At 61.7% G+C, this 115,343-nt stretch carries 80 protein-coding genes and 2 pseudogenes (1 of these 82 running past the window's edge); 48 read left to right on the plus strand and 34 right to left on the minus strand.

Features of this window, described 5'->3' with window-relative positions; genetic code table 11:
* Nucleotides 1-101 precede the first annotated feature (101 nt).
* Nucleotides 102-800, minus strand: coding sequence for an SDR family oxidoreductase (locus ACP7A2_RS10310; RefSeq protein WP_426134108.1), 699 nt, complete (start codon nucleotides 798-800; stop codon nucleotides 102-104).
* A gap of 106 nt (nucleotides 801-906) precedes the next feature.
* Between ACP7A2_RS10310 and ACP7A2_RS10315 the strand changes: the two genes are divergently transcribed.
* The 3 genes from ACP7A2_RS10315 to ACP7A2_RS10325 all read left to right on the plus strand — a co-directional run bounded on the left by ACP7A2_RS10315 (nucleotide 907) and on the right by ACP7A2_RS10325 (nucleotide 3,840).
* On the plus strand, nucleotides 907-1,341 hold the full coding sequence (locus ACP7A2_RS10315) for a winged helix-turn-helix transcriptional regulator (RefSeq protein ID WP_426134109.1): 435 nt from the start codon (nucleotides 907-909) through the stop codon (nucleotides 1,339-1,341).
* 54 nt (nucleotides 1,342-1,395) lie between these two features.
* Complete coding sequence (locus ACP7A2_RS10320; protein WP_426134110.1) at nucleotides 1,396-3,084, plus strand: phospholipase D-like domain-containing protein; 1,689 nt, start codon at nucleotides 1,396-1,398, stop codon at nucleotides 3,082-3,084.
* Between the two features lie 168 nt (nucleotides 3,085-3,252).
* Complete coding sequence (locus ACP7A2_RS10325) at nucleotides 3,253-3,840, plus strand: LysE family translocator (RefSeq protein ID WP_426134111.1); 588 nt, start codon at nucleotides 3,253-3,255, stop codon at nucleotides 3,838-3,840.
* On the opposite strand, the gene ACP7A2_RS10330 is transcribed toward ACP7A2_RS10325, so the two are convergent.
* Together ACP7A2_RS10330 and ACP7A2_RS10335 are read right to left on the minus strand one after the other, a co-directional pair.
* Nucleotides 3,782-4,666, minus strand: a complete 885-nt coding sequence (locus ACP7A2_RS10330; protein WP_426134112.1) for a helix-turn-helix domain-containing protein — start codon at nucleotides 4,664-4,666, stop codon at nucleotides 3,782-3,784. The genes ACP7A2_RS10325 and ACP7A2_RS10330 overlap by 59 nt on opposite strands.
* 80 nt (nucleotides 4,667-4,746) lie before the next feature.
* On the minus strand, nucleotides 4,747-5,613 hold the full coding sequence (locus tag ACP7A2_RS10335; protein ID WP_426134113.1) for a LysR family transcriptional regulator: 867 nt from the start codon (nucleotides 5,611-5,613) through the stop codon (nucleotides 4,747-4,749).
* A gap of 93 nt (nucleotides 5,614-5,706) precedes the next feature.
* Between ACP7A2_RS10335 and ACP7A2_RS10340 the strand changes: the two genes are divergently transcribed.
* The 4 genes from ACP7A2_RS10340 (at nucleotide 5,707) to ACP7A2_RS10355 (ending at nucleotide 8,443) form a co-directional block, all read left to right on the plus strand.
* Nucleotides 5,707-6,246: a DUF4865 family protein gene (locus ACP7A2_RS10340; RefSeq protein WP_426134114.1), complete on the plus strand. Its 540-nt coding sequence runs from the start codon at nucleotides 5,707-5,709 to the stop codon at nucleotides 6,244-6,246.
* Between the two features lie 109 nt (nucleotides 6,247-6,355).
* Nucleotides 6,356-6,910 carry a histidine phosphatase family protein gene (locus ACP7A2_RS10345; protein WP_426134115.1) on the plus strand — a complete coding sequence of 185 codons (555 nt, stop codon included), beginning with the start codon at nucleotides 6,356-6,358 and terminating at the stop codon, nucleotides 6,908-6,910.
* 45 nt (nucleotides 6,911-6,955) lie between these two features.
* Nucleotides 6,956-7,711: a precorrin-6A synthase (deacetylating) gene (gene cobF, locus ACP7A2_RS10350; RefSeq protein WP_375068530.1), complete on the plus strand. Its 756-nt coding sequence runs from the start codon at nucleotides 6,956-6,958 to the stop codon at nucleotides 7,709-7,711.
* Nucleotides 7,712-7,723: 12 nt separating this feature from the next.
* Nucleotides 7,724-8,443 carry an alpha/beta hydrolase gene (locus tag ACP7A2_RS10355; protein WP_426134116.1) on the plus strand — a complete coding sequence of 240 codons (720 nt, stop codon included), beginning with the start codon at nucleotides 7,724-7,726 and terminating at the stop codon, nucleotides 8,441-8,443.
* Nucleotides 8,444-8,816: 373 nt separating this feature from the next.
* Here the strand turns inward: ACP7A2_RS10355 and ACP7A2_RS10360 are convergent, their stop codons facing one another.
* Together ACP7A2_RS10360 and ACP7A2_RS10365 are read right to left on the minus strand one after the other, a co-directional pair.
* Nucleotides 8,817-9,371 (minus strand): hypothetical protein, encoded by a 555-nt coding sequence (locus ACP7A2_RS10360; protein WP_426134117.1) that lies wholly within the window; start codon nucleotides 9,369-9,371, stop codon nucleotides 8,817-8,819.
* A 72-nt stretch (nucleotides 9,372-9,443) separates the two neighbouring features.
* Nucleotides 9,444-11,252: a monovalent cation:proton antiporter-2 (CPA2) family protein gene (locus tag ACP7A2_RS10365; protein ID WP_375068524.1), complete on the minus strand. Its 1,809-nt coding sequence runs from the start codon at nucleotides 11,250-11,252 to the stop codon at nucleotides 9,444-9,446.
* A 348-nt stretch (nucleotides 11,253-11,600) separates the two neighbouring features.
* Between ACP7A2_RS10365 and ACP7A2_RS10370 the strand changes: the two genes are divergently transcribed.
* From ACP7A2_RS10370 to ACP7A2_RS10380, 3 genes are read left to right on the plus strand one after another with little or no spacing between them, the layout of a single operon-like run.
* Nucleotides 11,601-11,966, plus strand: coding sequence for a type II toxin-antitoxin system RelE/ParE family toxin (locus ACP7A2_RS10370; protein ID WP_426134188.1), 366 nt, complete (start codon nucleotides 11,601-11,603; stop codon nucleotides 11,964-11,966).
* A complete protein-coding gene (locus ACP7A2_RS10375) occupies nucleotides 11,959-12,264 on the plus strand; it encodes an XRE family transcriptional regulator (protein WP_348060469.1) in 306 nt (101 codons plus the stop codon). Before ACP7A2_RS10370 ends, ACP7A2_RS10375 begins: the two co-directional genes overlap by 8 nt.
* 20 nt (nucleotides 12,265-12,284) lie before the next feature.
* The gene (locus tag ACP7A2_RS10380) at nucleotides 12,285-13,181 is read left to right on the plus strand and encodes a LysR family transcriptional regulator (RefSeq protein WP_426134118.1); all 897 of its coding nucleotides are present in this window, start codon (nucleotides 12,285-12,287) and stop codon (nucleotides 13,179-13,181) included.
* On the opposite strand, the gene ACP7A2_RS10385 is transcribed toward ACP7A2_RS10380, so the two are convergent.
* Together ACP7A2_RS10385 and ACP7A2_RS10390 are read right to left on the minus strand one after the other, a co-directional pair.
* Nucleotides 13,171-13,572, minus strand: coding sequence for a RidA family protein (locus ACP7A2_RS10385; RefSeq protein WP_375068520.1), 402 nt, complete (start codon nucleotides 13,570-13,572; stop codon nucleotides 13,171-13,173). The two genes, ACP7A2_RS10380 and ACP7A2_RS10385, sit on opposite strands and share 11 nt — an antisense overlap.
* A gap of 81 nt (nucleotides 13,573-13,653) precedes the next feature.
* Nucleotides 13,654-14,526 carry an EamA family transporter gene (locus tag ACP7A2_RS10390; protein WP_426134119.1) on the minus strand — a complete coding sequence of 291 codons (873 nt, stop codon included), beginning with the start codon at nucleotides 14,524-14,526 and terminating at the stop codon, nucleotides 13,654-13,656.
* Between the two features lie 93 nt (nucleotides 14,527-14,619).
* Here ACP7A2_RS10390 and ACP7A2_RS10395 point away from each other — a divergent pair, with 93 nt between their 5' ends.
* From ACP7A2_RS10395 to ACP7A2_RS10405, 3 genes are all read left to right on the plus strand, one after another.
* Entirely contained in the window at nucleotides 14,620-15,390 is a 771-nt protein-coding gene (locus tag ACP7A2_RS10395; RefSeq protein WP_426134120.1) for an AraC family transcriptional regulator, read from the plus strand.
* 88 nt (nucleotides 15,391-15,478) lie between these two features.
* Nucleotides 15,479-17,032: a DUF726 domain-containing protein gene (locus ACP7A2_RS10400; RefSeq protein ID WP_426134121.1), complete on the plus strand. Its 1,554-nt coding sequence runs from the start codon at nucleotides 15,479-15,481 to the stop codon at nucleotides 17,030-17,032.
* Nucleotides 17,033-17,072: 40 nt separating this feature from the next.
* Complete coding sequence (locus ACP7A2_RS10405) at nucleotides 17,073-18,392, plus strand: Nramp family divalent metal transporter (RefSeq protein ID WP_426134122.1); 1,320 nt, start codon at nucleotides 17,073-17,075, stop codon at nucleotides 18,390-18,392.
* A 37-nt stretch (nucleotides 18,393-18,429) separates the two neighbouring features.
* On the opposite strand, the pseudogene ACP7A2_RS10410 reads toward ACP7A2_RS10405, so the two are convergent.
* Both ACP7A2_RS10410 and ACP7A2_RS10415 read right to left on the minus strand, forming a co-directional pair.
* Nucleotides 18,430-18,519: pseudogene (locus ACP7A2_RS10410) on the minus strand (type II toxin-antitoxin system prevent-host-death family antitoxin); the annotation flags it as partial.
* 176 nt (nucleotides 18,520-18,695) lie between these two features.
* Complete coding sequence (locus ACP7A2_RS10415; RefSeq protein WP_426134123.1) at nucleotides 18,696-19,628, minus strand: LysR family transcriptional regulator; 933 nt, start codon at nucleotides 19,626-19,628, stop codon at nucleotides 18,696-18,698.
* 117 nt (nucleotides 19,629-19,745) lie between these two features.
* Between ACP7A2_RS10415 and ACP7A2_RS10420 the strand changes: the two genes are divergently transcribed.
* The 7 genes from ACP7A2_RS10420 (at nucleotide 19,746) to ACP7A2_RS10450 (ending at nucleotide 23,824) form a co-directional block, all read left to right on the plus strand.
* Nucleotides 19,746-20,234, plus strand: coding sequence for a DMT family transporter (locus ACP7A2_RS10420; RefSeq protein ID WP_348060488.1), 489 nt, complete (start codon nucleotides 19,746-19,748; stop codon nucleotides 20,232-20,234).
* 4 nt (nucleotides 20,235-20,238) lie between these two features.
* Nucleotides 20,239-20,694, plus strand: a complete 456-nt coding sequence (locus tag ACP7A2_RS10425) for a DMT family transporter (RefSeq protein ID WP_375068511.1) — start codon at nucleotides 20,239-20,241, stop codon at nucleotides 20,692-20,694.
* Nucleotides 20,695-20,783: 89 nt separating this feature from the next.
* Nucleotides 20,784-20,954, plus strand: a complete 171-nt coding sequence (locus tag ACP7A2_RS10430; RefSeq protein WP_426134124.1) for a metallothionein — start codon at nucleotides 20,784-20,786, stop codon at nucleotides 20,952-20,954.
* 75 nt (nucleotides 20,955-21,029) lie between these two features.
* Nucleotides 21,030-21,794 carry an AraC family transcriptional regulator gene (locus ACP7A2_RS10435; protein ID WP_426134189.1) on the plus strand — a complete coding sequence of 255 codons (765 nt, stop codon included), beginning with the start codon at nucleotides 21,030-21,032 and terminating at the stop codon, nucleotides 21,792-21,794.
* Between the two features lie 88 nt (nucleotides 21,795-21,882).
* Nucleotides 21,883-22,056, plus strand: a complete 174-nt coding sequence (locus ACP7A2_RS10440; RefSeq protein WP_426134125.1) for a DUF1427 family protein — start codon at nucleotides 21,883-21,885, stop codon at nucleotides 22,054-22,056.
* 28 nt (nucleotides 22,057-22,084) lie between these two features.
* Nucleotides 22,085-23,044, plus strand: coding sequence for a quinone oxidoreductase family protein (locus ACP7A2_RS10445; protein WP_426134126.1), 960 nt, complete (start codon nucleotides 22,085-22,087; stop codon nucleotides 23,042-23,044).
* Between the two features lie 444 nt (nucleotides 23,045-23,488).
* Nucleotides 23,489-23,824: a DUF6124 family protein gene (locus tag ACP7A2_RS10450; protein WP_426134127.1), complete on the plus strand. Its 336-nt coding sequence runs from the start codon at nucleotides 23,489-23,491 to the stop codon at nucleotides 23,822-23,824.
* Between the two features lie 127 nt (nucleotides 23,825-23,951).
* Here the strand turns inward: ACP7A2_RS10450 and ACP7A2_RS10455 are convergent, their stop codons facing one another.
* The 3 genes from ACP7A2_RS10455 to ACP7A2_RS10465 form a co-directional block, all read right to left on the minus strand.
* A complete protein-coding gene (locus tag ACP7A2_RS10455) occupies nucleotides 23,952-24,977 on the minus strand; it encodes a purine-nucleoside phosphorylase (RefSeq protein ID WP_426134128.1) in 1,026 nt (341 codons plus the stop codon).
* Nucleotides 24,978-24,991: 14 nt separating this feature from the next.
* Complete coding sequence (locus ACP7A2_RS10460; RefSeq protein ID WP_426134129.1) at nucleotides 24,992-25,954, minus strand: nucleoside-specific channel-forming protein Tsx; 963 nt, start codon at nucleotides 25,952-25,954, stop codon at nucleotides 24,992-24,994.
* A gap of 155 nt (nucleotides 25,955-26,109) precedes the next feature.
* Nucleotides 26,110-27,048 carry a helix-turn-helix domain-containing protein gene (locus tag ACP7A2_RS10465; protein ID WP_426134130.1) on the minus strand — a complete coding sequence of 313 codons (939 nt, stop codon included), beginning with the start codon at nucleotides 27,046-27,048 and terminating at the stop codon, nucleotides 26,110-26,112.
* A 278-nt stretch (nucleotides 27,049-27,326) separates the two neighbouring features.
* Here ACP7A2_RS10465 and ACP7A2_RS10470 point away from each other — a divergent pair, with 278 nt between their 5' ends.
* Nucleotides 27,327-28,586, plus strand: a complete 1,260-nt coding sequence (locus tag ACP7A2_RS10470) for an ABC transporter substrate-binding protein (RefSeq protein WP_426134190.1) — start codon at nucleotides 27,327-27,329, stop codon at nucleotides 28,584-28,586.
* A 17-nt stretch (nucleotides 28,587-28,603) separates the two neighbouring features.
* Nucleotides 28,604-29,377 (plus strand): L-iditol 2-dehydrogenase, encoded by a 774-nt coding sequence (locus ACP7A2_RS10475; RefSeq protein ID WP_426134131.1) that lies wholly within the window; start codon nucleotides 28,604-28,606, stop codon nucleotides 29,375-29,377.
* A gap of 150 nt (nucleotides 29,378-29,527) precedes the next feature.
* Here the strand turns inward: ACP7A2_RS10475 and ACP7A2_RS10480 are convergent, their stop codons facing one another.
* Nucleotides 29,528-30,220 carry an NUDIX hydrolase gene (locus ACP7A2_RS10480; protein ID WP_426134132.1) on the minus strand — a complete coding sequence of 231 codons (693 nt, stop codon included), beginning with the start codon at nucleotides 30,218-30,220 and terminating at the stop codon, nucleotides 29,528-29,530.
* A gap of 146 nt (nucleotides 30,221-30,366) precedes the next feature.
* Between ACP7A2_RS10480 and ACP7A2_RS10485 the strand changes: the two genes are divergently transcribed.
* The 4 genes from ACP7A2_RS10485 to ACP7A2_RS10500 all read left to right on the plus strand — a co-directional run bounded on the left by ACP7A2_RS10485 (nucleotide 30,367) and on the right by ACP7A2_RS10500 (nucleotide 33,413).
* The gene (locus tag ACP7A2_RS10485) at nucleotides 30,367-31,014 is read left to right on the plus strand and encodes a nicotinamidase (RefSeq protein ID WP_426134133.1); all 648 of its coding nucleotides are present in this window, start codon (nucleotides 30,367-30,369) and stop codon (nucleotides 31,012-31,014) included.
* An 11-nt stretch (nucleotides 31,015-31,025) separates the two neighbouring features.
* The gene (gene pncB / locus ACP7A2_RS10490) at nucleotides 31,026-32,243 is read left to right on the plus strand and encodes a nicotinate phosphoribosyltransferase (protein ID WP_426134134.1); all 1,218 of its coding nucleotides are present in this window, start codon (nucleotides 31,026-31,028) and stop codon (nucleotides 32,241-32,243) included.
* A gap of 1 nt (nucleotide 32,244) precedes the next feature.
* On the plus strand, nucleotides 32,245-33,054 hold the full coding sequence (gene nadE / locus ACP7A2_RS10495; RefSeq protein WP_426134135.1) for an ammonia-dependent NAD(+) synthetase: 810 nt from the start codon (nucleotides 32,245-32,247) through the stop codon (nucleotides 33,052-33,054).
* 89 nt (nucleotides 33,055-33,143) lie between these two features.
* Nucleotides 33,144-33,413 (plus strand): hypothetical protein, encoded by a 270-nt coding sequence (locus ACP7A2_RS10500; RefSeq protein ID WP_426134136.1) that lies wholly within the window; start codon nucleotides 33,144-33,146, stop codon nucleotides 33,411-33,413.
* Nucleotides 33,414-33,420: 7 nt separating this feature from the next.
* Here ACP7A2_RS10500 and ACP7A2_RS10505 read toward each other — a convergent pair whose 3' ends face one another.
* From ACP7A2_RS10505 to ACP7A2_RS10535, 7 genes are read right to left on the minus strand one after another with little or no spacing between them, the layout of a single operon-like run.
* The gene (locus tag ACP7A2_RS10505) at nucleotides 33,421-34,452 is read right to left on the minus strand and encodes an ABC transporter substrate-binding protein (RefSeq protein ID WP_348058961.1); all 1,032 of its coding nucleotides are present in this window, start codon (nucleotides 34,450-34,452) and stop codon (nucleotides 33,421-33,423) included.
* A gap of 14 nt (nucleotides 34,453-34,466) precedes the next feature.
* On the minus strand, nucleotides 34,467-35,564 hold the full coding sequence (locus ACP7A2_RS10510) for an NAD(P)/FAD-dependent oxidoreductase (RefSeq protein WP_426134137.1): 1,098 nt from the start codon (nucleotides 35,562-35,564) through the stop codon (nucleotides 34,467-34,469).
* Entirely contained in the window at nucleotides 35,561-36,904 is a 1,344-nt protein-coding gene (locus ACP7A2_RS10515) for an FAD-dependent oxidoreductase (protein WP_426134138.1), read from the minus strand. Before ACP7A2_RS10515 ends, ACP7A2_RS10510 begins: the two co-directional genes overlap by 4 nt.
* Nucleotides 36,901-37,191, minus strand: coding sequence for a (2Fe-2S)-binding protein (locus ACP7A2_RS10520; RefSeq protein WP_426134139.1), 291 nt, complete (start codon nucleotides 37,189-37,191; stop codon nucleotides 36,901-36,903). Before ACP7A2_RS10520 ends, ACP7A2_RS10515 begins: the two co-directional genes overlap by 4 nt.
* Nucleotides 37,191-37,985 carry an ABC transporter permease gene (locus ACP7A2_RS10525; RefSeq protein WP_426134140.1) on the minus strand — a complete coding sequence of 265 codons (795 nt, stop codon included), beginning with the start codon at nucleotides 37,983-37,985 and terminating at the stop codon, nucleotides 37,191-37,193. The genes ACP7A2_RS10520 and ACP7A2_RS10525 overlap by 1 nt, the downstream gene beginning before the upstream one ends.
* Before the next feature lie 4 nt (nucleotides 37,986-37,989).
* Nucleotides 37,990-38,835, minus strand: coding sequence for an ABC transporter permease (locus ACP7A2_RS10530; RefSeq protein ID WP_426134141.1), 846 nt, complete (start codon nucleotides 38,833-38,835; stop codon nucleotides 37,990-37,992).
* Nucleotides 38,832-39,860: an ABC transporter ATP-binding protein gene (locus tag ACP7A2_RS10535; protein WP_348058949.1), complete on the minus strand. Its 1,029-nt coding sequence runs from the start codon at nucleotides 39,858-39,860 to the stop codon at nucleotides 38,832-38,834. Before ACP7A2_RS10535 ends, ACP7A2_RS10530 begins: the two co-directional genes overlap by 4 nt.
* A gap of 240 nt (nucleotides 39,861-40,100) precedes the next feature.
* Here ACP7A2_RS10535 and ACP7A2_RS10540 point away from each other — a divergent pair, with 240 nt between their 5' ends.
* Nucleotides 40,101-40,931 (plus strand): IclR family transcriptional regulator, encoded by an 831-nt coding sequence (locus tag ACP7A2_RS10540; RefSeq protein ID WP_426134142.1) that lies wholly within the window; start codon nucleotides 40,101-40,103, stop codon nucleotides 40,929-40,931.
* Between the two features lie 133 nt (nucleotides 40,932-41,064).
* On the opposite strand, the gene ACP7A2_RS10545 is transcribed toward ACP7A2_RS10540, so the two are convergent.
* A complete protein-coding gene (locus tag ACP7A2_RS10545) occupies nucleotides 41,065-41,730 on the minus strand; it encodes a response regulator (RefSeq protein ID WP_348058945.1) in 666 nt (221 codons plus the stop codon).
* Nucleotides 41,705-45,088 (minus strand): ATP-binding protein, encoded by a 3,384-nt coding sequence (locus ACP7A2_RS10550; protein WP_426134143.1) that lies wholly within the window; start codon nucleotides 45,086-45,088, stop codon nucleotides 41,705-41,707. The genes ACP7A2_RS10545 and ACP7A2_RS10550 overlap by 26 nt, the downstream gene beginning before the upstream one ends.
* A 312-nt stretch (nucleotides 45,089-45,400) precedes the next feature.
* On the opposite strand from ACP7A2_RS10550, the gene urtA reads away from it, so the two are divergent.
* The 5 genes from urtA to urtE all read left to right on the plus strand — a co-directional run bounded on the left by urtA (nucleotide 45,401) and on the right by urtE (nucleotide 50,337).
* Complete coding sequence (gene urtA / locus ACP7A2_RS10555; protein WP_375068473.1) at nucleotides 45,401-46,609, plus strand: urea ABC transporter substrate-binding protein; 1,209 nt, start codon at nucleotides 45,401-45,403, stop codon at nucleotides 46,607-46,609.
* 184 nt (nucleotides 46,610-46,793) lie between these two features.
* Entirely contained in the window at nucleotides 46,794-47,711 is a 918-nt protein-coding gene (gene urtB, locus ACP7A2_RS10560) for an urea ABC transporter permease subunit UrtB (protein ID WP_426134144.1), read from the plus strand.
* 10 nt (nucleotides 47,712-47,721) lie between these two features.
* Entirely contained in the window at nucleotides 47,722-48,882 is a 1,161-nt protein-coding gene (gene urtC, locus ACP7A2_RS10565) for an urea ABC transporter permease subunit UrtC (protein ID WP_426134145.1), read from the plus strand.
* Nucleotides 48,879-49,637 carry an urea ABC transporter ATP-binding protein UrtD gene (gene urtD / locus ACP7A2_RS10570; protein WP_426134146.1) on the plus strand — a complete coding sequence of 253 codons (759 nt, stop codon included), beginning with the start codon at nucleotides 48,879-48,881 and terminating at the stop codon, nucleotides 49,635-49,637. Before urtC ends, urtD begins: the two co-directional genes overlap by 4 nt.
* Nucleotides 49,638-49,647: 10 nt before the next feature.
* Entirely contained in the window at nucleotides 49,648-50,337 is a 690-nt protein-coding gene (urtE, locus tag ACP7A2_RS10575) for an urea ABC transporter ATP-binding subunit UrtE (protein WP_426134147.1), read from the plus strand.
* Between the two features lie 109 nt (nucleotides 50,338-50,446).
* Here urtE and ACP7A2_RS10580 read toward each other — a convergent pair whose 3' ends face one another.
* Nucleotides 50,447-52,084 (minus strand): methyl-accepting chemotaxis protein, encoded by a 1,638-nt coding sequence (locus ACP7A2_RS10580; protein ID WP_426134148.1) that lies wholly within the window; start codon nucleotides 52,082-52,084, stop codon nucleotides 50,447-50,449.
* Between the two features lie 233 nt (nucleotides 52,085-52,317).
* Between ACP7A2_RS10580 and fmdA the strand changes: the two genes are divergently transcribed.
* From fmdA to ACP7A2_RS10610, 6 genes are all read left to right on the plus strand, one after another.
* Complete coding sequence (fmdA, locus tag ACP7A2_RS10585; RefSeq protein WP_426134149.1) at nucleotides 52,318-53,547, plus strand: formamidase; 1,230 nt, start codon at nucleotides 52,318-52,320, stop codon at nucleotides 53,545-53,547.
* Between the two features lie 2 nt (nucleotides 53,548-53,549).
* On the plus strand, nucleotides 53,550-53,897 hold the full coding sequence (locus ACP7A2_RS10590) for an FmdB family zinc ribbon protein (protein ID WP_426134150.1): 348 nt from the start codon (nucleotides 53,550-53,552) through the stop codon (nucleotides 53,895-53,897).
* A gap of 15 nt (nucleotides 53,898-53,912) precedes the next feature.
* On the plus strand, nucleotides 53,913-54,956 hold the full coding sequence (locus ACP7A2_RS10595; protein ID WP_426134151.1) for an aliphatic amidase: 1,044 nt from the start codon (nucleotides 53,913-53,915) through the stop codon (nucleotides 54,954-54,956).
* A gap of 3 nt (nucleotides 54,957-54,959) precedes the next feature.
* Nucleotides 54,960-55,916: an AAA family ATPase gene (locus ACP7A2_RS10600; RefSeq protein WP_426134152.1), complete on the plus strand. Its 957-nt coding sequence runs from the start codon at nucleotides 54,960-54,962 to the stop codon at nucleotides 55,914-55,916.
* Nucleotides 55,917-55,983: 67 nt separating this feature from the next.
* A complete protein-coding gene (locus tag ACP7A2_RS10605) occupies nucleotides 55,984-56,556 on the plus strand; it encodes a DUF2239 family protein (protein WP_426134153.1) in 573 nt (190 codons plus the stop codon).
* A gap of 25 nt (nucleotides 56,557-56,581) precedes the next feature.
* Nucleotides 56,582-57,937: an MATE family efflux transporter gene (locus ACP7A2_RS10610; RefSeq protein ID WP_426134154.1), complete on the plus strand. Its 1,356-nt coding sequence runs from the start codon at nucleotides 56,582-56,584 to the stop codon at nucleotides 57,935-57,937.
* 89 nt (nucleotides 57,938-58,026) lie between these two features.
* Here the strand turns inward: ACP7A2_RS10610 and ACP7A2_RS10615 are convergent, their stop codons facing one another.
* Nucleotides 58,027-58,608 (minus strand): TetR/AcrR family transcriptional regulator, encoded by a 582-nt coding sequence (locus ACP7A2_RS10615; protein WP_426134155.1) that lies wholly within the window; start codon nucleotides 58,606-58,608, stop codon nucleotides 58,027-58,029.
* Nucleotides 58,609-58,749: 141 nt separating this feature from the next.
* On the opposite strand from ACP7A2_RS10615, the gene ACP7A2_RS10620 reads away from it, so the two are divergent.
* Nucleotides 58,750-59,955, plus strand: a complete 1,206-nt coding sequence (locus tag ACP7A2_RS10620; RefSeq protein ID WP_426134156.1) for an MFS transporter — start codon at nucleotides 58,750-58,752, stop codon at nucleotides 59,953-59,955.
* On the opposite strand, the gene ACP7A2_RS10625 is transcribed toward ACP7A2_RS10620, so the two are convergent.
* On the minus strand, nucleotides 59,922-60,287 hold the full coding sequence (locus ACP7A2_RS10625; protein WP_426134157.1) for a type II toxin-antitoxin system HicB family antitoxin: 366 nt from the start codon (nucleotides 60,285-60,287) through the stop codon (nucleotides 59,922-59,924). The genes ACP7A2_RS10620 and ACP7A2_RS10625 overlap by 34 nt on opposite strands.
* Nucleotides 60,284-60,534, minus strand: a pseudogene (locus tag ACP7A2_RS10630) (type II toxin-antitoxin system HicA family toxin). The gene ACP7A2_RS10625 and the pseudogene ACP7A2_RS10630 overlap by 4 nt, the downstream one beginning before the upstream one ends.
* Before the next feature lie 209 nt (nucleotides 60,535-60,743).
* Here ACP7A2_RS10630 and ACP7A2_RS10635 point away from each other — a divergent pair.
* The 4 genes from ACP7A2_RS10635 (at nucleotide 60,744) to ACP7A2_RS10650 (ending at nucleotide 97,539) form a co-directional block, all read left to right on the plus strand.
* Nucleotides 60,744-73,076: a non-ribosomal peptide synthase/polyketide synthase gene (locus ACP7A2_RS10635; protein ID WP_426134158.1), complete on the plus strand. Its 12,333-nt coding sequence runs from the start codon at nucleotides 60,744-60,746 to the stop codon at nucleotides 73,074-73,076.
* 2 nt (nucleotides 73,077-73,078) lie between these two features.
* Nucleotides 73,079-84,136, plus strand: a complete 11,058-nt coding sequence (locus tag ACP7A2_RS10640; protein ID WP_426134159.1) for an amino acid adenylation domain-containing protein — start codon at nucleotides 73,079-73,081, stop codon at nucleotides 84,134-84,136.
* Nucleotides 84,136-96,465: a non-ribosomal peptide synthase/polyketide synthase gene (locus ACP7A2_RS10645; protein ID WP_426134160.1), complete on the plus strand. Its 12,330-nt coding sequence runs from the start codon at nucleotides 84,136-84,138 to the stop codon at nucleotides 96,463-96,465. The genes ACP7A2_RS10640 and ACP7A2_RS10645 overlap by 1 nt, the downstream gene beginning before the upstream one ends.
* A 111-nt stretch (nucleotides 96,466-96,576) precedes the next feature.
* Complete coding sequence (locus tag ACP7A2_RS10650) at nucleotides 96,577-97,539, plus strand: alpha/beta hydrolase (RefSeq protein WP_426134161.1); 963 nt, start codon at nucleotides 96,577-96,579, stop codon at nucleotides 97,537-97,539.
* Nucleotides 97,540-97,593: 54 nt separating this feature from the next.
* On the opposite strand, the gene ACP7A2_RS10655 is transcribed toward ACP7A2_RS10650, so the two are convergent.
* The 5 genes from ACP7A2_RS10655 to pvdM all read right to left on the minus strand — a co-directional run bounded on the left by ACP7A2_RS10655 (nucleotide 97,594) and on the right by pvdM (nucleotide 105,462).
* Entirely contained in the window at nucleotides 97,594-100,053 is a 2,460-nt protein-coding gene (locus ACP7A2_RS10655) for a TonB-dependent siderophore receptor (protein WP_426134162.1), read from the minus strand.
* Nucleotides 100,054-100,150: 97 nt separating this feature from the next.
* Nucleotides 100,151-101,800: a cyclic peptide export ABC transporter gene (locus ACP7A2_RS10660; RefSeq protein ID WP_426134163.1), complete on the minus strand. Its 1,650-nt coding sequence runs from the start codon at nucleotides 101,798-101,800 to the stop codon at nucleotides 100,151-100,153.
* Between the two features lie 117 nt (nucleotides 101,801-101,917).
* A complete protein-coding gene (locus tag ACP7A2_RS10665) occupies nucleotides 101,918-102,790 on the minus strand; it encodes a formylglycine-generating enzyme family protein (protein WP_426134164.1) in 873 nt (290 codons plus the stop codon).
* Between the two features lie 31 nt (nucleotides 102,791-102,821).
* Complete coding sequence (locus tag ACP7A2_RS10670) at nucleotides 102,822-104,093, minus strand: aminotransferase class V-fold PLP-dependent enzyme (protein WP_426134165.1); 1,272 nt, start codon at nucleotides 104,091-104,093, stop codon at nucleotides 102,822-102,824.
* Between the two features lie 19 nt (nucleotides 104,094-104,112).
* A complete protein-coding gene (pvdM, locus tag ACP7A2_RS10675) occupies nucleotides 104,113-105,462 on the minus strand; it encodes a pyoverdine-tailoring dipeptidase-like protein PvdM (RefSeq protein ID WP_426134166.1) in 1,350 nt (449 codons plus the stop codon).
* A gap of 142 nt (nucleotides 105,463-105,604) precedes the next feature.
* On the opposite strand from pvdM, the gene ACP7A2_RS10680 reads away from it, so the two are divergent.
* Nucleotides 105,605-107,233, plus strand: a complete 1,629-nt coding sequence (locus tag ACP7A2_RS10680) for a PvdJ/PvdD/PvdP-like protein (protein ID WP_426134167.1) — start codon at nucleotides 105,605-105,607, stop codon at nucleotides 107,231-107,233.
* A 217-nt stretch (nucleotides 107,234-107,450) separates the two neighbouring features.
* Nucleotides 107,451-107,768, plus strand: a complete 318-nt coding sequence (locus ACP7A2_RS10685; protein ID WP_426134168.1) for a hypothetical protein — start codon at nucleotides 107,451-107,453, stop codon at nucleotides 107,766-107,768.
* Between the two features lie 123 nt (nucleotides 107,769-107,891).
* Here ACP7A2_RS10685 and ACP7A2_RS10690 read toward each other — a convergent pair whose 3' ends face one another.
* Nucleotides 107,892-108,614 carry a pirin family protein gene (locus tag ACP7A2_RS10690; RefSeq protein ID WP_426134169.1) on the minus strand — a complete coding sequence of 241 codons (723 nt, stop codon included), beginning with the start codon at nucleotides 108,612-108,614 and terminating at the stop codon, nucleotides 107,892-107,894.
* 180 nt (nucleotides 108,615-108,794) lie between these two features.
* On the opposite strand from ACP7A2_RS10690, the gene ACP7A2_RS10695 reads away from it, so the two are divergent.
* Both ACP7A2_RS10695 and ACP7A2_RS10700 read left to right on the plus strand, forming a co-directional pair.
* On the plus strand, nucleotides 108,795-109,745 hold the full coding sequence (locus tag ACP7A2_RS10695; RefSeq protein WP_426134170.1) for a GlxA family transcriptional regulator: 951 nt from the start codon (nucleotides 108,795-108,797) through the stop codon (nucleotides 109,743-109,745).
* Between the two features lie 149 nt (nucleotides 109,746-109,894).
* Nucleotides 109,895-111,340: an ATP-binding protein gene (locus tag ACP7A2_RS10700; RefSeq protein ID WP_426134171.1), complete on the plus strand. Its 1,446-nt coding sequence runs from the start codon at nucleotides 109,895-109,897 to the stop codon at nucleotides 111,338-111,340.
* On the opposite strand, the gene ACP7A2_RS10705 is transcribed toward ACP7A2_RS10700, so the two are convergent.
* Complete coding sequence (locus ACP7A2_RS10705; protein ID WP_426134172.1) at nucleotides 111,287-114,049, minus strand: ATP-binding protein; 2,763 nt, start codon at nucleotides 114,047-114,049, stop codon at nucleotides 111,287-111,289. The two genes, ACP7A2_RS10700 and ACP7A2_RS10705, sit on opposite strands and share 54 nt — an antisense overlap.
* A 58-nt stretch (nucleotides 114,050-114,107) precedes the next feature.
* Nucleotides 114,108-114,503 (minus strand): helix-turn-helix domain-containing protein, encoded by a 396-nt coding sequence (locus ACP7A2_RS10710; RefSeq protein ID WP_426134173.1) that lies wholly within the window; start codon nucleotides 114,501-114,503, stop codon nucleotides 114,108-114,110.
* Nucleotides 114,504-114,707: 204 nt separating this feature from the next.
* On the opposite strand from ACP7A2_RS10710, the gene ACP7A2_RS10715 reads away from it, so the two are divergent.
* A protein-coding gene (locus ACP7A2_RS10715; protein WP_348055201.1) for a LysR family transcriptional regulator crosses the window boundary here: on the plus strand, nucleotides 114,708-115,343 show its 5' portion. It continues 264 nt past the right edge of the window; 636 of the gene's 900 nt are visible here — the first part of the coding sequence; it begins with the start codon at nucleotides 114,708-114,710; its stop codon lies off the right edge, out of view.

A 115,343-nucleotide genomic window follows, 5' to 3' on the forward strand; every position in this document is an offset into this window, starting at 1 on the left:
GGGCTTTTTGGCGGGGGGCTAGCGGGCGGGGGCGGGTGGTGGGGGGGGGGGGGGGGGGGGGGGGGGGGGGCGGGGGGGGGGCGCCCCCCACTTCTCGTTGATCAACGGTTGAGGTAGACCGGGCTGTCGGTGGACAGCGAGGCTTTCACCGCGTGAGTCATGTCGGTGATCAACGCTTCTTCGCGGTCTTCGCTCAAGGCTTTCAGCGTGATCGCGACCACTTCCTGCGGCGTGCTTTTTGGCACCTGAATATCGGCCACCATGTCGGTGTCGATGTAGGCCGGGTGCACGCCAATCACCAGGGTGTTCTGCTCGCGCAATTCGCCGCGCAGGCCATTGGTCAGGCCCCACTGGGCGGATTTGGAGGTGCTGTAGCCGCCGGTACCCGGAGGGCTCAGCCAGCTCAATACCGAGAGAATATTGATCAGCGCGCCGCCACCTTGCGCGGCCAGGATCGGCGCGAAGGCACGTGTTACGCGCAGGGTGCCGAAGGTGTTCACTTCAAAGTGATGTTGCAGGTTCTCGATGCTGTCTTCAGCCAGCAGCGAACCGTATTTGAGGAAACCGGCATTGTTGATCAGCACACTGACGTCCGTGTACTGCTCGGCGGCGCGTTGCACGCTGGCCGCGTCGGTGATGTCCAGTGCAACCGGCGTGCTGCCAGGGATATTCACGCTGCCGGGGTCGCGCGCTGCGGCGTAGACCTTGGCAGCACCCGCTTCGAGCGCAGCGACTACAAATGCTTTGCCCAGGCCACGATTGGCGCCGGTGACCAGTACGACTTTCCCACGAATATCCATGATGCTCTCCACACGACGGGTTGGTTTAATAATGAAACTGTTTTTATCCTGCGCGTGCTGGTCCTATAATGCAACTTAATATTTCAGGCAGCCTGGAGGCCCGACGATGAAACGTAAATGCATGGAAGGTAATGTCTGCCCGGTGGCCCGCGCACTGGATGTGGTGGGGGATTGGTGGACGCTGTTGATCATCCGCGATGCTTTTTCCGGGGCGACGCGCTTCGGCGATTTCCAGAAAAATCTGGGCGTGGCAAAAAACATCCTCGCCACACGCCTCAAGGACATGGTCGAGCAAGGCCTGCTGCAAACCAGCGAAGTCGGTGCGCGCAGTGAATACCAACTGACCGACAAAGGCCGCGCGCTGATGCCCGTGCTGGTGACGCTGGCGCAGTGGGGCGAGGTGCATACCCAGCCCGAGGCCGAGGGCACCCGCGTGCTGGATGCGCGTTTTCTCAAGCCTTTGCGCAAGGTCGAAGTGTTTTCGGAAGATGGCCGGCTGCTCGGCATCGAAGATATTGTCACCCAGGCGCCAGTGGCTTGATGGGCCGCACGCGCTAGACTCCAGGGCAACGCCTGCCAGCATAAGGGACATCGCTTGAACGCCGACTTTGAGAGCAAGACCACGTTCCAGGGCCTGACCTTCAAGCTGTATCGCGGGGAGGGTGCGGCGTTGCTGGCGTTCGACCTCGCGCCAGACCTCGCCACTGCTGATTTTGTCGGCTTCAGCATCGAGGTGCGTTACCCCGGCGCCGACCAGTGGGGCGTGCTGCACAACCGCCTGCATTTTGACTACCCACCCACGCCCGAACAGCCGCGCAGCTTTCCCTCAACCGAGGCGCCGTTCCAGAAATTCCGCTGGATCCACGTGCCCAGCGAGATTCTCCCTGGCCTGTTCCGTTACCGCGTCACCGCCTGCTACATGGGCACCGACGGTACACTCACCAAGGGCGTCAGCCTGGAAAACCAGGTGTCGCTGGAAGCGCAAACCCTCAGCGGCTTTGTGAACATCGGCTTTACTCGCGGCTTCGCTTCATCCCAGGCCTACGGCGACCGTTTCAACAATGAAACGCGCATCCTGCCGCCCGCGGGCTCAGCACCGAGGGCCTATTTGGACCTGGACATGGCGCCGTTTCAAAGCAACTATGCCTGGCTGGGTTTCGAGGCGCGGCAGTTGATCCTGCAAGTGCTCGATCAAGTGGCGAACGACCCAGCACTGACCCTCGACGCGCTGATCTACGAAAGCAAGGAGCCGGACATCCTGCGCCGCCTCGAAGGCCTCGGCCCGCGCCTACGCGCGATCATTGATGACCATGGTGATCAGGGCGCCGCTGACAGCTGTGAAAGCCTCAGCGCCGCGCGCTTGACCGCCGCCGGGGCGCAGATCAAACGCCTGCATTTCTCCAGTCAGCAGCACAACAAAGTGTTGATCGTGCGCCGTGCCGGAGTGGCGATTCGGGTGCTCGGCGGCTCCACCAACTTTGCCTTGCGCGGCCTGTATATCCAGGCCAACAACGTGCTGCTGTTTGACGATGAAACCGTGGCCGGCAAGTTCGCCGAAGTCTTCGACGCCTATTGGGCAGCGCCCACGACCTTTCGCAAAAACCCACTGTCGCAACAGTGGTGGGTGGTGCGCGACCAGCCGGGCTCGAAAGTTTCGTTGTGCTTCGCGCCCCACGCTGACAGCGCGCTGTCGCTTGACCCGATCGCCACCAGCATCGAACAGGCCAGCAGTTCGGTGCTGTATTCCATCGTCTTCCTGAATTTGATCAACGGCAAAGTGCGTGACGCCCTCGACGCGCTGATGCAGCGAGCGTTGTTCTCCTACGGCGTGGCGCAACGCACCGGCAAACTGGCGGTGCGCAAACCGGACGGCTCAGTGGGGCTGTTGCCGTTCAGCTACCTGGCGAACAACGCGCCGGCGCCGTTCAAGGCGGAATGGTCGGGGAATGCGGGGAACATGGTGCACAACAAGTTTGTGGTCACCGATTTCAATGGCGACAACCCCACGGTGTACACCGGCTCATCCAACCTGGCCGGCGGCGGCGAGAAAAACAACGGCGATCATCTGATCCGCATCGAAGACCGCAAGATCGCCGTGGTGTACGCCATTGAAGCGTTACGCCTGTTCGACCATTTCCACTTTCGCTTCAATGCCAGCAAGCCCGGCGCCCTGCAAACCTTGCGCCTGGCCAAACCGCCGACGGCGGGGGAGAAGACCTGGTTCGACGCTTATTACAGCCCCGGCCATGTGAAAGCGCGGGACCGTGAGTTGTTCGTCAAATAGACAAGATCAACCATTCAGCGGTGTGCTGCCAGCGTCGGTAATGCTGGCCATGGTGTCGGCGATGACTTCAGCACACACAATGAGCGAGGGTGATTTTCTTCAATACCCCGCGCGGGGTGCCCTTTACCGTAGCCTCATTGTCATTCGCTCGATTAAAAAGGAACTGCAATGAGCGCTCTTCTTTCCATGGCCGCCTTCGCGCTGGCTACTTCCATCACCCCCGGCCCCGTCAACGTGGTCGCCCTCAGCGCGGGTGCGCGTTTTGGTTTTGTGGCCAGCCAGAAACACGTCGCCGGCGCGGCGGTCGGCTTTACCTTGTTGCTGGTACTGATCGGCCTGGGCCTGCATGAGGTGCTGGTGCGCTGGCCGCTCCTTACGCAGTTGATCCAGTGGGGCGGGGTGGTTTTCCTGCTGTACATGGCCTGCAAGCTTGCAGTGGACGATGGCCGGCTCGACGCCGAGGGCACGCCAACCGCGCCGTCGATGCTGTATGGCGCGGTCATGCAATGGCTCAACCCGAAAGCGTGGCTGGCCTGCGTGGCGGGGATGGGTTTGTTTGTGGCCGAGGGTGATGCGCGCCAGGTGTGGCTGTTTGCGGCGCTCTACCTGGTGATCTGCTACCTGTCGGTGGCGTGCTGGGCCTACGCGGGTACTTTTTTGCGGCGCTACTTGAGCAACCCCCGGGGCGTGCGTGTGTTCAACCGTTCAATGGCCGCGTTGCTGGTGGCCAGTGTGGGTTATTTGCTGATGGCTTGAGCACTTCGCGGTACTGCCCTGGCGTGGCGGCGAAATGCTGTTTGAAGGCGCGTTGAAAATGCGCCTGGTCAGCGAACCCAGCGGCCAGGGCCACGTCGGCGATAGGCTCGCCATTGCGCAACTGGGTGCGCGCAAACTGCACGCGCTGGTTCACCAGGAAGGCGTGGGGCGTCAAACCGTAATACAGCTTGAATGCGCGTATCAGGTAAGACGGTGACAGCTCGGCCGCCAGGCAAATATCCTCCAGCTTCAACGCCTGTGTGCACTGCTCGCGGATGTACTCGGCGGCGCGCTCCAGCTTGCTGTTGACCTCACGCGGCGGCCTCTCGGCCGGGTTCAGGCGCTGCTGCACGTCACTGAAATAACTCACCAGCGCGCTCTGTTTTTGCAGGTGCTCGGCGTGTTCATCGACCAATACCCGGTACAACGCCAATAGCCCGAGATAAAGCCCTTCGTCGCGGGTATACGGCGTGTTGAAAGGCCGATACCCCTGATCGGTGCTGAAGCCCAACTGGTGCTGCAAGTCGGTCAGCCAAGCGGTGTCGAGGTAGAGCATCTGATAGGACCACAGCTGGTCGCGCAGGGGGTTGCAGGCGTGCACATCGCCGGGGTTCATCAGCACCACCGTGCCGGCGCTGATCTCGTAGGTCTGCGCGCCGTAGCTGTAATAGCTGCAACCGGCGGTGACTGCACCGATGGAAAAATGCTCGTGAGCGTGCCGGCTGTAGGTGACCTTGCGCCCGTCGGCGATGGTGCGCGCCTCGATAAACGGCAACGCAGGGTCGCGCCAGAAATTTGGGGCCGTAGGGCTGATCGACAAGGTCATGGTGAGGCGCTCCGTCAAGGTTGCAGCGCTAGAGTCCTGCATAAGGGGCGGATGTTCAAGGTAAACGCCACTGCGCAAAATCAGCGTTGCAGCACACCGCGAAACGTCGCGCTCAATGCACGCAGCGTTTCGCGCGAACGCGCGTCGCTGATCCGGCTGTAGAGCACCACTTCACTCACGGGCAATACGGGCAAACCGTAGCGCTCGCTGACGTCCACCGCCCCGGCTGGCGCCACACGGTGGGCGAGGGCAGCGACGCCTAATCCGGCGCTGACCGCCGCGCCCACCGCCATCACGCCGCCCCCCACAAACACTTCAGTCCAATCGATGCACGCCTCGTCCAGCGCCCAGGTCGCCAAGTGGCGCACGCCACAGGGCGCAGCCATGGTCGCCATGCGCAATGGGGCTTTGGGGTTGTGCAGCCACGTCGGCGCCGCGAACCAGCCAAAGCGCTCTACCGCCAGCACCTCGCCGTCCTGGCGGTCGCCCTCGTTGCGCACGATCACCGCGTCCAGCTCGTTGCGATCGAAGGCGCCGACCAGGTCGCGGGACGAGGCGATACGCACTTCAAGGATCACCAACGGATCGTACGCCGCCAAGCGACTGAGCCACAGCGGCAGGTCTGGCCCGGCCACGTGGTCGCTGATGCCGATGACCAACCGTCGCGGGGCGTGGGTGCCCATGTCTCCCAGCGCGCGTTCGTGGGCATTGAGCAACGCGCGAGCGGCGACGATAAAGTGCTCGCCCTGTGGCGACAGCCGCACATGACGCGGCGTGCGTTCGAGCAGGCGATAACCGAGGCGGTCCTCCAGGCGTTTAAGCTTGAGGCTGATGGCGGCCTGTGAGGTATCAAGCGCCTCGGCTGCGCGGGTGAAGCTGGCGAAATCTGCCACCAGCACGAAGGCCTGCACGGTGTCGATGTCCAGCGGTTTGAGTGCATCAGTCATATCAAATCCTTATTGCACTTATATCGGCTGATATCTTGTTGAAATCATCGGCGCTGCGCAAGCTGCACTCTCAATGTGCACGGGAGTTTTGTCATGTTTGCCAAACAGTATTCACACCGCCTGCCAGCCGACTACGACATGGGCGTGATTCGCCGCCGCGTCGCACAGTTGGGGCCGTTGTGGGATCACGCCGACGGGTTGCTGTTCAAGGCGTTTATCGCCCAGGAGAGCGGGGGCAACGTGTACGCGTCGGTGTACCTGTGGTCCGACCCGTTGCAGGCTGCCGATTTTTTGCTTGGCGAGCGGTTTCAGAAAGTGCTCGACAGTTTTGGTCGCCCGCATGTCGAGAGCTGGTTGCCACTGGAGGTCAGGCGTGGCCCGGCGCAGCGCGCGTTGAGTTTGTATCGGGAGGAGTGGCCGCTGGAGCCCGGGGCGGATCGGGCGGCGATGGTGGCCGCAGCAACAGCGCGCAATCAGCAGTTGGCGCAGAGCAGCGATACCTTCGCGGTGTTTCTGGCGTTGGACGTGCAGGCATGGCGCTTGATTCGAATCACCTTGTCGGCCGAGGCGCTGGACGTGCAGCATCCGGGGACGGGCTATCAGGTGTGGTACCTGGCCCATCCGGGAATTTAGCGTTTAACCGGTTGGCCACAGCAGCCAGCTTACTGTTTCATGTTCGTTGTAACATGCTGAACACGTCGCGGGTTCACGCTGAATGCGCGTCGAAACAGAGTGAGTTGTGATGCTGGCGACCCGTTTGACCCTGATTTGCCATGCCACCACGCCCCTTCAAAAACAGGGGCGTTTTCCCGATGACGAATCCGTCACGATAAATGGGCAAGACGCGGCCTTATCCTTGGCGCATCGCTACAAGAAAGGCCTGCGGCTGATGTGCGCGCCTGAGGCCCGAGCACGCCAGACGGCAGCCCTGTTCGGCGACGGGGCAGAGGTCGTGGATGCGCTGCGAGATGGCAATTTCGGCGCCTGGAAAGGTCAGGCCATCCGTGATCTGGACAGCGATGCCGTGGTGGCCTGGCTGGCCGACAGCGCCTGTGCGCCTCACGGTGGCGAGTCGGTGGATCAGCTTTGCGCACGCGTGGGGCAGTGGATGAAGAGCCTGGAATCCCAACCGGGCCACGTGGTGGCGGTGACCCATCCCTTTGTGATTCGCGCCGCAATGCTGTACGTCATGCAGTTTCCTGTATCGATGTTCTACCGGATCGACGTCGAGCCGCTGTCCGCCACCGAGCTACGCTTCAACAACGTGTGGCGTCTGCGCCTGGAAACTTACGCCTGAGCGCGCGAACATGGCAAAATTCACGCCCCGCAATGAGAGCAACCCATGAAACGCATCCTGATCATCGGCATTGGCGCCGGCAACCCTGACTACATCACGATGCAGGCCGTGAAGGCGTTGAACCGCACCGACGTGTTTTTCCTGATGGACAAGGGCCAGAGCAAAGACAAGCTGATCGACCTGCGCCGCGAGATCTGCGACACCTACATCACTGAGCCCGGCTACCGTTTCGTCGAGGCCGAGTGCCCCGAGCGGGTGCGTGGCGATATCGACTACACCACCGCCGTGCAGGACCTGAACCGCGACAAGCAGCAGACTTTCGAACGCATGATCAACGAGGAAATGGCTGACGGTGAAGTGGGCGCTTTCCTGGCGTGGGGCGACCCTGCGTTGTACGACAGCACGATTCGCATCCTGCAGGCGATACTTGCCAGTGGCCGCTGTGAGTTCGAGTTCGACGTGATCCCCGGTATCACCAGCGTGCAGGCCCTGGCCGCCCAGCATAAGGTGCCGCTGAACCGCATTGGTCGCTCCGTCGAAATCACCACCGGGCGCCGTTTGGCGGCGGGGCAGGCGAGTGATGCGGACACCTTGGTGGTGATGCTCGACGCCGAAGATTCCTATCGCACCGTGGCTGATCAGGATTTGGATATCTATTGGGGCGCCTACCTGGGTACGCCGGATGAAATCCTCATCAGCGGCAAGGTCGCTGATGTGGCCGAAGAAATTCAACGGGTGCGCAAGGCGGCGCGCCTGGAAAATGGTTGGATCATGGACACTTATCTGTTGCGCAAACCCTGAGGTAGCTTCCCCATGCTCAAACTGTTTGCCCTGGCGCTGACGTTGTTGGCCGGCGCCGCCCATGCCGATTCCACGTTGCACACTGACTTGCCGCTGTCGTACCTGGAGCAAACCCAAAGCGATGCACGAAACCAGCCGCTGGTGATTTTCCTGCACGGGTTTGGCAGTAACGAGGAAGACTTGTTTGGCATCAAGGATTCGCTGCCGTCGACCTGGACTTACCTCTCGGCGCGTGCGCCGATGCCCGTGGCCCCGAGTGGTTATCGCTGGTTTGCCAAGACGGCGGGTGAGGGCGATTACAACGGTGAGACTGCCGACTTGCAGCGTAGCGCCAAGTTGATTGAAGCCTTTGTGACGCAGGCGACTGCCAAATACCACACGCAAAGTGACCGGGTGTTTTTGGTGGGGTTCAGTCAGGGCGCGATCATGTCGTATGAGGTGGGCTTGAGGCAGCCAGCGTTAGTGCGCGGGATCGCGGCGTTGAGTGGCAGCATTTTGCCGGTGCTCAAGGCCGAGCTGAAACCTCAAACGTCATTGGACCAGCTGGCGATCTTTATCGGCCATGGCACATCTGACCAGGCGCTGCCGTATGCGTCGGCGACGCGGGCGAATGAGGTATTGACGGGTCTGGGGTTGAAGCCCGAGTTTCACGGCTATCCAGGGATGCCGCATACCGTGAGTGACGCAGAAGTGCAGGACCTGAAGGCGTGGCTGGAGAAAAGCCTGAAGTGAATGTGGTTGAAAGTGTGGGAGCTGGCTTGCCTGCGATGGCATCTACAGGGTGTGCCTGACGTACCGAGGTGTAAGCATCGCAGGCAAGCCAGCTCCCACAGAAAAGCGGACCTGGTGAAGCTGTTGAGGTCTTGCTCGGTCAAAAGTGTGGGAGCGGGCTTGCTCGCGAATGCGGTGTATCAGCCAACTCATCCATCAACTGACCCACCGCATTCGCGAGCAAGCCCGCTCCCACAGTGGATCTCCATTTTGTCTGGGAGACCGCAATCTGCTCTAGAAAAAACAGCGCTTTTGATTCAACCACTCAGGTCGGCTATTAGGCCGCCGTGCTCTTGCTTTTGATCTCAGACGCCCCGACAGCACCCATACCAGATCACTTGCCCCCAGTAATCTGCTTCACCAACTCAGCATGCCCCTTCACGTCATCCGCCCGGGAAATCGCCTGGATCACCAGCAAATGATTCCCCGAGCCACCCAAAAAGGTCGAATTCAAAGTCTTGCCACCACCCTGCGTCGCAGTGCTGTCCACCTGACGCAAACCGAGGCCTTTAAAGGTCAATTTCTTCTCACCCTGTTTCTTGAAATCAGGCAGCGCGGCACTCTGATCCTTGACGAAATCCGCCACCGCGCCATCAAGAAATTGCGGGTCATTGTCTTTGATAGTCGCCCCATCGTTACGCTGCGTTTCAGCGACGATCACCACACTTTTCGTGGTCGCGTTGGCGTACAGCGTGCCCTGAGTGTCAGCGGTGCCATCATCCGCCTTGCCAGAGGGCAGGGCGTCGGCGGTGTAGGCCTTGGGCAAATTGAAGGTGAACTTGCCGCCCAAGGTGGAGATGGTCTGATCCGTCGACTTGGTGGCCGCAAACACGCTGCCGGCGGCGAGCGCGAGGGCCATTAGGACGGCGGTCTTGGTGAAATTAGCCATGAAACGCTCCAGTGATGAACGAAATTGCGCCGTATTCTGTCAGAAAACTCTCAACCTCGTTCATCCGCAGGGTTACACCTTGTCGGACTCCTCCTCAAGCCGGTCCATCTCAAACAGCCGCGCCAGTTCCGTCCGCGCTTCCTGGGCGGTTTGCATGACCTTGGCGGCGTCGTCGTACACCGCGTGTTGGGCGGCGAGCACTTGCAAGTCGTGGTTCTTGAATCGGGTGATGCGCGCATCGGCCTGTGCCTGGCTCAAACCGAGGCCGACCAGGGTGCGGCGGCTCATTTCCAGGCTGGAGTAGAAGGTCTCGCGCACCGGTGAAGCATCCAGGTCGACCAGGCGGTGAACGTGCTGGCGGTTACGCGCGCGGGCGATGATTTTCATGTGCGGGTAGAGGGTGCGCACCAGCTCGGCGGTCTTGATGTTGATCTCCGGGTCGTCCATGGCGATGACGAAAAACTCCGCCTGATCGACCTTGGCCGCGTGGAGGATTTCCTGGCGCTGGGGGTCGCCGTAGAACACCGGCATGCCGCCGAAGCTGCGGGTCAGTTCAATGGTTTCCACCGAGGTGTCCAAGGCGATAAACGAGATGTTTTGCGCGCGCAGTATCCGCGCGACGATCTGGCCCATACGGCCCATGCCCGCGATCACCACGCGTGGCGCGTCGCTCTCGATGGTGCGGTATTCCTCGGGCACTTCCACGGGTTTGACCTTGGGCTTGAACAGCTTCGGGCACACCAGCAACAGCAGCGGGGTGACGGCCATCGACAGAGTAATGGTCAGCACCAGAATGTCGTAAAGGTGCGGTTCGAACAGGCCCTGATCGCGGCCGATCTTGAACACCACAAAGGCAAATTCACCGCCCGCCGCCAGCACCACGCCCAGGCGCAGCGCACTTTCGCGATTAAGATCGCCCACCATTCGGCCCACAGCGTAGAGCAGCGGCAATTTCAAGCCGATCAACAGCAGCGTCAGTCCGATGACGACCAACGGCGAGCTGAGCAACAGGCTGAGGTTGGCGCCCATGCCCACACTGATAAAAAACAGCCCAAGCAACAGGCCCTTGAACGGTTCGATCTGGGATTCCAGCTCGTGGCGGTATTCCGAATCCGCCAGCAGCAACCCGGCGAGGAACGCGCCGAGGGCCATGGACACACCCACCAGTTCCATCAGCCACGCCGTGCCGATCACCACCAGCAATGCGGTGGCGGTGGACACTTCGCGCAGGCCGGTCTTGGCGACAATGCGAAACACCGGCCGCAACAGGTAGCGCCCGCCGATGATCACCACGGCAATGCTGCCGAGGATCTGCAGCACATGCTGCATGCCCTGGGCTTCGGTGGTCGGGTGATCGCTGCCGGCCAGCAGCGGCACCATGGCGATCAGCGGGATTGCCGCGATGTCCTGAAACAGCAAAATCGCAAAGGCCAGCCGCCCATGAGGCTTGTTCAGTTCCTTGCGCTCGGCCAGGCTTTGCAAGCCAAACGCAGTGGAAGAGAGCGCCAGGCCCAGGCCCAGCACAATCGCGCTGTTCCATGATTGGCCAAACAGCCACAGCGCCACCACGCCCATCACAATACCGGTGAGTAACACTTGGGCCAGGCCAACGCCAAACACCGCCTTGCGCATCACCCATAAACGTTTGGGTGACAGTTCCAGGCCGATTACAAACAGCAATAACACCACGCCCAGTTCAGAGAACTGCGCGACGCTTTGCGGGTTGCCCACCAGGCCCAATACCGAGGGGCCGATGATCACGCCAGCAAACAGATAGCCAAGCACCGCACCCAGTTGCAGGCGCTTGGCCAACGGCACGGTGAGCACGGCGGCCAGCAGAAAAACCACCGCTGCTTGTAACAGGTTCCCTTCATGGGGCATTGCGAACTCCAGGCTCTTTAAAGCAAATCTTCAAGGCGCTATTAGAGCGCTTTTTTACATTTGGAAACTTGTATTTTTGACGCGACAGCCAGGCGATGGTGGCTGTAATCCCAAGCTCACTTGGTTTCTGATCAAAAACGAGCGCCTTTAAACCGCCTGAAAGGGCGTTTTTTTTTCCGGAAACATTTTTTATAAATACTCGACGGTTAACGCAACCGCGGAATGTATTGCTCTCTGATCACGCTGAAGAATGTACAAACAATTTCCCCCGAAACCCGCCTGGCGGTAACGCCAATACTGATCCTAAATTATGCCCTTGAGTTTATATTCCTTGGGTGGCATATTTGCATGGTGTGGGACATTGAGTACACGGATGAATTCGGAGACTGGTGGGGTAGTCTGGATGCAAAGGAGCAATCCTCGGTGTCCGCCAGCGTTGATTTGTTGGGGCTTTTAGGACCGGGCCTGCGCTATCCCCACAGCAGCGATATCAAAGGCTCGCGCCATGGCAACCTGCGAGAACTGCGAATACAGCACGCCGGGCGACCCTATCGAGTGTTGTATGCGTTCGACCCCCGACGGTGTGCGGTTCTGCTGATGGGGGGCGACAAAACCGCACAACACCGATGGTACGAACAGCAGGTCCCGATAGCAGAAAAGCTGTACGACCTACATTTGAAAATATTGCGTAAAGAGGGCCGACACCATGGCTAAAAAATTCGCTGAGCTTCAAGCGCGTATGACACCCGAATCGCGGGCGGACGCCGAGCAGATATTCCAGCAGCACCTAAAACAAATGCCGCTGCATGAGCTGCGCAAGGCGCAACAGTTAAGTCAGGAAAGCCTGGCCAAGGCGTTGAACATCAACCAGGCGGCGGTCTCGAAAATGGAGCGCCGCACCGACATGTACATCAGCACATTGCGTGACTACATCCGCGCCATGGGCGGTGAGCTGGAAATCATCGCGACGTTCCCGGATGGTCAGGTCAAGATCGACAACTTCGCGTCCTAACGGCGTATGGGAACATCCCTATGAACCAACTCCTCGCCATGCGCGCTTTCGTGCGCGTTGTCGACACTGGCTCGTTCAGCCGCGCGTCCGATCAGTTGGCGCTGCCGCGTTCGACTGTCAGCAAGCTGATCACCGACCTGGAAAAACACCTGGGCATCAAGCTGATGCACCGCACCACCCGTGCCTTGGCGCCAACGCTCGAAGGGCTGGAATATTACCACCATGCGCGGCGCCTGGTGGCTGAACTGGACGAGGTGGACAGCGCCGTGCGCGGGCAGACGCTCAAGCCCGGCGGGCACCTGCGCGTGGATGCACCGGCCTCGTTCGCCAATTGCCTGTTGATCCCGGCATTGGTGGATTTTCACCGTGAGTACCCGGATATCACGGTTGCCCTGGGTATCAGCGACCGTGCAGTGAACATCGTCGGGGAGGGCGTGGATTGTGTCATTCGCGTCGGCAAGCTCGATGACATGGCGATGATCGGCCGCAAAGTGGCCGACCTGGATTACCTGACCTGCGCGGCGCCCAGTTACCTGGAGCGCCGGGGTGTGCCGCAGTCGCCGGAAGACTTGCAGAACAACCACCTGAAGGCCGGTTATTTCTTTGCCTGGTCAGGCAAGCCGGAGCCGCTGATTTTCGAAAAGGGCGGCCGGCGAATTGAAGTGGGCGACTGTGCTTTTTCCACCAATGAGGGCAACGGCCTCAAGGAAATGCTGCTCGCCGGCCTTGGTGTCGGGCAGCACTTCAAGTCGATCGTGCAGTATTACGTCGACAGCGGCCAGTTGGTCCGTGTACTGCCGGACTGGTCACGCCCGACTACGCCGCTGCATCTTCTTTACCCACCCAATCGCCATCAGAGCGCACGGCTCAAAGTGTTTACCGACTGGGTAATCCGCACGTTTGGAGTCAGGGAATAATCGCCGTCACGCGTATCTCGACGCGCATGGTCGGCAAACCCAGTGACTCGACGCCCAATTGTGTCCAGATGGGCGCATGGTTTGGCATGTAGCGTCGGTACTGCTTGACCATTGCTTCATTGACCTCGGGGGGGAAACCGCCGACGTGGTAGGAGTTGACGTGAATCACATGCTCCCAGCGCGCGCCAGCCGTGGCCAGGGTGCGGTCGAGGTTGTCGAAGGCCTGGGCGATTTCTTCGGCAATGTCGGCAGGGATCTGAAAGTCGTTGTCCCAGCCGCCCTGGCCTGAGGTTTCCACGCGATTACCGACTTTTACTGCCTGGGAGTAGTGCAGGTGTTCACGCGCGTAATCGCCATAGCCTGGGGTGACAAAAAACTCGGGGGTGCTCATGGTGTTTCCTCGGTTCAGTACAAGACCCGGCACAGGCTAGCCGACTGAATGGGCGAACAAAATCCCGGATTTGTGCCATGACTATTTACCTGTGTGCACAATGGGTGTGCGATACAGCCCCACTGCCAGGCCCAGGATGATGACCGAGATACCTGTCAGCGCGAGTGGGGAAATGCGCTCGCCGAGTATCAACATGGAGCTGGCAATCCCGAACACCGGAATCAATAGCGACAGCGGTGCCACGGTGGACACGGGGTAGGTTTTGAGCAGCGAATTCCAGCCCCAATAGGCGAAGTGTGTGGCCATATAGACCTGAAACAGGATCGACAACACCGCTGTCAGATCGAGGCGGGCCGGCAGGCCATCGAAGGCTGCAGAGCCGTGCATGCCCCAGGCCATCAGGAACAATGGAATCGGCGGGAACAGGCTCGCCCACACCATGAACGAAAAAATCTCCTTCACCCCCGACGCCTTGATAATGACGTTGCCGACGCTCCACGCCAGTGCACTGAACGTGATCAGCAGGATGCCCAGCGTGGCGTGTCCACCTTCCTGTGAAGCGATGATCCCCACCAGGCCCATCAACGCCAGGGCGCCGCCAAACCATTGCGCGCGGCGGATTTTTTCGTTGAACACTAAGCAACCCCAACCCAGAGTGAAGAACACGCTGAGCTGAACGATCAACGAGGCGATCCCGGGGCTCACGCCGAGCTGAATGCCGCAGTTGATTGCGCCCCACATGCCCAGCCCGAATATCACGCCATAGGCGGCCACATAGCGAAACCTGACGGCGGGGCGCTTGATGACGAACACCAGCGGCAAGGCGGCGAGGGCGAAACGAATGCCGGTCAGCACGAGTGGGTCAATCGAGTGCAGGCCCAGCTTTGTGATGGGAAAGTTCAGGCCCCACACCAGCGTGACAGCGATGGCGAGGGCGACGTGTTTGTTCAGCATGGACGTTCCTGAGCAGGTTCAAAGGCGCCAATGCTAGGGTGTCGGAAGTTGGCCCGCTTGCCATGCCAGGTCAAGTTTTGACAGTATCGGGCCATGATTCCGACCTTTGACCTCAACGACCCGTACGCCGTGGTCACACTGCGCGACTATCCCTGCGGCACCGTCTTCGAGCGGCATACCCATCCGCGCGGCCAGTTCGCCTATGCCGCCACCGGCGCGCTGAAAATGTTTACCGACCTCGGCAACTGGGTGGTGCCGCCGCAACGCGCGATCTGGGTGCCCGGTGGCGTGCCCCACGAAATGCACATGCGCGGCGATGTGGTGATGCTCAATACCTACCTCGACGATGAGGATGCCGGGCGCGCCGGTTTGCAGGCCCGCTGCCAGGTATTCGAGGTGTCGCCTCTGCTCAGGCATCTGCTGGAAGCGGCGCTGACGGCAACCTCCGATGTTCGACGGCGCTGTGTGTTGACGCTGTTGGTGGATGAAATCGGTGCCATGTCGGAGCTGCCCCTTAGTGCGCCGTTGCCCGCCGAGTCGCGTTTGGCAGCGGCATGCCAGCGTTTTCTGGACGCGCCCACGCAAACCATCTCCCTCGACGACATGGCGCAATGGTCGAACATGAGTCGGCGCACGTTCACCCGGCATTTTCATGAAAGCACCGGTATGACGTTCGTGGCCTGGCGCCAACAGGTTTGCCTGCTGGAAGCGACCGCCCGGCTCAGCCAGGGCGCGTCGATTACCGAGGTGGCCTTTGCGTTGGGTTTCAGCAGCCCCAGCGCCTTCACCGCGGTGTTCCGGCGCAACCTGGGGGATTCACCGGCGCGCTACCTGGCCAAATCCAGGGCCGCCTCGATGTTCTGAAAAACATCACGCGTCGGTCAGGATTCACCTTTCTTGAAGCCATGCTTTGTTACTATCGCCGTCCATCGTTACCAGGAGTCACCGGCCCATGCAGCACCAGTGGGAGGAAATGCACCGCACCCGCAAGCCCACGTTCGTATTGTGCGGCGAGCCCCAGGGGGATGTGCTCAATCTCTATGTTCACGGTTATTCGGCGTTCTTCAACCGCCAGCAACTGGGCAATTTCAAGCAACAACTGGCAAGCATCGAAGGCTCGACCAACCTGATGTTGTTCTGGCCAGCGGGGCATTTTCTGGAAAACCTGTTTGCACCGTTCAAGGATGTAATCACCTCGATGCTCGGCGGCGGTGGCCTGGGTGCAGCGACCGTAGGCGTGGGCAAGGCGATTGCCTATTTCCTCGACCATTACAAAAGTGTCGAGGCGCGGGTGGATGAAGTAGCCCGGACCTTGTTGCCTGAATTGGCAGACTACCTGCACGCCGAGGCGCTGCCGGTAAGGCGCATCAACCTGATCGGCCATTCCCTCGGCGCGCGCATTCTGGTCAAGAGTGTGTTGGCTAGCCCCGAGGTCGCCCGCGAACTGCCGTTGAACAATTTATTGCTGATGGGCGGGGCGATCTGCACGTCCAGCCCATGGGAGGAGGTGTCGGCACCGCTCAAGGGGCGGGTGATCAACTGCCATTCCAGCAAGGACTGGGCGCTGGCGATGAAGCCGGATGCCGAGCGCTGCATTGGCCGTTATGCGATTCCGCTCACGCCTGCGCTGAAGGGGAAAGTCACAAATGTGCACCTCACCACCTTCGATCACGCCGCCTATTGGCCGCAATTGAAGACCGTGGTGCAGTACACCGACCTGTTGCACGAGCGGCGCGGCATGATTCGCGCGGATCAGCGCAGCACCGAAGTGCGTTTTGCTGAACAGGATCTGGAACTGTTCCCGGCCCTCGTGCAGGCGCGGCCCGAGGAGGTGAAGTTCCTTGCCGAGTTGATGGCGCAAAAGCGCAGTGCGTCGATTGATGCGAGTGTGCGCGAACCCTTGAAACTGGCCATCGAGCTGCAGCGCATGGGCGGCGACAGCTTTATGAACCTGGCCCGCGGTCACGGCGTGAGTTACCGCCAGATCGCCGAAGACGTGGCGCAGCGGCTGGCGATCAAGTTCGATGCACCGGTTGCATCCGTCGCGCTGGCAGACATAGAGGCGCAGGTCGCGGAAAAACTCATCGAACAGCACAAGCACAAACTCAGCAGCGCTGACCGCCAGGCTTTCGATGCCGAGCTCAAGGCCGCTGCGCAAAAAGAACAAGGGCTGTTCAATCGCATCGACGTCGGCCGTTCGGCCACCACTGCGCTCAGCGGCACGGCGCTGGCGGGGCTCACCGGGTTCATGCTGCGCCGCGGCGCCGCCACGGCCATTCCCGTGGTAGGCCAGGCGGTGGCGGCCGCGATGTTGCTGGTCAGCGGCGTGCGGGCATTCTCCGGGCCGGCCTATTCGATCACTACGCTGGCAGTGCTGGTGGTGGGCCTGATTCGTCAGCGCATGGAGCGCGAGGCGCTCAACCAGGAGATGGACCTGGTGGTGCAAGTGGTGGAAACCTTTGATTTGCCCCGGGAGACGGTGATGCGCACGGTCGCGTCCGACTGATAAGCTGTTGCCACTATTGTGTGTTTGCCTGGAATGCCGCGTGAAATTCAGCCTGCCGAAAATCGCCACTGCCCCGTTCTGCCCGCCGGAAGTGGCCGGCTCCGTGATCGTTGACCCCAAGGCTTCGTTCTTCAAGCGCGCGCTGATGTTCGCCGGGCCCGGCCTGCTGATTTCCATCGGCTACATGGACCCGGGCAATTGGGCAACGGCCATCGAAGCCGGTTCTCGCTACGGCTACAGCCTCCTGTTCGTGGTATTGCTGGCCAGCCTGGCGGGCATGGCGGTGCAGTGCCTATGTTCGCGGCTGGGCATCGCCACCGGCAAAGACCTCGCGCAACTGTGCCGCGAGCGCTACAGCAAGCGTTCCGCGCGCACCCAATGGGTACTGGCGGAATTCTCCATCATTGCCACCGACCTCGCCGAAGTGCTCGGCTGCGCGTTGGCGTTTCACCTGTTGCTCGGCGTGTCGCTCACCACCGGCATTGTCATCACGGCCTTCGATACCCTGTTGATCCTCGCCCTGCAAAATCGTGGCTTCCGCCGCCTCGAGGCGATCATGCTGGCGTTGGTAGCAACCATCGGCGTGTGTTTCTTTATTGAACTGGTGCTGATCAAGCCGTATTGGCCCGACGTGCTCAGCGGTTTCACCCCCTCGCTGGCAGCCATCAGCGACGCCGCGCCTTTGTACCTGGCCATCGGCATTCTCGGCGCCACCGTGATGCCGCATAACCTCTACCTGCACACCTCAATTGTGCAAACCCGCATGATCGGCAAAGACCTCGCCAGCAAACAGGACGCGGTCAGGCTGGCGCGTATCGACACCATCGGCTCCCTCGCTCTGGCGCTGTTGGTCAATGCCGCGATTCTGGTATTGGCCGCAGCTGCGTTCTACAAGACTGGCCACACCGATGTGGTCGAGATCCAGGATGCCTACCACCTGCTCGACCCGCTGGTGGGCGGCGCCTTCGCCAGCATCCTGTTCGGCGTGGCCTTGCTGGCCTCCGGGCAAAGCTCGACCTTCACCGGCACCATCGCCGGGCAAGTGATCATGGAGGGTTACCTCAACCTGCGCATTCCTTGCTGGCAACGCCGCCTGATCACCCGTGGCCTGGCACTGATCCCGGCGTTTTTAGGCGTATGGCTGATGGGCGACGATGCCATCGGCAAGCTGCTGATTCTCAGCCAGGTAATCCTCAGTCTGCAGTTGCCGTTCGCGCTGTACCCGCTGATCCGCATGACCGGCGACAAGCAGTTGATGGGGCCGTTCGTTAACCGGTTGCCTACGCGGTTGCTGGCGTGGTTTTTGTTTGCGGTGATCAGCGGCGCGAATGCCTGGTTGATTTGGCAGTGGTTGTTTTGACCGGATAACCAGATCCGGCCGCCATGTGGTTCTTGCGCTCAAAGGTAGCCAGTACGTCGTCGGGTAGTGGAGCGTCGAAGTCATCAGGAATAAAGAGTTTTCCCTTCATTGCGCCGATTCGCTGTCCCAGCGAAACGGTGTCCATCGTGGCATTCGCGTCCATGGCATCTCTCCTGGAGGTAAGTCGCAAAAGTCTGCAGCAGCGTAGGTAGTCATGAAATAGTGGCCCGCAAAATAAGAACGAGCCTACTTTTTTACCTGGGAAATTTCCTCAACTGCACCGTCTGGCGTGACCCAAACCCCTCACCGATCCCAATACGGCACCACCCCAAAACATTCCACAAAATAATCAATCACCGTGCGCACCTTCAGCGACAGCCGCCGGCTGCCCGGCCATAGCGCCGCGATCTGCTGCGGCTCCAGCGTGGTTGCCACCTCATACTCAGTCAGCACCGCCTGCAACGTCCCCGCGCGCAAGCCTTCGCCGATCAGCCAGGACGGAAAGACCACCAGCCCCAGGCCTTGTTCGGCGGCGTGGGTGAGGGTGTCGGCGTGGTTGCCGGTGATGGGGCCTTTGACGCTGTAAGGCGTCCAGTCACCGCCGTTGCGGCGGAAAAACCAGCGTTGTTGGCCGGTGATGCCTTTGTAGGCCAGGCACTGATGGTGGATTAGCTCATCGGGATGGCTGGGCGTTCCATGCTGCGCGAGGTAAGCGGGGCTGGCGGCGAGGCGAAAGCGCTGGGGCGCAAAGATGCGCGCCTGCATGCCGGAGTCGTTAAGCACGCCGATGCGAAACAGCAGGTCGGTGCCATCCTGCAGAGGATCGACGAAGGTATCGGTTTGCTGGATATCCAGCTGCAATTTCGGGTAGCGCCGGCACAATTCGCCCAGCCACGGCGAAAGGTGGCGCTGGCCGAATACCATCGGCGCATTGATGCGTACCAGGCCGCTCGGTTCGGCTTCCTGTTCCTGCAAGGCCTGACCTGCGGTTTCCAGTTGTTGCAGCATCAGGCGTGCGTGATGGCCAAGCAGCCGCCCGGCCTCGGTCGGGCTCACCGCGCGAGTGTGGCGGTAGAGCAGCTGTTGGCCCAGCGCCTGTTCCATCAACTGGACCTGCCGCGAAATAGAGGAGGGCGCCAAGCCTTCACGGCGCGCCACTTCAGAAAAACTGCCGTGGTCGAGCACGGCCACGAACAGGCGCAGCGCCTTGAAACTCAATTCATTCAAACCCTGCATCGTGGCTCCGTGCTATGCGTAATGCGCAAAGGTGTTATCCGCATGCTCCCATTTATCGCACAGGAGAGCCACTGGATAATGCGCGCCATGTTTCCTTTCCAGACGTGCAGGTGATGTATGCAAGCAAGTAGTACCGAGGGTGTGGCGCAGGCCACGCCGAAGAAAAACCTTCTTCGGCTGTTGTTACTGCCACTGGTGATCCTGGCGGGCATGGGCCTGTCGATGGAGGCGGGTTTGCTCGGGCCGCTGGGCGTGCAGGTGGGCCACTTGTGGGCGACCTTGAGCATTTTCGGTGTGGGCACGGCCATTCTGTTTTTGATCTTGCTGTTCAGCGGCCCGCAGAAGGGCCCGGCGCTGACCGATTTGCCACGCTGGCAGTTGATCGGCGGCTTTTTGGGGCCGATGTATGTGGTGGTGCTGACCCTGGCCACGCCGCATATCGGGATTGCCATGACCATGATCGCGATTCTGTCGGGCCAGGTCGGCAAGAGCGTGTTGATCGACCATTTCGGCTGGTTCGGCACCGCGCGCAAGAAGGTCAACGGCGAGCGCTGGATAGCCCTGGCGTTGATTGTGGCGGCACTTGTTCTGATTGCGAGAGGCTAAGGCGATGAATCTGATTCTGTTATTGGTACTGGTGATTGCCGCCGGTGCGGTGTTGAGCGTGCAGGCGGCAATCAATGGTCGCTTGGGCCAGTCAGTCGGTGTGTTGCGCAGCAGCTTGCTGACGTTTGCAGTGGGCGCAATCACCACCGCCTTGCTGATTTTCTTCTTTGAGCCTGCCCAGGCGATCAGCCTGTTGGACGTGCCGAAATGGCAACTGACCGGCGCGCTGTTCGGCGTGGTGTACATGATGGTGATGGTCGGCGCGGTGCCCGTGGTTGGCACGGCAGTGGCGACGGTGGCGGTCATCGTCGGGCAGTTGGGCATGGGCATGCTGATCGACAACTTCGGCTGGCTGGGCAACCCGGCCATCGAGTTGTCGGGCAGCCGAATCGTGGCGATGTTGCTGTTGGCGTTGGCGCTGGTGTTCATGTATCGCAGCAATAGCCGCCAGGCCGATTAACGGCGCTGAACCATGGTTGCTCTCCTATAGTCACTGCTTAAGGTGTGGCGCTCGCCGCACCGGGACGACCATGAAAAAGGAGTCTGAACATGGCTGATAAAACCTGTGCCTGCCCTCACTGCAAATGTGTGTTGGGCGTCGATGCGATTATGAAGGACGGTAAAGGCTATTGCTGTCAGGGCTGTGCCGAACACCACGCACATGGCGAACCCTGTGCATCGGCAACAGGCTGTGAGTGCACCAAGTCTGCCCACGGTTAAAAACGCAAAAATTCTCTCGGTTTGTCGGGTAGCGGTCATTACCATGGCCGCTCACCCTTGCTTGATGTGCTCTTCATGGCCCTGGCCGCTCCCCCCGATCTCAGTGATCCTGCCGTCCCCGTGCAACCCTTGGCGCGCACCTACCAGCGTGGTTTGTATGTGGAGCCCCACAGCCACGATTGGGGCCAGTTGCTCTACGCCATGAGCGGGGTGATGTGGGTTGAGACGCCCCGCGAAGCGTTGGTGGTGCCGCCCCAACGCGCCGTGTGGCTGCCACCGGGCGTGGAACATGGCATTCGTGTGGTCTCGGATTTGCAGATGCGCAATATCTATCTGCGCCCGGCGCTGGCGGCGACACTCGACAGCCAGGTGCAGGTCATCGAAGTCGGCGGGCTGTTGCGTGAATTGATCGTTGCGCTGGTTGATCAAGGCGATAACGGCGACTCGGCCTATTACGACGCCGTGGTCGGCCTGGCCCTGCTGGAACTGCAACGTGCGCGTCGCTCGCAGATTCGCATCGCCATGCCGCTGGAGGCTGACCGCCGCTTGATCAATGCGTGTCACGCGGTGATCGCCGCGCCGTCCCTGGACATCCCGTTTGAGCAACATGCCGTAGCAGCCGGCGCCAGCGTGCGCACCCTTGCACGGTTGTTCCAGAACAGTCTCGGCATGGGCTTTGCCGAATGGCGCCGCCAGGTGCAACTGGCCACGGCAGTCGCGGAGTTGATTCAGGGCCAGTCAGTCAGCGGTATCGCGCGGTCCCTGGGCTATTCGCCCAGCAGCTTCAGTGACATGTTCCGCCGAGAACTGGGCGTGGCCCCCTCGCAGTACGTCGGCTGAAGGTTTGGCCGAAATCCTGAAGCACTTGGCCGATGCTTCAGGAATGGGCTCTCTACACTGAGCCCATCAACCTAAAGGCGCCGCCTCCATGAACTACCTGATTTCCCTCGCCATTGGCCTGTTTGTCGGCGTGATCTACGGCGCCCTGGGCTTGCGCTCGCCCGCGCCGCCCGCCATCGCCCTTGTCGGCCTGATGGGCATGTTGCTTGGCGAACAGCTGTGGCCTATGGGCCGGCAGTGGGTCAGCGGTTGGTTGTCCTGATGCCTTTTCCCTTCGATGGATATTTGCCATGAAAGCACTGCAATTCTCCGCCACTGGCGACCTCACTGCCCTGACCTTCGTAGAGGTTGCCACGCCCGTACCTGCCGCCGGTGAAGTGCTGGTGCAGGTCAAGGCGGCCGGCCTGAACCCCAGCGACGTGAAAAACGTACTGGGCCGTTTTCCCTACACCACGCTGCCACGCATTCCCGGGCGCGACTTTGCCGGTGTGGTGGTGGAAGGCCCGCAAGCACTGGTCGGCCAGGAAGTCTGGGGCACCGGTCGCGATCTCGGTTTTTTTGCCGATGGCTCCCACGCGCAATTTCTCACCGTGTCGGCCAAGGGCGTGGCGCACAAACCCACTCATCTGAGTTTTGCTCAGGCCGCCAGCCTTGGCGTGCCGTACACCACCGCTTGGGATGCCCTGGAGCGCAGCGGTGTCGGTAAAGGCACGCGTGTGTTGGTGATTGGTGCTAACGGCGCGGTCGGCAGTGCGGCGTTGGCACTGGCAAAAATTCGCGGCGCCGAGGTGCTGGGCGCGGTGCGCAAGGCAGATCAGGTTAACGTGCTGCAGGCGCAGGGTTTTGCCGCCATCGCGCTGGGGCAGCCGGAAGCAGTGGGCGCGCAGGTGAACGCGGTGTTCAAGGGCGGGGCGGATGTGATCTTCGACACCACCGGTTTCTGGCTGCCAGCGGCTGTTGCGGGTTTGGCCCCGTTCGGGCGCATCGCAATTATCGCCGCGCCGGTCGATGGCCACGTGCAACTGCCGGCCCTGGCCCTGTACCGCAAGGGTGGCTCGGTGGTGGGGATCAATTCGCTGCTCTACAACTGCGAACAGTGCGCGGTGATGCTGGAGCAGTTTGGGCGGTTTTTTGATGAAGGGTTATTGCCACTGCCGACGGGGCTGCGCGAAGTGGCGTTGGCTGATGGGGTGCAGTGTTACGGGGAAGTGAACCAAGGCAGTGCAGACAAAATTATCTTCCAGCCTTGAATGCGGTGAGAAAACTGTGGGAGCTGGCTTGCCTGCGATAGCGGTGGGCCAGTCAACAGATCTTTGGCTGGCAGACCGCTATCGCAGGCAAGCCAGCTCCCACAGTTTTTGATCTTCACAGGGTTTGGGAGCGGCTCTTGATCGGACGTTTCCCACGAAGGTTTCAGGTTGTGGCTCGGAAGGCCGCTGACTAACCTCACTGCCGTCGCTGCCCATTCAGCGAACGGATTTGACCGTCCGACTTTGTTAATGAATCGCTACGCCCCTGCACCAATCTCAGGCGTTTTTTTTATGCCTGAGGTATCGTGTCGCGGCAGTTGTGCGCGGGATACCTTCGGGTATGCCGGGTTCGTTGACAACCGGTCGGTCAACCCGCGTACAGCTGCCACCTTACCTCGCTTGACCGCGAGCGTTGGCAGCTCCACTTGTCGACGGAGTTTCACCATGATCAAAGACAGCCCAAATCCCCCAGGCCCGCACGGCTTCGATTCAAGCACCCTGCACGAAGTGGCCTACCGCGCGATCAACCACTACCTCAATCCCGGAAAACCCATACCCGAACCCACCGACGGGCTCTTCACCGTGCGCGCCGAGCTGGGCACGGAAACGTTGCTGGTCAATGCTTCTCAGGATCTGGCGTCCATCAGCGACATAGCCAGCCACCTGGCCTTTGAAATCGAAGGTTCTCATCGCAATATCGCGCTGGGCATCTGCCGGATGCTGGAGGGTGTGCAATTGTTGGTCGACAAAGCCCTGAATGTGGCCCATCCAGCGGCCTAGCGCCGGACTCGGTCAAAAAAACTGTGGGAGCTGGCTTGCCTGCGATAGCGGTGGGCCAGTCAACAACTCTTTGGCTGACAGACCGCTATCGCGGGCAAGCCCGCTCCCACATTAGTTTTTATTTTTATCAGGCTTCTGGGACGCCTTTTTCCCAGGCTGACCAGTTCTTGAGGATCGCCTGCACCAGCGGGTTCCCGGTGCGGTACAGGTTTTCCAGCGCCGGCACAAACCCGCCCTGGTCTGCATATTTCAGCAGGTTATCCACTTCGCTGTAGCCGGGGTACGGACGGTCGAAATCGGACCCGGCTCGCACTACGGCCAGGCGCTGGATATCCACCAACCCTTCGCGACTGGCGCGCAGCAGCGCTTCGTAGGTTGAGTTGTCTTCCTGCTGAGTCGTGCAGTACTCACCTTTATTGTCGGTCAGCAATTTGGTCCACACTTCGGCGCGTTCACTCAGGCGCGTGCCGGAGAACCAGGTGTTGCCCGCCAGCGTGTCGCAGCGGGTGACTTGCGGCGGCTGGTTAGCGGGGGCGGCCGGGTAGTGTTTGCGCCAGGCCGTGGACTCCTTGCTTTCCGTCAGCTCAACGTTCTGCGACAGGGCGAACGCCTTGGCTTGCAGCTTGGGGTTCAGCTCAAACACTTCGGTCTTGTAGTCCAGCGGCGGTTTCTCGTTAGGCCCCTTGGTGTTGATGCCGATGTAGCCGGTTGGCCAATCCTTGGGCGCGTCGCGCGAATCCAGTTCCCACTGGGTGCCGAACTCCACCAGGTAATGCGCCCAGGCGGCGGTGCCGATGGTCCCGTGTTTAGGGCTGATGCCGGCGATCCCGGCGATCAGTAAGTAGCTCTGACGCAGGTCGAACTTGGGCGACAAGGCCAGGGCCAACGTGGAGGCGGCGGCGTTGGTCTGGCCCATGCCGGTCACCAGCAGGCACACGTCCTGAGTGTTGCAGCGAATCACCGGGTATTCGGCGGAGAGGCCCGGCACGCGGACCTCTGTCTTGAGTTCCAGGCGGTCGATCCAGGTTTGTGCCTCGGGGGCGAACATGGTGATCAGCATGACTTTGGGTTTGATCGGCGCGGTATCCGCCAGCACCACGTGGGGCAGCAGAGCCAGGCCCACGGCGATCGAGAGTCGTGTAAACGCGTTCATCTAATGCTCCTTTATCAGAATTGGTAGCCCACGCCGGCGTAGTAACCCCAGCCGTCGGAGCGGGCGCGGAAGTTACCCTCGCCAAAATTCAACTCGCTGCCATCTTCCCAGTTGCCGCCGTTATGGAAGTAACGGCCCACCAGGGTGAAGCGCAGGTGAGTAAACGAATACAGCAGCACGTTGGTGGCCACTGTGGAGTTGGCAGTGCGCGCCGGGTTGTCCTTGTGCAGGCTTGAGCCGAAATCGTGGTTGGTGAAGCCGATGTAGGTCAGCGAAGCGCCGTTTTCAAAACTGGTGATGGGCACGATGTACTTCATCTGCGCACGGTAGCCGTCCCACGAGTATTCATTGCTGGCGCCGTAGTTTTCCCACTGGTAGCGCCCATAGAAGTTAGCCGACAGGTTGACCCGCGAGTGCGTGTCGATGTCGGTGCCCAGGCCGCTGTACAAAGTGTTGGCGCGGTTTTCCTTGTTACTGCCGTGGTCGTAGATCCAGTCAAAGGCTACATACCATTCCTTGAACGGCCCGATCGCCAGGCTGCGCCCCGCCAGGTAGTCGATGGAAATACGCGGCTCGTGCTCCATGAACACCGGCGAGCCATGGTCCCACACGCCTTTGTCATTACTGTTACCGATGCCGAGGACCTTCGGCACGTCGATATAGCCATACAACTCGAACGGGCCCTTGCGGCCGAAGTACTCGTATTCCAGGTACACATCGTCTGCCGGTTTGGGGCCGAAGCTGATGTCTTTGCTGCCGATCAGCGTGAGGTCCTGGTTGAACCAGTCCGACAGGTACGCGCCTTTTTTCGCCGGGCTGGCTTCCGGGCTTTTGGTTTCTGGGCTGAGGGTTTCGCCCTGTGCTGAGTCATCTGAGGGTTTCTCCTGCGCCAAAATGGGTGCACTGAGTACTCCCGTAACGGCGGCCAGTAGCAAGGAAACACCGAAAGAAGCAGGACGCCTTGAGGTGGGGTGCATTGAAAATCCCTATTCGTACGCGGTTTGGACCCGGTTCAGCGGGTGGAGGTGAACCTGGCTGCCAAGTTCGTTCCGCAAACGTTTGCATAGGCTGTACCAACTTTGCCCAATCAGTTGATCAGCATGAAAAAAAGCTCGATTAGTCGACCTTTTGATCAGCAATGACTCGGTGTCATTTTTTCAACGCGGTTGAACAAATGCATCGCGGTTTCCCGTCGATATTCACTCGGCGTCTGGTTCATCTCGATCCGAAAATGCCGGTTGAAGTTGGACAGGTTGGCGTAGCCCACCTCAAAGCAGATATCCGCCACCGACATCTCGCTTTGCAGCAACAAGCGGCAGGCGCGCTGTACGCGAAACTTGCGCATCAGGTCGATAAACCCGTGACCGGTGTTGCGTTTAAAGAAGCGCGAGAAGCCCGGCTCGCTCATGTCCAGTTGCCGGGCGATGACTGACAGGCGCAGGTCGCCGGTGAGCTCACGCATCAAGTAGTCGAAGGCTTTGTTGATGCGTTCGGCGCTGCGGGCATCCAGTGTGGGGGCGTAGCAGGGGCTGGCCAACGCCTGGCTGTGCTGGGGCGGAGCATGCTTGAGCGTATCGAGCAGTTGCAGGAACAGGATCAAGCGTTGCAGGCCGCGGGCGCTGCCGATGGCTTCCATTAAACGCGCCGCCTGCACGGCGGTGTCGCCGCTGAACGCGAGGCCGCGTCGGGCGTTGTCGAACAACGGCTGCAAGTCGCCAAGCTCCGGCAGGGTTTCGCGCAGGGCGAGGAGGGCGGCGCCGTCGAATTGCAGCACCACGTCGCGCCCGGTCAGGTATTCGCCGGGGGCCAGGTCGCCGATCCAATCGTGGGGCAGGTCGGGGCCGATCAAGGCGACATGCCCGGCGCTGAAGGCGCCAATATAGTCGCCCGCGACCAACTTGCCGCTGCCTTGGCGAATCAAGTGAATTTCAAACTCGGGGTGGTGGTTCCAGCGCGCCAGGTCATAGGGATAGTCGTGCTCGAACCAGCGAAAGCAATGATCAGGTTCGGGCAGGATCACTTCGAGTTCGGCAGGGCGGTGCTCGAACAGCGTGGCGCGGCTGACAGGCATGGCGAGGCTTCTTTGTTGTACTTGGAATGGCCTCAAAATACGCGCCTGCGACGTGTGCGCGCTACCCCCGGTTTCGCCCGGCACTGATACTTTTTTGATCCTGGGCCTTGGGTTAAAAAAGTATCAGCCGGGCATTCGCCATTCGTTTGTGAGGGGTTGGCAGAGCTGCTGTAATCGGCGCTCAACAACAAAAACAACAGGTGGAAACCGCCATGTTCCCGATTTGCAAAGGCAAGCTCCCGCAAGCGCTGTTCCTGCTGTCCGGCCTGGCGCTGGCCATGCCCAGCCACGCCGCCGACACCGTGACCATTGCCACGGTCAACAACAGCGACATGATCCGCATGCAGCGCCTGTCCAAGGTGTTCGAAGAGCAGCACCCGGGCATCAAGCTGAACTGGGTCGTGCTCGAAGAAAATGTGCTGCGTCAACGCCTCACCACCGATATCGCCACCCAGGGCGGGCAGTTCGACGTGCTGACCATCGGCACCTACGAAACCCCACTGTGGGGCGCCAAGCATTGGCTGGAACCGTTGACCGATCTGCCGGCCAATTACGACGCCGACGACATCTTCCCCTCGGTCCGCCAGGGCCTGTCGGTGAACAACACCCTGTATGCCTTGCCGTTCTACGGCGAAAGCACCGTCACCTATTACCGCACCGACCTGTTCAAACAGGCTGGCTTGAGCATGCCCGCGCACCCGACCTGGACCCAGCTCGGCGAGTTCGCGTCCAAGCTCACGGTTAAAGATAAAGACCAATACGGCCTGTGCCTGCGCGGCAAGGCCGGCTGGGGCGAGAACATCGCCTTGCTCAGCACCATGGCCAACGCCTTTGGCGCGCGCTGGTTCGATGAGCAGTGGAAGCCTGAGCTGACCAGCCCCGAGTGGACGGCCGCCGCCAACTTCTACGTCAATACGCTGAAAAAATACGGCCCGCCAGGGGTCTCCAGCAACGGCTTCAATGAAACCCTGGCGCTGTTCAACAGCGGCAAGTGCGCAATGTGGGTCGATGCCAGCGTCGCCGGTTCCTTCACCACCGACAAGAGCCAGAGCAAGGTCGCCGACAGCGTAGGGTTCGCCGCCGCCCCGACCGAAGTCACCGACAAGGGCTCTTCCTGGCTGTACGCCTGGTCGCTGGCGATTCCGGCCACCTCCAAACACAAAGACGCCGCCAAAGCGTTCATCACCTGGGCGACGTCCAAGGACTACATCCAGCTGGTCGCCGATAAGGAAGGCATCACCAACGTGCCGCCGGGCACTCGCCAGTCAACCTACAGCGAGGCTTATCTGAAAGCCGCGCCGTTTGCCCAAGTGACCCTGGAAATGATGAAACACGCCGACCCCGCGCATCCGTCGGCCAAACCGGTGCCGTACGTGGGCATCCAGTACGTGACCATTCCCGAGTTTCAGGCCATCGGCACCTCGGTCGGCAAGCTGTTCTCGGCGGCGCTGACCGGCGGCATGACGGTTGATCAGGCGCTGCTTGAAGCCCAGGCCACCACCGAGCGCGAGATGAAACGCGCCGGCTATCCTAAATAACGTCGACAGGACTCCCCATGAAACGACTGGAAGGTAAAAGCGCGCTGATCACTGGATCTGCGCGCGGGATCGGCCGCGCCTTTGCCCAGGCTTATATTGCTGAAGGCGCGACAGTTGCCATCGCCGATATCAACCTGCAACGCGCCCAGGCCACCGCAGCCGAACTCGGCCCACAGGCCTACGCCGTGGCGATGGACGTCACCGACCAAGCCTCTATCGACGGCGCCATTGCTGCCGTGGTGGCCCAGGCTGGCAAGCTGGATATCCTTATCAACAACGCCGCGCTGTTCGACCTGGCGCCCATTGTTGATATCACCCGCGACAGCTATGAGCGGCTGTTCTCGATCAACGTCGCCGGCACGCTGTTCACGCTGCAGGCCGCCGCCCGGCAGATGATCAGCCAGGGCCATGGCGGCAAGATCATCAACATGGCCAGCCAGGCCGGCCGCCGTGGCGAGCCGTTGGTGGCAATCTACTGCGCAACCAAGGCGGCAGTGATCAGCCTGACGCAGTCGGCGGGGTTGAACCTGATCAAGCAGGGCATCAACGTCAATGCCATTGCGCCGGGCGTGGTGGATGGCGAGCACTGGGATGGGGTGGATGCGATGTTCGCCAGGCATGAAGGGTTGGCGCCGGGCGAGAAGAAGAAGCGGGTCGGGGCCGAGGTGCCGTTCGGGCGGATGGGCACAGCGGAGGATTTGACCGGGATGGCGATTTTTCTGGCGTCGAAAGAGGCTGATTATGTGGTGGCCCAGACCTACAACGTTGATGGCGGCAACTGGATGAACTGACCGTACACCGGCCAGAAATGTGGAAGCGGGCTTGTGTGGGAGCTGGCTTGCCTGCGATGCAGACACCTCGGTATGTCAGTAGAACCGCAGTGATGCTATCGCAGGCAAGCCAGCTCCCACAGTTGAGCTTTGTTGTTCTAGAAGTACGGGTTAGTCAGCAAAGCTGCGATCAAAGAAGTAGACCTCTCCCGGCTTTAACACCTGCACCGTCGCCTGCGGCCGTCCCCCTTCACCCTGTTTCTTGCGCCCCGTCTCGCGCAAGTACCCGGCTTCGGTCAACTTCAACAACCGCTGACGAATACTGGTCTTCAACACCGGCCGCGCCAGCACCACTGAAAAAATCGCCGTCGCTTCCGGCGCGCTGAACTCATCCCCCAGAAACATCAGCGGCAAACTGCTGTACAGCGACTTGGAAAACAGCCTTTCCTGCACCGCCGCCACGATCAGGTTGTGATCGAACGGCAACCTGATGCTGTCATCCGCCAGCGCGTTCAGCGAAAACCATTGCTGATGTTCGGCGAGCTCTACTTCGTCCGCCACAATCGCCAGGTAATAGGTGGACGACGACCAGCAACGCGGATCGCGAAACGCATCACCCACCGTGCCCACTTGCTCGCTCCAGGCCAGCGTCAGGCCTACCTTGTCACTCGCGCGCAAGCGCTCCACGGCGTCCTTGAGGCTCAGATCTTGCACGCCGCCATTCACCACCACGCCGGGTAACGCCCAATGCCCGGCGAAAGGTTCGGCGTCACGTTTATTCAACAGCAGCTTTAATTCCCCCGAGGCGCGGCAGTAAAACAATACGCACAGGTCGACAGTGTGCAGGTAGGCGCTGAGTGGCATGTGAGGTCCTTATGAACGGTGGCAAAGCACAGTCTAACGGATCGAACAGCGATGTCATGTACTGACACCAGGATAGATAACTAAATGTTTCTTGCAATGAAAGTACATGACGTGTACTTTTGTTTTCAGGCCACAGGAGAACCACCATGACCCTCTCGAAAACTGCCATCGCTTCATTCGACGTTGACCCTCAAAAGAGCTTCACGCCGCTGTGCCCGGATGAGTTGCCTGTGGCCGGTGGCGACCAGATCGGCGCCGAACTCAACTACATGGCCAGCCTTGCCGGCCACCGCGTCGGCAGCAAAGACGCGCACACCCCGCAGGCGCCCTGGGTGGTCACCGAACGCAGCGACATGTACCAGCCCACCGGCCTGGCGCACGCCGATATCACGTGGGTCAGCCACTGTGTGCCGGGCACCGAAGGCTTTACCTTGCTGGACGAGTTGCCCACCCCGTATGACTACGACTACTTCATCTGGAAAGGCGTCGAACCCGACCTGCACCCTTACGGCGCCTGCTACCACGACCTGCACGACAAGCTGTCCACCGGCGTCATCGAATACCTGAAGGCCCACGGCGTCACCCGCGTGATTGTCGGCGGCCTGGCCCTGGACTACTGCGTCAAAACAACCGCGTTGCAACTGCTCAGAGCCAACCTGGAAGTGGTCCTGCACCTGCCAGCCTGCAGAGGCATCACGCAGGAGGGCGGCGCCCAGGCCGTCAATGAATTGCAAAAGGCCGGTGCCGTTATCAGCCGCACCCGCGAAGAACTGGCTGCACAGGCCGCGCGTTAAGGAGCCCCTCTATGGAAAGTGCCTACGACTACGAAGCCCCGGTGATCCAGGGTTTGCTCGACACCGATTACTACACCTTCACCATGATGCAAGCCGTGCTGCACCAGCACCCCAACGTCGACGTTGAATACAACTTCATTGTTCGTTCGAAGGAAAAACTCGGCCACCTGATCCCGCAACTGCGCGACGAGCTGGAAAAACTCGCCGGCCTGCACATGCGTGACGGCGAGCTGCGGTTTCTGTTCAACCCACGCTTTCGCGAATACCTGACGCCGGATTACGAGCGCTTTCTTGGCCTGTTCCGCTTCAACCTGCGTTACATCCACGTCAGCGAAGTCGATGGCCAGTTGAACATCCGCGTGGTCGGCCCGATGCTGCACTGCATCATGTTCGAGCAACCGGTGCTGGCGCTGGTCAGCGAGTTGCGCAACCGCGACAAATACCCTGACGTGACCCTCGAAGACGTCACCCGCAAGCTCTACCAGAAGTTTGACTGGCTGGAGAAAAACCTCAGCCGCGAGGAACTGGCCGACTTGCGCGTTTCCGACTTTTCGACCCGCCGGCGCCTGTCATTCAAGGCCCAACGCGAAGTAATCGACATCATGCGTCGCGACTTTCCCGGCCAGTTCATCGGCACCAGCAATGCGCACCTTGCCTATGAGTTCGACCTGCCGCTGATCGGCACCATGGCGCACCAGTGGCTGATGGTGCACCAGCAACTGGGCCGCTTGCGCGAGAGCCAGAATGCCGCGCTGGAAAACTGGGTGCGTGAATACCGTGGTCGCCTCGGCATTGCCCTGACCGACTGCATCAGCACCGACTTTTTCCTCAAGGATTTCGACCTGTACTTCGCCAAGCTCTACGACGGCCTGCGTCAGGATTCCGGAGACCCCATCGTCTGGGCCGACAAAGTCCTGGCCCGCTACAAACAACTGGGCGTCGACCCGATGACCAAGGACCTGATGTTCTCCGACGGCCTGAACTTCGAAAAATGCCTGCCGATCCTGCGTCACGTGCGTGGCAAGGCCAAATTCGGCTTCGGCATGGGCACCAGCCTGGCGTGCGATGTGGACGGTGTTGAGCCGCTGAGCATTGTGATGAAACTGGTGCGGGTGCACGGCGAGCCGGTGGTGAAATTCTCGGATGACCCGATCAAGAACGTCTGCGAAGACCCATCGTTTTTGCAGTACGCGGCGAAGGTGTTCAACGTTGGCAACGTGGAGGTGTGACATGCAAGAACGTATCGCGCAGGAACTGAACATCAATCGGCAACTGGTTAAAGGCGGTGAAGCCAGGGAAATTCAACGGCGCATCGACTTCATCAAACACACGCTGCGCCACTCAGGCTGCAAGGCGTTGGTGCTGGGCATCAGCGGCGGGGTCGATTCCCTCACCGCTGGCCGCTTGTGCCAGTTGGCCGTTGAGCAATTGCGCGCCGAAGAATACGCCGCGCGCTTCGTCGCCATGCGTCTGCCCTATAAAGCCCAGGCCGACGAAAGCGATGCCCAGGCCTCCCTGAATTTCATCACCCCGGACCACATTGAAACGCTGAACATTGCTGCCAGTGTCGACGGTTTGATGGCCAGCCTCGCGGCCGACAGCGCGAGTGCCGAGCAGGTCGATTTCATCAAGGGCAACGTCAAGGCCCGCGCGCGGATGATCGCGCAGTATGCCGTGGCTAACCTGCACAACGGCCTGGTCGTCGGCACCGACCACGGCGCCGAAGCCCTGATGGGTTTTTTCACCAAATTCGGCGACGGCGCCTGCGACCTGGCCCCGCTGTCCGGCCTGACCAAAACCCAGGTGCGGCTGTTGGCTACTGCCCTCGGTGCACCGGCACATCTGGTGCATAAACTGCCCACCGCCGACCTTGAAGAGCTGGCGCCGGGCAAGGCTGATGAGCAAGCGTATGGTTGCAGTTATGAAGAGATCGACGCCTACCTGATGGGCGAGCCAGTGAGTGAGCGGGTGAGGGCGATCGTCGAGGGTGCCTACAGCAAGACCGCGCACAAACGTGCGTTGCCGGCCGTTCCCGACTGAGCCTGCAATTAGATTTTGATATTTTCTCGAATATTCCAGCCGACTTCTCAGTTCTCGTTTCATCCTTTGTCATTGCCCACTGCAATTTCATGATCGTGCGCGGCTATCCAGGCTGGCTATGGATCCCGGTGGTTCTGATGGTGCTCAGTTTGTTGGGGGTTTTACCAACCATCGAATATCGCCCTCACAAAGTGTTCTATGTACTGGGCCTGTTATTCCCGCTACTGGCTCTTCTGCTGATCAACAGTAAACGCCACCGAGAAGCTCGAGCCGAATGGGTAAAGCTCCGGCAAAAGCGTCAGCGCATCGCGAAGATCATCCATACCCAGCGTCAACGAGCTCGGCGCCGGGCAGGATGATGAGGCTTTACCGCTCGATAGACCGGCTCCACCGCGCATTCCACTCCGGCCGCGCCTGGTTCACCTGGTCCCAATCAATCGAAATCGCCGTTTGCAAATACCCTTGCATCGCTTCAACCCGTGCACGGGTTTTGTCGGTGGTCGGCGTGGTCGGGTTCGACGGAATCTGATCACCTTCTTCCAGCGCCGGTGCCTGGGCTTCAGCTGTCAGCAGGAAGGCCGCAAGTTTCTGTGCCAGTTCCGGCTGGTCGTTGCGCGCGATGACGCATTCGGCCACGTTCAGCACCACCGCACCTTCCTTGGGCTGCGCGTATTCCATCGGCACGCCGAGCAGTTTCTGGGTGGCGACCTGTGTGGGCGTCAGCGGGAAGATCGCAGCTTCATCGGTTTGCACCATCTCGGAGATTTTCGCCGAGCTGGCGATGTACTCCAGCACATTCGGGCCGATGGTTTTTGGCCAGGCCTTGAAGCCCGGCTCGACGTCGGTTTCAGAGCCGCCCTGAATGCGGTTGAACATCAGGAAACCGTGCAGGCCAAAGGTGGAGGAGGCCAGGGACTGGAACACTACCTTGTCCTTGAAACGCGGGTCGGCCAGGTCCATCCATGAGGTCGGCGCAGCCCAGCCTTTTTCCTTGAACATCTTGGCGTTATAGCCCAAGCCCGTCACGCCGAGTGTCACGGCCACGGCTTCGTCCTTGATTTTGGCTTTGGCCGGGATCTGGTCGAGGGTCGGGTTGGGCGTGAGTTTGTCGCACAGGCCCATGGAAATGGCGCGGTACATGATGCCGTCGTCGAGGAACATCACGTGCATCTGCGGGTTGTCCTTGTTGGCCTGAACCTTGGCGAGGATGTCCGACGAGGTGCCGGGCACGATCACCACCTTGACGTTATTGGCCTTCTCGAATGCGGGCAGCACCTTGTCGGCGTAGACCCGTTCCATGGTGCCGCCGTTCATGCCCAGGTACAGCGTGGGCGCCGCGTGGGCGATGGACGCGAGCAACGCGAGGGGCAAACAGGACAGCGCGATACGTGTGTTCATGGATGTTTTTCCTCTCAGGCTTGGAAACGACGAATGGAAAACGCTTCGATGGGGTGCCGGCTGGCCCCTTCGCAGACGATCTCTGCGAGGGCTTCACCGACGGCGGGGCCGAGCTGGAACCCGGCGCCGGCAAAGCCGAAACCGTGGAGCAGGCCAGGTTGGGTACTGCTGGGGCCGATCACCGGTTCATGATCGGGGAGGTAACCTTCGGTGCCACTCCAGGTGCGAATCGCCTGGGCACCCTTGAGAAACGGGTACAGCTCAGCGGCATTGCGCAGAATCTCCAGCACCGCGGCCTGGCCGGGACGGGCCTGCAGCGGGCCGAGGGCAAAGCCGCGACCGCCGCCGAGGATGCAATTGCCCCGGGCGACCTGCCGCGCATAAATCCCGCCGCCTTCAACGCCGGTGCTCACGTTCATCACCACCGCCAACGGCTCGGTGACCAGCATCGCCGGGTGCGCCGAGGTGATCGGCACCGGCTCGCCAAATTGTTCGGCCACCGTGCCCGCCCAGGCACCGGCGCAGTTCAGCAGCCACGGCGCTTGCAGGCGCAGGCCGTTGGCGCACTGCACCTGGAATAACCCGCTGGCATATTCGATTTGAATCACTTGCGCCTGCTCGTACACCGACGCACCCAGACGCTGTGCGGCGCGAGCGAAGGCGGGCGATACCAGGCGCGGGTTGGCGTGGCCGTCTTCAGGGCACAGCGAGGCGCCGACGGCGATATCACCCACCCAGGCAAACCGTGCGCGCAACTCGCCGTAGTCCAGCAGCTGCAAGCCCAGGCCGAAGCCACGGGTGTGCTCGGCATACGCCTGCAATGTGGCGAAATCCGCATGGCTGCGCGCCAGTTTCAAATGCCCGGAACGCACGTATTCGCCGTCGATGCCGATCAAACCCGGCAAGTCGGCCCACAGTTCATGTGACCGCTGCGACAACGGCAGTTGGTGTAAAGGCCGGCCCTGGCGCCGCACGCCGCCGTAGTTGACGCCACTGGAATGCGAACCGCAGAAATCGCGCTCTACCAGCGCCACACGTTGGCCCTTCTGCGCGAGCATCAAGGCGGCCGAGGCGCCGACGATGCCGCCGCCCAACACGATGACGTCGATCATGGCTGCACCTCCACGCCAAACGGCAGCGGCTTGATCGGCGCCTGGCCGCGCAGCCGCCCGACGTGTTCAACCTCGCGACCACTGCGCTCAGCCACGATCTCCGCTGCTGCCAGCCCGCACATGCGGCCCTGACAGCGGCCCATGCCGACGCGGCAATGGGCCTTGACCCGATTGATTTCCCAGTGGCCTTCATCCACCACCGCGCGCACGTCGCCCACGCTGACTTCTTCACAACGGCACAGAATCAACTCATCCGGTGCCTGCGCGGCCCACTGTTCCGGGAAGGGGAAAGCGGTTTCCAGCCCATGGCGAAAGCGCTGGATGCCTGCCAATTGCTGTTCCAGTACGGCAGGGCGGCGATGATCGATGGCCAGACCTGAGTCTTCCAGCACCGCCAATGCTGCACGTTCACCGGCCATTTGCGCGGCGTCGGCGCCCATGATTCCGGCGCCGTCGCCAGCCAGGTACACACCGCTCACGCTGCTGCGCCCGGCGCTGTCGCGTTGCGGCAACCACGCGCGGTTCAAGGCATTCCAGGCAAATTCGCAGCCGAGCAAGTCCGCCAGTTGCGTCTCGCTGCGCAGGGCATGGGCGAAGGCCACGGCATCGCATGCCAGGGTCTGATTGCCCCAGCGAATGCCACTGACCCGCTGTTCACCGTCGATCTGCGTGAGTGTCGCGCCTTGATGCACGGGAACCCCATGGGCCGTCAGCCAGGCGCGGTAATACAAGCCTTTGGCCAATGTCGCCGGTTGCCCAAGCAATGCCGGCAGCGCACGGCATTGGGCGCTGAACGGCGCGCTGTCGAGTACTGCAACAACCTTCGCGCCAGCCTTGGCGTATTGATAAGCCACCAGATACAGCAACGGCCCGCTGCCACAAAACGCTACCCGTTGACCGATGGCGCAACCCTGATATTTCAAGGCGATCTGCGCCGCGCCGAGGCTGTAGACGCCGGGCAAGGTCCAGCCCGGCACTGGCAGAATGCGGTCTGTGGCGCCCGTGGCGACGATGATCTGCGAATATTCGACGCTTTCGGCGCGGCCATTGTTGAGCATATCGAGGCGACCGTCCTCGGCATTCCACACCAGGGTGTCTGGCCGGTAGTCGATCAGGGGTGCCAGCTCATCCATCGTGCGATGCACTGCCTCGGCCTTGTTTGCTTCAAAACCGTAAATCTGTTTGGCCGTGCGTTGAAAACCCACCGGCTGGCGGCGATAAATTTGCCCGCCACCGCGCAGGCTTTCATCCACCAGGCAAGGTTTGATGCCATGGTCGAGCAGGGTGCGCGCCGCGCTGATCCCGGCCGGGCCTGCGCCCACAATCACCACCGGCTTCATGGCTGACGCCCCGGATCACGGCTGATCGCCTGGCCTTCTTCCAGCAAGGTCGAGCAGGCGCGCACGCGGCGGCCATCGTCCAATCGCACCCAGCAATCCTGGCAAGCGCCCATCAAACAGAAACCGGCACGCCGTTCAGCGCTGAAATCACTGCCGCGCAGGTGTTCGGCACAGGTCAGCACAGCGGTGAGCAGGGTGTCGCCGAGCAGGGCGCTGGCAGGTTGACCATCCAGCGTGAAGGCCACGACAGGGCGCCCGGTCTCGGCCAAGCGTTTGAACAAGGCCATCAATGTTTCCCCACCAGCACGCGGTCCAGGCCGTAGACCCGGTCGAGCAGAATCATCGTCGCAGCGGTCAGCGCAATCACCAGCGCTGAAACGGCCGCCATCATCGGGTCGATGGATTCGGTGGCGTATACATACATGCGCACCGGCAGGGTTTGTGTGGCCGGCGAGCTGACGAAAATCGACAGCGTCACTTCGTCGAAACTGTTGATAAACGCCAGCAACCAGCCGCCCGCGACGCCGGGCAAAATCATCGGCAAGGTGATCTGCCGAAACAGCGTAAAGCGGCTGGCGCCGAGCGATTCCGCCGCCTGCTCGGCACTGCGGTCAATGCCGATGGCCGCCGCCAGCACCAGGCGCAGTACATACGGGGTGATGATCACCACGTGCGCGAGCATCAGCCAGGTGAAGCTCCCATTTACGCCCATCAGCGCGAACAAGCGCAGCATCGCCACCCCCAGCACCAAGTGCGGAATGATGATCGGCGACAGAAACAACGCGCTGAAAAAATGGCGGCCGGGGAACTGATAGCGGCTGATCGCCAGGGCGGCCGGCACGGCAATTAACGTGGCCAAACTGGCAGCGGTAAACGCCAGGATCAGGCTGTTATAGAACGCCTGGATAAAGTCAGCCCGCTCGAACACTGCGCGAAACCAGCGCAGGGAAAAGCCCGACGTCGGAATGCTCAAGGTGTTTTCCGGGGTGAAGGCCACCAGGCACACCACCACCAGCGGCGCCATCATGAACAGCACCACCAAACCATGGAAACCGAGGGCCAAAGGACCGTTTCTGGACATGCGCTTAAACCCCCAGGGACTTTTTGTAGCGGCTTTCGACCATGCGGTTCCAGCTCAGCATGATCAGCAAATTAACCAGCAGCAGTACCACCGCGATGGTCGCGCCCATGGGCCAGTTGAGTTCCGAGAGGTATTGGTCGTACACCACGGTGGCGACCATTTTCAGGCGTCGCCCGCCCAGCAGGCCGGGGATGGCAAACGAGCTGGCGGCCAGGCCAAACACAATCAAGGTGCCGGACAACACGCCCGGCATGACCTGCGGCAACACGATCTTGCGCATCACCGTGGCCTGGCTCGCACCAAGCGACAGCGCGGCCTGTTCCGCCGACGGGTCGAGCTTTTGCAGGGAGGTCCACACCGGAATGATCATGAACGGCAGCATCACGTGCACCAGCGCGATCACCACGGCGAACGGCGTATACAGCAGCTTCACCGGGCGCCAGCCGAGGGCCTGGATCACCTGGTTCACCAGCCCGTCCGCGCCAAGCAACAGGCTCCAGCCAAAGGCGCGCACCACCACCGAAATCAGCAGCGGCGTGAGGATCAGGATCAGGAAAATCGAGCGCCACGGTGTGCCCATGCGGCTGAGGATGTAGGCCTCCGGTACGCCGATGACCACGCACAGCAAGGTCACCAGTGCGCTGATCCAGAAGGTGCGCCAGAAAATCTCGTAGAAGTACGAATCGCTGAACAGCGACAGGTAATGGGCGAACGTCCACTCGTCGGCCTTCACGCCCACCTGGTAGTCAAACACGTTGAACGACAACACCAGCGTCATCAGCAACGGCAGGATCAACAGGCCGCTGAACAGCACCAGTGCCGGTAACGAAAGCAAATAACCCCGGCTCATGCGCGCACCTCATCCGCCGCCAGCACCCGCAGCAGGTCGGCGTGCCAGTCCAGGCCCACAAGGGCGCCGCTGCCCAGCGGCGCGCTGCCGTCGTTGCCGCGTACCACGGTGATTTCGCCCAGGCCCGTATGGATGCGGTACAGCCACTGGCTGCCAAAGAAATAGCTGTGGAGGATCTTGCCTTGCAGGCGACCGGTGCCGGCGTCCACCAGCTGGATTTTTTCCGGGCGCAGGCTCAGGGTCAGTTCGCCGTTGCCCGCTTCATGGCGCACTTGCGGGGTGCCCAGTGCGTCGTAGTCGCCGGGCAGCAGGTTGGCCTTGCCCACGAAGTCCGAAATGAACCGCGTGCGCGGGTGTTCATACAGCTTGTAGGGCGCGTCAATCTGGGTCACACGCCCGGCCTGCATCACCACCACGCGGTCGCTGATGGACAGGGCCTCGGCCTGATCGTGAGTAACCATCAAGGTGGTGATGCCGACAGCGCACTGGATGCGGCGGATTTCAAACTGCATCTCTTCGCGCAAATTAGCGTCGAGGTTTGACAGTGGCTCATCCAGCAGCAGCACCGGCGGCTCGATCACCAGCGCGCGGGCCAGAGCAACGCGTTGGCGCTGGCCGCCGGAGAGTTCACGCGGGTAACGGTCGGCGTGAGGCGCCAGGCGCACCAGTTCCAGCACGGTTTTGACTTTGCTGGCGATCTCGGCGGCGGGCACTTTGCGCATCTTCAAACCGAAGGCGACGTTGTCGCGCACGGTCATGTGCGGGAACAGTGCGTAACTCTGAAACACCACGCCCAGGCCACGGCTGGCGGGTTTGGCGTGGGTGATGTCGCGGCCGTCGAGCAAAATCTGCCCGCCGCTGACATCAACGAAGCCGGCGATCATTTGCAGGGTAGTGGTCTTGCCGCAGCCCGAAGGGCCGAGCAGGGAAACGAATTCGCCTTTTTCCACCGCAAGGTCAGTGGCGACCACCGCATCGACGGCGCCGTAGCGTTTGCTCAAGGCGTTGAGTTGGAGAAAAGCCATGGTTGCGTTCCACCTTTTTGAGTCGCGTCGAAACGCGCTTTTTGTTTTGGGCAGATGCGAAAAGGGTGTTGCGGGTGCGGTGGCGCTCGATCTTGAGTCGGCTGCCGTTAGTTGTTCATTTCGCCCCTGTGGACTCAGATTAGGACGAAGACTAGGATGGGCGGAAGATGGAATTTCACTGAATGGACTATTATTTTCAGTTTTATTCACTCACTAGAATATTGATAAAGGTTGAGTGTTATGGATTCCACTGAGCGGAACGAAAACAACAAAGAAGTCGGTGTCGGTGGTGTCTCTCGGCTGTTTGCGCTGCTGCGCGTGCTCGGCGCCGTGCCGGAAGGCGGTGAGCGCGTGACCCAACTCGCGCAACAGGTCGGCCTGTCTCAGCCCACCACCCACCGGCTGCTGCGCAGCCTGATGGATGAAGGGATGGTCGAGCAGGACGCGCGCAGCAAGCGCTATCGTTTGAGCCTGGAGTTTTTCGCCCTGGCGGCCAACGCGGGCAAGACCGGCAACCTGCGCGACCTGGTGCGGCCAAGCATGCTGCGCCTGAGCGCGTCCTTGGGCGACTCGCTGTTCCTGCTGGCGCGCAGCGGGTTTGATGCGATCTGCCTGGATCGCAGCGAAGGCCCGTACCCGATCCGCACGTTCACCGGCGACATCGGCGGGCGCGTGGCGCTGGGTGTGGGGCAGGGCAGCCTGGCGATTCTGGCGTTTTTGCCGGAGGAAGAGCGCGAGACGGTGATCCGCTACAACCTGCCTCGGCTGAAGGACTTCCACCTGTATGACGAAGTGCTGTTGCGTTCGGAAGTCGAGAACGTGCGCAAGCTGGGCTACGCCGCGCGCAACACCGGCGTGCTCGAAGGCATGGCCGGGTTGGCGGTGCCGATTTTGAACCGCGACGGGCACGCGGTGGCGGCGTTGAGCGTGGCGACCATCAGTGACCGGCTGGGGCCGACACGGTTGCCGATGGTGGTGGAGTTGCTCAAGCGCGAAGCGGCGGCGATCGGGCCGAGGATCAATCCCTTTGACCCGACCCTGCGCCGGCCTTCCCAAACCTTCGGCGGGTAGCCAATGTGCGCAACACCGCAGATCAAATGTGGGAGCTGGCTTGCCTGCGATGGCAGAGTATCAGTCACCGAAGATGCAAGCTGACTCACCGCTATCGCAGGCAAGCCAGCTCCCACACAAGCTCTATACACTTTCAGATGGCGGCCAGCGCAACTGATGTAGCGGCGGTGCGGGTCTCCACACCGAGCTTCACATACACATGCTCCAGATGCTTATTCACCGTCCTCGGGCTCAACCCCAAAATATCGCCAATATCCCGATTGGTCTTCCCACACGCCACCCAGCGCAGCACCTCAACCTCGCGCTCGGTCAGCTGAAACCGCGCCGACAATAACCGCTGCGCCGGCGCATCTTCCAGCGTCAACACACTCGGTTGCGTCGCCGCCCGCGCCGACAGCAAAATCCGCGACGTACGCAAATGCGCCGCCACCCGTGCCAACACTTCATCGGTCTGGATCGGCTTGGTCACGTAATCACTGCCGCCCACCTCAAACCCCTGCACCACGTGCTTGCTGTCGGTCAGCCCGGTCATGAACACCACCGGGATGTCCGCGCTGGAGGGCTGCGCCTTGAGCCGACGGCAGGTTTCAAAACCGTCCAGGCCGGGCATCATCGCGTCGAGCAAAATCAGGTCCGGGCGCCGGCGTTGCACACGGTTCAGCGCACTGAGGCCGTCGAGGGCCACCAGCACCATGTAGCCCGCGTCGTCGAGGGCGTCGGAGAGCATGGCGAGGTTGTCCGGGGTGTCGTCGACGATCAGCACCACGCCGGGTTCAGTGCTGCGGGTGAGTGCATCCATCTTCGGCCTCCTTGAGGGTTCGGTTGAGTTCATCCAGGCGAAAACCCTTGAGCAAACCGCGCACTTTGGTGATGAAAGGGCCGGTGTCCGGGTTGTGTTCCAGGATTGTGTCGAGTTTTTCGTGCAGGCCGCGTACATAGCCGATGGCGCTCAGTTCTATCAGCGCGGCGAGGTCTTCAGGCTGGGGCAGCACGCGGGGCGCCGCCGGAGGCACAAGGCTTTTGGTGCGCCGCAGCCAGTGTAAATCCAGGTGCTGTTGCAGGCGCCCGAGCAGCTCCGGCGTGCGCACCGGTTTGGCCAGGTAGTCGTTGCAGGCGGCGGCGATGCTGCGTTCGCGGTCGTCGGTGAAGGCGTTGGCCGAGATCACAATGATCGGCGCGGTGGACAGCGCATTGCGCCGGATCAACCGGCTGGTTTCATAGCCGTCCAGCGTCGGCATCGACAGGTCCATCAGGATCAGGTCCGGTGCCAGCAGCGCCACTTGGCGAATCGCCTCCTGACCGTTGCTGGCCTGAATCACTTCAAAGCCCAGCGGCGTGAGCATGCCGCTGAGTACCTTGCGGTGGTCCACATGGTCATCCACCACCAGAATGCGCCGGCGCTCACCTTGATAGCCGATGATGTCGTGCTCCACATGCACCACGGCTTGCGGCGCGCGCACTTGGGACAGGAACAATCGCACCTGAAAACAGGTGCCTTTGTCGAGTTCGCTGGTCACCCGCAGCTCGCCGCCCATCAAGGCGGTGAGCATGCGCGTGATGGTCAAGCCAAGCCCAACGCCCTTGTCTTGCCGCATCAGGTCGCCGCGTTCGAACGGTTGGAAAATCTGCTCGATCTGCCCCGGATCAATACCGATGCCGGTGTCGATAATTTCAAAATTGGCGGTTTCGCGCATGTAGCTGACCCGCAGGCACACCTCGCCGCTGTCGGTGAAATTGACGGCGTTGCCCAGCAGGTTGATGAGGATTTGCCTCACGCGTTTTTCATCGCCCCGCACCACCGCCGGGATCTTGCCCACGCAATCGAGCCGAAAGCGCAGCCCCTTGTCCTGGGCTTGCGGGGTGAACATCTGCTCCAGGTCGTGGATCAGCTCGGGGAAGGGGATTTCAGTGAGTTCAAGGCGCAACTTGCCGGCCTCGATCTTGGCCACGTCGAGCAAACCGTCGATCAGCGAGACCAGGTGCGAGCCACTGCGCAAAATCGTCGCCAGCGCGTCCTGATGTTGCTCGGGCATGGCGTGGTCACGCTGCAGGATCTGGGTGAAGCCGAGAATGCTGTTAAGCGGCGTGCGCAGTTCGTGGGACAGCCCGGTGACGTAACGGCTCTTGGCGGCGTTCGCGGCTTCTGAGGCTTCCTTGGCCTGTTGCAGGGCTTGGTCCGTGAGGCTGTGGGCGTCGATTTCCTGCATCAGCAGCAAGGTCTGGCGGTCGGATTCTTCCTGGGCCACGCCCCGGCTTTCCCGGGTCAGCACCACCCACCAGGCAAGCACGGCGGCCAGCACCGAGAGGGTGAGGAAGGCTTTGAAGAAGGCTTGGTAGAGGGTTTCGGAATGGGGTAACCCTTGCGCCGCCTGCACGTAGATCAACGCCAGGGCGCCCGCGAGCATCAGCACCAGCGCCAGCAATAGGCCGAGGTAATGCGCCAATCGCGTGTGCAGTCGCGGCACCAGCGTGTTGGGCAGCAACAGGCGCAACACGCTTTCAAACTGCGTCACCAGCCGCGCGTGGGGTTTGCAGCGATCGCCGCACCGTGCGTCCAGCGAACAGCACAGCGAGCAGATCGGCGTGCTGTAGGCCGGGCAGAACGCCATGTCTGCGGTCTCGAACGGGTTGCTGCACAGCCCGCACACCGCGTGGGTGGCGGGCGCCACCGGGTGAATCAAATGCAGGGCGCTGGTGCGGGCGATGTAGTACTTGCCCTTGGTCAGCCAGGCCAGCAGCGGCGCCATGATCAATGCCGTGCCCAGCGCCACAAACGGCGGCGCTGCCTGGGCCAGAGCGCCGAACAGGCCGAAGTGCGCGAGGATCGACAGCAACGAGGCGATCAGCATCGAGCCGACGCCCACCGGGTTGATGTCGTAGAGGTGCGCGCGCTTGAACTCGATGTGTTTGGGCGACAGCCCCAGCGGCTTGTTGATCACCAGGTCCGCCACCAGCGTGCCGATCCAGGCGATGGCGATATTCGCGTACAGCCCCAGCACCTGGTCGATCACATCGAACACGCCCAGCTCCATCAGCATCAATGCGATGGCCACGTTGAACACCAGCCACACCACACGCCCGGGATGACTGTGGGTGACGCGGGCGAAAAAATTCGACCAGGCGAGGGAGCCGGCGTAGGCGTTGGTCAGGTTGATTTTCATCTGCGAGATGAACACAAACAGCACCATCGCGCCGAGTGCCCATTCCGGCGAGCTGAACACGTAGCGGAACGCCACGAGGTACATCTGGGTCGGCTCGGCGGCGCGCTCCATGGGTATTTCATGTTGCAGGGCGAGAAACGCCAAAAACGCCCCGGCGAACATTTTTAACGCGCCGGGGATGATCCAGCCAGGGCCGGCGCAGAGCAGGGCGGCCCACCAGCGCTTGCGGTTGGCGGCGGTTTTTTCCGGCAAAAAGCGCAAGTAGTCCACCTGTTCGCCGATCTGCGTTACCAGCGACAGCGCCACCGTGCAGGCGGCGCAGAACGACAACAGGTTAAAGCCGCCGCTGTCACCGCTGCGCCCCACAAAGCTGGTCCAGTCGCTGAAGGCGTCGGGGTTTTTCCACCCCACAAAACCGTAGGGCAGCACCAGCAACAGCAGCCAGACAGGTTGGGTCCACAGTTGCAGGCGGCTGATCAGGGTCACGCCGTAAGCCACCAGCGGGATCACCAACAGCGAGCAGATCACATAGGCGATGGCCAACGGGATGTGGAAATACAACTCCAGCGCCAGGGCCATGATCGCCGCTTCAAGGGCGAAGAACAGAAAGGTGAAGCTGGCATAGATCAACGAGGTGATGGTGGACCCGATGTAACCGAAGCCGGCGCCACGGGTCAGCAGGTCCATGTCCACGCCGTAGCGCGCGGCGTAATAGCTGATGGGCAGGCCGGTGAGGAAGATCACCAGGCTGATCGCGAGGATTGCCCAGAAAGTGTTGGTGAAGCCGTAACTCAAGGCCAGCACGCCGCCGATGGCTTCCAGGGCCAGGAATGACACGGCGCCAAGGGCGGTATTGGCGATGCGCAACTCCGACCATTTGCGGAAGGACTTGGGGGTGTAGCGCAGGGCGTAGTCTTCCATGGTCTCGTCGGCGACCCAGGTGTTGTAGTCGCGGCGGATCTTGACGATGCGCTGGGTGCCGGAAGGAGGATGCACGGTGGGAGGCTCCGGGGAGTGGGCAGGATCGGTGAGCAAGTTCCATGCCCCGGCAGACGCTGAGATACAAATGTGGGAGCTGGCTTGCCTGCGATAGCGCTGGGTCAGCCACCGCAGAGGTTGCCTGATAGGCCGCCATCGCAGGCAAGCCAGCTCCCACAGGGGTATGAAGTGTCGGGGCGGGCGGGATCCTGCCCTGAAACAGTGCGAAGCGGCATACGTCAAATGACGTACTCGGTTACGTCAGGCTGCGTATACCCGCGCTGGCTCCTTGCCGCCATGCTGAACCCCTCATTGCAGAGGAGTCGCCCCATGGCATCACGATTGATTCGCTCCACACCGCTGTTGGCCTTGTCGTTACTGGCCGCCGCTCTGTTCAGCCAGGGCGCGCTGGCCGATAACGAAGGGTTGGCCGTGACCCCCACCGAAGTCACTGTGGGCCAGTTGCACTCGGCCACCGGCACCATGGCGATTTCCGAGACCGGCTCGATCCAGGCCGAACGTCTGGCCATCGACCAGATCAACGCCTCGGGCGGGATTCTGGGACGCCAGATCAAGGTGATTCAGGAAGACGGCGCCTCCGACTGGCCGACTTTCGCCGAGAAAGCCAAGAAGCTGCTGGTCAACGACAAGGTCGCCGCCGTGTTTGGCTGCTGGACCTCGGCGTCGCGTAAAGCCGTGCTGCCGATCTTCGAAAAAGAAAACGGTTTGCTCTACTACCCGACTTTCTATGAAGGCCTGGAACAGTCGAAAAACGTGATTTACACCGGCCAGGAAGCCACCCAGCAAATCCTCGCCAGCCTCGACTGGATCGCCAAGACCAAAGGCGCCAAGACGTTCTACCTGGTCGGCTCGGACTACATCTGGCCGCGCACCTCGATGAAGATCGCGCGCAAGCACATTGAAAACGTGCTGCACGGCACTGTGGTCGGCGAAGACTACTACCCGCTGGGCAACACCCAGTTCGGCTCGCTGATCAACAAGGTCAAGCTGAAAAAGCCAGACGTGGTGTTCGCAGCGGTGGTGGGCGGTTCCAACGTGGCTTTCTACAAACAACTCAACGCAGCCGGCGTGAATGCATCCAAGCAGACCTTGCTGACACTGTCGGTCACCGAAGACGAACTGCTCGGCATCGGCGGCGAAAACATGGCCGGTTTCTACGCCTCCATGAAGTACTTCCAGAGCCTGGACAACCCGAACAACAAAGCCTTCGTCGAAGCCTTCAAGGCCAAATACGGCAAGGACGCGGTGATCGGCGACGTGACCCAGGCAGCCTACCTCGGCCCTTGGCTGTGGAAAGCGGCGGTGGAGAAGGCGGGCAGTTTCGACGTGGATAAAGTGGTTGCTGCGTCGCCTGGCATCGAGTTGAAAAACGCACCGGAAGGCTACGTGAAGGTCCACGAAAACCATCACCTGTGGAGCAAGTCGCGCATCGGTGAAGTGCTGCCGAACGGCCAGTTCAAGGTGATCTACGAGTCGGACCTGATCGAGCCGAACCCGTTTCCCAAAGGCTATCAATAAATAACAGGCAAACCCGGAGCCAACGGTGGGAACTGGTTTTGTGTGGGAGCTGGCTTGCCTGCGATGGCATCAACGCGGTGTCACTGAAAGACCGAGCCGCCAGCATCGCAGGCAAGCCAGCTCCCACATAAATCTAAAGCAGGCTGCATTTTAACTATCACCTCCCGCTCAGGAGACCATCATCATGGAATGGCTATCGGAATTTGGGGCCATCGCGGCAATGCAGGGGTTCAACGGCTTGTCCGTGTTCTGCGTGCTGTTGCTGATGGCATTGGGGCTGGCGATCATTTTCGGCCAGATGGGCGTGATCAACATGGCCCACGGTGAGTTCCTGACCATCGGCGCCTACACCACCTACGTGTGTTCCAGCCTCACCGCGCACTTTGCGCCGAGCTTCCAACCCTATTACTTCTTCTTTGCCATCGCCCTGTCATTCCTCGTCGCCGGTGCCGTCGGCTGGCTGGTGGAGTGGGCGATGATCAGCCGTTTGTACAAACGGCCATTGGACACGCTGCTGGCGACCTGGGGCTTGTCGCTGGTGATGCAGCAAACCTTCCGTTCGGTATTTGGCGCCCGCGAGGTCAGCGCCGAACCGCCGGCCTGGCTGATGGGCTCGGTGAACTTCACCGAAGCCATCGAAATCCCGCGCAACGGCCTGTTCATGATGGGCCTGACCTTGCTGCTCACCGCTGCCATCTTCCTCATGCTTTACCGCTCGCGCTGGGGCCTGCAGGTGCGCGCCACGGTGCAAAACCGCTTGATGAGTCGCGCAGTCGGTATTAACACCCGCAAGGTCGACCGCATGACCTTCGCCCTCGGTTGTGGCGTGGCCGGTGTGGCCGGCGCGGCGTTTACTACCATCGGCTCGACCGGGCCGACGGCGGGTTCGCAGTACATCGTCGACACCTTTCTGGTGGTGGTGTTCGGCGGCGCGCAAAGCCTGTTCGGCACCATCGCCTCGGCGTTTGTGATCGCCCAGACCCAATCGCTGTCGGAGTTTTTCCTCAGTGGCTCGATGGCCAAGGTGCTGACCTTGTCCTCGGTGATTCTGATCCTGATGCTGCGCCCGCAAGGGTTGTTCTCCATCAAAGTGCGCAAGTAGAGGCGAGCAGATGAAGGCTTTAGACAAGCTGCTGGGCAGCCAGCAAAACCTGATCGGCATCGTGCTGTTGGCATTGTTGATTCTGGTGGTATTCCCTCTGACCCTGGATGCGTTTCGCCTGAACATGGTCGGCAAATACCTGACGTACGCGTTCGTCGCCGTAGGGCTGGTGTTGTGCTGGGGGTATGGCGGCATTCTCAGCCTGGGGCAGGGCGTGTTTTTCGGGGTTGGCGGTTACTGCATGGCGATGTTTCTGAAGCTGGAAGCGTCGGACCCGCTAAGCACCAGGATCCAGTCCACCCCCGGCATCCCGGACTTTATGGACTGGAACCAGATCACCGAATTGCCGCTGTTGTGGCAGCCGTTCCACAGTTTTACCTTCACCGTGGTGGCGGTGGTCGCAGTGCCGGTACTGCTGGCGTTTGTGATCGGCATCGCGCTGTTCAAGCGTCGCGTGGGCGATGTGTATTTTTCCATCGTCACCCAGGCGATTGCGCTGATCCTCACGGTGCTGATCGTCGGCCAGCAAGGCCTCACCGGCGGTGTCAACGGCATCACCGACCTCAAGACCCTGCTCGGCTGGGACCTGCGCACCGACAGCGCCAAGCTGATCCTGTACTTCATCAACGCCGGCCTGCTGTTTGGCTGCATCTTTATCGGCAGGTTCATCCTCGCGTCCAAGCTGGGTCGGCTGCTGATGGCCATGCGCGACAAGGAAGAACGCGTGCGGTTTTCCGGCTACGACGTGGCCAGTTTCAAGATTTTCGTGTTCTGCGTGGCCGCTGCGTTTTCGGCGATTGGCGGGGCCATGTTTGCCTTGCAGGTGGGCTTTATGTCGCCGTCATTCGTGGGCATTGTGCCGTCGATTGAAATGGTGATTTTTGCCGCCGTGGGCGGGCGCATGTCGCTGCTCGGCGCGGTGTATGGCGCGCTGTTGGTGAACTACGGCAAGACCTACTTTTCCGAGTCCTTTCCCGAGTTGTGGCTGTACTTGATGGGCGGCCTGTTCATCGCCGTGGTCATGTACTTCCCCAACGGCTTGGCCGGGTTGTGGGACAGCCATGGGCGTCAGGCGCTGGCCAGGCTGCTGCGGCGTGAGCCGGTGGTGAAAGCCGCTGCGCCCGTGGTCAAGCCCAGGACTGAAGCGAAAATTCTGGAGACTCAGCCATGAGCGCCGTCGGCTTTGAAATGAAAAAGCCGGTGCTGGCCATCGAAGGCCTCACCGTGTCGTTCGACGGCTTCAAGGCGGTCGATAACCTCAACCTGTACATCGACCGCAACGAGGTGCGCGTGGTCATCGGCCCCAACGGTGCCGGAAAAACCACGGTGCTCGACCTGATCTGCGGCAAGACCCGCGCCACCAGCGGCAGCATCCAGTTTGACGGCCAGGAACTGACCAAAATGCGCGAGTACAACATCGTGCGCGCAGGCGTCGGTCGTAAATTCCAGAACCCGTCGATCTACGAAAACCTCACGGTGTTTGAAAACCTTGAGATGTCCTATCCCGCCGGGCGCAAGGTCTGGGGCGCGCTGTTCTTCAAGCGTAACGCCCAGGTCGTCGCGCGGGTCGAGGAGGTGGCGCGGGAGATCTTCCTCGGCGACCTGCTGCAACAACAGGCAGACCTGCTGTCTCACGGGCAAAAGCAGTGGCTGGAAATCGGCATGCTGCTGATGCAAGACCCTGAACTGCTGATGCTCGACGAACCGGTGGCCGGCATGAGCGTCAACGAGCGGGCGCAAACCGCTGAGTTGCTCAAGCGCATCAGCCAGGGCCGTTCGGTGCTGGTGATCGAGCACGACATGGAATTCGTCAAAAGTATCGCCCACAAGGTCACGGTGCTGCACCAAGGCAAAGTGCTGGCCGAGGGCAGCATGGAGTCGGTGCAGAGCAACCCTAAAGTCATCGAAGTGTATTTGGGCCACTGAGGAATCCGGCATGTTCAAGATCGACCAGTTGTCCTGTGGCTACGGGCAGAGCCAGATTCTCCACGACCTGGACCTGAACGTGGCCAAGCGCGAGATCGTCGCGGTGATGGGCCGCAACGGCATGGGCAAGACCACGCTGTTCAAGAGCCTGATGGGAATTTTGCCGCAATGGCAAGGCCACGTCAGTGTGGACGGGCACGAGGTGTCGGCGCTGGAGACCCATGAACGGGTGGCGCGCGGGATTGCCTATGTGCCGCAGGGGCGGATGATATTTCCGAGCATGACGGTGCTCGAGAATATCCAGACCGGCTTGCCGGCGTCGGCACGGGGCAAGGTGCCGGAGGATTTGTATGCGTTGTTTCCGGTGTTGCACGACATGCAATCGCGCAAGGGCGGTAACCTGTCTGGCGGGCAGCAACAGCAGTTGGCGATTGCTCGGGCGTTGGCCACCAATCCGAAGGTGTTGTTGCTGGATGAACCGACGGAGGGGATTCAGCCTTCGATCATCAAGGACATTGCCCGCACGCTCAAAGAAATCCGCAACCTGCGGGACTTGACCATTGTGGTGTCGGAGCAGGTGTTGTCGTTCACCCTGGAAATCGCCGACCGCTTCCTGGTGATTGAGAAGGGCAGGTTCGTCATCGAAGAGACCCGGGATCGGGTGGATGAGGCGACCATCAGCCGGTATTTGTCGGTTTAAACCTGGGGTGTGCAGCTCCCACCGTTGATGTTTGCCGAAGTACCTGACAACGCACCGAGCCTGCCCGGATGACGGAGCGGTCTGCTCCGCCTCCGTGCGGTCTCAGCCCTTACGCCACATTGAAAAACGCCACCTTGGTGCTCAACCGGTCTGCCAGCTCCGCCAGCTCGCGGTTTGAGCTTTCCGCCACAGCGGAACCGGCAGCAGACTGCACCGTGGAGGTGTGAATGCGCGTGACGTTCTGCGCCACCTCTTCAGCCGCCGCGCTTTGCTGCACGGAGGCACTGGCAATCTGCGCGTTCATCGCATTGATCGCGCCCACTTCCTGACTGATCTTGCCCAGCGCCACCTGAGAGTCGCGGGTTTGCATAACGGTGACCTGGGCCAGGCTGCGGCTGCGTTGCATGATATCGGCGGCGTCCTGGGTGCCGCTTTGCAGCTTGCTGATCATTTCGCGGATCTCCTGGGTAGATTCCTGAGTGCGCGTGGCGAGCGAGCGTACCTCATCGGCTACCACCGCAAACCCGCGGCCATGTTCGCCCGCGCGCGCCGCCTCAATCGCCGCGTTCAACGCCAGCAGGTTGGTTTGTGCGGCGATAGCGTTGATGACTTCGATCACGGTTTCGATGTGTTCACTGTCGCTGGACACTTGATTGACCCGCGTGGTGGCTTGGTCGAGGATCGTCGCCAATTCTTCAATGGCCACGCTGACTTCGCCCACCAGGCGGTGGCCGCTATCGACTTCGGCGTCTGCCAGGATGGTCGCCCTGGAGGCGGCTGACGCGTAACCCGAGACCTCGCTGACCGAGGCAGCCATTTGCGTGATGGCTGCCGCGACGTGCTGCGCTTCACTGGTTTGCAGGGTAATTTGCTGGCGGTTGTCACTGGCCACCGACAACAGCGTGACCGAGGAATGGCGCAAGGCCTGGGCCGCCCCGCGCACCTCGGTGATGGTGTCGCCCAGGCGTAACAGGGCGTTCTTCAGAATGCCCATCACACTGTCGGGGTAGCGGGTCTGGATGGGCTGGTTCAGCTCGCCATTGGCCAGGCGGCGGATCGCCTCGGCCACCTCCTCAGGCTCTGCGCCCAGGGTGGCCTTGACCTTGCGGATGATCAGCAACGACACCAGTACGCTCAAGATGACTGCCACCGTGCTGGCGGCGATCATCAGCAGCGCAAATTGGCTGGCGGCAGTCTGTACGGTGCCCAGGCTGTGTTTGATCTGGGCTTCTTCGAAGTCGATCAGGGCGTTCACCCGTTTCAGCCATTCGCTGTAGAGGCCTGAGGTCTGTGCGAGCAACAAGTCCTGGGCGCCGGCGATATCGCTGCCGCGCCGCAGGTTGACCACGCGCTCGGAGGACGCGAGCGCCTGGACCTCAATGGCTTTGATATCGCTCAGCAGACGGGTTTCTTCGGCGCTGGCGCTGGTACCGAACAGGCGGTCGAGCATTACCGCGGAATCCTGGTAGTCATGCTTGAGCTGGTCGATTTCAGCCAGGTGCCCGTTCAACGCCTGCTCATCCTTGACCAGCACCGCATCGCGAATGGCAATGGCGCGGTTGTGCACGCTGCCGCGAAAGTTGATCGCGTAGCGCTGGGCTACGGCGGCTTGTTCGGCGACGTTCTTAAGGGTGCTGTCGATAAAACCCACGCGCTGAATACCGACGGCGGTGATCAGCACCAGCAGCGACAGCGTGGACGCGAAACCCAGGCCAATACGCATCGCCAGCGAGACAGGTTTTTTCATGAAGGGCTCGATATTCAAAGGGTTGGGAATGATGGCTAAAAGCTATCTATGTGGAGAAATCTAAACACTTCTCGACGGTGCGTCCAATCAGTAATTGCTGTCCCTGACATTGAGCGAATTGATGGAATAAAACCCGACCTCTGGGTTTTATACGTCATCCAACGTATTTTCCGTTTGCTCCTGGCGCCTGAGACTGGCTTGAACGCAACACGTCATCCGTCCAGGAGCCAGCCATGACCGAAACGCTGATCAAAGTCGACCTCAACCAGCCCGTTACCGAAAACGAAAATATCCATAACCGCTGGCACCCGGATATCCCGATGGCCTGCTGGGTAAAGCCGGGCGATGACTTCATCCTGGAAACCTACGACTGGACCGCCGGCGCGATCAAGAACAACGACGACGCCAGCGACGTGCGTGATGTGGACCTGTCCACCGTGCACTACCTGTCGGGGCCGGTGGGTGTGCACGGCGCAGAACCGGGTGATCTGCTGGTGGTGGATTTGCTCGATATTGGTGCCAAGGCCGAGTCGCAGTGGGGCTTCAACGGCTTTTTCTCGCGGCAGAACGGCGGTGGGTTTCTCACCGATCACTTTCCCAGCGCGCAAAAAGCCATCTGGGATTTCAAGGGCATGTTCACCAGCTCGCGGCACATTCCGGGGGTGAATTTCGCCGGTTTGATCCACCCCGGTTTGATCGGTTGCCTGCCCGACCCGGTGATGCTTGCCGACTGGAACCGTCGCGAGCAGGAGCTGATCGACACCAACCCGACCCGCGTGCCGCCGCTGGCCAACGCGCCACTGGCCGCCACCGCGCACATGGGCAAGCTCAAGGGCCAGGCCCGCGATGACGCCGCCGCCACGGGTGCGCGCACCGTGCCGCCGCGTGAGCATGGCGGTAACTGCGATATCAAGGACTTGTCCCGGGGTTCGAAGATTTTCTTTCCGGTTTACGTGAACGGCGCCGGGCTGTCGGTGGGCGATTTGCACTTCAGCCAGGGCGACGGCGAAATCACCTTTTGCGGCGCCATCGAAATGGCCGGTTGGGTGCACATGAAAGTCGAGCTGATCAAGGGCGGCATGGCCAAATACGGGATCAAGAACCCGGTATTCAAGCCAAGCCCGATCACGCCGAATTACAAGAACTACCTGATCTTCGAAGGCATTTCGGTGGACGAACAGGGCCAGCAGCATTACCTGGACGTCAACGTTGCCTACCGCCAGGCGTGCCTGAACGCGATCAACTACCTGACCAAGTTCGGCTATTCGCCCGCTCAGGGCTATGCGCTGCTGGGGTCGGCGCCGGTGCAGGGGCATATCAGCGGCGTGGTGGATATTCCGAATGCGTGCGCAACCTTGTGGCTGCCCACCGAAATTTTCGAGTTCGACATCAACCCCAACGCAAACGGGCCGACCCGGTTTTTGGACGGCAGCATCGACCTGCCCATCGCCCCGGACCTGTAGCCATGCCGACCTACGAATACAGCTGTGAGACCTGTGGCTCCTTCACGATGCTGCGCCCGATTGCCCAACGCCATGATCCCAGCGAATGCCCGTATTGCGCCTCGGCGGGCGGGCAACTGCTGGTGTCGGCCCCGGCGCTGGGCATTCTTTCTGCCAACCAGCGTAAAGCCATCGCTGGCAACGAGCGCAGTGCGCACGCGCCGCAAACCGTGGGTGAGTATCAGGAAAGTCGTCGTCACCCGGCGGGCTGCAGTTGCTGTGGCACCGGCAAAAAAGTCGAGCCCAGCAAGGCCAATCCGCTGGGGCTTAAAACCAAAACCGGGCCACGGCCGTGGATGATCAGTCACTAGACCAGGAGCGTTGTTATGCGTCATGGCGACATTTCCAGCAGCCCCGACACCGTCGGTGTCGCAGTGGTGAACTACAAGATGCCGCGCCTGCACAGCAAGGCGCAGGTCATCGAAAACGCGAAGAAAATTGCCGAGATTATCGTCGGCATGAAACAGGGCCTGCCGGGCATGGACCTGGTGGTGTTCCCGGAATACAGCACCATGGGCATCATGTATGACCATGACGAGATGATGGCGACCGCCGCGAGCATTCCCGGCGAAGAAACCGCGATTTTCTCGGCGGCCTGCCGCCAGGCGAATACCTGGGGCGTGTTTTCCCTGACGGGTGAGCGCCACGAAGAACATCCGCACAAGGCGCCGTACAACACGCTGGTGTTGATCAATAACCTCGGCGACATCGTGCAGCGTTACCGCAAGTGCATTCCGTGGTGCCCCATCGAAGGCTGGTACCCAGGCGATCGCACTTATGTGTGCGACGGGCCCAAGGGCATGAAGGTCAGCCTGATCATCTGCGACGACGGCAACTACCCGGAAATCTGGCGTGACTGTGCGATGAAGGGCGCCGAGTTGATCGTGCGCTGCCAGGGCTATATGTACCCGGCCAAGGAGCAACAGGTGCAGATGTCCAAGAGCATGGCCTGGGCGAACAACTGCTACGTCGCGGTGGCCAACGCTGCCGGGTTCGACGGGGTGTATTCATACTTTGGGCACTCGGCGATCATCGGGTTTGACGGGCGCACCCTGGGCGAATGCGGCGAAGAGGAAATGGGCATTCAGTTCGCGCAGTTGTCGGTGTCGCAGATCCGCGATGCGCGGGCCAATGATCAGTCGCAGAACCATCTGTTCAAGCTGCTGCACCGGGGCTACACCGGCATGCACGCCTCGGGCGATGGCGACAAGGGCGTGGCCGACTGCCCGTTCGAGTTCTATCGCACCTGGGTGCTGGACGCGCAAAAGGCTCAGGAGAACGTTGAGCAATTCACCCGCAGCACGGTGGGCGTGGCCGACTGCCCGGTGGGGCAACTGCCGCACGGCGGTAAAGAAAAGACGGCGGAGTAGGGCATGCGGTTTACCTTTGAACCGGCTCAGGTGATGGCGCTGTTGCGCAGCCGGATCGTCGGGCAGGACGCCGCGCTCGCCCAGGTGGAAGGGTTGCTCAAGGTGGTCAAGGCCGATATTGGCGAGCGTGACCGGCCACTGAGCGTCAACCTGTTCATGGGGCCAACCGGTGTTGGCAAGACCGAAATCGTGCGCTTGCTGGCCCAGGCACTGCACGGGCGTGCCGACGGTTTTTGCCGCATCGACATGCACACGCTGGCGCAGGAGCATTACGCCGCTGCGCTGACCGGCGCGCCGCCAGGGTATGTGGGCAGCAAGGAGGGCATCAGCCTGTTCAACAGTGAGTTGATCCAGGGCACTTACAGCCGACCGGGCATCGTGCTGTTCGACGAACTCGAAAAAGCCAGCCGGGAAGTGGTGCGCAGCCTGCTCGGTATTCTCGAAAATGGCCAACTGACCCTGGCCGGTGGCACGCGCACGCTGGACTTTCGCAACAGCCTGATCTTTATGACCAGCAATGTCGGTGCGCAACAGGCGCGGCGCCATCGCCAGCGGTTTGCCCATGGCTGGCGACGTTTGCTGCGGGTCTTCGTACGGGGCGAGGCGGCGGTGCTGGAAGAGGCGTTGCACAGGCATTTTGAGCCGGAATTTCTTAATCGTATTGACCGTATCCTGATATTCGAACCCATTGACAGCCAATGGCTCGAAGCATTGCTGGACGTGGAGCTGGCAAAGCTCAATCAGCGCCTGGCGTTGCAGCGTCGCTCGCTGACGCTGGATGAGCGGGCGAAGGCGTGGTTGTGCCGTCAGCACGACGCGCGCTTTGGCGCGAGGGCGTTGGGCCGGCGCTTGCGGGTGGAACTGGAACCCGCCATTGCCGAATGCCTGCTGCGCGAACCGGCTGTGCAAGCGATGCGCGCGACGGTGCGCGAGCAGCACCTGGAGGTTTTTGCGCAATAGCCTTGCAAGCCGCACCCTCCTGACTAATATGATCCGGGTAAAACACATAACATCCGGGTAAAACATCATGCCTGCGCAAAACTTGCCTCTGTGCACCGCTTTCGTTGGTCATCAGCGGGTGGTGGCCGGTAGCTATGCCGATGTCTGCGAGAAACTGTCACACCTCGGATTGGCGACTGGCAGCTTCCTGGTTTTCGATGATGCCACCGGCACCCAGGTCGACTATCCCTGGCCGGCAGGTTACGCGCCCGAGCAGCCAGCACAGGAAGATACCGATCCTGAGCCGCCCGTATCGCTGTCCGTCGGGCGTCCAAAATTGGGCGTCGTCGCGCGTGAGGTCACCTTGCTGCCGCGCCACTGGCAATGGCTCGGCCAACAGCGTGGCGGTGCCTCGGCGGCGTTGCGTCGGTTGGTCGATGAGGCTCGCACTGACCATGCCTCCCGTGATCAGATACGCCAGGCCAAAGACGCCAGCTATCGTTTCATGAGCGCTATCGGCGGCGACCTGCCCGGGTTCGAAGCCGCCTCGCGAGCACTGTTTGCCGGTGATGCGGCGACCTTTTCCAGCAAGATTGCGCAGTGGCCGACCGACGTGCAGACGTACCTGGCCTGGCTGTCGCGCAATGCTTTCCCCGCCTGATAATAATTCCGGGACCTGAATGACCATGCAAGTCACTCCCAATCGGCCTTTGTGGCGGATCTACCTGATCTTTCTGGCACCGATGGTGCTGTCCAACTTCCTGCAAAGTTTTTCCGGCACGCTGAACGGCATCTATGTCGGGCAAATGCTCGGCACCCAGGCGCTGGCGGCAGTGTCGGGGATGTTCCCCATCGTGTTTTTCTTTATTGCTCTGGTCATCGGCCTGGGGGCGGGCGCTTCGGTGTTGATCGGCCAGGCCTGGGGCGCTCAGGAAACCGCGATGGTCAAGGTGATCACCGGCGCGACCTTAACGCTGGGCGCGTTGGTGGGCCTGATTGCGGCAGTGCTCGGCAGCCTGTTTGCGCGCCCGGCATTGCAGGCGCTGGGCACGCCCATCGATGTGTTGGACGATGCGGTTGGGTACGCCCAAGTCATGATGTTGATCATGCCGCTGCTGCTGGTGTTTATCCTCTATACCCAGTTACTGCGGGGCGTCAGCGACACGATTTCGCCACTGCTGGCGCTGATGGTTTCAACCCTGGTGGGCCTGCTGCTGACGCCGGCACTGATTCGCGGCTGGATCGGCCTGCCGCCCATGGGCATCCAGAGTGCGGTGTACGCAGGCTTGGTGGGCAACGCGTCGGCCATGCTGTTTCTGATCCTGCGGCTGCGCCATAAAAATCATGTGATGGCGCCGGACCGTGAGCTGTTTGCAGCCTTGCGCCTGGACCGCGCGATTCTCGGCAAAGTCCTGCGCATTGGCCTGCCCACCGGCTTACAGATGGTGGTGCTGTCGTTGTCGGAATTGGTCATCCTCGCCCTGGTCAACAGCCATGGCTCCCAAGCCACGGCGGCGTATGGGGCAGTAACGCAAATCGTCAATTACGTGCAGTTCCCGGCGCTGTCGATTGCGATCACCGCGTCGATTCTCGGTGCCCAGGCGATTGGCGCCGGGCGCCTGGAACGTATCGGGCCGATCCTGCGCACCGGGCTGTTGATCAACACCTGCCTCACCGGCGGGCTGATCGTACTCGGCTACCTGTTGTCGCACTGGCTGCTGGGCTTGTTCATCACCGACGACGCCGCGCGCGTCAACGCCGAACACCTGTTGCACATTATGCTCTGGAGCGTTCTGGTGTTCGGGTTCCAGGCCGTGATCGGCGGGATCATGCGCGCCAGCGGCGTGGTGCTGATGCCCGTCGCCATTTCGATCTTCTGCGTGCTGTGCGTTGAGCTGCCGATAGCGTATTTGCTCAACGCGCACTTCGGCCTTGAAGGCGTGTGGATGGCGTTTCCGGTGACCTACCTGGCGATGCTGGCATTGCAGACGGGGTATTACCGACTGGTATGGCGGCACAAGCAGATCAAGCGGCTGGTGTGATTATTTAAAGTGGGTGTCGGCGACCGGCAGGATGCTCGCGACGTGCCAGCCGTTCTAACCGATGCGCTGCATCGCGGGCTCCATGGGGCTCATCGTTTGAGTCCCCGCACAAACAGCTCCAGCCCCTGCAGGCTTTCTTCAAGCCGTTGCGGCGGGTGCGTATCCCCGGCAATCCATAACGCACTGCTCACCAGGCTGCCATTGATCAGGCGCGCCAACGCCTGGCTGGCAGCCGGCTCGATGATATCTGCACGCATCAGGTCCTCCAGTACCGTCGCCAGAGAGTCCACGCAGTGTTGCTGATGGGTTGATGCTATAGCGCCGAGAACCGCGGGTGCATCTTGTAAAACGATGCGCTGGATTTCTGCATTTTGCGCCATACGCAGGTAAGTTCGGCAACGTTCACGGAACCCCTCCCACGGGTCGGTTGCCTGATCGGTGATGTGTTGCAATTGTGCATCCATCTCGCCGTCGAGTTGGGCGACCACCGCCGCCAGCAAGCCTTTTTTGTCACCGAAGTGGTGGTACAACGCACCCCGCGTCAGCCCGACGCGGGCGGTAAAATCGTCCATTGAGGTGTTGGCATAACCCTGCGTGGCGAAGGCCTCGCGAGCACTGGCGATCAACCGGGCGCGGGTGTCTTCGATCATGTCAGCGCGGGCTCGGCTCATGGACAAGTCTCGTTGAGGTGGGTGAGTGATTGACATACGCTGCGTATGCGAAGCATGATTTGCCACATACGCACCGTATGTATTTTGCCTTGATAACGTCAGATAGCAAGTTTCAAGGCGCCATGGAAGAGGTTAAGCAGGATGGCAAACCCCTACGCCGAGTTGTTCAAGGTCCCCGGCGCCCGAGCTTTTGTGCTGGCGGGCATGCTGGCACGCATGCCGGTGTCCATGACCGGTATCGGCCTGATCACCATGCTCTCGCAGGTGCATGGCGGCTATGGCTTGGCCGGCGCGGTGGCGGCGGTGTTCGCCCTGGCCACGGCCGTGTGTGCGCCGCAGGTGTCGCGCCTGGTCGACCGTTATAGCCAGGGCAGGGTGCTGCCGATTGCCGCAGTGATCGGCGGCGGTGCGTTATTGCTGCTGTTGCTGTGTACCCGGTTGCAGGCGCCGAGTTGGCTGTTGTTCCTGTTTGCGGCACTGGCCGGATGCATGCCGAATATGTCGGCCATGGTGCGCGCACGCTGGTCCGAGTTGTATCGCGGTCAGCCCCAATTGCAAACCGCGTTTGCCCTGGAGTCGGTGCTCGATGAAGTGTGCTTCATTGTTGGCCCGCCGATTTCCGTCGGCTTGAGTGTGGTGCTGTTTCCCGAAGCGGGACCGTTGGTGGCGGCGCTGCTGCTGGCGGTGGGCGTGACCACCTTTGTGCTGCAACGTGAGACCGAACCGCCGGTGCACGCGCACGAGGATCACCATGGCCGCCTGTTGATCGCCTCGCCGTCGGTGCTGATCCTGATGATCCTGCTGCTGGCCATGGGCGTGATCGTCGGCGTGGTCGATGTGGTCAGCGTCGCCTTCGCCCAGCATCAGGGCCAACCGGCGGCGGCGAGCATCGTGCTGTCGGTGTATGCCATCGGTTCGTGCCTGGCGGGGCTGGCGTTCGGCACACTCAAGCTCAAGGCGCCGCTGCCCCGGCAGTTTCTGTTTTGCGGCGTGGCCACCGCGTTGACCACCTTGCCGTTATTGCTGGTGACAGACATTCCCGGCCTGGCCGTGGCGATCTTTATCTCCGGGCTGTTCTTCGCGCCCACCTTGATCGTGTCCATGGCCCTGGTGGAGCAGGTCGTCCCGCCCAGCCGCCTCACCGAAGGCATGACCTGGCTGATCACCGGCTTGAGCATCGGGGTAGCCATTGGCGCCGCCAGTTCGGGCTGGATGATCGACCACTACGGCGCCACCGGCGGGTTCTGGGTGGCACTGGTGGCAGGCGCAGTGGTATTGGGTTCAGCCGTGCTGGGGTATCGATGGTTGGGCAGTCAGCCGATTGCCGGGCAAGGGTCTGCGCTGTGATGCTGCAAAAACTCGTTCAGCGCCTGGCGCGTCAGATCATTGAGCGTCACTTTCTTGCGGGCGGCGGCCAGGGCCGCGGCCAAATGCAGTTCATGGCCTACGCGTACGTTGAACGAGCCCTTGCAAGGCTTTTCCGGTAGCTGCCCCAAGCGTTGGCACGTGGCGAGGTAATCGTCGACGGCTTCACGGAAGGCCGCGTCCAGTTCAGCGACGGTTTTTCCTTCATAGCTGACCAGCGCCTTGATGAACAGAACCTTGCCGAACAGGCAGTTGTCTTCGAGGCTGGCGTCGATAGAGCCGATGTAGCCTTGGTGCTTCAGTTGGTTATTCACTGAATCAGTTCTCCTGATTTCAATTGTTCGATGATCTGGCGCCGAATGTAGCGTTTCAGTTCGTTGCCGGGGTGAGGCTTGTGCAAGGTGATCATTGCACTGGGGTGGCCGATGTCGAACTTGACGCGGCTTCCAGCCCTTCAATCTGTGTGTAGCCGAGCCGGTGCAGCAGCGTGATGAGCTCTGGCCAGGTAAATGCCATGTGCTCGTTGAGCAGTTTGGCGAGCAGCTTTTCATTTTTGGACACGGCGATCCTTGCCTGTAACTAAATGTAGTTGCAAAAAGTGATATGCGTCAATGCTAGCGTGTGTTCGTGCGCCTTTCCTGAGATTGATGTAACCCTTGATGACACCTCGCTCCATGCCCCCCATCCCCCGCTAATTTTTCCCTCCCCGGTTCGTTTTATAGGGACGACGTGCCTTTGTGCTTCCTGCCTATTGCTCCGGACTCCAACAAATGAATGCTGAAGACTCCTTGAAACTTGCTCGCCGGTTTATCGGGTTGCCCCTGGAAAAACGCCAGTTATTCCTGCAGGCCCTGCAGAAAGAAGGCGTGGACTTTTCCCGGTTTCCGATTCCGGCAGGGGTGGAGGTGGAGGATCGCCAGGTGCTGTCCTACGCGCAGCAACGCATGTGGTTTCTGTGGCAATTGGACCCGGCCAGCGGGGCCTACAACTTGCCGGGCGCGGTACGGCTCAAGGGTGAACTGAGTTTGCCCGCGATGGAGCAGGCATTTGCCAGCCTGGTGGCTCGCCATGAAACCTTGCGCACCGTATTCCAGCGCCAGGCGGATGACCGCTTGGCACAAGTCGCTGTCGAGCCTTCACTGGCCATCGAGCGGCTGGACATAAGCGCCCTGGCACCCGCCGAGCGTGAGCAGGCCGTCAACGAGGCTGCCACCCGTCAATCGCTGTTGCCCTTCGACCTGGAACACGGTCCCTTGCTGCGTTTGCAATTGCTCACCCTGGGTGATCAGGAGCATGTGTTGCTGCTGACCCTGCACCACATCGTCTCCGATGGCTGGTCGATGAACGTGCTGATCGACGAATTCATCCGTTTCTACGACGCGCACGAACGCAACGACGCGCCGCAACTGCCGGCGCTGCCGATTCAGTACAGCGACTACGCCCTGTGGCAGCGCCGCTGGCTGGAAGCGGGGGAGCAGGCGCGTCAATTGGAGTACTGGCAAGCGCGTTTGGGCGATGAGCATCCGGTGCTTGAGTTGCCGACTGACCGCCCGCGCCCGGCCAGGCCCAGCTATCAGGGCACCCGGCATAATTTTGCGATTGACCCGGGCCTGGCCGCGCAGCTGCGCACCTGCGCGCAACAGCACAACGTTACCCTTTTCATGCTGTTGCTTGGCGCGTTCAACGTGTTGCTGCATCGCTACACCGGGCAGGGCGATATCCGCATTGGCGTGCCCATCGCCAACCGCAATCGCAGTGAGGTGGAAGGGCTGATCGGCTTCTTCGTCAACACCCAAGTGCTGCGCACCGAGTTGACCGGGCAAACCCGCGTCGCCGAGCTGCTGCAAGGCATCAAGGAGCACGCCCTCGGCGCCCAGGCCCATCAGGAGCTGCCGTTCGAGCGCCTGGTGGAAGCCTTGAAGGTCGAGCGCAGCCTCAGTCATACGCCGCTGTTCCAGGTGATGTACAACCACCAGCCAGTGGTGGCGGACATCGCCTGCGTCAGCACCGCTTCCGGGCTGGAATTGGCCTTGGTGGAATGGCAGGGCCGCACCACCCAGTTCGACCTGACCCTCGACACCTATGAGAAATCCGGCACCCTGCACGCCGCGTTGACTTACGCGAACGACCTGTTTGAGGCGACGTCCATCGAGCGCATGGCGCGGCACTGGATCAGCCTGCTGCAGGCCATGGTTGCCGATGGCGAACAGCGCGTGGGTGAATTGCCGATGCTGGCTGCCGACGAGCAGCACTTGCTGGTGCGCGACTGGAACAGCACCGCCCAAGCGTACCCGACCGAGTGCGCTATCCATCAACTCATCGAAGATCAAGTACAGCGAACGCCCGATGCGCCGGCGCTGGTATTCGGCGCAACCACCTTGAGCTATGCCCGGCTCGACGCGCGCGCCAACCAGTTGGCCCATGCCCTGCGCGAGAAGGGCGTCGGCCCGGACGTTTTAGTCGGTATCTGCATCGAACGCTCCATCGAAATGGTGGTGGGCCTGCTGGCCATTCTCAAGGCAGGCGGCGCCTACGTGCCGTTGGACCCGGAATACCCCGAGGACCGGCTGGCCTACATGATCGAAGACAGCGGCATTCAGCTGCTGCTGACCCAGCAAAGCCTGCAGGCCTTGCTGCCCACCGAGGGCATCCAGGTAATTGCCCTCGATCAGCCGCACGACGGGCTCGACACCTACAGCACACAGTCGCCCGCCGTTGATGTTCACGCGCTCAACCTGGCTTATGTGATCTACACCTCGGGCTCCACCGGTAAACCGAAAGGTGCTGGCAACAGCCACCGGGCGTTGGTCAACCGCCTGTGCTGGATGCAGCAGGCATATGGCCTGCAGGCCCGCGACGCAGTGTTGCAAAAAACCCCGTTCAGCTTTGACGTGTCGGTGTGGGAGTTCTTCTGGCCGTTGATGACCGGCGCGCGATTAGTGGTGGCTGCTCCGGGTGAACACCGTGAACCGGCGCGCCTGATCGAGACCATCAACCGTCACGCGATCACCACCTTGCACTTCGTGCCATCGATGCTCCAGGCGTTTATCCATGAACCGGGTGTACACGCCTGCACAGGCCTCAAGCGCATCGTGTGCAGCGGCGAAGCCTTGCCGCTGGACGCGCAACGGCAGGTGTTCGCCAAACTGCCAAACGCCAATTTGTACAACCTCTACGGCCCGACCGAAGCTGCGATCGACGTGACCCACTGGACCTGCGTCGACGAAGGTGCCGACAGCGTGCCCATCGGCCGCCCCATCGCCAACCTCGCCACGTATGTGCTTGATGCCCAACTCAACCCGGTCCCCGCCGGTGTGGCTGGCGAACTGTACCTGGGCGGCACGGGCCTGGCGCGCAGCTACCACCGTCGCCCGGCGTTGACCGCCGAGCGCTTCGTGCCGAGCCCGTTTGTGAGGGGCGAGCGCCTGTACCGCACGGGTGACCGCGTAAGCCAGCGTGCTGACGGCGTCATCGACTATCTCGGCCGCCTTGATCATCAGGTCAAGCTGCGCGGCTTGCGTATCGAACTGGGTGAAATCGAGATGCGCTTGATGCAGCACCCAACGGTGCGCGAGGCCGTGGTGTTGGTGCAGGGCGGCAAGCAACTGGTCGCCTATTTGGTGCTCGAAAGCGATGAGCTAGCCGACCTCAAGACCTGGCTGCTCAAGAGCCTGCCGGAATACATGGTGCCGACGCACCTGATGCCGCTCGCTACACTGCCGGTGACCGCCAACGGCAAGCTTGACCGCAAGGCGCTGCCGCTGCCGGACGCTGCGCCGCCGCAGGCTTTTGTCGCGCCGCAAACTGACCTGCAAAAAGCCTTGGCGGCTATCTGGTGCGACGTGCTTGGCGTCGATCAGGTCGGCCTGGACGACAACTTTTTCGAACTGGGCGGCGATTCGATCATCTCCATCCAGGTGGTCAGCCGCGCCCGTCAGGCGGGCATTCGCCTCAACCCGCGTGACCTGTTCCAGTACCAGAGCATTCGCAGCCTGGCCCCCGTCGCAACCCGTGAGCAGGCCAGCGTTGTCGATCAAGGGCCGGTCAGCGGCGAGGTGATCCTGACACCTGTGCAGCAGAGCTTTTTTGCCCAGGCGATCCCCGCGCGTCACCACTGGAACCAGTCCCTGCTGCTGACCCCGCGTGAGGCGCTGGAGCCAACACGCCTGGAAGCGGCGCTGACGCAGTTGCTCAACCATCATGACGCCCTGCGCCTGCGCTTTGTGAAGCACGCCGACGGTTGGCAGCAAGCCCATGCCGCGCCAGTCACCGAACCTGCGCTGTGGCAGTGCCGCGTCAACAATGATACGGAATTGGCCGCGCTGTGCGACGAAGTCCAGCGCAGCCTCGACCTGGCGCAAGGCCCATTGCTGCGCGCCGCCCTGGTCGCCATGGCCGATGGCTCTCAGCGTTTGCTGCTGGTGGTGCATCACTTGGTGGTGGACGGCGTTTCGTGGCGCATCCTGCTCGAAGATCTGCAACAGGCTTACCGCGGTGCGCCGCTGCCGGCCAAGACCAGCGCCTATCAGCAGTGGGCGCACCACCTGCAAGCCCACGCGCAAACCCTCAACGCACAACTGCCTTTCTGGCAGGCGCAATCCGTCGACGCCGAGCTGCCGTGTGACAACCGCCAGGGCAGCCTGCAAAACAGCCTGGGCTGCAAAATCGAAGTTCGCCTCAGCGCCGAGCACACGCGCCAGTTGCTGCAAGATGCTCCGGCGGCCTATCGCACCCAGGTCAACGACCTGCTGTTGACCGCATTGGCTCGCGTGGTGTGCCGTTTCAGCCATCAGCCGGCAGCGCTCATCCAGCTGGAGGGGCATGGTCGCGAAGATCTGTTCGAAGGCCTGGACCTGACCCGCACCGTGGGCTGGTTTACCAGCCTGTTCCCGTTGAGTTTGCGGGGTGAGGGCACGCTGTCCGAGTCGATCAAGACCGTTAAAGAGCAACTGCGCGCAGTGCCAGACAAGGGTATTGGTTTCGGTCTGTTGCGCTACCTCGGCCAACCGCCAGCCCGCGCCACTCTGGCGCAACTGCCAGTGCCTCGAATCACCTTCAACTATCTGGGCCAGTTCGACCGTCAGTTTGATGACTCGACGCTGTTTGTACCGGCCACCCAGGGCAGCGGCCAGGCTCAGGACCTCGAGGCGCCTCTGGCCAACTGGCTGACGGTAGAGGGTCAGGTCTACGGCGGCGAGTTGGCCTTGAACTGGGGCTTCAGCACGGCGATGTTCGACGCCGCCACCGTGCAGTCGCTGGCGGATCAGTTTGCCACCGAACTCGTTGCCGTGATCGAACATTGTTGCGCGCAAGCTGCGCCGCACGCCACGCCGTCGGACTTCCCGCTGGCCCGCGTAACGCAGGCTCAACTCGATGCATTGCCGGTGCCGTGCGGTCAACTCGATGACCTGTACCCGCTGTCGCCAATGCAGCAGGGCCTGTTATTCCACACCTTGTATGAGCAGGCAGCAGGCGAATACATCAACCAGTTGCGCGTCGACGTCTCGGGCCTCGACCCGCAGCGTTTTCGTGCGGCCTGGCAGGCCAGCGTCGACGCCCAGGACATTCTGCGCAGCGGATTTGTCTGGCAGGGTGAGTTGGCGCAGCCGTTGCAAATCGTGCACAAGCAGGCGCAATTGCCATTCACTGTTGTTGATTACCGCAACCGCAGTGATCAGCGTCAGGCACTCGTCGCCCTGGCTGACGCCGAGCGCCAGCAGGGTTTTGACCTGGCACAGGCGCCGTTACTGCGCCTGGTGCTGGTGCAACTCGGTGCTGATCAATGGCACCTGATCTACACCCATCACCACATCCTGATGGACGGCTGGAGCAATTCACAGCTGCTCGGCGAGGTGTTGCAACGCTACCGCGGCGAGACGCCCGCGCGTGCCGGTGGCCGTTACCGTGATTACATTGCCTGGCTGCAACGCCAGGACGGCCAACTGAGCGAGCATTTCTGGAAGGCGCAACTGGCGCCGCTGCAAACGCCTACACGCTTGGCGCGAGTGGCACCGGGCGAAGGCGATGAGCGCGGTCACGGCGATTACTTCCAGACCCTCGATGCCAAGGCGACAGGCGTATTGGAACGCTTTGCGCGTCAGCAAAAAGTGACCGTCAACACGCTGGTCCAAGCCGCCTGGCTGCTGTTGCTGCAGCGCTACACCGGTCAGGAAGCAGTGACATTCGGCGCGACCGTGGCCGGTCGCCCGGCTGACTTGCCGGGCATCGAAAATCAGGTCGGGTTGTTTATCAATACGTTGCCGGTGATCGGTACGCCGCGTCCTGACACCAGCGTCAGCGCCTGGCTGCACGCCGTGCAAGCACAAAACCTCAGCCTGCGTGATTTCGAACACACGCCCATGGCAGATATCCAGCGCTGGGCCGGGAGGGGCGGCGAGGCCTTGTTCGATACTATCCTGGTGTTTGAAAACTACCCGATTGCCCAAGCGTTGCAGCAGCCCGGGCTGGAGTTGGTGTTCGGTGACGTTGGCAACCTGGAACAAACCCACTACGCGTTGAGCGTGGCCGTGACGCTGAGCCAACACCTGACGCTGCATTACAGTTTCGACCGCGCTCAGTTCGCCCCTGACACCGTGACCGATATCGGCGCGCACCTGCTGCACCTGCTGGAGCAATTCGCCCAGGCAGGCGAACGTCAGCTCGGTGAAATCGCCCTGGCCAGCCCCACGGAACAAGCGCGCCAGCAGATGAGCAATCAGCCGCAACCTTACCCGGTGGATGTCGCTGTGCATCAGCGCATCGCTGCGCTGGCGCTGGCGCAACCACAGCGAACGGCAGTCATTTTCAATGACCAACCCTTCAGCTACGCCGAAATCGATCAGCGCGCCAACCGCCTTGCCCATGCCCTGATCGCCCGTGGCGTTGGCGCCGAAACACGGGTGGGCGTGGCGTTGCCGCGCAGCGAAGCAGTGATTGTGGCGCTGCTGGCGGTGCTCAAGGCTGGCGGTGCTTATGTACCGCTGGACATCAGCTACCCAAGCGAACGCCTGGCCTACCTGATTGAGGATTCCGGCCTGGCGCTGTTGCTCAGCGATTCCTCGGTCTCGGCGCAACTGCCGGTGGGTGAAGAGGTGCCGCTGCTGGAACTCGACCGCCTCGATCTGCGCGAACAGCCGCTGGTGGCCCCGCAGGTTCAGCTCGACCCACATAACCTCGCTTATGTGATTTACACCTCCGGCTCCACGGGTAATCCCAAAGGGGTGAGTGTGGCTCATGGCCCGCTGGCGATGCATTGCCAGGCCATTGGCGAGCGCTATGACATGCGCGACAGCGACTGTGAGTTCCACTTTATGTCGTTTGCATTCGACGGCGCCCACGAACGCTGGCTCACAGCCCTGACCCACGGTGCTTCGCTGCTGATTCGCGATGACAGCCTGTGGACGCCGGAACAAACCTACAACGCGATGCGCAAGCACGCGGTCACGGTGGCGGCCTTCCCGCCGGTGTACCTGCAGCAACTGGCCGAGCATGCCGAGCGCGAGGGTCAGCCGCCAGAGGTGCGTATCTATTGCTTCGGTGGTGACGCGGTGCCCGCTGCAAGTTTCGAGCGGGTCAAGCGCGCCCTGAATCCGCACTATATCATTAACGGCTACGGCCCCACTGAAACCGTGGTCACGCCGCTGATCTGGAAGGCTGGCCGCGATGTAGCGTGCGGCGCTGCCTATGCGCCGATCGGCAGCCGTATCGGCGACCGCAGCGCGTATGTGCTCGACGCCGACCTGAACCTGCTGCCCCAAGGCATGGCCGGTGAGTTGTACCTCGGCGGCACGGGGCTTGCGCGGGGTTACCTGAACCGACCGGGGTTGACCGCAGAGCGTTTTGTTGCCGACCCGTTCAGCCACACTGGCGGCTTGCTCTACCGTACCGGCGACCTGGTCTGCCAGCGGGCCGACGGTACATTCGACTACCTCGACCGAATCGACAACCAAGTCAAAATTCGCGGTTTCCGTATCGAGTTGGGTGAGGTTGAAGCTGCCTTGCAAGCCCTGGACGGTGTGCGTGAAGCCGTTGTGGTCGCCCAGGAAGGCAGCGCCAGCAGCGGCAAGCGCCTGGTCGCCTATGTGGTCGGCGATGTGCCAGACGCGAGGTTTACCGAACGCCTGCGCGAACAACTCACCGTCAACCTGCCTGCGCATATGGTGCCGGCCTATGTCGTGCGCCTGGAACGAATGCCGTTGACCCCCAATGGCAAACTTGATCGCAAGGGCCTGCCCAAGCCTGACGTCAGCCAGTTGCAGCAGGACTATGTAGCGCCGCAATCGCTGTTGGAGCAGCAGTTGACGGGCATTTGGCAAGACGTGCTCAAGCTGGAGAAAGTGGGCATCAACGATAACTTTTTCGAGCTGGGCGGTGACTCGATCATCTCGATTCAGGTGGTCAGTCGCGCCCGTCAGGCCGGCCTTCGGTTGACCCCCAAAGACCTGTTTCAACACCAGACTGTCCAGGCGCTCGCCAGCGTGGTGCGCAGCGATGCGCCGGCGCAGGTCATTGATCAGCAGGCGGTGACGGGTAGCACCGCCTTGCTGCCGATTCATCAGGCGTTCTTTGCCCAGGACATTCCTGACCGCCATCACTGGAACCAGTCGGTGATGCTCAAACCTGGCAGTGCGCTGGAACTGCACCTGCTGGAACAGGCCATGCAGGCGCTGCTGGTGCATCACGACAGCTTGCGCCTGAGGTTTTTCGAGGGGGCTGCTGGCTGGTCCACCCAGTACGCTGATCTGCCTGCGGCGGGTGATCCGCCATTGGTGTGGCAGGCGGATGTCAGTGATGCCGCGCAACTGCAGGCGCTTGGCAATCAGGCCCAGCGCAGCCTGCACCTCAGCGACGGCCCACTGGTGCGAGGGCTTCTGGCGAATTTGCCGGACGGCACCCAGCGTCTGCTGTTGATCGTGCATCACTTGGTTGTCGACGGCGTTTCGTGGCGAATTTTGTTCGACGATTTGCAGACCGCTTACCGTCAGTGCCTGGCAGGCCAGGCCATCGCGTTACCGGCCAAGACCAGTGCGGTCAAGGCCTGGGCACAAGCGCTGCAACGCTACGCGGTTTCGGCGCCGTTGCAGGCGCAAGTGGGTTTTTGGCAGCAACAGTTGTACGGTGCCTCGCCGGTGTTGCCGTGTGATCGCCCGGACGGTGAGCAGCGGTATTGCCAGTCGCTTTGCGTGCGTAGCCGGTTGGACAAAAACCTGACCCGTGCGCTGTTGCAGGACGCACCGGCGGCCTATCGCACCCAGGTCAACGACCTGTTGCTGACCGCCCTGGCGCGGGTGGTGGTGCGCTGGACCGGTAACGACAGCCTGCTCGTGCAGCTCGAAGGCCATGGCCGCGAGGACCTGTTTGACACTGTCGACCTCACCCGCAGCGTCGGCTGGTTTACCAGCCTGTACCCGGTGCAGTTGACCCCGCACGCCGAGTTGGACGCTTGCCTCAAGCACATCAAGGAACAACTGCGCGCAATCCCGAACAAAGGCATCGGCTTTGGTGCCCTGGCGCAGTTTGGCGATGAACAGGCGCGTCAGGCGTTGGCCGCACTGCCGGTGCCGCAATTGACGTTCAATTACCTGGGCCAGTTCGATGGCAGTTTCGCCGCGAACGACGAAGCGTTGTTCGTCCCGGCGAGTGAATCCGGCGGTGAAGAGGTGAACCTGCAAGGTCCACTGGGCAGCCGGTTGGCCCTGGACAGCAAAGTCCTGGGAGGCGAGCTGGACCTGAGCTGGACATTCAGCAGCGAGGTATTCGATGAAACCAGCATCCAGCGCCTGGCCGATGAGTATCTGCGCGAGCTGACTTCGTTGATTACCCATTGCTGCGACCCTGCCAACCGGGGCGTCACGCCATCCGACTTCCCGCTGGCGCGCTTGAACCAGACGCAACTCGACGCGCTGGCCTCTCAGCCGCAGAACGTCGAAGACGTCTATCCCTTGTCGCCGATGCAGCAAGGCATGTTGTTCCATACGTTGCTGGCCCAGGGCGATGGCGATTACATTAATCAGATGCGCCTGGACGTCGATGGCCTCGACCCGCAGCGTTTCCGCGCCGCCTGGCAGGCCGTTATGGATGCACACGACATTCTGCGCAGCGGGTTTTTCTGGCAGGGCACGCTTGAGCAGCCGGTGCAGGTGGTCCGCCGCCAGGTCGACGTGCCGTTCCGCATGCTTGACTTGAGGGCCACGCCCGACCTCGACGCCGCTGTGCAAACCCTGGCTGACGAGGAACGCGCCCAAGGCCTGGACCTGACGCACGCACCGTTGATGCGCCTGGTGCTGGTGCGCACTGGCGCTCACTCCCATCACCTGATCTACACCAACCACCATATCCTGATGGACGGCTGGAGCAGCGCGCAGTTGCTCGGCGAAGTGCTGCAGCATTACCGCGGTGAAGCCGTGCCCCGCCCGAGTGGCCGTTATCGCGACTACATCGCGTGGCTGCAACGCACAGACTCGGCACTCGGCGAGGCCTTCTGGCGCGACCAGTTGCGTGACCTGAACGAACCTGTGCGGCTGGCCGACGCGTTTTCCCGACCGATACGCGCCATTGCCGAACCGCTGTATGAGCACCATCACCTGAACCTTGAGAGCGAACAAACACGGCGCCTGGGGGAGTTTGCCCGCGAGTCGAAAGTGACCGTCAACACCGTGGTGCAGGCTGCCTGGTTGCTACTGTTACAGCGGTACACCGGTAAATCCTGTGTGGCATTTGGCGCGACGGTGGCTGGCCGTCCGGCGGAGCTTGCGGGGATCGAGCAGCAAATTGGCCTGTTCATCAATACCCTGCCGGTCATCGCCAGCCCGCGCTCCGAGCAGCGCCTGGGTGAGTGGTTGCAAAGCGTGCAGGCGCAAAACCTTGCGCTGCGCGAGTTCGAGCATACGGCCCTGTTTGATATCCAGCGCTGGGCCGGGCAGGGCGGGGATGCACTGTTCGATAATATTCTGGTGTTTGAAAACTACCCGATTTCCGAGGCGCTGGAAAAAGGCTCGCCCCAGGGGCTGCGCTTTGGTGCAGTGTCCAATCTGGAGCAGACCAACTACCCGCTCACGTTGCTGGTCGGGCTCGGTGCCCAATTGACGGTGCAGTTCAGCTATCAATGCGCGAGCTTCAGCCAGCAGGCCGTCGAACAACTGTCCACACACCTCAAACGCCTGTTGCTGCAAATGAGCGGGGATGCGGCACAGCCGTTGGGTGCGCTGACCTTATTGTCACCGAGTGAAACGACACAACAGTTGCTGGAATGGAACGCCACTCGCCAGCCGTATCCGGCGCACGCCAGCCTGCACGCGCTGTTCGAAGACCGGGTGCGACTGACACCGCACGCGACTGCGCTGGTGTTTGCCGAACATTCCTTGACCTACGCGCAACTCAATGCCCAAGCCAATCGCCTGGCCAATCGCCTGATCGAGCACGGCGTGCGGCCGGATCAGCGGGTGGGCATCGCCCTGGATCGCGGGGTGGAAATGATTGTCGGGCTGCTGGCGATCCTTAAGGCTGGCGGAGCGTATGTGCCGCTTGACCCGCAGTACCCGGTGGACCGTCTGGCCCACATGATCGAAGACAGCGGCCTGCGCTTGCTGCTCACCCAGGCCTCCTTGCTGGGCCAGTTGCCGCTGCCTGCCGGCGTCCAGACCCTGTTGCCGACGGCGCTGCATGAGCCAATCAGCGATTCGCTGGAGGACAATCCTCAGGTAGCAGTCAGCAGCGACAACCTGTGTTACGCCATCTACACCTCCGGCTCCACCGGCAAGCCGAAAGGCGTGATGGTGTCCCACGGCGCACTGGTGAATTTTGTCGCGAGTATGGCGCGTGAGCCGGGCATCGAGGCCTGCGATCGCGTGCTGTCGCTGACCACATTCTCGTTCGACATTTTCGGCCTGGAACTCTATGCCGCCCTGTCCAGCGGCGCGACTGTGGTGCTGGTGGACACGCTGACCGCCCATGACCCACAGGCGCTGCTGGAGGTGATCGAACAGCAACAGGTCAGTGTGGTTCAAGCGACGCCCTCAACCTGGCGCATGCTGCTCGACCATCCCCAGGCCGCCCGTCTTGCCGGGCGCAAATGCCTGTGTGGCGGTGAGGCGCTGGCCGAAGAGCTGGCGCAACGCTTGCTCGACGTGGCGGGCGAGGTCTGGAACCTCTACGGGCCGACCGAAACCACGGTCTGGTCTGCGGCCTATCAACTGACTGCGGACAAGCGTTTGCCCTACCTCGGTCGACCGATTGCCAATACAACGCTGTATATCGTCGGTGAGCACTTCGCAGCCAACCCGGTCGGGCTGATCGGTGAGCTGCTGATTGGCGGCGACGGCCTGGCACGCGGTTATCACCACCGCGCGGCGCTGACGGCCGAGCGTTTCTTGCCGGACCCGTTCGGCAATGGCACGCGTCTGTACCGCACCGGCGACCTTGCGCGGTATCGCGCCGACGGTGTGATCGAGTACATCGGCCGGGCTGACCATCAGGTGAAGATCCGCGGGTTCCGCATTGAACTGGGCGAAATCGAAGCCTGCCTGCTGGCACACCACAGCGTCCGCGAAGCCGTGGTGGTGCCGCAGCCGGGGCCGGGCGGGATGCAACTGGTGGCCTATCTGGTTGCAGCCGATGGCCAGAGCAAGCCATTGCCGGCAGCGGGCACCTTGCGCGATGAGTTGAAGACTCACCTGGCCTCGTTGCTGCCCGACTACATGATTCCTGTGCACTGGATGCCGCTTGAACACTTCCCGCTGACCCCCAACGGCAAGCTTGACCGCAAGGCGTTGCCGCTGCCGGATGCCAATCAACTGCTCAGGGCCTATGTGGCGCCGCAGGGCGCGCTGGAACACAGCATCTCGCTGATCTGGCAGGACGTACTCAAGCTCGCGCGGGTAGGGCGCGAGGACAATTTCTTTGAACTGGGCGGGCATTCGCTTCTGGCAACCCAAGCCACTGCACGCCTGCAAATGGAGCAGGGCGCCGCCGTGCCCCTGGACCTCTTATTCAGCACCGCATCGTTGGCCGAATACGCCGAGCAACTGGCGGTTCACCTGACCCCTCACTCCAGCGATGACCTGAGTGAGATGCATGACTTCCTGGCAGACCTGGAGACCCTTTGAAAATGACTCAGCTCGATAACCTGTCTCTGGTTCAGCGATTTATCCGTTTACCGCTGGCCCAACGCCAAGCTTTTTTGCACAAGCTGCACAGCAAGCACATGAGCTTCGCAGCGCTGCCGATTCCGGCGATGCGCGATGAGTTCGAGACCATCGGCCTGTCGTATGCCCAGGAGCGCCAGTGGTTTCTCTGGCAACTGGACCCCCACAGCGCGGCCTACCATGTGCCGACCGCGCTGCGCCTGCGCGGAGCACTGGACCTGCAGGCGTTGCAAGCCAGTTTCGACGCCTTGCTCGCGCGCCACGAAATCCTGCGCACGGTGTTCATGGAAGGGCCGGACGGGCCGTGCCAGGTGGCGCATGCGCAACTGAGCCTGCCGATCATCCCGACGGTGTTGCAAACGCCGCCGGACGCCCAGGCGCTCAAAGCATTGATCGACGCCGAAATCGCCACCCTGTTCGACTTGCAGCAAGGGCCGTTACTGCGGGTCAAACTGCTGCAGCTGGCGCCGGACGATCACGTGCTGGTGCTGACTCAACACCACATTATTTGCGACGGCGCGTCCGCGCAAATCATGGTGCATGACCTGGTTCGGCTCTACGCGGCCCACAGCGCTGGCTTGCAGGCCGAACTGCCGACGCTGCCGATTCAATACGCGGACTATTCGATCTGGCAGCGCAAGTGGATGGAAGCCGGGGAGCTGCAACGCCAACTGGCCTATTGGACCGAGCGCCTGGGTGACAGCGGCGAAGTGCTGCCGCTGCCCACCGACCGCGCGCGGCCGGCGGCGCAGAGTTATCGCGGCGCACGTCTGGACCTGAACGTTGATGCCGGGCTGGCCCGCCAGCTCAAACAGTTGGCGCAGCGCGAAGGCTGCACGCTGTTTATGATTTTGCTGGCCTCGTTCCAGGCGCTGTTGCATCGCTACAGCGGTCAGCAGGACATCCGCGTCGGCGTCCCGGTCGCCAATCGCAATCGCCTGGAGACCGAAGGCCTGATTGGCTTCTTCGTCAACACTCAAGTGCTGGATGCGCAGATTCATGGCGACCTGCCCTTTGACCAATTGCTGGCCCAAGTCAAACAGGCCGCGGTGGGCGCCCAGGCCCATCAGGATTTACCCTTTGAGCAACTGGTCCACGCGCTGGCGCCGGAACGCCATATGCGCCACAGCCCTCTGTTTCAAGTGATGTTCAATCATCAAGGCAGCGCCGCCGACCACGCCTTGCAGTTGCCGGGCCTGCAGGTGGAAAGCCTGGATTGGAGTTCCCACACGGCCCAGTTCGACTTGACGCTAAGCACCCAGGAATCGGAGGGTGAATTGGCGGCCACGCTGACTTACGCCACCGATCTTTTTAATGCCGACACCGTGCAGCGTATGGCGAAGCATTGGCTGAACCTGCTGCAAGGCGTCGCTGTTTCGCCCCAGCAACGCATTGGCGACTTGCCAATGATGGATGCGGCCGAGCAGCAGCACAGCATAAACGCATGGAACCCTAACCCGCAGGTTTTCCCGAGCGAGCATTGTGCCCACGAGTTGATCGCCGAGCAGGCCCGCCGACGTCCTGATGCCATCGCGCTGAGCTGTAACGGTGAAACCCTGACTTACGGCGCGCTCAACGCTCAAGCCAACCGCCGCGCGCATCAACTGATCGCCCACGGCGTTGGCCCGGATGTGCTGGTCGGGCTTGCGGCTGAGCGCGGTATCGAGATGATTGTCGGCCTGCTGGCAATCCTCAAGGCCGGCGGCGCTTACGTGCCGCTGGACCCGAGCTACCCGGAAGATCGCCTGGCGTACATGATCGAAGACAGCGGCATTCAACTGCTGCTGAGCCAGGCGTCTTTGGCCGGCAAGTTACCCGTACCGCCGAGCGTAAAAACCTTGTGGCTGGACGCCGACGTCAGCACGTTTGCCGACACCGACCCGCAAGTTCCGATGCACGCGGCAAACCTGGCCTACGTGATTTACACCTCCGGCTCCACCGGCAAACCCAAGGGCACCTTGCTGCCCCACAGCAATATTCTGCGCCTGTTCGCCGCCACCGACAGCTGGTTCGGGTTTGGCGAGAGCGACGTGTGGAGCCTGTTCCATTCCTACGCGTTCGACTTCTCAGTCTGGGAAATCTTCGGCGCGCTGCTGCACGGCGGCCAATTGCTGATCGTGCCTCACGACGTCAGTCGCTCGCCCCAGGAGTTCCTGGACCTGCTGTGTAGCAGTGGCGTCACGGTGCTCAACCAGACGCCGTCGGCGTTCAAGCAACTGATGCAAGTGGCGTGCGCCGACAGCCGCGCCAATGCGCTGCGCTGTGTGGTTTTCGGCGGCGAAGCACTGGACGTGAAAAGCCTGCGCCCGTGGTTCGAGCGCTTTGGCGACAACGCCCCGCAGCTGATCAACATGTATGGCATCACCGAAACCACGGTGCACGTGACCTACCGCCCCTTGTCGATGGCGGACCTGGAGCAGGACGCCAACAGCCCCATCGGCGAACCGATTCCGGACCTGTCGTGGTACGTGCTCGACGGTCACTTGAACCTTGTCGCGAAAGGCTGCGTCGGCGAGTTGTACGTCGGCCGGGCCGGTCTGGCCCGGGGTTACCTGAACCGTGGCGACCTGACGGCGCTGCGTTTTATTCCCGACCCGTTCGGTGAAAGCGGCGCGCGTCTGTACCGCACCGGTGACCTGGCGCAGTACCGCAGCGACGGCGTGATCGAGTACGTCGGGCGAATCGACCACCAGGTAAAAATCCGTGGTTTCCGAATTGAGCTGGGTGAAATCGAAGCGCGCCTGAACGCCCTGGAGGCCGTGCGCGAAGCGTTGGTAGTAGCGCAGGACGGCCCGAGCGGCCAGCAATTGGTGGGCTATGTGATTGCGGCTGCAGGTGACGAAGACGATTTGAGGGCGCACATCAAGGCGCAACTCAAGGCCGACCTGCCGGATTACATGGTGCCCACGCACTTGCTGTTTCTCACGCAATGGCCATTGACCGCCAACGGCAAACTCGACCGCAAGGCGTTGCCACAGCCGGACGCGAGCCAGTCGCAGCAGGCTTATGTAGCGCCGCAAACCGAGTTGCAGCAACAGGTCGCGGCCATTTGGCAAGACGTGCTGCAACTGGAGCGTGTCGGTCTTACCGATAACTTCTTCGAGCTCGGTGGCCACTCACTGTTGGCCACGCAGATGGTGTCGCGCATTCGCCAGACCCTGGGCCGTAACTTGCAGCTGCGCGCACTGTTTGAAAATGCCAGCCTGCAAGCCTGCGTGGCGGCGCTGGACTCGGCACAGGCTGCGCCGACTGCACGGATTCCCGCGCTGTCACGGGATGAGCCTTTGCCACTGTCTTATGCCCAACAGCGTCAATGGTTCCTGTGGCAAATGGAACCCAACAGCACGGCGTACCACATTCCGGCCGCGCTGCGCATTCACGGTGCCCTCGACGTGCAAGCGCTGCAACGCAGTTTCGCCGTACTGGTGCAGCGTCACGAAAGCCTGCGTACCACTTTTGTGCAAGTGAATGAGCGGGCGGTGCAGGTCATTAATGACCTGCCGTACCCGGCGCTGATCGTGCAGCAGCTGGAGTCGGGTTCGGCGCAACAGATTCAGGCCTTTGTGCAACAGCAGATCGGCCAGCCGTTTGACCTTGAACACGGCCCGCTACTGCGCGTCGGTCTGTTGCAGGTCGCGGCCGATGAGCACGTGCTGGTGTTGACCCAGCACCATATCGTCTCCGATGGCTGGTCGATGCAGTTGCTGGTGCAGGAACTCATCGAGTGCTACGCCGCCTTTAGTCAGGGCGAATCGGTTGAGCGCGCGCCGTTGCCGATCCACTACGCGGACTACGCGGTGTGGCAACGCCAGTGGATGGACGCCGGTGAACGCGAGCGGCAGTTGGCTTACTGGACCGGCCTGTTGGGCGGTGAGCAACCCTTGCTAACATTGCCAACCGACCGAGCGCGGCCCGCCCGCCAGAGCTTCGCCGGTGCGCGCCTTGGGATTGATGTGCCCCAGGCCCTTGGCCAAGGGTTGCGCCAACTGGCCCACCGCGAAGGCTGCACGCCGTTCATGCTGTTGCTGGCCTCGTTCCAGGCGCTGTTACATCGTTACAGCGGCCAAACGGATATCCGTGTCGGCGTGCCAATTGCCAACCGCAATCGCGTGGAAACCGAAGGCCTGATTGGCTTCTTCGTCAACACCCAGGTGCTCAAGGCGGATGTTGACCCGCTGCAGCCGTTCACCACATTACTGCAACAGGTCAAGACGGCCGCCTTGGGCGCCGAAGCCCACCAGGACCTGCCGTTTGAGCAACTGGTCGAGGCCCTGCGCCCTGAGCGCACCCTGAGTCACAGCCCGCTGTTTCAGGTGATGTACAACCACCAAACCGCTGGCCGCCAGGACGTTACGCAATTGCCGGGGCTGGTGATCAAGGCCCAGCCGTGGGAAAGCCGCACGGCCCAGTTTGACCTGACGCTCGACACCCTGGATGCCGAGGGTGAGTTAAGCGCCACGCTGACCTACGCCACCGACCTGTTTGATGCCAAGACTGCGCAGCGCATGGCCGACCACTGGTTGAAATTGCTGCATGGCATTGTCGCCGCACCGCAGCAATGCATTGGCGACTTGCCAATGATGGATGCGGCCGAGCAGCAGCACAGCATTAATGCATGGAACCCTAACCCGCAGGCTTTCCCGAGCGAGCATTGTGCCCACGAGTTGATCGCCGAGCAGGCGCGCCGACGTCCTGATGCCATCGCTTTGCGCTGGAACGGTGAAACCCTGACTTACGGCGCGCTCAACGCTCAAGCCAACCGCCGCGCGCATCAACTGATCGCGCACGGCGTTGGCCCGGATGTGCTGGTCGGGCTTGCGGCTGAGCGCGGTATCGAGATGATTGTCGGCCTGCTGGCAATCCTCAAGGCCGGCGGCGCTTATGTGCCGCTGGACCCGAGCTACCCGGAAGATCGCCTGGCGTACATGATCGACGACAGCGGCATTCAACTGCTGCTGAGCCAGGCGTCTTTGGCCGGCAAGTTACCCGTACCGCCGAGCGTAAAAACCTTGTGGCTGGACGCCGACGTCAGCACGTTTGCCGACACCGACCCGCAAGTTCCGATGCACGCGGCAAACCTGGCCTACGTGATTTACACCTCCGGCTCCACCGGCAAACCCAAGGGCACCTTGCTGCCTCACAGCAATATTCTGCGTCTGTTCGCCGCCACCGACAGCTGGTTCGGGTTTGGCGAGAGCGACGTGTGGAGCCTGTTCCATTCCTACGCGTTCGACTTCTCAGTCTGGGAAATCTTCGGCGCGCTGCTGCACGGCGGCCAACTGCTGATCGTGCCTCACGACGTCAGCCGCTCGCCCCAGGAGTTCCTGGACCTGCTGTGTAGCAGCGGCGTCACGGTGCTCAACCAGACGCCGTCGGCGTTCAAGCAACTGATGCAAGTGGCGTGCGTCGACCGCCGCGCCAATGCGCTGCGCTGTGTGGTTTTCGGCGGCGAAGCACTGGACGTGAAAAGCCTGCGCCCGTGGTTCGAACGCTTTGGCGACAACGCCCCGCAGCTGATCAACATGTATGGCATCACCGAAACCACGGTGCACGTGACCTACCGCCCCTTGTCGATGGCGGACCTGGAGCAGGACGCTAACAGCCCCATCGGCGAACCGATTCCGGACCTGTCGTGGTACGTGCTCGACGGTCACTTAAACCCTGTCGCAAAAGGCTGCGTCGGCGAGTTGTACGTCGGCCGGGCCGGTCTGGCCCGGGGTTACCTGAACCGTGGCGACCTGACGGCGCTGCGTTTTATTCCCGACCCGTTCGGTGAAAGCGGCGCGCGTCTGTACCGCACCGGCGACCTGGCGCAGTACCGCAGCGACGGCGTGATCGAGTACGTCGGGCGAATCGACCACCAGGTAAAAATCCGTGGTTTCCGAATTGAGCTGGGTGAAATCGAAGCGCGCCTGAACGCCCTGGAGGCCGTGCGCGAAGCGTTGGTAGTAGCGCAGGACGGCCCAAGCGGCCAGCAATTGGTGGGCTATGTGATTGCGGCTGCAGGTCACGAAGACGATTTGAAGGCGCACATAAAGGCGCAACTCAAGGCCGACCTGCCGGATTACATGGTGCCCACGCACTTGCTGTTTCTCACGCAATGGCCATTGACCGCCAACGGCAAACTCGACCGCAAGGCGTTGCCGCAACCGGACGCGAGCCAGGTGCAGCAGGACTACGTGGCGCCCCACAGCGAGCTGGAACAGCAGATTGCCAACGTCTGGCAGGACGTTCTCAAGCTTGCGCGCGTAGGCCTCACCGACAACTTCTTCGAATTGGGCGGTGACTCGATCGTATCGATTCAGGTCGTCAGCCGTGCCCGCCAGGCCGGCATCCGCTTCACGCCCAAAGACTTGTTCCAGCATCAGACCGTCCAAGCGTTGGCCGCTGTCGCACAGACCGCTGCCGAGCAACCCTTGATTGACCAGGCACCCGTGAGCGGCGAGACCGTGCTGCTGCCGATCCATCAGGCGTTTTTCGCCGATGCCATTCCCGAGCGCCATCATTACAACCAATCGGTAATGCTGACCCCGGCCACCCCGTTGCAAGGCGCTTTGCTGGAGCAGGCACTGCAAGCACTGGTGACGCATCACGACGCCTTGCGCCTGTCATTCAGCGAAACCACGGCAGGCTGGCGCGCCAGGCACCTTGAGTCGGCGGCGCAGGGTGTGCTGTGGGTGCGTGATGTCGCTGACGCAGAGGCGCTGCACACACTGGCGAATCAGGCGCAACGCAGCCTCGATTTGCACAACGGCTCCCTGCTGCGCGGGGTGTTGGCCACCTTGAGCGACGGTAGTCAGCGCCTCTTGTTAGTGATCCATCACCTGGCAGTCGACGGTGTGTCGTGGCGGATCCTGTTCGATGACCTGCAAGCCGCCTATCAGCAGTTGCTCGCTGGAAATCCCGTGCACTTGCCGCCCAAGACCAGCTCAGTCAAAGCTTACGCGACACAGTTGCAAGCCCATGCGCGCACCGCAGAACTGCAACAGCAGTTGGCGTATTGGCAGGCGCAACTGCACGGCGTGCCGGCGGATTTGCCTTGCCTCAACCCCGAAGCCACGGCGCTGAACCAGCAGGCAATCACCGTACACACGCGCCTGGATAAACAGCTGACCCGGCAACTGCTTCAAGAGGCGCCGGCGGCCTATCGCACCCAGGTCAACGACCTGCTGCTGACCGCGCTGGCACGGGTGGTCTGCCGCTGGACCGGGCATGACAGTACCTTGATCCAGTTGGAAGGGCATGGCCGGGAAGAGCTGTTCGCCAACATTGACCTGACCCGCACCGTGGGCTGGTTTACCAGCCTGTTCCCGGTGAAATTGTCGCCGGGGGCAACACTTGCAGCTTCAATCAAGTCGATCAAGGCAGGGCTGCGCGCGATCCCCGACAAAGGCGTGGGCTTTGGCGCACTGCGCTTTCTTGGCGACGACGCCAGCCGAGCGGCTTTGCAGGCGCTACCGCAGCCACGTATCACCTTCAACTACCTGGGGCAGTTCGACGCCAGCTTCGACAGGGCGCAGGGCGCGCTGTTCAGCCCGGCCAGTGAAGGTGCCGGCGACGAGCAAAGCCCACTGACCCCCCTGGGCAATCTGTTGACCCTCAACGGGCGCGTATTCGATGGCGAACTGAGCCTGGGTTGGACCTTCAGTGACGAACAGTTCGCGCCCTCGACCATCAAGAGACTGGCTGATGAATACGCGACCGAGTTGGCCTCGCTGATTGCCCACTGTTGCGACCCGCTGAGCCAGGGGCTGACGCCTTCGGACTTCCCACTGGCCGACTTCACACAAGCGCAACTCGACAGGTTGCCGCTGGCAGCGCGGCTGGTAGACGACATCTACCCGCTGGCACCGATGCAGCAGGGCATGTTGTTCCACAGCGTGTACGAACAGGGCAGTGGCCACTACATCAATCAGCTCGGCCTGGACATCGAAGGCCTTGACCCGCAACGTTTCGAAGCCGCCTGGCAGGCGGCGGTCGATGCCCATGACATTCTGCGCAGCAGTTTCGTCTGGGAGGGGTGCGAGCGCCCGGTGCAGATCGTTCACAAACAGGCGCGGGTGCCGTTTCGTACCCTCGATTGGAGCGCTCACAGTGATGTGACCCAGGCGCTGAAAGAGCTGGCCAACAGCGAGCGCGAGCAGGGTTTCGACCTCACCCATGCGCCATTGCTGCGCCTGGTACTGGTCAAGACCGGCGCACAGCGCTACCACTGGCTTTACACCCACCATCACATCTTGATGGATGGCTGGAGCAACTCGCAGTTGCTCGGTGAAGTGCTGCAGCGCTATGACGGCCAGGCACTGGGGCGTCAAACCGGGCGCTATCGTGACTATATCGCCTGGCTGCAAGGGCGTGACGCCAAGGTCAGCGAGGCCTTCTGGCGTGAGCAGTTGCAAGGGTTTGAGGCGCCGACCCGCTTGGCTGACCCGCGTCACCTCGGTTCGCAGGCGCCGTCTGCCAGCAGTCACGCCAACCACTACCACCTGCTGACCGCGCAGCAGACCCGGGAGCTGGGCGAGTTCGCCCGCCGACAGAAAGTGACCTTCAATACCGTCGTCCAGGCCGCCTGGCTGATGATGCTGCAGCACCACACTGGGCACGCCACCGTGGCCTTCGGCGCCACCGTGTCTGGGCGGCCGAGTGAACTCATGGGCGTCGAGCAGCAGATCGGGCTCTTCATCAATACCTTGCCGGTCATTGCAAGCCCGCTCCCTGAGCAATCGCTCGAGCACTTGCTGCAACAGCTTCAGGCTCAGAACGTTGCGCTGCGCGAACACGAGCACACGCCGCTGTTCGAGATCCAGCGCTGGGCCGGGCAGGGGGGCGAGGGTTTGTTTGACACCTTGCTGGTGTTCGAAAACTACCCGCTGTCCGAGGCCCTGCAGGCGCAGGCGCCATCAGGTTTGCGTTTCGGCACCGTCGGGAATCAGGAACAGACTAATTTCCCGTTGACCCTGGCCGTTAATCTCAATGAGACCCTGAGCCTGCACTTCACTTATGCCCATGCCGCTTTCCCCACACACACCATCGAGCGCCTGGCTGAACAGCTGGCGCATGTGCTCGCGCAAATGCTGACGCTTGACGACGATGGCTGCCTGGGCGACATCGACCTGTTGGGCGATGCGTCGAGCGCGTTGCTGCATGAGTGGAATGCCACGGCGGTGCAGGTGCCAGAACCTCGCCATGTCCATCAGTGGATTGAGTCCCAGGCACGTCGCACGCCGGATGCACTGGCCGTGTGCAGCGATGACGAGTCCCTGACCTACGCCCAGCTCAACAACCGCGCCAACCGCTTGGCCCATGCGCTGATCGAGCGCGGTGTCGGCCCGGATGTTCTGGTCGGGTTGTCGATGTCTCGAAGTGCGCAGATGGTGGTGGGCTTGCTCGCGGTCCTCAAGGCTGGCGGTGCTTATGTGCCGCTGGACCCGGCGTATCCACAAGACCGCCTGATGTACATGATTGAAGACAGCGGCATCGCTTTGCTACTGACTGAAAGCGCAGTGCTGCCCCGTTTTGGCGACGCCAACGTAACCACTCTGCTGCTGGACCAGCCGCATAACCGTTTCGACGACCACAGCGCGCTTGAGCCCGCACCGCGGCTTCACGCGGATAACCTTGCGTATGTGATCTACACCTCCGGTTCCACCGGCAAACCCAAGGGCGTGACGATTCGCCATGGCGCGCTGAGCAATCACATGCAGTGGATGCAAGCCACCCTGCCATTGCAGGCCAGCGACCGCGTACTGCAAAAAACTGCCATCAGTTTTGATGCCTCGGTCTGGGAGTTCTGGTTGCCGTTGATGAGTGGCGCGCAGTTGGTGCTGGCTTCGCCGCACCTCAACCTTGACCTGACGACGCTGTGGGCGCACGTCGCACGCTGGAAAATCAGCGTGTTGCAAATGGCGCCGTCGCTGCTGCAAGCACTGCTGGCGCTGGCTACGCGCGAGCAACTGGCGTCGTTGCGCCTGTTGCTGTGTGGCGGCGAGGCGCTCAGCGCGCACGTGTCTCGACAGGTGATGGCGGTGTTCGACGGTGAGTTGCGCAACCTGTATGGCCCCACTGAAGCCACGATTGATACCAGCAGCCACGTGGTTGAACGCGATATTGAAGACGATGCGCGGATCATCGCCATCGGCCGTCCGATTCACAACGTGCGCACCCACGTGCTGGACCGCGCGCTGCAACCCTGCGCCATCGGCGCGATCGGCGAGTTGTATATCGCCGGAGACTCCCTGGCGCGCGGCTACCACAGGCGCCCGGCGTTGACCGCCGAGCGTTTTATTCCCGACCCGTTCAAAGACGCTGGCGCCGGGCGCCTTTACCGTACCGGCGATCTGGTGCGGTATGCCGAGAACGGCGACATCGAGTACCTGGGCCGTATCGACCATCAAGTGAAGATTCGCGGCTTGCGCATCGAGCTGGGTGAAATTGAGGCGCGCTTGCGTGCCGACAGCCAGGTGCGTGACGTGGTGGTGCTCGCCAGTGAAGCGGCGAGTGGTGCAAGCCTGGTCGCCTGGCTGGTCAGCCACGATCGCACGCTTGATGCCTCGGCCGAGGCCAGTTTGGGCGAGCAGCTCAAGCGCCGGCTGGCCGAGCAGGTGCCGGACTTTATGGTACCGACTCACCTGATCTTCCTTGATCAACTGCCGCTCATGCCCAACGGCAAACTGGACCGCAAGGCCCTGCCGCAGCCGGACAGTCGCCCGCAGCACTCGGCCTGGCAGGCCCCTGTCAGCGACCTGGAGTGCAAGGTGGCGGCGATCTGGCAGGACGTGCTCAAGCTTGAAGCGGTCGGACTGGGCGATGACTTCTTTGAGTTGGGCGGGCATTCGCTGCTGGTGGTGAGCGTGGTCTCACGCCTGCAACTCGAGCTGGGCCTGACATTGACGCCCCAACTGCTATTCCAATTCCCGGTGCTGGGCGCATTCGTTGCGAAACTGGCACCGGCCAGCGAACACATAAATACGTCGAAATTGAGCAAGCTTGAAGCGCTGCTCGATGAATTTGAGGAGGTTTGATGGACACCGCTGTCGCACACCGTATTGCCAGGCGCTTCATAACGCTGCCGCTGGAAAAACGCCGCCTTTACCTGCAAAAAATGCTCGAAGAGGACGTTTCCCCGGCGAACCTGCCGATTCCGCCTGTCAGTGCCGAGTTCGACACGCTGTCACTGTCTTTCGCCCAGGAACGCCAATGGTTCCTGTGGCAGCTGGACCCCGCGAGCGCGGCGTATCACATGCCCACTGCGCTGCGTTTGCGCGGGCCGCTGGACATCGCCGCCTTGCAACGCAGTTTTGATGCATTGGTAGCTCGTCACGAGAGCCTGCGCACCACGTTTGTGGTGCACGGCGAACAGACGGTGCAGCAGATACACGAGGCGGCGGCGGTGCCGTTGCAGGTGCAGGCACTCGCGCAGGTGCCGGATGAAACGCAACTTCGGCACCTGATCGAAGACGAAACCCGCCAGTTGTTCGACCTGCAGCGCGGGCCATTATTGCGCACGCGGCTGCTGCAACTGGCGGCGGATGATCACGTGCTGATCGTGACCTTGCACCACATCGTTTCCGATGGTGGGTCGATGCAGGTCATGGTCGAGGAACTGGTCAAGGGCTACGCTGCCTTCAGCCAGGGCCTTGAACTGGAACTGCCGGCGCTGCCAATCCAGTACAGCGACTATGCCATCTGGCAGCGGCACTGGATGGAAGCGGGTGAACGTGAGCGCCAGTTGGCGTACTGGACGGTGCAACTAGCGGGCCGGCAACCCGTCCTTGAACTGCCTGCAGACTATGCGCGACCGGCCGTGATGAGTTATCGCGGCGCGCGACTGGAACTCGACATTGACGCCGCGCTGGCAAGCCAACTCAAGCAGTTGGCTCAGCGTGAAGGGGTCAGTCTGTTCATGCTCCTGCTGGCGTCTTACCAGGCATTGTTGCATCGCTACAGTGGGCAGACGGATATCCGCGTGGGCGTGCCGACGGCTAACCGCAACCGCGTGGAAACCGAGCGGCTGATCGGCTTTTTCGTCAACACTCAGGTGCTCAAGGGCGATGTGCAGCCCCAGGACACGTTCAGCACGCTGTTGCATCAGGTCAAACAGACCGCACTGGACGCCCAGGCCCACCAGGACTTGCCGTTCGAGCAATTGGTCGAAGCGCTGCAACCGGAACGCAATCTCAGCCACAGCCCGCTGTTTCAAGTGATGTTCAACCACCGCACGCAGGGTCCAACCGGCGAGGGGCCGGTGGGCGCCTTGAAGGTCGAGGGCTTGAAGTGGGACACCCACAGCGCGCAGTTCGACTTGACCCTGGAAACCGTGGAGTACCCGGGCGGGCTGTCGGCGGCGCTGATCTACGCCACCGACCTGTTCGGCGTGGATACCGTCACACGCATGGCCGGGCACTGGCAAAACCTGTTGCGCGCGATTGTCGCCGACCCCGCGCAACGCATCGGCGAACTGTCGTTGCTCGACGCTACGCAGCGCCAGGCGCAGCGCAACGAGGGGCATCGCACGCCGGCGCCGGTCGTCCAGGAGGGTTTTGTACACCAGTTGTTTCAGGCCCAGGCGGCGCGTACCCCGGGTGCCCCGGCACTGGTCGTCGACGGCCAGCGCTTGAGCTACGGCCAACTCAATGCGCAGGCCAATCAGCTGGCAGCAAAGCTGCGCAGTCTGGGTGTTGGCGCCGATGTGCTGGTGGGCGTTGCCGTCGAGCGCAGCCCGCAAATGCTCATCGGCCTGCTGGCAATTCTCAAGGCCGGCGGCGCTTATCTGCCGCTTGATCCGGCGTTCCCCGAGGACCGCCTGGCCTACATGATCGAAGACAGCGGCATCACCTTACTGCTGACCCAGGCGGCGCTGCTCAACCACTTGCCGATTCCGGATGGCGTGCAGGCGTTGGTGCTGGATCAGCCCGGTGACTGGCTGACGGGTTATGCCACGGTGGACCTGCCGCTGGCGCTGAACCGCGAGCATCTGGCTTACGTGATCTACACCTCCGGTTCCACCGGCCAACCCAAAGGGGTGATGGTGCGTCATGGGGCACTGACCAACTTTGTTGCGAGCATGGCGCAGGCGCCGGGGATGACAGGCGCGGATCGGGCGCTGTCGCTGACCACGTTCTCGTTCGATATTTTCGGCCTGGAAGTCTATGTGCCGCTGATGGTGGGTGCATGCATCGTGCTGACCGGCCCTGAGGTGGCGCAGGATCCTTATGCGGTCCTGGCGTTGATCGAGGCCGAGCAGGTCAATGTGGTGCAGGCAACGCCGTCCAGTTGGCGGATGCTGCTCGACAACGAAAATGCCCACCTGCTGCGCGGTTGCAAGTGCCTGTGCGGCGGCGAAGCACTGCCACAGGAACTGGCGGCGCGCATGCTGGCCCTCGACGGTGAGGTGTGGAACCTCTATGGCCCGACGGAAACCACTATTTGGTCGGCGCTGCACCGCCTGCAAGGGCAGCCCGCGCAGCCGTGGCTCGGCGGCCCGATTGCCAATACAGCGTTGACCATCGTCGGCGCCGACCTGATGCCGGTGCCGTATGGGGTGGCGGGTGAGTTGCTGATTGGCGGTGAAGGCCTCGCACGGGGCTACTTCCAGCGTCCGGCGTTGACCGCTGAGCGCTTTATTGCCAGCCCGTTTTCCAGCCGTGGCGAACGCCTGTACCGCACCGGCGATCTGGTGCGTCAGCGCGCGGACGGCATTATCGAATACCTGGGGCGCATCGACCATCAGGTTAAAATCCGTGGCTTTCGTATTGAGCTGGGTGAGATCGAAGCGCGTCTGCTTGAGCAGGCTGCGGTGCGCGAGGCAGCCGTGTTGGCCCAGAACACGCCCGCCGGTCAGGCGCTGGTGGCGTATGTGGTGCCAAATGTTGACCTGGAGGGCCTCGACGCCGAAGGGCAGGGCCAGTTGCGTGAGCGCCTCAACGCGCAATTGAAGGTCAACCTGCCGGACTACATGGTGCCGGCGCACACGGTGCTGTTGGCGCGTTTTCCGCTGACGCCGAATGGCAAGCTGGACCGCAAGCAATTGCCGCCGCCGGATGCCAGCCAATGGCAGAAAACCTATGTGGCGCCGCAGACGCCGGCACAGCAGACGGTCGCCGCGATCTGGGCCGAGGTGCTGAACGTGCCGCAAGTCGGCCTCAGCGACAACTTTTTCGAACTGGGTGGCCACTCCTTGCTGGCGACTCAGGTGGTCTCGCGGATTCGCCAGCGCTTGCAACTGCAAGTGCCGTTGCGCCTGCTGTTCTCGCATAACACGTTGCAGGCGTTCGTCGACGCGATGGGTGCAGCGGCGGCAGGCGATGCGGCAGTGATAGCGCGTATCTCCCGCGAGCACACCCTGGAACTGTCGTTTGCCCAGCAACGCCAATGGTTCCTGTGGCAGCTCGAGCCCACCAGCACGGCCTACCATATTCCTGCGGCGCTGCGCCTGCGTGGCGCACTGGACCGGGCCGCGTTGCAGCAGAGTTTCGATGCGCTGGTGGTGCGTCACGAATCCCTGCGCACCCGCTTTGTGCTGGACGCCGAGCGGCCGGTGCAAGTGATTGACGCGCCGTCGGCGGTGGACCTTCGCTGTGCCAGCGAACCCTCTGCGCAGGATGAGAACCACCTGCGTGGCTTGATTGAAGCCGAGACTGGCCAGCTGTTCGACTTGCAGCGCGGGCCGTTGCTGCGGGTCAAACTGCTGCAACTGGCGGCGGATGACCACGTGTTGATCCTGACCCAGCACCATATCGTCTCTGACGCCTGGTCAATGCGCGTCATGGTCGATGACCTGATGCAGCTCTATCGCGGGTTCAGCAGTGGTCAACCGGTGACTCTGCCGGCATTGGCGATTCAATACGCCGATTACGGACACTGGCAGCGCCAATGGTTGGCGGCGGGTGAGCAGGCGCGCCAACTGGCCTACTGGACCGCGCAACTGGGCGGTGAACAGCCGATTCTCGAATTGCCCACCGACCATCCGCGACCGCTCCAGCAAAGCTATCGCGGGGCGCGTTTGCCGGTCGTGATTGAGCCGGCACTTGCAGACGGCCTCAAGCGCCTGGCCCAACAGCAGCACTGCACGCTGTTCATGCTGTTGCTCTCCAGTTTGCAGACGTTGTTGCACCGCTACAGCGGCCAGAATGACATTCGGGTCGGCGTGCCGATTGCCAACCGCAACCGTGCGGAAACCGAAGGCTTGTTGGGGTTCTTCGTCAACACCCAGGTGCTCAAGGCCGAGATTGACGGCGGTGTGCGGTTTGACCAGTTGCTCGGTCAAGTCAAACAGCGCGCGTTGGAGGCCCAGGCGCATCAGGATCTGCCGTTCGAGCAACTGGTGGAGTTGCTCGCACCGGTACGTGATTTGAGCCGCACCCCGTTGTTCCAGGTGATGTTCAACCATGCCAGCGAGGGGCGCGGTGAGGTCAAGTCACTGCCGGGCCTGAGCCTTGAGCAGCTGACCTGGGAGTCGGGGACGGCTCAGTTCGACCTGAGCCTGGACACCTTCGACTACGGCGATGGCCTCAGCGCCGCACTGTCTTATGCCACCGACCTGTTCGAACCGGCCACCATCATGCGCCTGGGCGAGCACTGGCTGAACCTGCTGCGTGCCATCGTCGCCAACCCGACCGAACGCATCGGCCAATTGCCGATGCTTGATTCGGCGCAGCGCCGGGTCATCGTCGAGCAGTGGAACCACACCTTCGCCGACTACCCCACTCACCAGCCGGTACAGCGTTTGATCGAGGCGCAGGTGGCGCGTACGCCTGACGCCGTCGCACTGACCTTTGAGGGGCAATCGCTGACCTTTGCCGAACTGAACGTGCGGGCCAACCGATTGGCCCATGCATTGATCGAGCGCGGCATCGGCCCGGATGTACTGGTCGGTATTTCTTTGCACCGCAGCCTCGACATGGTGATCGGGCTGCTGGCGATCCTCAAGGCGGGCGGTGCCTATGTGCCGCTGGACCCGGAATACCCGGCCGAGCGCCTGGCCTACATGATCGATGACAGCGGCATCGACTGGTTGCTGACCCAACAGGCGCTGGCGACGCACCTGCCGATCCCGGCGCACGTGCGCACTCTGATGCTCGACAGCGGCGACGATTGGCTGAAGGACGCAGCGCAGAGCAACCCCGTTTCGCCCGTCAGCGCGCAGCATTTGGCGTACGTGATTTATACCTCTGGCTCGACCGGTAAACCCAAGGGTGCCGGCAACAGCCATGGCGCACTGACGAACCGTTTGTGCTGGATGCAGCAGGCCTACACCCTGGGCGCCGGCGACAGCGTGCTGCAAAAAACGCCCTTCAGTTTTGACGTGTCGGTGTGGGAGTTTTTCTGGCCGTTGATGACCGGCGTACGCCTGGTCGTCGCCGCGCCGGGCGACCATCGCGATCCGACGAAGCTGGCCAGCCTGATCCAGCGCGAACACATCACCACTCTGCATTTCGTGCCATCAATGCTGCAAGCCTTCCTGTTGGACGGCCAGCTCAGCCGCTGTACCTCGCTTAAAAATATTGTGTGCAGCGGTGAAGCGCTACCGGTGGATGCCCAGCAACAGGTGTTCGCTCAATTGCCGGGTGTCGGGCTGTACAACCTGTATGGCCCGACTGAAGCCGCGATCGACGTGATGCATTGGACGTGTCGCGACGAAGGGCGTGAGGCGGTGCCTATCGGCGAGCCGATTGCCAACCTGATGACGTATATCCTCGACGATGAGCTCAACCCGGTGCCGAGTGGCGTCAACGGTGAGCTGTACCTCAGCGGCCAGGGCCTGGCGCGGGGTTATCATCGTCGCCCCGACCTGACGGCCGAGCGTTTCGTTGCCAGCCCCTTCGTAGCCGGTGAGCGGCTGTACCGCACCGGTGACCTGGCGCGTTATCGGGCCAACGGGGTAATTGAATACATCGGTCGAATCGACCACCAGGTGAAGATCCGTGGGTTGCGTATCGAACTGGGTGAAATCGAAGCGCGGCTGCTGGAGCACGCAGCCGTACGCGAAGCTGTGGTGGTGGCGCTGGACAGCCGCAGTGGCAAGGTGTTGAGTGGCTACGTGGTGGCTGCACAGGGTATGGCTGACGACTGGGCACACCTGCGCGAAACCCTGGCCGCGCACCTGCGCCAGACCCTGCCGGAGCACATGGTGCCGTCGCACCTGACCCTGCTCGACACAATGCCCCTGAGCCCTAACGGCAAGCTCGACCGCAAGGCGTTGCCTGCACCGGATGTGGCGCAGGCGCAGCAAACGTTCGTGGCCCCGGCCAATGCCATCGAAGCGGCGCTGGTGCAGATTTGGCAAGGCGTGCTGGGGGTTGAACGCATCGGCACCGGTGACAACTTCTTTGCCCTCGGCGGTGACTCGATCAATTCGATTCAAGTGGTCAGCCGCGCACGTCAGCAGGGTATCGGCCTGGCCCCCAAGGACTTGTTCCTTAACCAGACGATCCAGGCCTTGGCCCGGGCAGCGAGCGCCGAGCAAAGTGTGCCCATTGATCAGCGGCCGGTCTGCGGCGACAGCCCTCTGGTGCCGATGCAGCACCTGTTTTTTGCCAGTGAGATCACGCATCGCGAACACTGGAACCAGTCGTTGATGCTGACCCCGCGAGCCCCGCTGGACGCCGAGCATTTGCAGCAAGCCCTGGCACAGGTGGTGGCCCATCACGATGCACTGCGCCTGCGTTTCACGCAGCGCGATGACGGCACGTGGCAGGCCAGCCACCAGGCCGTTGACGCAACACAAACGCTGGTCTGGCTGCGCCAGGCGGAAGGTGCCGATGAAATCCTCGCCATCGCCAATCAGGCGCAGCGCAGCCTGGACCTGGAACATGGGCCGCTGTTGCGCTGTAGCCTTATCGCTGTGCAAGACGGCACTTCGCGCCTGCACCTGGCGGTTCATCACTTGGTTGTCGACGGCGTGTCGTGGCGAGTGCTGCTCGAAGATCTGCAAACCGCCTACCGGCAGTTGATGGATAGCCAGCCTGTAGCGTTACCGAGCAAAACCACGGCGTTCAAGGCCTGGGCCGAGCAGTTGCAGGGTTACGCCCACAGTGAGGCGCTGGGCGAGGAACTGACTTACTGGACTGAAAGACTTGACCAGAACCTGCCTGAGTTGCCGCGTGCGCGCCCCGATGGCAGCCAGGCGGCGGTGCATGGTCAGCGCGTCAGCACGCGGCTGGATGCCGAGTACACGCAACGCCTGCTCAAACAAGCGCCTATGGCTTATCGCACCCAGGTCAATGACCTTTTGCTCAGTGCCCTGGCGCGGGTGATCTGTGAGTGGACGGCGCAGCCCGCATGCCTGGTAAACCTGGAAGGGCACGGTCGCGAAGACGTGTTTGAAGGGGTCGACCTGAGCCGCACAGTCGGCTGGTTCACCAGCCTGTTCCCGGTGGTGCTTACGCCGTCGGCGCAGCTCGCGGACTCACTCAAACAGATCAAGGAGCAACTGCGCGCGGTGCCCCACAAAGGCCTGGGCTATGGCGTGCTGCGCTACCTCGGTACGCCGCAGGTGCAGGCGCGCCTGGCCCGTCTGCCCCAGGCGCGGATCACCTTTAACTACCTGGGGCAATTCGACCAGAGCTTCGACGAGCAGGCGCTGTTCGTGCCCAGTGCTGAAAGCAGTGGCGACGGGCATGGCGACGACGTGGCGCTGGGTAACTGGTTGAGTATCGATGGCCGGGTGTTCAACGGTCAGTTGTCGCTGGAGTGGACGTTCAGCCGCGAGGTGTTTGACGAAGCCACCGTCCAGCATTTGGCCGATGCCTATGCCGTCGCCTTGCAGGAATTGATCGATCATTGCTGCGCCGCTGAATATCAGGGCCTGACGCCGTCCGACTTCCCGCTGGCCCGTCTGAGCCAGGCGCAACTGGATACGCTTGCTGTTCCGGTGGCACAGGTGCAAGACATTTACCCGTTGTCACCGATGCAGGACGGCATGTTGTTCCACACCTTGGCCGACGACAGTTCCGGCCTGTACATCAACCAGATCAGCCTGCCGGTCAATGGGCTGGACACCGAGCGTTTTGCCCGCGCGTGGCAATCGGTAATCGAGCGCGAGAACATCCTGCGTACCAGTTTCCATTGGCAGGGTGAACTGGGTGCGCCAGTGCAGGTCGTCCATCGACACGCTGACTTGCCGCTGCAGGTCGAGGATTGGCGTGGCCGGGACATCAGCGAAACAGCCATCGAACAACGCGCGACTGCCGACTACCTGCAAGGCTTCGATTTGACGCGCGCGCCGCTGCAACGCGTGTTGCTGTTGCGCCTGGAGGACGACCGCTACCAGATGATCTGGACCTGCCACCACATCCTCATGGATGGCTGGAGCAGCTCGCGGCTGTTCGGTGAAGTGATGCAGTTTTACGCCAATGGCCAGGCCCACGGACGCAACGGCCGCTATCGCGACTTCATTGAGTGGCTGCAACGCCAGGACCAGGGTGCGCTGGAGAACTTCTGGAGAAGCCGCCTGGCGCCACTGGAGCAGGCGACGTCGCTTAATCAGGCGATGTTCCCCCGTCATGTCGAAGACTTACCCGGCCACCAGGCGCTGTATTCCCGATGGGACACGGCGCAAACCACGCGTTTGCAGCAGGCCTGCCGCCACTTGCAGATCACGCCTAACACGCTGATTCAGGGCGCGTGGTTATTGCTGCTGCAACGCTTTACCGGGCAGAGCACTGTGGTGTTTGGCGCCACCGTTGCCGGGCGCCCGGCAGGGTTGGCAGACGCCGAGACTATCCTTGGCCTGTTCATCAACACGTTGCCGGTGATCCAGACGCTTGATCCGCAGCAACCGCTGGACCAGTGGCTGCAGCAATTGCAGGCCTACAACACGGATATCCGCGAGCACGCCCATGCGCCACTGGCAGACATTCAGCGCTGGTCTGGCTTGGGCGGGCAGGGGTTGTTCGACAGCATTATTGTGTTTGAAAACTACCCGATCGATGAGCGCCTGGGCGAGCAGCAGGGTACCGGGCTGAGTTTCGGTGAGTCGCGCAACCACGACGTCACCAACTTTCCGATGGACCTTGCGGTGAATCTCGGCGAACGGTTGTCGATTGAATACCTGTTCCTGCGCAACGCGTTCAGCGTCGAAGCCGTGGAGCTGATTCGGCGCAGCATGGAAGACACCCTTGAAGCGATGATTGTCGCGCCTCAAGAGCGGTTGGGTAACCTGCAACGGTTGCGCGCCGAACAGTGGCGCGCGTTTGAGCAATGGAGCGCGGCGCCGAATGCCGATTATCAGGCGCAGCTGCTACCGGCGCTGATCGGGCGCCATGCGCAGCTGCGTGGGCAGGCCACGGCGCTGGTGTGTGGCGAAAGGTCGCTGAGCTACGCGCAGCTGGACAGCCGCGCAAATCGCCTGGCTCACCGCTTGATCGAACTCGGCGCCGGGCCGGAAGTGGTGATCGGAGTGGCGCTGGAGCGCTCCGTGGAGATGGTGGTGGCGTTGTTGGCCGTGATGAAAAGTGGCTCCGCCTATGTGCCGCTGGACATCGATTACCCACCAGAGCGGCTGGCGTTCATGATGCAAGACTCGGCCATGGCGATGTTGCTGACCCACAGCGAGGTGCAGCCGCGATTGCCTGCTGTGGCGGGCTTGGCGCAATTGGCCATCGATGCTTTTGACGGCTCGAACTACAGCGATACAGCCCCTGCGAGCGGTTTGCTCGGCGCCAACCTGGCCTACCTGATTTACACCTCGGGTTCGACCGGACGGCCTAAAGGCGTCGCGGTGGCCCATGGCCCGATGAGCATGCATTGCCAGGCGATTGTCCGGCTGTATGACATGGATGAACACACCCGTGAACTGCATTTCATGTCGTTTGCCTTCGACGGTGCCCACGAGCGTTGGCTCAGCACGTTGTTGAGTGGTGGCACGCTGGTGATTCGCGATGCCAGCCTGTGGACGCCGGAGCAGACTTTTGAGGCGCTGCATCAGCAGCGCATTACCATCGCCTGCTTCCCGCCGGCCTACCTCAAGCAATTGGCCGAATACGCTGCCCAGAGTGGGTTGGCGCCACCGCCGGTGCGCGTGTATTGCTTTGGCGGCGACGCGGTGCCCGATCAGACCTTCGAACAGGTCAAGGCTGCCCTGCGTCCACAGTTCTTCACCAATGGCTACGGCCCCACCGAAACAGTGGTCACGCCCATGCTCTGGAAGGTGCCGGCGAATGCCCGTTGCGAAGCGGCCTATGCGCCGATTGGTCGGGCTGTCGGCGAGCGCGCCTTGTACGTCCTGGATGAAGACCTCAACCCACTGCCGCCTGGGCTGGCCGGTGAGTTGTACATCGGCGGGCAGGGTATCGCCCGAGGCTACCATCGACGACCGGACCTGAGTGCCGAGTGTTTTGTGCCGGATCCGTTCGGCAAACCTGGCGACCGTATGTACCGCAGTGGCGACTTGGTGCGCCAACGTGAGGAGGGTGTACTGGATTACGTCGGGCGTATCGACCATCAGATCAAGGTGCGCGGCTTCCGTATAGAACTGGGCGAAATCGAGGCAAGCCTGCGCCTGCTGGAGGATGTCAGCGATGCGCTGGTAATCGCCCGCGACAGCGCGTCGGGCAAGCAACTGATTGGCTATGTGGTGACCCCCGAGGGCGTGGCCGTGGGGGATCGTCTCAAGGCCCGGTTGCGTGCGCAGTTACCGGATTACATGGTGCCGGCGCAGATCATTTGCCTGGCCGCCATGCCGATCACGCCCAATGGCAAGCTCGACCGCCAGGCCTTGCCTGAGCCTGAGTTCAGGGGCGCCGAGTATGTGCCAGGCCGCACCCGTGACGAGCAACTGCTGGCCCAGGTGTGGGCCGATGTATTGCAAGTGGAGCAGGTGGGCATCACCGATAACTTCTTCGAGTTGGGGGGTGACTCAATCTTGAGCCTGCAAGTGGTTTCGCGCGTGCGTAACCACCCCGAACTGAACATGGAACTCAAGCTGCGCGACTTGATGCGCGGGCAGACCATCGAGGCGATTTTCGAACAGCGCTCCAGCAGTGTTGCGACGCGCAGCGAGGACCTTTCCCAGTTGGCCACCGAGGGCCAGTTCAACCTGATTCCGATCCAGCAATGGTGGTTCGATCAGCAGATGAGCGAGCCGCACCATTACAACCAGGCGCTGATGCTGCGCGCCCGTCAAGCGTTGAACCTGCCGGCACTGGAATTGGCGTTGCGCTGCATGATGGAGCAGCACGACGCCTTGCGGCTGCGCTTCAGCCAGGTCGGTGAACAGCACGTGCAACATTATCTGCCGCTGGCCGACCTGCAAATGCAGTGGGCCGCTGAGCCGTTGCTGTGGCAGCAAGGTGTCGCCGATGAGGCTGAACTGGAAAGCTACGCCGAGCAAGTGCAGCGCAGCCTGGACCTGCACAACGGTCCGGTATGGCGCACGGCCCATGTGACCCTGGCCAATGGAGAGGTGCGCGTGTTGATGGTGATTCACCACATGGTGATCGACACGGTGTCCTGGCGCTTGCTGTTGCAGGACTTGCAGACGGCCTATGAGGCTTATGACAAAGGCCAGGTGCCGAGCCTGCCGATTCGCACCAGCAGCTACCGAGCCTGGGCCGAGGGTTTGCAGGCCTATGCCGCAGATTTTCCGGCTGCGGAACGTGCCTGGTGGCTTGAACAGATCGACAGGCCGGGCCGTGAATTGCCCTGCGACAACGTGCGTGGCAAGAACCAGGTGCAACACCAGGCGGTGGCGTTGTTGGGCCTGTCGCAAGCGCATACCCAGCAGTTGCTCAAGCAGGTGCCGGCGGTGTATCAGACTCAGATCAACGACGTCTTGCTGGCGGCGCTGAGCCGCGTGCTGTGCCGCTGGAGCGGGGACGAGTCGGTGTTGGTCCAGCTGGAAGGGCATGGCCGTGAAGACCTGGTCAAGGATATTGACCTGAGCCGTAGCGTGGGATGGTTCACCAGCATGTTCCCGGTGCGCTTGAGCCCCGGTGTGGGCAGCACTTTTGGCTCGTCGGTGAAGGCGGTGCAGCAGCAGATGGCGGCCGTGCCGAACAAGGGCCTGGGCTACGGCGTTTTGCGCCACCTCAGCGGCGGCTGTGTAGCCGAAACCCTGAGCCGCGCGCCGCAGGCACGCGTCACGTTCAACTACCTGGGCCAGTTCGACCAGAGCTTCGACGACAAGGCCATGCTGGTGCCCGCGGCCGAAAGCTACGGCAGTTGCTACAGCCCGCACGCCGCACTGGGTAATTGGCTGGAAGTGGTGGGGCAGGTGTATGACGGGCGGCTGTCGATGCGCTGCATTTACAGCACGCGTCGCTACCGTGCGCATACGGTCGAGCAGTTGATGCGCGAGTATCAGGCAGAGCTGGAGGCGCTGATCGAACACTGCGTTGCACAGGCGGCTTAAGTATTGCCGCCGACCCCTCGTTATACACAGAGAGGAGGAGCGCACTAACTGTGGCGAGGGAGCTTGCCCACTCTTTCTCTCGTCTGTGGCTTTTTCATAAGGAAACCTGCGATGTCGCTGCATCCGGAACTCAATGCCTTTCTCGATCTGGCGCAAGAAAGCCAGGCCGACGGCCCTGGGCCATTTCATCTGTCGACGCCTGCCCAGGCCCGGGACGCATTCGAGCGCACCACCGTGCAATTGCGCTGGGGCGCACCGGCGCAGGTGAGCTGCGCCTCAATGCCGTTCGTGGCCCGTGACGGTGCAACGCTGCAGTTGCGCCTCTATCGTCCATCCACGCCGGCTGCGCAGCCTTTGCCGGTGCTGGTGTATTTCCACGGCGGCGGTTATGTCGTGGGCAGCCTGGACTCTCACGACGGTGTGTGCCGTGAATTCTGCGCCAGAACCCCGTGTGCAGTGCTGTCTGTAGGGTATCGCCTGGCGCCGGAACATCAGTTTCCGACGCCACTGGAAGATGGGGCCGACGCGCTCGCCTGGCTGGCGCACAACGCGGGTGCCGAAGGGTTGGACGCCACTCGCGTGGCGTTCGGTGGTGACAGTGCAGGGGCGACCCTGGCGACCGTCCTGGCATTGCAGTCGGCCCTGCAACCGGCGTCGCTGGCGATCACGCCGTGCTGGCAATTGTTGTGTTATCCGGTGACGGACGCCTCCACCCGTAGCCCTTCAACCGAATTGTTCGGCGAGGGTTACCTGCTGGAAAGCGAAACACTGGAATGGTTTTACCGCCACTATGCGCGCGAGCCGGCAGACCGCCTGGACTGGCGCTTCTCGCCGCTGCTCGCGAGCACTTTTAAGGGCATGGCCCCGGCGTTGATCGCAGTGGCCGGGCATGATCCTCTGCTGGACGAAGGCCGCGCCTACGCACAGCGCTTGCAAGCCGCGGGGGTGAGGGTGGAGCTGATCGAATACGAGGGCCTGATCCACGACTTCCTGCGCCTGCAAAGCGTGGTACCGGAAGTGGATGGCGTTTACGCGCAATTGAGCCAGGCGCTGCGCGCTGCACTGGCTGGCTGAATCGCCGGCACAAAAAAACCGGGCCTGGCCCGGTTTTTTTGTGCGCGGTGAGCTTTAGAAGTCGTAGGTTACGTCCAGTGACGCCACACGTTCCTGGCCGTAGTAGCAACCGAACGAGTAGTTGCAGTGGGAGACGTATTCGCGGTTGAACACGTTCTGTACGTTCAGGCTGGTTTGAACGCCACGCAGGCTCGGCGACACTTTGCTCATGTCGTAGCTGACGGTGGTGTCGTAGACGACGAAGCCTGGAACGTCGAACGAGTTGGCCGCGTCACCCGGTTTCGGACCGGTGTAGCGGGCGCCTGCGCCAAAGGTCAGGCCATTGAGCACGGCCTGGGCGAAGTGGTAGTCGACCCACAACGAGGCTGAGACCGGCGCTTGTTGCTCGGTACGGTTACCGGTGTTGTTGTAGTTGTTCTTGATGTAGAACGCATCGAGGTAGGACGCCGCCGCCAGGATGTCGACATTGTCGAGAGTGGATTTGACCTCCAGTTCAACACCGCGCGAGCGCACCTGGCCCTGCTGGGTCGAGTACTGCGGGTATTCGTTATCGCTGCTCAGCACGTTTTTCTGCTTGATCTGATACACCGACGCAGTGATCAGGGTCTTCTCGAACGGTTGGTATTTCACACCGACTTCGTACTGCTCGCCTTCGACCGGCAGGAACGCTTTACCGCCGCGCTGCGGTGCGCTGGTGCCCACGGTTGGCAGGAACGATTCGGAGTAGCTGACGTAAGGTGCGAGGCCGAAATCGGTGACATAGGTCAGGCCCACACGGCCGGTGAACTTGTGGTCACGCTGCTCGGTGATGGTGCGCGCCAGCAGGTCCTTGTTTTCAACTTCGGCCCAGTCGTGGCGGCCGCCGATGGTCAGGATCCATTTGTCCAGTTTGATCTGGTCCTGCAGGTACACGCCGGTCTGGCGCACGGTGTTGTCCCATTGGGTGTCTTTGACCGGCATCACGCTGCTGGTGTCGTAGTTGTTGTTGGCGCCGTACAGGTTGATCGGCAGCACGTTGTAGGCGTTGTAGCCGGTGTATTTGCGGTTGAAGTTGCGGTAATCCAGGCCCACGAGCGTGGTGTGCTCGAGGATGCCAGTGTTGAATTTGTATTCCAGGTTGTTATCGATGGTGTAGGCAGTGTTGTGCTGGCGCCAGTCGAGTTTCACCCGATTGGCCCGGGTTTGATCCACCACGCCGCCGTTGGTGACGAAGCTGCGCAGGTAGAAACCCTTGTAGTCGTCTCGCACGTCGGTATAGCGCGCGGTGGAGCGGTATTTGAGGTCTTCGGTGAAGTTGTGGGTGAAGTCATAGCCCAGCACAAACTGGTCACGTTTGTAGTCGTTCCAGTTCGAGTCGCCGGAGAAGAAATTGCGGTCGATACGCTGGCCGCCGGGGCCTCGCTCCAGGGAACCAAAGCGCGGCAGCGCCTGATAATCTTCCAGGCCGTTATCGCGCTGGATCTGCGCCAGCACGGTCAGCGAGGTGTCATCGTTCGGCGCCCAGGTCAGGCTTGGCGCCAACAGCATGCGTTCGCTGTGGGTATGGTCGACCTGCTGGTTACCTTTTTTGCCCAGTGCGATCACGCGGTAGCTGAATTCTTTCTGGTCATCGATCGGGCCGCTGGTATCGATTGCGCCGTTAAGGCGGCTGTAGCTGCCTGCGCCGATCTTGACCTGGGTGCGCTGTTCCGTGGTGGGGCGCTTGGACACCATGTTGATCAGGCCGCCCGGCTGGTTTTGCCCGTACAGCACCGACGCCGGGCCCTTGAGCACTTCGATGCGTTCCAGGGTGTACGGGTCGATCTGCGGTGCGCCCCCCAGGCTGCCGGCGTACGGCAGGTAGGCACCGTCCAGGTAGAGCTGGGTTGGAGCGAAGCCACGGCTGGTGATTTCGTCCGCGATGGCGTTGCGATCAGTGAAACCGCCGGTGTTCAGGCCAGGCGTGTAGCGCAGCGCTTGCGTCAGGTTGCGAGCGCCCTGGGTTTCGATTTGCTTGGCGGTGACCACGTTGACGGTCTGCGGGATTTCCAGGATCGGCGTATCCGTCTTGGTACCGGTGCCGCTGCGGCTGGCGACCAGCCCATCGACCGGGCCATAAGCCGACTCAACCGCCCGCGCATTGATGTTGGTAGCGTCCAGCTCCAGTGAGTCGCCCGTGGCTCTGGCGCGTACGTTGGCGGTGTTGCCCTGAACGGTAAACGTGACGCCGGTCCCCACCAGCATCTGCGCCAGGGCCTGTGCAGGCGCCATTTTCCCGCTCACAGGCTGACTGCGCTTGCCCTGCACGTCGTCAACGCTGTACAGCACCTGCATGCCCGACTGGCTGCCCAAGGCCTGCAGTGCGCCGGCAAGCGGCTGTGCAGGAACATTCAGATCGGCTTCCTGAGCCTGTACCTGAGCGCTTAACGGCAATGCCAGCGCCATGCTGAAGGCAGTGGCGCTGAAGCTTGGCACCAGCATGCGACGCATGAACAGTGCCCTGGTGAAACGTGGAAGCCCCGGAAATGCTGACATGTATCTCACTCTTAATGGTTTTAAGGTTTGTGTAGTTGTTAGCGATTCTTAATTAGACGCACGGGGAGTAAAAAACCGGAATGAGAATTCAAACTATTTACGCAGGCTGCAATTGGGTGATGACCTGTCCTGCTTCCATGCGCACCAATTGGTCAGCGACATTGAAGTAGCGGTCGTCATGGGAGATCACAATGATGGTTTTACCGAGGCGCTTGAGGTCCGGCAGCAGCTCGGTGTAGAAGATCCGCCGGAAGGTCGGGTCCTGGTCCGCCGCCCATTCGTCAAACACCAGTACCGGGCGCTCTTCGAGCCAGGCATTGACCAGCGCCAGGCGTTTGCGTTGGCCGGTGGAGAGGTCAGTGGTGGTGAATTTGCCGTCCAGCACGCTGACTTTGTGTGCAATTTCCAGGCGCTGCAGATAGGTGTTGGCGTCTTCGGGTATATGCGTGTCGCCCTGAACCACGTCGTCGAACAGGTAGTAATCGGCGAAAATCGTCGTGAACAACTGGCGATAGTCATCGCGGTTAACCGCGCTGACCCGTTGCTCATTGAGGCGGATCTCACCCTGTTGCGGTGCATAGAGGCCCAGCAACAACTTGATCAGCGTGGTTTTGCCGCAACCGTTTTCGCCGACGATAAACACAATGTCGCCTTTCTCGATCTTCAGGTTCACCGGGCCGAGACGGAAAGGTGCGCTGCCTTCGGTGGGCGGGAAACTGTAGGACACCTCATTGAGTTCCAGGCTCTGCACGGGTGTGCTCTGGTGGCCGTGGTCGCTCAATAGCAGATGGGGCTCCGGTGAAGAGAACTGCTCCGACAGCGCGGCGATGCGGCGAAACGCAATCTGTGCCCGGCTGACGATCGGCAGCGTGCCTATCAAGTGTTCCAGCGGGCCTTTCATGTATAGCAGCACCAGCACGAACCCGCTCATCACCGATTTGTCGGCGCTTGGCCACAACGATTGCAAGGCGAGCGCCAAGCCGATCACCACAAAGAACAGCATCGAACCGAGGGTCTTGGCGACCACGAAAATATTCACCGAGCGAATCTGCATGTCGCAGATGTTGTCCGCCGTGCGCTCGATCCCCGAGACAAACATGCGATGCCGGCGCGGGCGGTGAATGCGCAGCTCCTTGGCGCCCTCGGCGATGGCGTTGTAGTGTTTTTGCAAATCGTCTTCTGCATCGCGAGCCTGCATGAAGCCCTTGATCCCACGGCCGCGAGCGATGTACTGGACCACCGTGCCGATGATGATCGCCACCACCATAATCAGGAACATTGGCCAGGACAGCATCGCCAGGTAGCCCATGCAGCCGAGGGTGACGGTCAGGGAAATCGCCAGTGGCGCAAATGCAAAAGCGAAGTCACTGATGGTGTCTACGTCATGGGTCAACACGGGAATCAGCCGGTGGCTGCGGTAGCGCTCGATCTGCTCGATTGGCGCCGAGAGCACTTTTTCCCCCAGCTCTTTACGCAGTTTGGCGATGATCTTCTGGCCGACATAGTTGGTGCCGATGTCGGAAAAAATCGAGCTGACCAGCGCCAACAGGCACAGCCCGGCAAAGGCCCCGACCACCGTGTTGCTCAAGCCGCTGTCGCTGTGCAGCACATTATTGATCGTGGCCAGCAGCACCGTGACGCTGAGGCCGCCGACCATGCCGAGCAGGATCGAGGCCACCACAATCAGGCGGAAAGGTTTGAGCAGGGTGAACAATTCATTGATCACCCCGCGTGTCTGTTTGCTCATGGAGGTTCCCTGCGTGAAGAATGGCCTGGATGACGTAGAGGGCGGTGGCGCGCCGCAATCAATGGAGCGCACACACCTGTAAAACGACGGGGAGGAGGTTTAATTTAACGGGCGGTTCTACAGCTCCCGCACTACGCGAAAGCCGATCCAGTCGCCGCGATTGTCGGGGATCAGTGCATTGCGATTGCCGGAGCGGGAGAACACCGGGGCCTCGCCCCAGTCGTTGCCACGGATGCGGCGGAACTCGCATTTACCGGTCAGCCAGGCGCTGCCATCCGTCGGTGCGCCGATGTAGTTGTCGTTGAAGCAGTCGGCGGTCCACTCGTAGACGTTGCCGTGCATGTCATACATGCCGAACGCGTTCGGCGGATAACTGCCCACCGGCGAGGAGTAGCTGTAGCCGTCCGACGGGCCGTAGGTGTTGGCGTGTTCGGCGATGCTGTAACCCTTGCCGGCATCAAACGGGAAGGGGAATGAACCGCTCGAACCTGCTCGCGCGGCATATTCACGCTGCGCTTCGCTGACCATGTGGTACGTCTGGCCGGTTTTTTTCGAGAGCCACGCCACGTAGTGCTCGACATCCTCGAAGTCCATGCACACCGCCGGCTGGCGCGGGCCTTGCGGATAGCGCGGCTTGCTGGCGACGCATTCGCGGCCCGGGCGTTCATCGCCATTGGCGATCTTCACGCCGGACTGGCGTACGTAGCTGTCCCACTCACCGGCAGTCACTTGGAAGCGGCTCATGGCGAACGGCTTGGCGAAGGTCACGTCATGCATCGGGCCTTCATCCGGCTCGCGGCCGACTTCGTCTTCCGGGGTGCCCATGGTGAACGTGCCCGCAGGCAATACGACCATTTCGGGGCAGTCCTTGCAGTCCTTGAACACCTTGCCGGGCTGCGGCGCTGCGGCGTGGGCGAGGGTTGGCAGCATTGCGCCGCACAGGGCGGCCAGCGTCAGGGCTGCCAGGGGCTTGAGTCGGGATGGATTCATGTGGGCATCTCGTTCAAAGAAAAAAGGGGCGTCACAGGCGCGGGCTGAGCAAGGCCATGAAGCGCTGGATTTCATCGCGGCTGTTAAGCAGGCCGGGAGAGGTACGAATCACCGGGCCGGCGTCGCGGTATACCGAGTCGATCACCACGCGGTTTTTCATCATGTAGGCGGCTACTTCGTCGCTGTCCTGGCCCTTGACCCGGAAGAACGTGAAGCCGGCAGACAGCTCGGGGCTGCGCGGCGTGACCAGTTCGATCTGCGGATGGGCCAGCAGCTGGTTTTTCAACTCGGTATTAAGCGCGTGAATCTGCGCCTGCACCTGCGCCTTGCCCAACTGCAGGTGCAATTTGAAGGCTTCGTCGGCCGCCCAGCGATGCTCGAAAGCGTGGTAGCCGCCGGGGGTCATGGTGGTGGCGAAATCGGTGTCTTCAGAGAAGGTCGGCACCATCGGCGTGACGTATTTATTCTCGGCGTCACGGGCGCACACCAGCCCTGTGCCGCGTGGGCCGAACATCCATTTATGGGTACCGGCGATGAAGAAGTCGCAGTTCATTGCCGGAAAATCCAGGTTTTCCACGCCGAAACCGTGCACGCCGTCGACCACATACAAGATGCGGTCCTTCTCGTCGCGGTTGCGGTTGTGTTCATTTACCAGCTGGCCGATTTCGCCGATGGGCAGCTTCACACCGCTGCCGGATTGCACCCAAGTCATGCCCAGCACGCGGGTGTTCGGGCGGATATTGCGTTTGATGTTGCCGAGTACCTCGTCGACAGAAACCTGGGCTGCCTGCTCGAACAGGCTGATCCGGCGCACCTGGGTGCCTTCCTTGAGTACGCGAAAATTCAGGCTGTTCTGCGTCGCATAGTGCTCGTGAACCGTGGTCAGGATTTCCTGATCGGGCCGCACCTTGATGCCGCCGTAGATCATCGCCAGGCCTTCGGAGGTGCTGCCGGTGAGGGCGATCTGCGCAGGTTTGGCGTCCAGGTAGCGACCGGCCCATTCGCGCACCTGGCCTTCACGCTTCCAGGTTTCCTGCAGGTCCCAGTCCATTGCCAGCCCGGGGTTGCGGTCGATCTGCACACGGTAGCGCTCAATGGCGTCGCGCACCGGCTTGGGGTGCGAGGCCACGAGGAAGTTGGAGAAGTGCAGGTAATTCGGGTCCTGATTAAACAGCTGCTTGAGCCCCGTCCATGGGGTGGCTGCCGGTGTGGCGGCGCTGGCGTGTGGCAGCATCGCGGCGCCCAGCGGCAGGCTGGCGGCGAACACACCAGCCTGTTTGAGAAACGTACGGCGGTCGGTCATGGACTTATTTCACGGCTGATTAGCGATTGGCCAAGGGTTTGGCGGCTTTTTGTACCTGGTCCCACACCCGCAGGAAGTTGCCGCCCCACAGCTTGGCGATATCGGCTTCGGAGTAGCCGCGCTGGATCAGCTCGGCGGTGACGTTGCGCACTTCGCTCACGTCGTTCCAGCCCTGGATGCCGCCGCCGTCGTTGAAGTCCGAGGCGATGCCCACGTGATCGATGCCGATCTTGCGCACGGTGTAGTCGATCGCATCACCGAAGTCTTTGAGGGTCGCCTTGGGCTCTTCTTCAAGAATGGCGTAGAGCGCGCTGGCGTACTGGCCGAACTTCTGCTCGGACCAGGCGGCGATGATCGGGTCGCCGGGCATCAAGGCCATGGCCAGGTTCGGCAGTGGCGGCAGATCAAACCGTGCGCGCAGGCTGTTGAGCTTGTTCTGGGTCGGCTGGCTCAGCGGGCGCAGATAGGCCGGGAAGCCCACCACCTGAACCACGCCGCCGCTGTGCTTGATCAGTTGCAGTTCCTTGTCGCTGAGGTTGCGCGGGATGTCCACCGAAGCACGTGGGGCCGAGTGGGAGGCGACCATCGGCGTACGGCTCAGTTGTGCGACTTGCTCCAGCGCCTTGGTCGACATCTGCGACACATCGATGATCACCCCCAGGTCGTTCAGGCGTTGCACCGCCTGCTGACCGATCGGCGACAGCCCTTCAAGGGCGTCGGTGGTGTCATTGAAAAACGGCAGTGGGCGCGAGGAGTCCGACCAGGCATTGTTGCCGATATAGCTGAAACCAAACATGCGCATGCCACGCGCTGTCCAAAGGTCCAACTGGTTCAGGTCATCACCTAGCGGGTAGGCGTTGAGCATGCTGATAAAGATCGCAAATTTGCCCTCGCCATGCAGGCGCCGGAAATCATCCGGGGTGTAGGCGATGCCCACCTGATTGGGGAAATCGCGCACCATGCCGGAGATGATTTTGTAACGCACCTCCTGCTCGTGGCGCGCCTCTTCGACAAAACCGTCGGTAGGCTTGTGCGGGGCGTTGGCACCGTTCCAGATTTCCGGCCAGCCGAAAATCGTCAACGCAGCGCCGGACAAGCGCCCGCGACTGGCCTTGGCCAAATCGAACTGGCCGCTGCCATCCTTGTCGGCCTCATTGCCGGCGGTGCCGAAATTCAGCGGCACGGTGATATGGCTGTCAAAGGACAACAAACGGTCCTGCATCTCATTGGCCTGCTTGATCACCTCCAGCGGGTAGCCGGCATTGCCCTTGAACCAGTGATCCCAGACCAGGAAACCGGCGCCGGCACAGACGGCCAGTGCCAGCGGCAGGCCCAGAAACAGCGCCTTTTTCGAACGTGGTTTTGTCATTGCCATCTCAGTCAGTTGAGGCCTTTGCTATCAGGGAGGAACGAGCGATGGCGGGGGAAATTTAGGCGGGGAGGGCAAGGCGGTAAATTTTGCGCGGCTGCAAACGTTCTAGCTCTGATCACGCAGCTTCCTAAGGTAGACAATGACCCTCTCTCGACGTGGCTTCATCGCAGGCCTGGCACTGACCGGCGCTGCCGTGCCGGCGGCCTTTTATGCCCATCGCGAGCTGACGCGTGAAGAATTCCCGATCACTCCCGGCGAAGCCACGGTAGACCTCGCCGACACCAATGGTCAGCACTTGGCAAACAGCTTGCGCGGCGTGTGGAGCGTGCGTCTGGAAGGGGCAGATGGCGGACTGAAAGGCTTGCCGCAGCACGGCCTTGAGCTGCTGCTTGATGTCGCCCCCCGTGGCCGTGGCCTGCGCGGCTATCTCGATACCGCCAGTAACCTGCGCGCCGATGCTGAACCGCGTTACCGCCTATTGGGAGACCTGGTCACGGGCGACAGCAAGGTGTTGTACTGGCGCCTGATTGATCGCGATTCGGCCGCAGGCGTACCCGCCTATGAATTCAAAATGAGCCTGGATGAAGTCTGGGCCGACTTCGGCAATGCGGGCAGCGGCACCCTCAGCGGCACCATCCTCGATCTGGACCGTCCCCTTGCATTGAACGAGCGCGACAACCGTTTTATCGCGCACAAACAGCTGTTTCCCGAAGCCCGCCAGCGCATTGGCCTCAACCCGACCTTGCTGGCATGGCTGATCGCTCCCGAGCACCGACTGTTCCACCAACTGTGGCACGCCACCCGCGACCAGTGGCACAAACTCTCCGAGGAAAAGCGCGAGGCGTTGCGCGGTATTGGCTGGCAACCCGGGCCACGCGGCCAGGAGCGCGACGCGCGCGGCAAGCACAAGGACCGCAACGGTTCGGGTATCGACTTCTTTTTCATGCACCGGCACATGCTCGGTACTGCCCGTTCAATGCAGGACCTGCCTTCATGGCCGGCTTTCCCGGAACCCCAGCCGGCGCTGGAGCGTGATCGCCTGGGTTTCGTGCGTTACTTCGACAACCATGATGGCTTTGCGCTGCCGCCCACTTGGTCGGCCCCCGACGACAGCGATTACACCCAATGGGTCAGCGATATCAAGGCGGCAGAGACCTACCACAGCAACTTTCAAGTGTGGGAATCCCAGTACCGCGACCCGCGTTACCTGGCCAAACTGAGCCTGGGGCAACTCGGCTCGGAGATGGAACTGGGCCTGCATGACTGGCTGCACATGCGCTGGGCCTCGGTACCCCGCGACCCGTCCAACGGCGCCCCGGTGCCATTCGCCCGCGATCCGTCGGACTTCGCCGCGCGTTGGTACGCACCGGAAAACGACTTTCTCGGCGACCCGTTCTCCTCCCACGTCAACCCGGTGTTCTGGCACTTCCACGGCTGGATCGACGACCGCGTCGAGGATTGGTTTCGCGCCCACGATCGGTTCAATCCGGGTGAAGTCAGGCGGCTGGAGGTCAACGGTGTGCCGTGGTTCGCGCCGGGGCGCTGGGTTGAAGTCAGCGACCCCTGGCTCGGCCCGGACACCCACGGTTGCAGCACCACGCCGGGCTTGCAGGTGGGGCGTTCCATGGAGATGGACCCGGAAATCATGAAGCTGGCGCTGCGCATCACCTTTGGTTCTGACGAAGACATGCTCAAGGGCCTGTTCAAGCGAGTACCGCAGCGGCCCTGGTATGCGCGGCACTTGAAGGTCAAGGTGCGGGAGGCTTAAGCGTTTGGGACTGAACAAAGAAGGCGCGTGGGCAGCGATCAAAATGGCCCGAGCGCTGGGACGCGACACCTCCGAACTGTGTAGCGAGTGCGGCTGCAGATTAGCAAGGCGGTGATATGGATCGACCGCGACCTGCATTAATCGAAGACGAAAAAAAACCGGCTGATCAGGCCGGTTTGGGGTGCCTCGCCAACAGCGAGGGTTATGCGTTGTTGCTATGCAGACGATCCGCGCCACCTTCGGCCAGACCACGTTCCTGCAGACGATCCGCGCCGCCTTCGGCCAGACCACGTTCCTGCAGACGATCCGCGCCACCTTCGGCCAGACCACGTTCCTGCAAGCGATCCGCACCGCCTTCAGCAACGCGGTTGCCTTGCAGGCGGTCGGAACCACCTTCAGCAACACGGCTTTCCATCAGGCGATCCGCGCCGCCTTCAGCGACAACAGGGTGAGCAAAAGCATTTGCAGCGAGTACCGAGAAAGCGAGGCTAAGCAAGATTTGGCGTTTCATGAGTGTGTGCTCCGAGTGTTTTAGTTGGGTGTCGTTCTGTATGGGTTTGATGTTACGCGTTGCATTTTTTAAGAGAACTTCATTGAGCTGATGGTGACTATCGACGCCAGCGATGACCCGTTTTGGGGCGGGCCATCGCGCTCAGCATCAAGGCCGCTGCGGCAGTTCCTGAGGGCGCAGGTCGAACACCAGCACTTCGGCGTCTTCGCCGTGGCTCAGGCGGATCTGGCGTTCATCCCGCACGCGGGCGCCGTCACCTTCCTGCAGGCGCTGACCGTTGACCTCGACGCTGCCACGGGCCACATGAATGTACACGTGGCGCTCTGGCGGCAAATCCAGGCTCGCGGCTTCGTCGCCGTTGAACAGCCCGGCATACACCCGTGCATCCTGGCGAACGTTCAGCGAACCGCCGGCGCCATCCGGCGAGATGATCAACTGCAAGCGCCCGCGTTTCTGCGCATCGCTGAAATGCTCTTGCTGATAGCGCGGCTCGGCACCGGCTTCATTCGGCACGATCCAGATTTGCAGGAAGTGCACGCCACGGTTCTGGCTGTGGTTGAACTCGCTGTGCGCCACGCCGCTGCCAGCGCTCATCAGTTGCACGTCGCCGGGGCGAATCACCGAGCCGGTGCCCAGGGTGTCCTTGTGTTCCAGGGCGCCTTCAAGCACATAGGAGAAAATCTCCATGTCGCGGTGCGGGTGCTGGCCGAAGCCTTTGCCGGCGGCAACGCGGTCATCGTTGATCACCAACAGGTCGGAGAAACCTTGCTCGTCGGCGTTCCAGTAGTTGGCGAACGAGAAGGTGTGGAACGACTTCAACCAACCGTGATTGGCGGCGCCGCGTTCGGAAGCTTTGCGAAGGGTCAGCATGGTCTTGTCCTCAAGTGAGCGTGGGCTGCGAGATGCAGTTCGCTTGCGTTGAGAAGAAGGTTACTGGTTACTGAAATATTCATTAAGAAGCTGAAATTTGAATAACTGTCTCTATACAGTTGACAGTTAAAGGCGTGTCATAATGCCCGCCGCCCTTTCTTCTTGATGGACGTTCTCTTTATGCAAACCGTGGCCATGGCGCTATTTCCGGACTTCCTTCTGCTCGACATGGCCGGGCCGCTTGAAGTGTTTTCCATCGCGAACCGTTACCTGCCGACCGCGGCTCACTATGAAATCCTCACCGTCGGTACCGAACCCGGCCCGTTGCGCGCCTCCAATGGCGTCAGCGTGCAACCGAACGTGGTGTTGGGCCAGGCCGATGACGCCTATGACTTGTTACTGGTGCCCGGCGGGCCCGGCGCCTATAACGAATGCCATCCCGACCTGTTGCCCTGGCTCAAGGCCGCAGCGCCCAGGGCCAGGCGCTTCGGTTCAATCTGCACCGGTGCCTTTGTGCTCGGGCATGCAGGGTTGCTGGACGGCCGCCGCGTCACCACCCACTGGCACTACACCGAACGCCTGATCAAGGCGTTTCCGGAGGCTATCGTCGAGACCGATCGCATCTACTTGCAGGACGGGCGTTTGATCACCTCGGGCGGCGTCACCGCCGGCATCGACCTGGCGCTGTCCATCGTCGCCCAGGACCACGGCAAGCAAGTGGCGGTCGAAGTCGCCAAAGTGCTGTTAGTGGTGATGAAGCGCCAGGGCGGCCAGGCCCAGTTCAGCCCGATGACCGCCGCCGTAGCGCCCCATGAAACGGCGATCACCCGGGTGCAGAACCACGTGCTGGCGCAGTTGCATCAACCGTTCACCATCGACTCCATGGCCGCGCTGGCAGGCATGAGTGCCCGCCACTTCGCGCGGCTGTTCGCCAAAGAAGTGCAGATGACGCCCATGGCCTTCCTGCAGGGCGCGCGCATTGATCGCGCCCGGCACCTGCTGGAAACCACCGACCTGCCGCTTAAAACCGTCGCGTTCCACGCAGGCTTTGGCAGCGTGCGGCACATGCGCTTTCTGTTCAGTGAAAAGCTCGGCCTTAACCCTACCCAATACCGACAGCAGTTCAGTTAACGACAGGATGGCCGTCTCGCGCACCCAAAAGTCCGTATCGCTCCCCGTGCCAGCATTGTCCTGTCACGGGTAGCTGGCAAGATAGCCAAAGGCCCATGGAAGAGGATGCGCAGACGCCCTAGGCCGGGTGTTCCAGCGCATGTGCACAAATGAATCACCCTCATGCAATGAGCTTTGGTCCGTTCACCTTTCACCGGCAACAGCGCCTGGTCAGCAAGATCGGCCTGCCGGTGCCATTGGGTGGGCGTGCACTGGATATCCTCACGGTGCTGTTGGAGACCCCGGGGCAATTTGTCAGCAAAGCGGCCTTGATCGCCCGAGTTTGGCCGTGCAGCGTGGTGGAAGAAAACAACCTGCGCGTGCACATCGCCGCGTTGCGTCGAGCCCTGGACGGGGCGCGCTACATCCTCAATGAACCGCAGCGCGGCTATTGTTTCGCTGCGCCACTGGCTGTTGCGGCGACGGTGCCCCGGCACAACCTGGCTGCGCGGCTGAGCCCGGTGATCGGCCGTGATGCCTTAATCGGCACGCTGGCGCGGCGCCTGGCCGCGCAACCGTTGCTGACCCTCACCGGTTGCGCTGGCGTCGGTAAAAGCACCCTGGCCCTGGCGTTGGCCGAACGTGTGCTGCCGCGTTATCGCGACGGCGTGTGGTGGGTTGACCTGGCAACCGTGGACGCCCCCATGACCCTGCTGCGCCACCTGGCCCAGGCGATGGACCTTGCGCCGTGTGGCAGTGCCGCTGAGCTGTGCGATCAATTGGCCGGGCGGCACCTGTTACTGGTGCTGGATGGCGCCGATTTGCTGCTCGGCGCCTGCCGTCACCTGATACGTACCCTGCGCGCGCGCGCGCCGCAGGTCACGGTGCTCCTGAGCAGTCGCCAAACCCTGCAGTTGCCGGGCGAATGGGTGCAGCGCGTGCCAGCGCTGGCGCTGCCAATACCGTCGGCGTGGGCCAGTGTCGAACAGGCGATGGCGTACCCGGCGGTGCAGCTATTTGTCGCGAGGGTGCGTGCCGGGCAACAGGGTTTTGCCTTGCGGCCTCAGGACCTGGCGCCGCTGCGCGATATCTGCCGACGCGTCGACGGTATTCCACTTGCTCTGGAGTTGGCGGCCGCGCAGGTCGATACCCTTGGCGTCCATGGCTTGCAGGCGCAATTGCGCAGAGGTTTGCAGGTGCTTGTCCGTGGCCGGCGCACGGCAGTGGAGCGGCATCAATCCCTGGCGGCTGCGCTGGATTGGACCTATGGGCGCTTGAGCCTGCCGGAACGCTGGCTGTACTTGCAATTGGCGTTGTTCAAAATGGCGGTGACCTTACCGTCCCTGACCGCGTTAGTCGTCGGTACCGAATTGGAACACGCCGACCTGGGTTATTTGCTCACGCGTCTGGCCGGCATGTCGATGCTGGAGGTAGAGCCCGGCCCCGGCCCGTTGCGGTATCGGCTGCTCAACAGTGCACGCAGCCATGCCCTGGCGCAACTGCGCGACCCGGCCCAGGTGGCGCACTTGCAGCAGGGCTATGGGCATTACCTGGGGCCGTTTTCAGGCCGGCCGTTTGTCTTGCAACTCGTCGAGCAGGCCGCGTGCGCAGGTTAGGTCTGCAGTGGCAAAGCCTTCGGTAAACTGTCCGTAAATTGAGTTCAACAGGTCACGGGCCGCTGTCAGCCGACCCTGGTTTTGCCATAATCGCGCCAGGAATGTAGCACTGCGCAACTGCCAGGCCAGGGCACCTTGCTGATGGGCCAGGTCGAGGGCCTCCAGCAGCAGCGTTTCGGCGGCGCTGGCATCTGGCATAGCCTCGGCGCGCACCCGCAGAATCTCCGCTGAGCACCAACCGGCGGCGCCGCTTCTGGCACGCTCAAAGACCGCGTCATCCGCCGGGGCCGCATTGAAGGTCACCAGGGTATCGCGCACCAGGCCGAGCCCCTGCAACTGCTCAGGCAGCGCCGTGCCTTCATAGTGTTGTGCCCAGGTATGAAACAACGGCACCGCGTGTTTCTGCGCCTGTTGCAGCAACAGTTCCAGCAAAGCGCCCGCCGAAGCGCTGTCGCCGTTGTAGCGAGCGATCACCACACCGGCCAGGGCCAGGGTGTAGCAAATCGACGTACCGTGGTTGATCTGCAATGCCAGCTCCAGCGCCTGGTTGGCGGTACGCCACGCCCGCTGCGCAAAGCCACGCAGCCACAGCACGCGCGCGAGAATCGTCAGCGAGGCCACGCTCTGGTCGTACTGCACGCCAAAACCATGGGTAAACCGGTTGAGATGGCCGCTCTGGGCCATGCGCTGGATAACCTGTTCGGCGTTATGCAGCGCCAGCGTCTGATGGCCGGCAAAGTGTTGCGCCAACACCCGCAGGCGTTGGGCGCTGAGGTCCAATAGAGGCTCGGTTTGCGGGCCCAGTTGATCAAAATACAGGCTCTGCGCCAATGCCTCACGGTAGTTGCCGCTGCACAGGTTGACCGCCATTTGCCCAGACACTGCGCGCAGCTGGCCAGCCAGGTCTTTGCCGGCTTGCGCCAGTCGCTGGGCGCAGGCAAACGCCTCGACGGTGTGCGGCGTGCCGCCCTGAGCGTGATAGGAAAAACTGCCCATCGCCAATTGCAGCGCCATGTGCAACCGCGGGTTCGGCGTATTCGACTGCGCCAGTCGGGCCAGGGCTTTGCCCACGTACAGCCCGTGTTCGCGCAGCAACGACAACTCCTGCCACAACGGCATTGCGCTGACGGTAAGACGAATGCCCAGCAGGTGTGCGCCCGGGTCGCCCAGGCACCAATCGAGCGCCGCGCGAATGTCTTCGCGCAGCGGTGCATAGCGGTCGATCCAGGGCTGAGTGGCGATCAGTTCCCAGTCGCCCTGCGCCTGGTCCATCAACGCCAGCAGGCGCGCCGCGTGACGCTCGCGGGTGGCGTCGAGTTCATCGGCGACACTGAGTTTTTCCAGCGCATAGGTGCGCGTAATGTCCAGCAGGCGGTACACCATGGTGTCATCGCCGGCTTCTACGTTGAGCAACGACTTGGCCACCAATTGGCGGATCGAGCCCAGCACCTCGTCCGGCGCGATGCGTTCCTCGGCGATCACCGCCGCTGCGCTGGCGAGGCTGAAGCCGCCGCGAAACACTGCCAGGCGGCGCAGGCAAATCTGCTCGCAGGGCGTGAGCAAGTCGAAGCTCCAGTCCAGCGTGGCGCGCAGGGTTTGCTGACGGGGCAGGGCGCTGCGGCGGCCACGGGTGAGCAGGCGGAAATTGTCCTCCATCTGCACCAGTAACCCCGACAGGCCGAAGCGTTCGATCTGCGCCGCCACCAGCTCGATCGCCAGCGGAATACCGTCCAGGCGCTGGCAGATGTCGATGGCCAGCGGCAACTCGGCTTCGCTCAGTTCAAAGCTGTCCTGATGGGACATCGCGCGCTCGACCAGCAGTTGCAGCGCCGGGTAACCCAGGGCCTGGGCGCGGTTGCCGGTGGCAGGCGGGCACGCCAGGGGTTCCAGGCGTTGCACGTATTCGCCCTCGGCGCGCAAGGCTTCGCGGCTGGTGGCCAGAATATGAAGGTTGGGTGCGTGACGCAGCAGGGTTTCGCTGATCAGTGCAATGTCGTCCAGCAGGTGTTCGCAGTTATCGATCACCAGCAGCAACTGGCGCGCGTGCAGGCTGCGGGCGAAGGTCACCAGGGGTTCATGCTCGGTGGGCGTGAGGTCGAGCAAGGCGGCGAGGTTGGGCAGGATCATCGACGGCGTGCTGAGTGGCGCCAGGTCAAGCAGGTGAATGCCGTCGCGATAGTGCCCGATCAGCAACTCCGCCACTCGCAGTGCCACGGTGGTTTTGCCGATGCCACCGGCGCCGGTCAGGGTAATGAAGCGCTGCTGGGGTAACTGGCGCACCAGCGCATCGATCAGCGCCTGACGGCCGATCATCCGCGTGTGGCGCAGCGGCAGGTTATGGCCTTGGCTGTGGGGCATGCCGTCGGCGGGAATCGTCATCGGTTCGATGCTCAGTGGCGCCACAAAACTGTAGCCGCGCTGGGCCACCGTCACGATATAACGCTGCCCGGCCTGGCCGTCGCCCAGCGCCTTGCGCAACGCCGCCATGTGCACGCGCAGGTTGCCGTCTTCGACCACGCTTTTGGGCCAGACCCGCGCGATCAGTTCCTGCTTGCTCACCACGTTGCCGGCCTGCTCCAGCAGGATCAGCAGAATGTCCACCGCGCGCCGTCCCAGGCGCAACGGGCGACCGGCCTCCAGCACCAGACGCTGGTGCGGGTGGACGCGGTAGGGGCCGAAATGCACGGCCTGGTCGCTGAGATCACTCATGGCGGCCAATGCTCATCGAAAAGGATCTGCGCAGCATATTCCAGGCAGATAAAGACCACTAGGCCGCAATCACCTGCGGCTTGCTGGAGTGGTGATTTCGCCAGGTCATCGGGTTGACGCCTTCGCTGCGGGTGAACATATGGCAGAAGTGCGCCTGGTCGCAAAACCCGCATTCCAGGCTGATTTGGGTCAGGCTCATGGCCGACCCGGTGATCAATTCCTTGGCCCTTTGGATGCGCTGCTGGCGAATCCACTCCTGGGGCGACAGCCCGGTGCTGCACTTGAACGCGCGGGAAAAATGGCTGCGGGACAAGGCGCAGGCCTGGGCCAGGTCGGCAATCGCCAGGCTTTCACCGAGGTTGGCGAGGATCAGTTGCTTGGCAATTCGCTCGCGCCGAGGGCACAGGCCGCCGGTAGCGGATAAACGGGGAGCACCGTGCTCAAGTCTGGCCATGACAAATATCCGCAGTCGATGGGAGCGTTCCCGGTGAATGGATGCAGTGTAGACGGCCTCATTCTTGGCGCCGGACCGTCTGGCTGACGAGTTAATCGTTGTTAATTTCGCCAGGTGCGCGCCTGGAAAAGACAGCACAGGCGTGCAATCACGGAGCGGTTTTGCGTGCTTATCTGGCGACCTGAAAACCGTCTGGATAGCGCCATGAACCGCAACGACCTGCGCCGCGTCGACATGAACCTGCTGGTGATTTTCGAAGCCTTGATGTTCGAAAAGAACCTGACCCGGGTTGCCGAAAAGCTGTTTATGGGCCAACCGGCAGTGAGTGCCGCGCTGGGGCGGCTGCGGGATTTGTTCGACGACCCATTGCTGTTGCGCAATGGGCGGGGCATGGAGCCCACGCCACGCGCGGTAGCTATCCTCAAGGAGTTGCAGCCGGCCATGGACACTATTTCAGGTGCGGTCAGCCGCGCGAAGGCGTTTGATCCGTCCACCAGTTGCGCGGTGTTTCGCATCGGGCTGTCGGATGATGCGGAGTTCGGGCTGTTTCCGCCGTTGCTCAGTCAACTGCGTGAGGAGGCACCGGGGATTGTGGTGGTGGTGCGGCGGGCCAATTATTTGTTGATGCCGGCGTTGTTGGCCAGTGGTGAGATTTCGGTAGGGGTGAGCTACACCACGGAGTTGCCGGCGAATGCCAAGCGCAAGAAACTGCGCGATATTCCGTGCAAGGTGCTGCGTGGAGATGACGCCTCGGCGCCCCTGACGCTGGATGACTACTGCGCGCGGCCACATGCGATGGTTTCGTTTTCCGGGGACTTGAGCGGGAACATCGATCTGGAC

This window comes from Pseudomonas sp. PWP3-1b2, assembly GCF_049896045.1.
Classification (GTDB): domain Bacteria; phylum Pseudomonadota; class Gammaproteobacteria; order Pseudomonadales; family Pseudomonadaceae; genus Aquipseudomonas; species Aquipseudomonas antarctica_B.

Bases quoted from the DNA above. Each gene is read 5' to 3' on its own strand.
- ACP7A2_RS10310 (WP_426134108.1), bottom strand. From the start codon at position 800: ATGGATATTCGTGGGAAAGTCGTACTGGTCACCGGCGCCAATCGTGGC.
- ACP7A2_RS10315 (WP_426134109.1), top strand. From the start codon at position 907: ATGAAACGTAAATGCATGGAAGGTAATGTCTGCCCGGTGGCCCGCGCA.
- ACP7A2_RS10325 (WP_426134111.1), top strand. From the start codon at position 3,253: ATGAGCGCTCTTCTTTCCATGGCCGCCTTCGCGCTGGCTACTTCCATC.
- ACP7A2_RS10330 (WP_426134112.1), bottom strand. From the start codon at position 4,666: ATGACCTTGTCGATCAGCCCTACGGCCCCAAATTTCTGGCGCGACCCT.
- ACP7A2_RS10335 (WP_426134113.1), bottom strand. From the start codon at position 5,613: ATGACTGATGCACTCAAACCGCTGGACATCGACACCGTGCAGGCCTTC.
- ACP7A2_RS10340 (WP_426134114.1), top strand. From the start codon at position 5,707: ATGTTTGCCAAACAGTATTCACACCGCCTGCCAGCCGACTACGACATG.
- ACP7A2_RS10345 (WP_426134115.1), top strand. From the start codon at position 6,356: ATGCTGGCGACCCGTTTGACCCTGATTTGCCATGCCACCACGCCCCTT.
- cobF (WP_375068530.1), top strand. From the start codon at position 6,956: ATGAAACGCATCCTGATCATCGGCATTGGCGCCGGCAACCCTGACTAC.
- ACP7A2_RS10355 (WP_426134116.1), top strand. From the start codon at position 7,724: ATGCTCAAACTGTTTGCCCTGGCGCTGACGTTGTTGGCCGGCGCCGCC.
- ACP7A2_RS10360 (WP_426134117.1), bottom strand. From the start codon at position 9,371: ATGGCTAATTTCACCAAGACCGCCGTCCTAATGGCCCTCGCGCTCGCC.
- ACP7A2_RS10365 (WP_375068524.1), bottom strand. From the start codon at position 11,252: ATGCCCCATGAAGGGAACCTGTTACAAGCAGCGGTGGTTTTTCTGCTG.
- ACP7A2_RS10370 (WP_426134188.1), top strand. From the start codon at position 11,601: ATGGTGTGGGACATTGAGTACACGGATGAATTCGGAGACTGGTGGGGT.
- ACP7A2_RS10375 (WP_348060469.1), top strand. From the start codon at position 11,959: ATGGCTAAAAAATTCGCTGAGCTTCAAGCGCGTATGACACCCGAATCG.
- ACP7A2_RS10380 (WP_426134118.1), top strand. From the start codon at position 12,285: ATGAACCAACTCCTCGCCATGCGCGCTTTCGTGCGCGTTGTCGACACT.
- ACP7A2_RS10385 (WP_375068520.1), bottom strand. From the start codon at position 13,572: ATGAGCACCCCCGAGTTTTTTGTCACCCCAGGCTATGGCGATTACGCG.
- ACP7A2_RS10390 (WP_426134119.1), bottom strand. From the start codon at position 14,526: ATGCTGAACAAACACGTCGCCCTCGCCATCGCTGTCACGCTGGTGTGG.
- ACP7A2_RS10395 (WP_426134120.1), top strand. From the start codon at position 14,620: ATGATTCCGACCTTTGACCTCAACGACCCGTACGCCGTGGTCACACTG.
- ACP7A2_RS10400 (WP_426134121.1), top strand. From the start codon at position 15,479: ATGCAGCACCAGTGGGAGGAAATGCACCGCACCCGCAAGCCCACGTTC.
- ACP7A2_RS10415 (WP_426134123.1), bottom strand. From the start codon at position 19,628: ATGCAGGGTTTGAATGAATTGAGTTTCAAGGCGCTGCGCCTGTTCGTG.
- ACP7A2_RS10420 (WP_348060488.1), top strand. From the start codon at position 19,746: ATGCAAGCAAGTAGTACCGAGGGTGTGGCGCAGGCCACGCCGAAGAAA.
- ACP7A2_RS10425 (WP_375068511.1), top strand. From the start codon at position 20,239: ATGAATCTGATTCTGTTATTGGTACTGGTGATTGCCGCCGGTGCGGTG.
- ACP7A2_RS10430 (WP_426134124.1), top strand. From the start codon at position 20,784: ATGGCTGATAAAACCTGTGCCTGCCCTCACTGCAAATGTGTGTTGGGC.
- ACP7A2_RS10435 (WP_426134189.1), top strand. From the start codon at position 21,030: ATGGCCCTGGCCGCTCCCCCCGATCTCAGTGATCCTGCCGTCCCCGTG.
- ACP7A2_RS10440 (WP_426134125.1), top strand. From the start codon at position 21,883: ATGAACTACCTGATTTCCCTCGCCATTGGCCTGTTTGTCGGCGTGATC.
- ACP7A2_RS10445 (WP_426134126.1), top strand. From the start codon at position 22,085: ATGAAAGCACTGCAATTCTCCGCCACTGGCGACCTCACTGCCCTGACC.
- ACP7A2_RS10450 (WP_426134127.1), top strand. From the start codon at position 23,489: ATGATCAAAGACAGCCCAAATCCCCCAGGCCCGCACGGCTTCGATTCA.
- ACP7A2_RS10455 (WP_426134128.1), bottom strand. From the start codon at position 24,977: ATGAACGCGTTTACACGACTCTCGATCGCCGTGGGCCTGGCTCTGCTG.
- ACP7A2_RS10460 (WP_426134129.1), bottom strand. From the start codon at position 25,954: ATGCACCCCACCTCAAGGCGTCCTGCTTCTTTCGGTGTTTCCTTGCTA.
- ACP7A2_RS10465 (WP_426134130.1), bottom strand. From the start codon at position 27,048: ATGCCTGTCAGCCGCGCCACGCTGTTCGAGCACCGCCCTGCCGAACTC.
- ACP7A2_RS10470 (WP_426134190.1), top strand. From the start codon at position 27,327: ATGCCCAGCCACGCCGCCGACACCGTGACCATTGCCACGGTCAACAAC.
- ACP7A2_RS10475 (WP_426134131.1), top strand. From the start codon at position 28,604: ATGAAACGACTGGAAGGTAAAAGCGCGCTGATCACTGGATCTGCGCGC.
- ACP7A2_RS10480 (WP_426134132.1), bottom strand. From the start codon at position 30,220: ATGCCACTCAGCGCCTACCTGCACACTGTCGACCTGTGCGTATTGTTT.
- ACP7A2_RS10485 (WP_426134133.1), top strand. From the start codon at position 30,367: ATGACCCTCTCGAAAACTGCCATCGCTTCATTCGACGTTGACCCTCAA.
- pncB (WP_426134134.1), top strand. From the start codon at position 31,026: ATGGAAAGTGCCTACGACTACGAAGCCCCGGTGATCCAGGGTTTGCTC.
- nadE (WP_426134135.1), top strand. From the start codon at position 32,245: ATGCAAGAACGTATCGCGCAGGAACTGAACATCAATCGGCAACTGGTT.
- ACP7A2_RS10500 (WP_426134136.1), top strand. From the start codon at position 33,144: ATGATCGTGCGCGGCTATCCAGGCTGGCTATGGATCCCGGTGGTTCTG.
- ACP7A2_RS10505 (WP_348058961.1), bottom strand. From the start codon at position 34,452: ATGAACACACGTATCGCGCTGTCCTGTTTGCCCCTCGCGTTGCTCGCG.
- ACP7A2_RS10510 (WP_426134137.1), bottom strand. From the start codon at position 35,564: ATGATCGACGTCATCGTGTTGGGCGGCGGCATCGTCGGCGCCTCGGCC.
- ACP7A2_RS10515 (WP_426134138.1), bottom strand. From the start codon at position 36,904: ATGAAGCCGGTGGTGATTGTGGGCGCAGGCCCGGCCGGGATCAGCGCG.
- ACP7A2_RS10520 (WP_426134139.1), bottom strand. From the start codon at position 37,191: ATGGCCTTGTTCAAACGCTTGGCCGAGACCGGGCGCCCTGTCGTGGCC.
- ACP7A2_RS10525 (WP_426134140.1), bottom strand. From the start codon at position 37,985: ATGTCCAGAAACGGTCCTTTGGCCCTCGGTTTCCATGGTTTGGTGGTG.
- ACP7A2_RS10530 (WP_426134141.1), bottom strand. From the start codon at position 38,835: ATGAGCCGGGGTTATTTGCTTTCGTTACCGGCACTGGTGCTGTTCAGC.
- ACP7A2_RS10535 (WP_348058949.1), bottom strand. From the start codon at position 39,860: ATGGCTTTTCTCCAACTCAACGCCTTGAGCAAACGCTACGGCGCCGTC.
- ACP7A2_RS10540 (WP_426134142.1), top strand. From the start codon at position 40,101: ATGGATTCCACTGAGCGGAACGAAAACAACAAAGAAGTCGGTGTCGGT.
- ACP7A2_RS10545 (WP_348058945.1), bottom strand. From the start codon at position 41,730: ATGGATGCACTCACCCGCAGCACTGAACCCGGCGTGGTGCTGATCGTC.
- urtA (WP_375068473.1), top strand. From the start codon at position 45,401: ATGGCATCACGATTGATTCGCTCCACACCGCTGTTGGCCTTGTCGTTA.
- urtB (WP_426134144.1), top strand. From the start codon at position 46,794: ATGGAATGGCTATCGGAATTTGGGGCCATCGCGGCAATGCAGGGGTTC.
- urtC (WP_426134145.1), top strand. From the start codon at position 47,722: ATGAAGGCTTTAGACAAGCTGCTGGGCAGCCAGCAAAACCTGATCGGC.
- urtD (WP_426134146.1), top strand. From the start codon at position 48,879: ATGAGCGCCGTCGGCTTTGAAATGAAAAAGCCGGTGCTGGCCATCGAA.
- urtE (WP_426134147.1), top strand. From the start codon at position 49,648: ATGTTCAAGATCGACCAGTTGTCCTGTGGCTACGGGCAGAGCCAGATT.
- ACP7A2_RS10580 (WP_426134148.1), bottom strand. From the start codon at position 52,084: ATGAAAAAACCTGTCTCGCTGGCGATGCGTATTGGCCTGGGTTTCGCG.
- fmdA (WP_426134149.1), top strand. From the start codon at position 52,318: ATGACCGAAACGCTGATCAAAGTCGACCTCAACCAGCCCGTTACCGAA.
- ACP7A2_RS10590 (WP_426134150.1), top strand. From the start codon at position 53,550: ATGCCGACCTACGAATACAGCTGTGAGACCTGTGGCTCCTTCACGATG.
- ACP7A2_RS10595 (WP_426134151.1), top strand. From the start codon at position 53,913: ATGCGTCATGGCGACATTTCCAGCAGCCCCGACACCGTCGGTGTCGCA.
- ACP7A2_RS10600 (WP_426134152.1), top strand. From the start codon at position 54,960: ATGCGGTTTACCTTTGAACCGGCTCAGGTGATGGCGCTGTTGCGCAGC.
- ACP7A2_RS10605 (WP_426134153.1), top strand. From the start codon at position 55,984: ATGCCTGCGCAAAACTTGCCTCTGTGCACCGCTTTCGTTGGTCATCAG.
- ACP7A2_RS10610 (WP_426134154.1), top strand. From the start codon at position 56,582: ATGCAAGTCACTCCCAATCGGCCTTTGTGGCGGATCTACCTGATCTTT.
- ACP7A2_RS10615 (WP_426134155.1), bottom strand. From the start codon at position 58,608: ATGAGCCGAGCCCGCGCTGACATGATCGAAGACACCCGCGCCCGGTTG.
- ACP7A2_RS10620 (WP_426134156.1), top strand. From the start codon at position 58,750: ATGGCAAACCCCTACGCCGAGTTGTTCAAGGTCCCCGGCGCCCGAGCT.
- ACP7A2_RS10635 (WP_426134158.1), top strand. From the start codon at position 60,744: ATGAATGCTGAAGACTCCTTGAAACTTGCTCGCCGGTTTATCGGGTTG.
- ACP7A2_RS10640 (WP_426134159.1), top strand. From the start codon at position 73,079: ATGACTCAGCTCGATAACCTGTCTCTGGTTCAGCGATTTATCCGTTTA.
- ACP7A2_RS10645 (WP_426134160.1), top strand. From the start codon at position 84,136: ATGGACACCGCTGTCGCACACCGTATTGCCAGGCGCTTCATAACGCTG.
- ACP7A2_RS10650 (WP_426134161.1), top strand. From the start codon at position 96,577: ATGTCGCTGCATCCGGAACTCAATGCCTTTCTCGATCTGGCGCAAGAA.
- ACP7A2_RS10655 (WP_426134162.1), bottom strand. From the start codon at position 100,053: ATGTCAGCATTTCCGGGGCTTCCACGTTTCACCAGGGCACTGTTCATG.
- ACP7A2_RS10660 (WP_426134163.1), bottom strand. From the start codon at position 101,800: ATGAGCAAACAGACACGCGGGGTGATCAATGAATTGTTCACCCTGCTC.
- ACP7A2_RS10665 (WP_426134164.1), bottom strand. From the start codon at position 102,790: ATGAATCCATCCCGACTCAAGCCCCTGGCAGCCCTGACGCTGGCCGCC.
- ACP7A2_RS10670 (WP_426134165.1), bottom strand. From the start codon at position 104,093: ATGACCGACCGCCGTACGTTTCTCAAACAGGCTGGTGTGTTCGCCGCC.
- pvdM (WP_426134166.1), bottom strand. From the start codon at position 105,462: ATGACAAAACCACGTTCGAAAAAGGCGCTGTTTCTGGGCCTGCCGCTG.
- ACP7A2_RS10680 (WP_426134167.1), top strand. From the start codon at position 105,605: ATGACCCTCTCTCGACGTGGCTTCATCGCAGGCCTGGCACTGACCGGC.
- ACP7A2_RS10685 (WP_426134168.1), top strand. From the start codon at position 107,451: ATGCAGACGATCCGCGCCACCTTCGGCCAGACCACGTTCCTGCAGACG.
- ACP7A2_RS10690 (WP_426134169.1), bottom strand. From the start codon at position 108,614: ATGCTGACCCTTCGCAAAGCTTCCGAACGCGGCGCCGCCAATCACGGT.
- ACP7A2_RS10695 (WP_426134170.1), top strand. From the start codon at position 108,795: ATGCAAACCGTGGCCATGGCGCTATTTCCGGACTTCCTTCTGCTCGAC.
- ACP7A2_RS10700 (WP_426134171.1), top strand. From the start codon at position 109,895: ATGAATCACCCTCATGCAATGAGCTTTGGTCCGTTCACCTTTCACCGG.
- ACP7A2_RS10705 (WP_426134172.1), bottom strand. From the start codon at position 114,049: ATGAGTGATCTCAGCGACCAGGCCGTGCATTTCGGCCCCTACCGCGTC.
- ACP7A2_RS10710 (WP_426134173.1), bottom strand. From the start codon at position 114,503: ATGGCCAGACTTGAGCACGGTGCTCCCCGTTTATCCGCTACCGGCGGC.